The sequence below is a fragment of the Mesobacillus thioparans genome (assembly GCF_965138835.1).
Lineage (GTDB): Bacteria > Bacillota > Bacilli > Bacillales > Cytobacillaceae > Mesobacillus > Mesobacillus thioparans.
Genome location: NZ_CBCSFH010000004.1, coordinates 56,622 through 171,964 on the forward strand (window position 1 = coordinate 56,622; position 115,343 = coordinate 171,964).

General features: G+C 39.1%; 115 protein-coding genes (1 of these 115 only partly in view). 30 read left to right on the top strand and 85 right to left on the bottom strand.

From position 1 onward, the window contains the following. Position 1 precedes the first annotated feature (1 nt). The 4 genes from ACNAZ4_RS08860 to ACNAZ4_RS08875 all read right to left on the bottom strand — a co-directional run bounded on the left by ACNAZ4_RS08860 (position 2) and on the right by ACNAZ4_RS08875 (position 2,275). Entirely contained in the window at positions 2-277 is a 276-nt protein-coding gene (locus tag ACNAZ4_RS08860; protein ID WP_415813910.1) for a hydrolase, read from the bottom strand. A 251-nt stretch (positions 278-528) separates the two neighbouring features. Beyond that, on the bottom strand, positions 529-681 hold the full coding sequence (locus ACNAZ4_RS08865; protein ID WP_415813911.1) for a hypothetical protein: 153 nt from the start codon (positions 679-681) through the stop codon (positions 529-531). A gap of 336 nt (positions 682-1,017) precedes the next feature. Further along, a complete protein-coding gene (locus ACNAZ4_RS08870; RefSeq protein ID WP_415813912.1) occupies positions 1,018-1,800 on the bottom strand; it encodes an alpha/beta fold hydrolase in 783 nt (260 codons plus the stop codon). Positions 1,801-1,918: 118 nt separating this feature from the next. After that, the gene (locus tag ACNAZ4_RS08875) at positions 1,919-2,275 is read right to left on the bottom strand and encodes a hypothetical protein (RefSeq protein ID WP_415813913.1); all 357 of its coding nucleotides are present in this window, start codon (positions 2,273-2,275) and stop codon (positions 1,919-1,921) included. A gap of 189 nt (positions 2,276-2,464) precedes the next feature. Here ACNAZ4_RS08875 and ACNAZ4_RS08880 point away from each other — a divergent pair, with 189 nt between their 5' ends. Continuing rightward, positions 2,465-3,004, top strand: coding sequence for an MEDS domain-containing protein (locus tag ACNAZ4_RS08880; RefSeq protein WP_415813914.1), 540 nt, complete (start codon positions 2,465-2,467; stop codon positions 3,002-3,004). Between the two features lie 527 nt (positions 3,005-3,531). Here the strand turns inward: ACNAZ4_RS08880 and ACNAZ4_RS08885 are convergent. From ACNAZ4_RS08885 to ACNAZ4_RS08895, 3 genes are all read right to left on the bottom strand, one after another. Next, a complete protein-coding gene (locus ACNAZ4_RS08885) occupies positions 3,532-4,623 on the bottom strand; it encodes an AI-2E family transporter (RefSeq protein WP_415813915.1) in 1,092 nt (363 codons plus the stop codon). A 146-nt stretch (positions 4,624-4,769) separates the two neighbouring features. Further along, positions 4,770-5,615, bottom strand: coding sequence for an SDR family oxidoreductase (locus ACNAZ4_RS08890; protein WP_415813916.1), 846 nt, complete (start codon positions 5,613-5,615; stop codon positions 4,770-4,772). 69 nt (positions 5,616-5,684) lie between these two features. Next, positions 5,685-6,251, bottom strand: a complete 567-nt coding sequence (locus tag ACNAZ4_RS08895; protein ID WP_415813918.1) for a TetR/AcrR family transcriptional regulator — start codon at positions 6,249-6,251, stop codon at positions 5,685-5,687. 230 nt (positions 6,252-6,481) lie between these two features. Between ACNAZ4_RS08895 and ACNAZ4_RS08900 the strand changes: the two genes are divergently transcribed. Further along, entirely contained in the window at positions 6,482-7,342 is an 861-nt protein-coding gene (locus ACNAZ4_RS08900; protein WP_415813919.1) for a TVP38/TMEM64 family protein, read from the top strand. 207 nt (positions 7,343-7,549) lie between these two features. Here ACNAZ4_RS08900 and ACNAZ4_RS08905 read toward each other — a convergent pair whose 3' ends face one another. Continuing rightward, on the bottom strand, positions 7,550-8,536 hold the full coding sequence (locus tag ACNAZ4_RS08905) for a Gfo/Idh/MocA family protein (protein ID WP_415813920.1): 987 nt from the start codon (positions 8,534-8,536) through the stop codon (positions 7,550-7,552). Between the two features lie 189 nt (positions 8,537-8,725). On the opposite strand from ACNAZ4_RS08905, the gene ACNAZ4_RS08910 reads away from it, so the two are divergent. Next, entirely contained in the window at positions 8,726-9,241 is a 516-nt protein-coding gene (locus ACNAZ4_RS08910) for a CBO0543 family protein (protein ID WP_415813921.1), read from the top strand. A 274-nt stretch (positions 9,242-9,515) separates the two neighbouring features. On the opposite strand, the gene ACNAZ4_RS08915 is transcribed toward ACNAZ4_RS08910, so the two are convergent. Continuing rightward, positions 9,516-9,986 carry a DinB family protein gene (locus ACNAZ4_RS08915; protein ID WP_415813922.1) on the bottom strand — a complete coding sequence of 157 codons (471 nt, stop codon included), beginning with the start codon at positions 9,984-9,986 and terminating at the stop codon, positions 9,516-9,518. A gap of 237 nt (positions 9,987-10,223) precedes the next feature. On the opposite strand from ACNAZ4_RS08915, the gene ACNAZ4_RS08920 reads away from it, so the two are divergent. The 3 genes from ACNAZ4_RS08920 to ACNAZ4_RS08930 all read left to right on the top strand — a co-directional run bounded on the left by ACNAZ4_RS08920 (position 10,224) and on the right by ACNAZ4_RS08930 (position 12,558). Beyond that, on the top strand, positions 10,224-11,048 hold the full coding sequence (locus ACNAZ4_RS08920; protein WP_415813923.1) for a VanW family protein: 825 nt from the start codon (positions 10,224-10,226) through the stop codon (positions 11,046-11,048). 86 nt (positions 11,049-11,134) lie between these two features. Further along, on the top strand, positions 11,135-11,908 hold the full coding sequence (locus ACNAZ4_RS08925; protein ID WP_415813924.1) for a Cof-type HAD-IIB family hydrolase: 774 nt from the start codon (positions 11,135-11,137) through the stop codon (positions 11,906-11,908). 80 nt (positions 11,909-11,988) lie between these two features. Further along, positions 11,989-12,558, top strand: coding sequence for a hypothetical protein (locus tag ACNAZ4_RS08930; RefSeq protein ID WP_415813925.1), 570 nt, complete (start codon positions 11,989-11,991; stop codon positions 12,556-12,558). 451 nt (positions 12,559-13,009) lie between these two features. Here the strand turns inward: ACNAZ4_RS08930 and ACNAZ4_RS08935 are convergent, their stop codons facing one another. The 7 genes from ACNAZ4_RS08935 to ACNAZ4_RS08965 all read right to left on the bottom strand — a co-directional run bounded on the left by ACNAZ4_RS08935 (position 13,010) and on the right by ACNAZ4_RS08965 (position 19,878). Beyond that, positions 13,010-13,537 (bottom strand): PadR family transcriptional regulator, encoded by a 528-nt coding sequence (locus tag ACNAZ4_RS08935; protein ID WP_415814183.1) that lies wholly within the window; start codon positions 13,535-13,537, stop codon positions 13,010-13,012. Next, complete coding sequence (locus ACNAZ4_RS08940) at positions 13,534-14,376, bottom strand: sialate O-acetylesterase (RefSeq protein WP_415813926.1); 843 nt, start codon at positions 14,374-14,376, stop codon at positions 13,534-13,536. Before ACNAZ4_RS08940 ends, ACNAZ4_RS08935 begins: the two co-directional genes overlap by 4 nt. Positions 14,377-14,614: 238 nt before the next feature. Beyond that, on the bottom strand, positions 14,615-15,316 hold the full coding sequence (locus ACNAZ4_RS08945) for a LutC/YkgG family protein (RefSeq protein WP_415813927.1): 702 nt from the start codon (positions 15,314-15,316) through the stop codon (positions 14,615-14,617). After that, positions 15,313-16,737 carry a LutB/LldF family L-lactate oxidation iron-sulfur protein gene (locus ACNAZ4_RS08950; RefSeq protein ID WP_415813929.1) on the bottom strand — a complete coding sequence of 475 codons (1,425 nt, stop codon included), beginning with the start codon at positions 16,735-16,737 and terminating at the stop codon, positions 15,313-15,315. The genes ACNAZ4_RS08945 and ACNAZ4_RS08950 overlap by 4 nt, the downstream gene beginning before the upstream one ends. Positions 16,738-16,755: 18 nt before the next feature. After that, positions 16,756-17,472, bottom strand: a complete 717-nt coding sequence (locus tag ACNAZ4_RS08955) for a (Fe-S)-binding protein (protein ID WP_415813930.1) — start codon at positions 17,470-17,472, stop codon at positions 16,756-16,758. A 43-nt stretch (positions 17,473-17,515) separates the two neighbouring features. Then, positions 17,516-18,220 (bottom strand): FadR/GntR family transcriptional regulator, encoded by a 705-nt coding sequence (locus ACNAZ4_RS08960; RefSeq protein ID WP_415813931.1) that lies wholly within the window; start codon positions 18,218-18,220, stop codon positions 17,516-17,518. Between the two features lie 77 nt (positions 18,221-18,297). Beyond that, positions 18,298-19,878 (bottom strand): L-lactate permease, encoded by a 1,581-nt coding sequence (locus ACNAZ4_RS08965; RefSeq protein WP_415813933.1) that lies wholly within the window; start codon positions 19,876-19,878, stop codon positions 18,298-18,300. Between the two features lie 317 nt (positions 19,879-20,195). Here ACNAZ4_RS08965 and ACNAZ4_RS08970 point away from each other — a divergent pair, with 317 nt between their 5' ends. From ACNAZ4_RS08970 to ACNAZ4_RS08980, 3 genes are all read left to right on the top strand, one after another. Further along, on the top strand, positions 20,196-20,870 hold the full coding sequence (locus ACNAZ4_RS08970; protein ID WP_415813934.1) for a DNA alkylation repair protein: 675 nt from the start codon (positions 20,196-20,198) through the stop codon (positions 20,868-20,870). Between the two features lie 40 nt (positions 20,871-20,910). Then, positions 20,911-21,363: a hypothetical protein gene (locus tag ACNAZ4_RS08975; RefSeq protein WP_415813935.1), complete on the top strand. Its 453-nt coding sequence runs from the start codon at positions 20,911-20,913 to the stop codon at positions 21,361-21,363. 127 nt (positions 21,364-21,490) lie between these two features. Continuing rightward, a complete protein-coding gene (locus ACNAZ4_RS08980) occupies positions 21,491-23,497 on the top strand; it encodes a methyl-accepting chemotaxis protein (protein WP_415813936.1) in 2,007 nt (668 codons plus the stop codon). 172 nt (positions 23,498-23,669) lie between these two features. Here the strand turns inward: ACNAZ4_RS08980 and ACNAZ4_RS08985 are convergent, their stop codons facing one another. The 7 genes from ACNAZ4_RS08985 to ACNAZ4_RS09015 all read right to left on the bottom strand — a co-directional run bounded on the left by ACNAZ4_RS08985 (position 23,670) and on the right by ACNAZ4_RS09015 (position 30,352). Next, complete coding sequence (locus ACNAZ4_RS08985; RefSeq protein WP_415813938.1) at positions 23,670-24,140, bottom strand: CBO0543 family protein; 471 nt, start codon at positions 24,138-24,140, stop codon at positions 23,670-23,672. 109 nt (positions 24,141-24,249) lie between these two features. Next, the gene (locus tag ACNAZ4_RS08990; RefSeq protein WP_415813940.1) at positions 24,250-25,629 is read right to left on the bottom strand and encodes a sensor histidine kinase; all 1,380 of its coding nucleotides are present in this window, start codon (positions 25,627-25,629) and stop codon (positions 24,250-24,252) included. Continuing rightward, positions 25,626-26,306: a response regulator transcription factor gene (locus ACNAZ4_RS08995; RefSeq protein ID WP_415813941.1), complete on the bottom strand. Its 681-nt coding sequence runs from the start codon at positions 26,304-26,306 to the stop codon at positions 25,626-25,628. Before ACNAZ4_RS08995 ends, ACNAZ4_RS08990 begins: the two co-directional genes overlap by 4 nt. 139 nt (positions 26,307-26,445) lie before the next feature. Beyond that, positions 26,446-27,123, bottom strand: coding sequence for an ABC transporter ATP-binding protein (locus ACNAZ4_RS09000; protein WP_415813942.1), 678 nt, complete (start codon positions 27,121-27,123; stop codon positions 26,446-26,448). Between the two features lies 1 nt (position 27,124). Beyond that, the gene (locus ACNAZ4_RS09005) at positions 27,125-28,159 is read right to left on the bottom strand and encodes an ABC transporter permease (protein ID WP_415814185.1); all 1,035 of its coding nucleotides are present in this window, start codon (positions 28,157-28,159) and stop codon (positions 27,125-27,127) included. 555 nt (positions 28,160-28,714) lie between these two features. Beyond that, complete coding sequence (locus tag ACNAZ4_RS09010; RefSeq protein WP_415814186.1) at positions 28,715-29,752, bottom strand: acyl-CoA dehydrogenase family protein; 1,038 nt, start codon at positions 29,750-29,752, stop codon at positions 28,715-28,717. Between the two features lie 72 nt (positions 29,753-29,824). After that, on the bottom strand, positions 29,825-30,352 hold the full coding sequence (locus ACNAZ4_RS09015; RefSeq protein WP_415813943.1) for a DUF4242 domain-containing protein: 528 nt from the start codon (positions 30,350-30,352) through the stop codon (positions 29,825-29,827). Positions 30,353-30,506: 154 nt separating this feature from the next. On the opposite strand from ACNAZ4_RS09015, the gene ACNAZ4_RS09020 reads away from it, so the two are divergent. Continuing rightward, complete coding sequence (locus ACNAZ4_RS09020; RefSeq protein WP_415813944.1) at positions 30,507-30,959, top strand: winged helix-turn-helix transcriptional regulator; 453 nt, start codon at positions 30,507-30,509, stop codon at positions 30,957-30,959. Positions 30,960-31,004: 45 nt separating this feature from the next. Here ACNAZ4_RS09020 and ACNAZ4_RS09025 read toward each other — a convergent pair whose 3' ends face one another. The 8 genes from ACNAZ4_RS09025 to ACNAZ4_RS09060 all read right to left on the bottom strand — a co-directional run bounded on the left by ACNAZ4_RS09025 (position 31,005) and on the right by ACNAZ4_RS09060 (position 40,595). Next, complete coding sequence (locus ACNAZ4_RS09025) at positions 31,005-31,766, bottom strand: ABC transporter permease (protein WP_415813945.1); 762 nt, start codon at positions 31,764-31,766, stop codon at positions 31,005-31,007. A gap of 5 nt (positions 31,767-31,771) precedes the next feature. After that, positions 31,772-32,737 carry an ABC transporter substrate-binding protein gene (locus tag ACNAZ4_RS09030; protein WP_415813947.1) on the bottom strand — a complete coding sequence of 322 codons (966 nt, stop codon included), beginning with the start codon at positions 32,735-32,737 and terminating at the stop codon, positions 31,772-31,774. A gap of 28 nt (positions 32,738-32,765) precedes the next feature. Then, on the bottom strand, positions 32,766-33,551 hold the full coding sequence (locus tag ACNAZ4_RS09035; protein ID WP_415814188.1) for an ABC transporter ATP-binding protein: 786 nt from the start codon (positions 33,549-33,551) through the stop codon (positions 32,766-32,768). 378 nt (positions 33,552-33,929) lie between these two features. After that, positions 33,930-34,586 (bottom strand): YcnI family copper-binding membrane protein, encoded by a 657-nt coding sequence (locus tag ACNAZ4_RS09040; RefSeq protein WP_415813948.1) that lies wholly within the window; start codon positions 34,584-34,586, stop codon positions 33,930-33,932. A 24-nt stretch (positions 34,587-34,610) separates the two neighbouring features. Continuing rightward, a complete protein-coding gene (locus ACNAZ4_RS09045) occupies positions 34,611-36,197 on the bottom strand; it encodes a copper resistance CopC/CopD family protein (protein WP_415813949.1) in 1,587 nt (528 codons plus the stop codon). A 501-nt stretch (positions 36,198-36,698) separates the two neighbouring features. After that, positions 36,699-37,319: an SGNH/GDSL hydrolase family protein gene (locus ACNAZ4_RS09050; RefSeq protein ID WP_415813951.1), complete on the bottom strand. Its 621-nt coding sequence runs from the start codon at positions 37,317-37,319 to the stop codon at positions 36,699-36,701. A 361-nt stretch (positions 37,320-37,680) separates the two neighbouring features. After that, positions 37,681-38,076, bottom strand: a complete 396-nt coding sequence (locus ACNAZ4_RS09055; RefSeq protein WP_415813952.1) for a hypothetical protein — start codon at positions 38,074-38,076, stop codon at positions 37,681-37,683. A gap of 137 nt (positions 38,077-38,213) precedes the next feature. Then, complete coding sequence (locus ACNAZ4_RS09060; RefSeq protein ID WP_415813954.1) at positions 38,214-40,595, bottom strand: glycoside hydrolase family 31 protein; 2,382 nt, start codon at positions 40,593-40,595, stop codon at positions 38,214-38,216. 690 nt (positions 40,596-41,285) lie between these two features. On the opposite strand from ACNAZ4_RS09060, the gene ACNAZ4_RS09065 reads away from it, so the two are divergent. After that, positions 41,286-42,539: a cytochrome P450 gene (locus ACNAZ4_RS09065; RefSeq protein ID WP_415813955.1), complete on the top strand. Its 1,254-nt coding sequence runs from the start codon at positions 41,286-41,288 to the stop codon at positions 42,537-42,539. A gap of 85 nt (positions 42,540-42,624) precedes the next feature. Here ACNAZ4_RS09065 and ACNAZ4_RS09070 read toward each other — a convergent pair whose 3' ends face one another. After that, on the bottom strand, positions 42,625-43,050 hold the full coding sequence (locus ACNAZ4_RS09070) for an ASCH domain-containing protein (RefSeq protein ID WP_415814189.1): 426 nt from the start codon (positions 43,048-43,050) through the stop codon (positions 42,625-42,627). Positions 43,051-43,291: 241 nt separating this feature from the next. Between ACNAZ4_RS09070 and ACNAZ4_RS09075 the strand changes: the two genes are divergently transcribed. Both ACNAZ4_RS09075 and ACNAZ4_RS09080 read left to right on the top strand, forming a co-directional pair. Further along, the gene (locus tag ACNAZ4_RS09075) at positions 43,292-43,453 is read left to right on the top strand and encodes a hypothetical protein (protein WP_415814202.1); all 162 of its coding nucleotides are present in this window, start codon (positions 43,292-43,294) and stop codon (positions 43,451-43,453) included. Between the two features lie 117 nt (positions 43,454-43,570). Next, positions 43,571-43,909, top strand: coding sequence for a DsrE family protein (locus ACNAZ4_RS09080; RefSeq protein ID WP_415813956.1), 339 nt, complete (start codon positions 43,571-43,573; stop codon positions 43,907-43,909). Between the two features lie 75 nt (positions 43,910-43,984). Here ACNAZ4_RS09080 and ACNAZ4_RS09085 read toward each other — a convergent pair whose 3' ends face one another. Further along, positions 43,985-44,425: a hypothetical protein gene (locus ACNAZ4_RS09085; protein ID WP_415813958.1), complete on the bottom strand. Its 441-nt coding sequence runs from the start codon at positions 44,423-44,425 to the stop codon at positions 43,985-43,987. A 277-nt stretch (positions 44,426-44,702) separates the two neighbouring features. Next, complete coding sequence (locus ACNAZ4_RS09090) at positions 44,703-45,680, bottom strand: hypothetical protein (RefSeq protein WP_415813959.1); 978 nt, start codon at positions 45,678-45,680, stop codon at positions 44,703-44,705. 478 nt (positions 45,681-46,158) lie between these two features. On the opposite strand from ACNAZ4_RS09090, the gene ACNAZ4_RS09095 reads away from it, so the two are divergent. Together ACNAZ4_RS09095 and ACNAZ4_RS09100 are read left to right on the top strand one after the other, a co-directional pair. Next, positions 46,159-47,223, top strand: a complete 1,065-nt coding sequence (locus ACNAZ4_RS09095; protein WP_415814190.1) for a nitric oxide synthase oxygenase — start codon at positions 46,159-46,161, stop codon at positions 47,221-47,223. 292 nt (positions 47,224-47,515) lie between these two features. Then, positions 47,516-47,842 (top strand): hypothetical protein, encoded by a 327-nt coding sequence (locus ACNAZ4_RS09100; protein WP_415813960.1) that lies wholly within the window; start codon positions 47,516-47,518, stop codon positions 47,840-47,842. Between the two features lie 241 nt (positions 47,843-48,083). Here ACNAZ4_RS09100 and ACNAZ4_RS09105 read toward each other — a convergent pair whose 3' ends face one another. The 7 genes from ACNAZ4_RS09105 to ACNAZ4_RS09135 all read right to left on the bottom strand — a co-directional run bounded on the left by ACNAZ4_RS09105 (position 48,084) and on the right by ACNAZ4_RS09135 (position 53,513). After that, positions 48,084-48,971 (bottom strand): RNA polymerase sigma-70 factor, encoded by an 888-nt coding sequence (locus ACNAZ4_RS09105; RefSeq protein WP_415813961.1) that lies wholly within the window; start codon positions 48,969-48,971, stop codon positions 48,084-48,086. Between the two features lie 15 nt (positions 48,972-48,986). Beyond that, on the bottom strand, positions 48,987-50,147 hold the full coding sequence (locus ACNAZ4_RS09110; RefSeq protein WP_415813962.1) for an NAD(P)/FAD-dependent oxidoreductase: 1,161 nt from the start codon (positions 50,145-50,147) through the stop codon (positions 48,987-48,989). A gap of 175 nt (positions 50,148-50,322) precedes the next feature. Further along, the gene (locus ACNAZ4_RS09115; RefSeq protein WP_415813963.1) at positions 50,323-51,093 is read right to left on the bottom strand and encodes a hypothetical protein; all 771 of its coding nucleotides are present in this window, start codon (positions 51,091-51,093) and stop codon (positions 50,323-50,325) included. Further along, positions 51,090-51,590, bottom strand: a complete 501-nt coding sequence (locus ACNAZ4_RS09120) for an RNA polymerase sigma factor (RefSeq protein WP_415813965.1) — start codon at positions 51,588-51,590, stop codon at positions 51,090-51,092. Before ACNAZ4_RS09120 ends, ACNAZ4_RS09115 begins: the two co-directional genes overlap by 4 nt. A 205-nt stretch (positions 51,591-51,795) precedes the next feature. Continuing rightward, positions 51,796-52,431, bottom strand: coding sequence for a YczE/YyaS/YitT family protein (locus ACNAZ4_RS09125; RefSeq protein WP_415813966.1), 636 nt, complete (start codon positions 52,429-52,431; stop codon positions 51,796-51,798). Positions 52,432-52,691: 260 nt separating this feature from the next. After that, on the bottom strand, positions 52,692-53,288 hold the full coding sequence (locus ACNAZ4_RS09130) for a cysteine hydrolase family protein (protein ID WP_415813967.1): 597 nt from the start codon (positions 53,286-53,288) through the stop codon (positions 52,692-52,694). Positions 53,289-53,315: 27 nt separating this feature from the next. Continuing rightward, the gene (locus tag ACNAZ4_RS09135) at positions 53,316-53,513 is read right to left on the bottom strand and encodes a DUF1272 domain-containing protein (RefSeq protein ID WP_415813969.1); all 198 of its coding nucleotides are present in this window, start codon (positions 53,511-53,513) and stop codon (positions 53,316-53,318) included. Between the two features lie 163 nt (positions 53,514-53,676). Here ACNAZ4_RS09135 and ACNAZ4_RS09140 point away from each other — a divergent pair, with 163 nt between their 5' ends. Together ACNAZ4_RS09140 and ACNAZ4_RS09145 are read left to right on the top strand one after the other, a co-directional pair. Continuing rightward, a complete protein-coding gene (locus tag ACNAZ4_RS09140) occupies positions 53,677-54,099 on the top strand; it encodes an Lrp/AsnC family transcriptional regulator (protein WP_415813970.1) in 423 nt (140 codons plus the stop codon). A gap of 359 nt (positions 54,100-54,458) precedes the next feature. Continuing rightward, positions 54,459-55,247, top strand: coding sequence for an MBL fold metallo-hydrolase (locus ACNAZ4_RS09145; protein WP_415813971.1), 789 nt, complete (start codon positions 54,459-54,461; stop codon positions 55,245-55,247). 241 nt (positions 55,248-55,488) lie between these two features. On the opposite strand, the gene ACNAZ4_RS09150 is transcribed toward ACNAZ4_RS09145, so the two are convergent. From ACNAZ4_RS09150 to ACNAZ4_RS09185, 8 genes are all read right to left on the bottom strand, one after another. Next, the gene (locus ACNAZ4_RS09150; protein ID WP_415813972.1) at positions 55,489-56,259 is read right to left on the bottom strand and encodes a FixH family protein; all 771 of its coding nucleotides are present in this window, start codon (positions 56,257-56,259) and stop codon (positions 55,489-55,491) included. 262 nt (positions 56,260-56,521) lie between these two features. Next, positions 56,522-57,847, bottom strand: a complete 1,326-nt coding sequence (locus tag ACNAZ4_RS09155; protein WP_415813973.1) for a CoA-disulfide reductase — start codon at positions 57,845-57,847, stop codon at positions 56,522-56,524. 550 nt (positions 57,848-58,397) lie between these two features. Next, entirely contained in the window at positions 58,398-58,904 is a 507-nt protein-coding gene (locus tag ACNAZ4_RS09160; RefSeq protein WP_415813974.1) for a GNAT family N-acetyltransferase, read from the bottom strand. Between the two features lie 370 nt (positions 58,905-59,274). Then, positions 59,275-59,808: an NADPH-dependent FMN reductase gene (locus tag ACNAZ4_RS09165; protein ID WP_415813975.1), complete on the bottom strand. Its 534-nt coding sequence runs from the start codon at positions 59,806-59,808 to the stop codon at positions 59,275-59,277. 10 nt (positions 59,809-59,818) lie between these two features. Next, positions 59,819-59,989, bottom strand: coding sequence for a hypothetical protein (locus tag ACNAZ4_RS09170; protein WP_415813976.1), 171 nt, complete (start codon positions 59,987-59,989; stop codon positions 59,819-59,821). A 126-nt stretch (positions 59,990-60,115) separates the two neighbouring features. Continuing rightward, positions 60,116-61,411: a helix-turn-helix domain-containing protein gene (locus tag ACNAZ4_RS09175; protein WP_415813978.1), complete on the bottom strand. Its 1,296-nt coding sequence runs from the start codon at positions 61,409-61,411 to the stop codon at positions 60,116-60,118. 93 nt (positions 61,412-61,504) lie between these two features. Continuing rightward, positions 61,505-62,077: an NADPH-dependent FMN reductase gene (locus ACNAZ4_RS09180; RefSeq protein ID WP_415813980.1), complete on the bottom strand. Its 573-nt coding sequence runs from the start codon at positions 62,075-62,077 to the stop codon at positions 61,505-61,507. Then, positions 62,074-62,943 carry a hypothetical protein gene (locus tag ACNAZ4_RS09185; RefSeq protein WP_415813982.1) on the bottom strand — a complete coding sequence of 290 codons (870 nt, stop codon included), beginning with the start codon at positions 62,941-62,943 and terminating at the stop codon, positions 62,074-62,076. Before ACNAZ4_RS09185 ends, ACNAZ4_RS09180 begins: the two co-directional genes overlap by 4 nt. Before the next feature lie 136 nt (positions 62,944-63,079). Here ACNAZ4_RS09185 and ACNAZ4_RS09190 point away from each other — a divergent pair, with 136 nt between their 5' ends. Then, a complete protein-coding gene (locus tag ACNAZ4_RS09190) occupies positions 63,080-63,799 on the top strand; it encodes a class I SAM-dependent methyltransferase (protein ID WP_415813983.1) in 720 nt (239 codons plus the stop codon). 5 nt (positions 63,800-63,804) lie between these two features. Next, positions 63,805-64,701, top strand: coding sequence for an LLM class flavin-dependent oxidoreductase (locus ACNAZ4_RS09195; RefSeq protein ID WP_415813984.1), 897 nt, complete (start codon positions 63,805-63,807; stop codon positions 64,699-64,701). A 26-nt stretch (positions 64,702-64,727) separates the two neighbouring features. On the opposite strand, the gene ACNAZ4_RS09200 is transcribed toward ACNAZ4_RS09195, so the two are convergent. From ACNAZ4_RS09200 to ACNAZ4_RS09245, 10 genes are all read right to left on the bottom strand, one after another. After that, a complete protein-coding gene (locus ACNAZ4_RS09200) occupies positions 64,728-65,999 on the bottom strand; it encodes an MFS transporter (RefSeq protein WP_415813985.1) in 1,272 nt (423 codons plus the stop codon). Next, the gene (locus ACNAZ4_RS09205; RefSeq protein WP_415813986.1) at positions 65,974-67,056 is read right to left on the bottom strand and encodes a pyridoxal phosphate-dependent aminotransferase; all 1,083 of its coding nucleotides are present in this window, start codon (positions 67,054-67,056) and stop codon (positions 65,974-65,976) included. Before ACNAZ4_RS09205 ends, ACNAZ4_RS09200 begins: the two co-directional genes overlap by 26 nt. Before the next feature lie 12 nt (positions 67,057-67,068). Beyond that, positions 67,069-67,740 carry a class I SAM-dependent methyltransferase gene (locus tag ACNAZ4_RS09210; protein ID WP_415813987.1) on the bottom strand — a complete coding sequence of 224 codons (672 nt, stop codon included), beginning with the start codon at positions 67,738-67,740 and terminating at the stop codon, positions 67,069-67,071. Then, positions 67,727-69,373, bottom strand: coding sequence for a hypothetical protein (locus ACNAZ4_RS09215; protein ID WP_415813988.1), 1,647 nt, complete (start codon positions 69,371-69,373; stop codon positions 67,727-67,729). The genes ACNAZ4_RS09210 and ACNAZ4_RS09215 overlap by 14 nt, the downstream gene beginning before the upstream one ends. Before the next feature lie 708 nt (positions 69,374-70,081). Next, positions 70,082-71,335: an MFS transporter gene (locus ACNAZ4_RS09220; protein WP_415813989.1), complete on the bottom strand. Its 1,254-nt coding sequence runs from the start codon at positions 71,333-71,335 to the stop codon at positions 70,082-70,084. A gap of 17 nt (positions 71,336-71,352) precedes the next feature. After that, on the bottom strand, positions 71,353-71,979 hold the full coding sequence (locus ACNAZ4_RS09225) for a Crp/Fnr family transcriptional regulator (protein WP_415813990.1): 627 nt from the start codon (positions 71,977-71,979) through the stop codon (positions 71,353-71,355). Between the two features lie 18 nt (positions 71,980-71,997). Beyond that, a complete protein-coding gene (locus ACNAZ4_RS09230; protein ID WP_415813992.1) occupies positions 71,998-73,359 on the bottom strand; it encodes a YcaO-like family protein in 1,362 nt (453 codons plus the stop codon). After that, complete coding sequence (locus tag ACNAZ4_RS09235; RefSeq protein ID WP_415813993.1) at positions 73,349-74,887, bottom strand: CocE/NonD family hydrolase; 1,539 nt, start codon at positions 74,885-74,887, stop codon at positions 73,349-73,351. Before ACNAZ4_RS09235 ends, ACNAZ4_RS09230 begins: the two co-directional genes overlap by 11 nt. An 11-nt stretch (positions 74,888-74,898) precedes the next feature. Next, positions 74,899-75,537, bottom strand: a complete 639-nt coding sequence (locus tag ACNAZ4_RS09240) for a hypothetical protein (RefSeq protein ID WP_415813994.1) — start codon at positions 75,535-75,537, stop codon at positions 74,899-74,901. Between the two features lie 617 nt (positions 75,538-76,154). Then, positions 76,155-77,486 carry a CoA-disulfide reductase gene (locus ACNAZ4_RS09245; protein WP_415813995.1) on the bottom strand — a complete coding sequence of 444 codons (1,332 nt, stop codon included), beginning with the start codon at positions 77,484-77,486 and terminating at the stop codon, positions 76,155-76,157. A 129-nt stretch (positions 77,487-77,615) separates the two neighbouring features. Here ACNAZ4_RS09245 and ACNAZ4_RS09250 point away from each other — a divergent pair, with 129 nt between their 5' ends. Together ACNAZ4_RS09250 and ACNAZ4_RS09255 are read left to right on the top strand one after the other, a co-directional pair. Further along, entirely contained in the window at positions 77,616-77,825 is a 210-nt protein-coding gene (locus ACNAZ4_RS09250) for a hypothetical protein (RefSeq protein ID WP_415813996.1), read from the top strand. 379 nt (positions 77,826-78,204) lie between these two features. Continuing rightward, positions 78,205-79,125 (top strand): glycerophosphodiester phosphodiesterase family protein, encoded by a 921-nt coding sequence (locus ACNAZ4_RS09255; protein WP_415814192.1) that lies wholly within the window; start codon positions 78,205-78,207, stop codon positions 79,123-79,125. A 277-nt stretch (positions 79,126-79,402) separates the two neighbouring features. Here the strand turns inward: ACNAZ4_RS09255 and ACNAZ4_RS09260 are convergent, their stop codons facing one another. The 5 genes from ACNAZ4_RS09260 to ACNAZ4_RS09280 all read right to left on the bottom strand — a co-directional run bounded on the left by ACNAZ4_RS09260 (position 79,403) and on the right by ACNAZ4_RS09280 (position 84,822). Beyond that, entirely contained in the window at positions 79,403-80,650 is a 1,248-nt protein-coding gene (locus ACNAZ4_RS09260; RefSeq protein ID WP_415813998.1) for a DUF4153 domain-containing protein, read from the bottom strand. Positions 80,651-80,701: 51 nt separating this feature from the next. Next, positions 80,702-80,917: a helix-turn-helix domain-containing protein gene (locus tag ACNAZ4_RS09265; protein ID WP_041964742.1), complete on the bottom strand. Its 216-nt coding sequence runs from the start codon at positions 80,915-80,917 to the stop codon at positions 80,702-80,704. 10 nt (positions 80,918-80,927) lie between these two features. Beyond that, positions 80,928-81,410: a DUF2975 domain-containing protein gene (locus tag ACNAZ4_RS09270; protein ID WP_415814000.1), complete on the bottom strand. Its 483-nt coding sequence runs from the start codon at positions 81,408-81,410 to the stop codon at positions 80,928-80,930. 692 nt (positions 81,411-82,102) lie between these two features. Then, complete coding sequence (locus ACNAZ4_RS09275; RefSeq protein WP_415814001.1) at positions 82,103-83,683, bottom strand: bifunctional metallophosphatase/5'-nucleotidase; 1,581 nt, start codon at positions 83,681-83,683, stop codon at positions 82,103-82,105. A gap of 308 nt (positions 83,684-83,991) precedes the next feature. Continuing rightward, positions 83,992-84,822: a hypothetical protein gene (locus ACNAZ4_RS09280; protein ID WP_415814002.1), complete on the bottom strand. Its 831-nt coding sequence runs from the start codon at positions 84,820-84,822 to the stop codon at positions 83,992-83,994. A gap of 457 nt (positions 84,823-85,279) precedes the next feature. On the opposite strand from ACNAZ4_RS09280, the gene ACNAZ4_RS09285 reads away from it, so the two are divergent. The 3 genes from ACNAZ4_RS09285 (at position 85,280) to ACNAZ4_RS09295 (ending at position 86,726) form a co-directional block, all read left to right on the top strand. Continuing rightward, positions 85,280-85,513 (top strand): helix-turn-helix domain-containing protein, encoded by a 234-nt coding sequence (locus ACNAZ4_RS09285; RefSeq protein ID WP_415814004.1) that lies wholly within the window; start codon positions 85,280-85,282, stop codon positions 85,511-85,513. 12 nt (positions 85,514-85,525) lie between these two features. Next, complete coding sequence (locus ACNAZ4_RS09290) at positions 85,526-85,771, top strand: hypothetical protein (RefSeq protein ID WP_415814005.1); 246 nt, start codon at positions 85,526-85,528, stop codon at positions 85,769-85,771. Between the two features lie 538 nt (positions 85,772-86,309). Further along, on the top strand, positions 86,310-86,726 hold the full coding sequence (locus ACNAZ4_RS09295; protein ID WP_415814006.1) for a hypothetical protein: 417 nt from the start codon (positions 86,310-86,312) through the stop codon (positions 86,724-86,726). Positions 86,727-87,087: 361 nt separating this feature from the next. On the opposite strand, the gene ACNAZ4_RS09300 is transcribed toward ACNAZ4_RS09295, so the two are convergent. The 5 genes from ACNAZ4_RS09300 to ACNAZ4_RS09320 form a co-directional block, all read right to left on the bottom strand. Next, positions 87,088-88,737: a restriction endonuclease gene (locus tag ACNAZ4_RS09300; protein ID WP_415814007.1), complete on the bottom strand. Its 1,650-nt coding sequence runs from the start codon at positions 88,735-88,737 to the stop codon at positions 87,088-87,090. 286 nt (positions 88,738-89,023) lie between these two features. Then, positions 89,024-90,976 (bottom strand): DNA/RNA helicase domain-containing protein, encoded by a 1,953-nt coding sequence (locus tag ACNAZ4_RS09305; protein ID WP_415814008.1) that lies wholly within the window; start codon positions 90,974-90,976, stop codon positions 89,024-89,026. A gap of 6 nt (positions 90,977-90,982) precedes the next feature. Then, on the bottom strand, positions 90,983-91,282 hold the full coding sequence (locus ACNAZ4_RS09310; protein WP_415814009.1) for a nucleotide pyrophosphohydrolase: 300 nt from the start codon (positions 91,280-91,282) through the stop codon (positions 90,983-90,985). A gap of 723 nt (positions 91,283-92,005) precedes the next feature. Continuing rightward, a complete protein-coding gene (locus ACNAZ4_RS09315) occupies positions 92,006-92,434 on the bottom strand; it encodes a hypothetical protein (protein ID WP_415814011.1) in 429 nt (142 codons plus the stop codon). A gap of 26 nt (positions 92,435-92,460) precedes the next feature. Beyond that, a partial coding sequence (locus tag ACNAZ4_RS09320; RefSeq protein WP_415814012.1) for a hypothetical protein occupies positions 92,461-92,703 on the bottom strand: 243 nt, incomplete at its 5' end. Between the two features lie 933 nt (positions 92,704-93,636). On the opposite strand from ACNAZ4_RS09320, the gene ACNAZ4_RS09325 reads away from it, so the two are divergent. Together ACNAZ4_RS09325 and ACNAZ4_RS09330 are read left to right on the top strand one after the other, a co-directional pair. Beyond that, a complete protein-coding gene (locus ACNAZ4_RS09325; RefSeq protein ID WP_415814013.1) occupies positions 93,637-94,482 on the top strand; it encodes a hypothetical protein in 846 nt (281 codons plus the stop codon). A 28-nt stretch (positions 94,483-94,510) separates the two neighbouring features. Beyond that, entirely contained in the window at positions 94,511-94,912 is a 402-nt protein-coding gene (locus ACNAZ4_RS09330; protein WP_415814014.1) for a hypothetical protein, read from the top strand. 171 nt (positions 94,913-95,083) lie between these two features. On the opposite strand, the gene ACNAZ4_RS09335 is transcribed toward ACNAZ4_RS09330, so the two are convergent. Together ACNAZ4_RS09335 and ACNAZ4_RS09340 are read right to left on the bottom strand one after the other, a co-directional pair. Further along, positions 95,084-96,058, bottom strand: coding sequence for an ornithine cyclodeaminase family protein (locus tag ACNAZ4_RS09335; RefSeq protein WP_415814016.1), 975 nt, complete (start codon positions 96,056-96,058; stop codon positions 95,084-95,086). 36 nt (positions 96,059-96,094) lie between these two features. After that, positions 96,095-97,393, bottom strand: a complete 1,299-nt coding sequence (locus ACNAZ4_RS09340) for an MFS transporter (protein WP_415814194.1) — start codon at positions 97,391-97,393, stop codon at positions 96,095-96,097. A 141-nt stretch (positions 97,394-97,534) separates the two neighbouring features. On the opposite strand from ACNAZ4_RS09340, the gene ACNAZ4_RS09345 reads away from it, so the two are divergent. After that, on the top strand, positions 97,535-98,023 hold the full coding sequence (locus ACNAZ4_RS09345; RefSeq protein ID WP_415814018.1) for a helix-turn-helix domain-containing protein: 489 nt from the start codon (positions 97,535-97,537) through the stop codon (positions 98,021-98,023). A 309-nt stretch (positions 98,024-98,332) separates the two neighbouring features. Here the strand turns inward: ACNAZ4_RS09345 and ACNAZ4_RS09350 are convergent, their stop codons facing one another. From ACNAZ4_RS09350 to ACNAZ4_RS09365, 4 genes are all read right to left on the bottom strand, one after another. Beyond that, positions 98,333-99,040: a M48 family metallopeptidase gene (locus ACNAZ4_RS09350; RefSeq protein WP_415814019.1), complete on the bottom strand. Its 708-nt coding sequence runs from the start codon at positions 99,038-99,040 to the stop codon at positions 98,333-98,335. 15 nt (positions 99,041-99,055) lie between these two features. Then, a complete protein-coding gene (locus ACNAZ4_RS09355) occupies positions 99,056-99,379 on the bottom strand; it encodes a ribonuclease E inhibitor RraB (protein WP_415814020.1) in 324 nt (107 codons plus the stop codon). A gap of 241 nt (positions 99,380-99,620) precedes the next feature. Then, on the bottom strand, positions 99,621-99,821 hold the full coding sequence (locus ACNAZ4_RS09360) for a cold-shock protein (RefSeq protein WP_026694123.1): 201 nt from the start codon (positions 99,819-99,821) through the stop codon (positions 99,621-99,623). 641 nt (positions 99,822-100,462) lie between these two features. Further along, the gene (locus ACNAZ4_RS09365; protein WP_415814021.1) at positions 100,463-100,939 is read right to left on the bottom strand and encodes a CarD family transcriptional regulator; all 477 of its coding nucleotides are present in this window, start codon (positions 100,937-100,939) and stop codon (positions 100,463-100,465) included. 432 nt (positions 100,940-101,371) lie between these two features. Here ACNAZ4_RS09365 and ACNAZ4_RS09370 point away from each other — a divergent pair, with 432 nt between their 5' ends. After that, positions 101,372-101,884 carry a GNAT family N-acetyltransferase gene (locus ACNAZ4_RS09370; protein WP_415814022.1) on the top strand — a complete coding sequence of 171 codons (513 nt, stop codon included), beginning with the start codon at positions 101,372-101,374 and terminating at the stop codon, positions 101,882-101,884. 105 nt (positions 101,885-101,989) lie between these two features. Here the strand turns inward: ACNAZ4_RS09370 and ACNAZ4_RS09375 are convergent, their stop codons facing one another. Next, positions 101,990-102,997 carry an HAAS signaling domain-containing protein gene (locus ACNAZ4_RS09375; protein ID WP_415814024.1) on the bottom strand — a complete coding sequence of 336 codons (1,008 nt, stop codon included), beginning with the start codon at positions 102,995-102,997 and terminating at the stop codon, positions 101,990-101,992. Next, the gene (locus tag ACNAZ4_RS09380; protein ID WP_415814025.1) at positions 102,984-103,343 is read right to left on the bottom strand and encodes a PadR family transcriptional regulator; all 360 of its coding nucleotides are present in this window, start codon (positions 103,341-103,343) and stop codon (positions 102,984-102,986) included. The genes ACNAZ4_RS09375 and ACNAZ4_RS09380 overlap by 14 nt, the downstream gene beginning before the upstream one ends. 232 nt (positions 103,344-103,575) lie before the next feature. Here ACNAZ4_RS09380 and ACNAZ4_RS09385 point away from each other — a divergent pair, with 232 nt between their 5' ends. Together ACNAZ4_RS09385 and ACNAZ4_RS09390 are read left to right on the top strand one after the other, a co-directional pair. Beyond that, positions 103,576-104,343 (top strand): SDR family NAD(P)-dependent oxidoreductase, encoded by a 768-nt coding sequence (locus ACNAZ4_RS09385; RefSeq protein ID WP_415814026.1) that lies wholly within the window; start codon positions 103,576-103,578, stop codon positions 104,341-104,343. A gap of 198 nt (positions 104,344-104,541) precedes the next feature. After that, the gene (locus ACNAZ4_RS09390) at positions 104,542-104,844 is read left to right on the top strand and encodes an ArsR/SmtB family transcription factor (protein ID WP_415814027.1); all 303 of its coding nucleotides are present in this window, start codon (positions 104,542-104,544) and stop codon (positions 104,842-104,844) included. Between the two features lie 367 nt (positions 104,845-105,211). On the opposite strand, the gene ACNAZ4_RS09395 is transcribed toward ACNAZ4_RS09390, so the two are convergent. From ACNAZ4_RS09395 to ACNAZ4_RS09430, 8 genes are all read right to left on the bottom strand, one after another. After that, on the bottom strand, positions 105,212-106,171 hold the full coding sequence (locus tag ACNAZ4_RS09395; protein ID WP_415814029.1) for a PfkB family carbohydrate kinase: 960 nt from the start codon (positions 106,169-106,171) through the stop codon (positions 105,212-105,214). A 10-nt stretch (positions 106,172-106,181) separates the two neighbouring features. Next, positions 106,182-107,678 carry a glycoside hydrolase family 32 protein gene (locus ACNAZ4_RS09400; protein ID WP_415814195.1) on the bottom strand — a complete coding sequence of 499 codons (1,497 nt, stop codon included), beginning with the start codon at positions 107,676-107,678 and terminating at the stop codon, positions 106,182-106,184. Beyond that, on the bottom strand, positions 107,662-109,884 hold the full coding sequence (locus ACNAZ4_RS09405) for a GH32 C-terminal domain-containing protein (RefSeq protein ID WP_415814030.1): 2,223 nt from the start codon (positions 109,882-109,884) through the stop codon (positions 107,662-107,664). The genes ACNAZ4_RS09400 and ACNAZ4_RS09405 overlap by 17 nt, the downstream gene beginning before the upstream one ends. A gap of 16 nt (positions 109,885-109,900) precedes the next feature. After that, entirely contained in the window at positions 109,901-110,737 is an 837-nt protein-coding gene (locus ACNAZ4_RS09410; protein ID WP_415814031.1) for a carbohydrate ABC transporter permease, read from the bottom strand. A gap of 3 nt (positions 110,738-110,740) precedes the next feature. Next, positions 110,741-111,640 (bottom strand): carbohydrate ABC transporter permease, encoded by a 900-nt coding sequence (locus ACNAZ4_RS09415; protein ID WP_415814032.1) that lies wholly within the window; start codon positions 111,638-111,640, stop codon positions 110,741-110,743. 75 nt (positions 111,641-111,715) lie between these two features. Further along, positions 111,716-113,014, bottom strand: a complete 1,299-nt coding sequence (locus tag ACNAZ4_RS09420) for an ABC transporter substrate-binding protein (RefSeq protein ID WP_415814196.1) — start codon at positions 113,012-113,014, stop codon at positions 111,716-111,718. A gap of 167 nt (positions 113,015-113,181) precedes the next feature. Beyond that, positions 113,182-114,147 carry a LacI family DNA-binding transcriptional regulator gene (locus tag ACNAZ4_RS09425; RefSeq protein WP_415814033.1) on the bottom strand — a complete coding sequence of 322 codons (966 nt, stop codon included), beginning with the start codon at positions 114,145-114,147 and terminating at the stop codon, positions 113,182-113,184. 180 nt (positions 114,148-114,327) lie between these two features. Continuing rightward, positions 114,328-115,343 carry the 3' portion of a molybdopterin-dependent oxidoreductase gene (locus ACNAZ4_RS09430; RefSeq protein ID WP_415814034.1) on the bottom strand. It continues 169 nt past the right edge of the window, so only the last 1,016 of its 1,185 coding nucleotides appear in the window; the start codon falls outside the window, past its right edge; it ends in the stop codon at positions 114,328-114,330.

The window sequence follows — 115,343 nt, forward strand, 5'->3', positions numbered from 1 at the left end:
CTTACTCTATACGAAGAGCAACAATGTCCCGGCAGTCCACAAAAATTTTTGTACCACGCTCAACTTCTTCATCCCTAAAGGTCGCACAGCAATTGTTGTCATTAAATCGAAGAAATATCACATCTTCTAAAATTCTTCCACCTGATAAAAAAACGTCAACTTCAGTCCCTCGACGTAACCTTCTGAGTTGATCACACACACACTTATCGCAACTCCGGTTACGGTTAGGTCTGTTCTCCCTATAAGACTCCTCATAGGATTCACATTCTCTACACATAGCTTTCTCCTCCTTCCATATAGATTATCTTGCAATATCAATATATGAACGGAGAAATTATTTGTCTGGACAAGTCATCTGGTTAAATAACATATTTTTTCAGTAAGCGTAGTAATAAAAATTAATACAATAAATTGAAAAATCACGCAATCACGGGGATACAAAAAATATATTATTTCCTGCCTCATTTGTTCAATAAGATAGAAGTTCAACAAAACAAGGCAATTATTCCTTACTTTATCAATGCACCCTTATTCGGACTGTTCCTTTTTAATCTCCTTTAATAACTCAACTATCTTTTCATTTGTACCATTAAGTTTCTTTAGTTTTTTCTCTGATGTAAAAAAGGAATTAATAATAAATAACATAAATAGAATTCCAGCCAGTCCAAGAACAAGCTCCATTCAATACTCCCCGTTTACAAAAACTAAGTACTTTAGAGGTCTATTCCCTAATCTCTATTTTTTCCTTTTTCAACTAACCATGCCCCTTTACTTCAATAAGAAGTTCAACAAAAAAGAGCTTTAATCCTTCTAGGATCAGAGCTCTCGTAAAGTGAACTAAAGAATAGAATCTTCACTAAGATATAGCCAGAATGATAGATATATACATAGAGCTGATGAAGATAATTTCGGTTCCAAGGCATCCCTAAGCTGATTTATAAGATATTTTCTAATATCTGCTGAATCGACAGCCTCCCACTTGAAACGGGTAGCAGAAACAAAAAACTAGAAGGAACTTCAACCAATAAATTGTTTTAATAGCTGGTTGAACTTGTCACGTTCTTCCCAAAAAAGACCATGACCGCTGTAATGAAAAGGAACAAGTTGTGAATTTGTTATTCTTTGATTTAGTTCCTGAGCTTGTGCAAATGGAATAACTTTGTCGTGAACACCATGAACGATTAAGGTCGGGACCAGTATTTTTTGCAGATCTGCATAAAGGGTCTCATCTCTTAGAGTCATGATTATGGCTGCCGTTGACCAACCTGCTGCTTCTAAGCCCAATTGAAAAAACCACTCAGAAAATGGGCTTGTAATATATTGAAAGAAAAAGTTTTCTGTCACTTCACGCATCATCTTAGGACGGTCATTTAACGCAAGAGTTAGAAATTTAGTTGCAGTATCTGCAGTAAAGCCTACAGGAGCTGCAGCATCGATTAATACAAGTTTCGAAACTCCATAACCATTATGACGGGACATATACCGAATCGCGATGGCTCCACCTGTAGAGTGACCTGCAAGAGTGAAATTGTCTAATTGAAGTATATCAACTATTGCCCGTATATCATCCGCTAATCGATCAAAATAATATCCGCTTTTTGGCTTATCAGATTTTCCGAATCCTCTCCAGTCAATCCCTATACATCGGTAACCCATAGAGGGAAGAACATCGAATTGATACTCAAACTGTTTATTGCTTAACGGCCAGCCATGTAAAAACACGATTGTCTTACTACCTTCGGAATTTATATCTTCTAGATACAATTTTACCCCTGATTCTACAGAAACATAATATCCCACTCCGACTCCCCCTAAAAATGGCTTCCTATTAGGTTATTCATTCGCGAAGCTTAGGTGAATACCTAATGGTTACTCATATTTCAAGTCGCCAGTGTATAGAACGTGCTTGCTATCATCTTTAATTGCAGGGATGCAGACATAGAGGAATTATCAAGCACTCTAAATGCCGATTGATATAACAAATTGGTGCGTCACTTTCCAAATCGCATTGTTGACCAACAGTTCCGATAAATCCACCTTTACTATCTTTTGCCATAATATCTACATATGGAACCGTATAAAATTCTAAATGTGGAATATCATCGTCAAAGATAAATTGAATATCATAATCGTTAGCATATTTTTGATAATCTTCATTTTTTTGATAAACACTCATAGGAAAAATTGTTGTACCTGCTGGTATTACCTCAGTATCTGTTAAATTTACATTTATGGCTCCAGTTAATTCGGTTCTATCCAGATGAAATTTTGGCATTTCTACCTCCGTTTAATCATATTTTTAGTAAATGCTCATTATTTTTATGATTACTTATTGAGCTAAACTGCACCGTCAGCTTAATCAATGTTTTATTTCGGATATACTTGCTCACGAAACCCATTTCAATATTAATGTATGATAAAGTTATCTCTAGGCGTTATATGTCTATTTCAATGGGGTGCACATGTGAAAAGTACGCATTTAATAGAAGTTAATGAAATTCAAAACCTTACTAAGGGACATGTATTATATTTCTATGAGAATCAGGATCAGTATATTTTAAATGTAGCCGAATTTATCACTTCCGGTTTAGAACTGAATGAATATTGTATCATTATAGAAAATGATCGAAATACTCCGTTGATTAAAAAAAGACTCACATCGTTAGTTAATGAAAGCCACTTAGAAAAAGTGATGTTTATCAACAATTATGACTTCTATTATGCCAAGGGAGACTTTAAAGTTAATTCTATTTTCGATTATCTTCCTAACTTAATTGGAGGTAATTCAAAACTTGATGTAGTCGTCCGAAGCTGGGCCCATATAGAATGGCGGGATGAGCGGGAAATAAGTACAAAATTATTGGATTCTGAAAATGAAGCTGATAAAATTGTGACCGAAACAAAACTTCTTTCTGTTTGTGCCTACGATTCAAACAGAGTTAGTAAGGAATTTAAGGAAGGGCTTCTAACTTGCCACAACTTTCTTGTTAAAGAGAAGGTGTGAAAAGAATTTAATTTAAAGCCTAAATATTTGAAAATAACTTCAAAATTAGTTATTTGCGTACTAATAATCGACCGTAATAGGCAGCAAATTCTTCCTGACCAGTGCCTCCGTTTTATAATCAATTGTTCAGTCACCTACATAGCTCAAGTTTGACTAACCGCTTCACCAAATGCTGCTTATTATGCGGATGATCAATCTCGGTATAAACAGTAAGATGTTCCAAACGACTTCACCGACTAGCTCAATTAGAGTGTTTTTAAAAAAGCTGCCTCTATTTCTTTTTTTGTTTTTCATCTTCTATCTCCCTATTAATCCAATCTTTACTTGCCTTTCATTTCTGTAAGCAGCTTTAATATTCTATTTTTCTTCCGCTAACATGCATCTTTTGTATAATAAAGAATTCAACAAACTAGGCGGCTCATCCTTCCTGAATCAATAAAGGAATGGAGGGAAAAGGGAATGATTGCTGAATTGACCGATAATCCCTTCGAGCAAACATTCATATTCCCCCTCAACCGAACGGCTTACTATTCCTCAGGGTTTGTGATGATTTTACCCTCACGCCTTCTTAGTTTGTAAATTTTCCAGAAATCGTTGATCAGCACTCGCAGGACGGAATATGTCGGAACGGCAATTAAAATCCCGACAAATCCATATATGGATCCGCCGACCAAAAGAAGCAGGATGACAATCGCCGGATGGAGATGCAGCTTCTTCCCCATGATATATGGCGAAATCAGATTGCTTTGGAGCTGCTGGACAATGAGCGTCAAAACGGTGACTTTCAATACCATTCCGGGACCGTCGATCAGGGCAACAAGCATGGCAGGAATGATGCCGAGAATCGGGCCAAAAAACGGGATGATTTCGAACATCATCGGGAAAATCGCCAATGCCAGCGGTGACTCAATGCCAATAATCAAAAAGCCGATGTACATCGCTGTGCCGACGGCAAGGGCAACAAGGAATTGGCCGATCACATAGGTTGACAGCGTCCTGTCGACATCTGTCAGGATTTCATTTCCCTCCTCCTCATGGCCGGCCGGAATGATTTTCTGCAGCTTTTTCCTGACCTTGTCCTCGTCCCTTAGCAGGAAAAACAGCAGAAATGGAACCACGACCAGCAATACGACCACACTCGTAATCGTGCTGAATATCCGGGTGAACCAATCCCCTGTGTCCGAGAATATCGAACTGATATAATCCACTGCTTTTCCTTCAAGATCACGATTATCAATAAAACTGATATTATATCGATCAAGCATTTCACCAGACTGGTCCGAAAGACTACTAAGCTGCTCCGGCAGATTCTCCGTCAAATTGGACATCTGCGAGCCAATCATCGCTCCCCCGAAATAGAATAACGAAGACAAGCCCCCAGCCAAGCTTACAAACAAAAGTACGACACTCATAGGTTTTGAAAGATATCTAGATAAAAAGTGCACAACAGGACGCAATAAATAATAGAAAATCCCAGACAGCACCAACGGGAAAAATAGAGTAGCAATGAACGCCTGCAATGGATCTATCAGATACCCAAGCTTCCCCAGGTAATAAAGTGTGATGACGACAATCAGCGATCCGATCGCATACTGAAAAAACGGTTTATTGATCCACAAAAATATAACCTCCAACAACTGTGTCTATTTTGACCTTACCTCTTTCAAGAAGGGTTAAAACAGATATACAGAGATTGGACAATCCATCCTGAATTTATATACCTCTTTTTTATGGAACACGAGAACCGCCCTCTATCCTGAGGCCCCTACATCCAATTCTCTTTATAGTCCTCAATATACTGTTCCATCCTTCCAGGCTTCCGGCCGGTAACCTTTTCAAAGTCATATTTGATTCCTTTGGCCAGCCCTAGCTTTGTTGGAAAGTGGATACCTACGACAACATTGATAAAGCCTTCCTCTACACCAGATGCAAGCATATGGGACTTGAACTCTTTTACAGTAGGGTTGGCATATTCCACCTGCACTTTCATGGCTTTTGACATGATGACTGCTACTTCGTAAAAATCGAGCGCTTCATCACCAGTGATGACATATTTTTTGTTTCGGTGTGCGTTTAGGTCGCCTAATGAAATCGCCGCAATCTCGGCAATATCCCGTGTGTCTACGAAACTGGTCTTTCCTTTTCCGGCTGGAACAAAAATGCGTTTTCTCTCTTTGATTTCTTTAAAGAGAAAGTCATTTAGATTCTGCATGAAGTAGCCAGCTCGTACGAAGGTATATGGGACTCCATACTTCTTGATCAGCTTTTCATTTTTATAGTGATGGATGAAAGGCATAAATTGGACGTCCTTCAATGTAAGGTAGACAATGTGCTGCACTCCAGATTCTTTGGCCGTCTTGATAAACTTCTCGAACTGTATGTTTTCCCCGGGCGGATACATCAGGAAAATCCCGTTTATTCCAACTAAGGCTTTTTCAAAGGTTTCAGGCCTTGAGAAATCAAGCTCGACAAATTCATAGCTGTCGCCAAATTGACTCTTCGCCTTCTCGACGTTCCGGACCGCACATCTGAATGGAAGCTGCCTCTCTGCTAATTTTCCAGCAACCTCGTATCCCACTTTTCCATTAAAACCAGTGACTAATATGGTCATATTAAGCACACCTTTCTTTTTAAAAATAGACCAGTCTGTATAATAACTGGTAAAAATAAAACCAGCACCCTACTTCAATAGTGCTGGAATATTTTTTGCAGCCAATAAAAGCGGCTCATTGCTGCCCATAGTGAAGGATAGCATAAAGGCGCCTTCGATAATCGAGTTGATCACAATCCCTAACTCTCTTGCCCTTCTCTCCTCATACCCTGACTGCAGGAGTTTTTCGGTAAAAACCTGCTGGAAACTCTCATATCCATTTTGGCATGCTTCCCTGATCGGCTCGTTGGTCAAAGCTGTTTCAAGTGCTACTGTAGCGATTGGAACTCCCTGCTGGCTGTCGTCAGTATGGAATTGTTCCGCCATTCCTTTTATAAATTCCTGAATTGCCTCAATGGCATCGGTTTTCTTGTCCATGCCGCGCTGAATTTGGTTCCTGACGAACTCAGCGGTTAACTGGACGGATTCCACTGCAAGCTGTTCCTTACCATTTGGAAAATGATAATAGAGAGAACCCTTTGGAGCACCGCTCTCCTTCAAAATATGATTCAAGCCAGTCCCATGGTATCCCTGTAACTGAAACAAACGAGAAGCCGTTTTGATTAATTTATCTCGTGAACTTTCTTTTGTACTCATTATTTATTATCCCTCATTAATATTTTATAACAATTGGTCTATATATAACACTAGCAAAGGTGAGAAGAATGTGTCAATTTCTCTTGAACTATTTAAATTTGGGACCTTTCCTCCCTAGTGTCTCCTCAGCCTCAGGTCCGAGCACAAATTCAAACCTGAGCGCGTCGATTCCACTCTGTGCCTTTTCTACAATGGAAATAGAAAAACTTCGGCAAAAAGGAGAATGGATTTTGTTCACACATAGAGAAAAAATCAACGATGTGCAGGAATGGGTCCTGCATTTGGCTATAAGCACACTGTTCATCTATTCTGTATTTGCACTCTTGCCCACAGTAATTCCCATGTTCAAATGGCTTTATTTGAGCACTTTGCTCATCGTTTTAGCAATAGACGGATTTTTCATTATGACGAAGCGGAACAACCTGATGAAAATCAATCGGATGATTCTTTATTATTTAGGGGCGGTAATGATTCTCGTTTTGGCTATCTTTTATGTGTCAAAAGTGGTTGTTTTTACCGATGTATATGGAATTGAGCGTTTATTAAAAGAACATATGCAAAAAGCAAAATATATTTTCTTTTTCATCAGCTTTGCACAGCCTATTCTCCTGCCAATTCCTGAAGCAGTGACTATACCAGGTGCAAGCGCGGTTTTCGGGCCTGCTGTGGCAGCAGCCATTGCTTTTTCAGGAACGCTTCTTGGAATTTCAGTTATGTTCTTTGCCGCCAGATACGGAGGCAGGAAATTTATTTTTAAGTTCATCAAGGAAGAGCAGCTGGAAAAATATCAGCTGTATGTAACTAAAAATGAAACCTTGATCATGTTCCTTTTGTTCATCATTCCTGTCCTCCCTGACGAAATCATCTGTGTAGGAGCAGGAATTGGCCAGGTTTCCCCAAAAAGGTTCTTAACGATTGCTGCGCTCTCGAAATTCTTCATTGCCTCGGTTCTCGCATACTCAGTACAGCTGGCAGAGAAACTTTCTTTAACACCAACCCAATTGATGTTTGGATTATCAGTTTTTGTCTTAATTGCCTTTGGAATCACTGTTTTAATGAAGAAGCATCTAAGCAAGAAGCGTGGGTTGTAATTTACGCAGTATAGGTTTAAGTCTGACAGGTGAAAGGGGTGATGGATCCGCATTTTTTCTAACGGTTCCTTATCAATTTAGAGGTTTTTCTTCACAGCAGTGGTGATAGATCTACTTCTAAGTTGAAAAATGTGGTCAATGATTCAAAAACATCCTTTAAATTCACAAATTGAAGCACAGGAACATCCTGCGCTTCAATCCAGCCTATCACTCACCCGGATAGCTCAATCCCCACTGGCCGCGGATTTCATCCATCAGCTTCATGATTTTCAAGGATTCATCCAGCGGAACGACTGGACTTTCTAACAGGCCTTGATTCAGGCATCTTCCTACTTCTTCTATTTCAAACGCATAACCAGCGGATTTCCGGTCATCATGGAATACCTCTGCTTCCTCGCCATTTTTATATAAATAGGCTGATTGGGCACTGTGGAAAGATGGAATTCGAATATACCCTTCTGTCCCCAGTATGTAGGCTTCGTTCGTTAAATCCACGCGAAATGCGCCATTGAGGGTTGCGGTCTTTCCCGAAGGATAGGACATAAGAATCGAAAACTGTTCATCGACACCCGTTTCGCCAATGTGTGCCGTACTCATGATTTTCTCTGGGCTTGTCCCGAAAATCATGGTTGCAAAGGTGACGGGATAAATCCCTACATCAAGCAGCGCTCCTCCTCCAAGGGCCGGATTAAGCAATCTTCCCTCTGGATTCCGCGGCGCACGGAAACCGAAATCCGCTTTTACCAACAGGACTTCGCCAATCTTCCCGCTGTCAATCCATTCTTTCACTTTCAAAATTGGCGGCAGGAACTTTGTCCACATCGCCTCCATCAAGAAAAGCTTTTGCTCTCTGGCAAAGTGGATGACTTCTTCCAGTTCACCGCTATTGATGGTAAAAGGCTTCTCGCAGAGCACGGCCTTGCCAGCACGAAGGCACGCCAATGCATTCTCTTTGTGAAAAGGGTGCGGCGTTGCAACATAAATGGCATCGACATCCGTATCCTGCACCAGTTCTTCGTAGCTTCCGTAAGCCCGGGCAATACCATGCTCCTCCGCAAACTGATCTGCACTCTCTTTCGTACGAGATCCAACCGCAAGCTTTTCGGTATTCTTCGCAAAGTCCAAATCCCTCGCGAACGCACTTGCGATTCCACCTGTTCCTAAAATTCCCCACTTGATTGTCTTTTCGCCCATCGTTTCATCCAACTCCTTTGGTAGCTAATATCCCATAGAAAAAACACCTTGTTAGTCCATTATACTATTATCGTTTTCAGCAAACACACCATGACATTTTGGAACGCCGGAACCATCCCTTTCTCTCATCGAGTCTAAGAAAGGCTCTTTTTGGGGAGAATTCTACTAAAAGCATGAAGAGGGTAAGAAATGTATCTACTCGTGGTCATTGTGGTCTATATTTTTTTCGCAAAAAAATTCGTGAATTGGAAAAGGTGGAAAGACTACTACCCTACCATCCAGTTCTATATTATATGTAATCTCCTGTATAACTTCATTTTTTATCAGCATACTTTGTGGAAGTACAAAGCAGTGACAGTAGCTTGGTTAAATCACACGCTGATCGAGATTTCCTTCACCTTTTTCATTGTCCCGGTCGTCTTGATGCTTTACCTCGAATACTTTCCAAAGGCAAGGGGAAGAGCATTTTTGTATGTGTTGATCTGGGTAGCCTATTTCTCTGCCCTCGAATATATCTTTCAGGCAAAAGGGCTGTTCGTTTATGAAAATGGCTGGAATACCTGGTGGTCTGTATTGTTTAACATCATCACTTTCATCGTCATACGCATCCACTACAAAAACGCTCTGGCAGCCTTCCTTGTATCGGCACCGATTATTGCGATTCTCTTATTCCTTTTTCACCCAGCCTTACACGACTTGAAATAGAAGGTGATCCAATGGATTCACTATCCACTCCATTATTCATGTTTTTGCTTTTCAGCATATACATAGCCATGGCCCTTTACCTAGAGAAACTGCGGAGAAGGAAATAACTAGGGACTAACCGAACGGATACCTACCACAAAAATTCAAAAGTTAACAAAGTATATATAAGTTTTGTGGACCAAATTGCTATGCCGGCGATTTGGTCCTTTTATTTTCGGGACATTCGCTTACTGTTTACCTTGAAGGATTTCGATCCCTTTTTGTTGAAAAGCACCTAATCCCAGATTCGTATCCGTGGAACCCCTGCAGTTCTTAAATAATCCAATAGCTGACCAGTGTGAATTGATTCGTGGTAGGCAATACGGAGGAGCATATCCCCCAAGTCTCTTATGTATCCTGAATCAGAGCGGTCTATCTTTATATTTGTTAAATCTTCCTCCGAAAATGACTTGATTGTGTCGAAGAACTTATTACGATATGGTTTCGCAAACTCCAATTCCGCGCTTACAGTAGTGAAAGGCCTGTTTTCGAAAGGTGAAATAAACTCTGGAAGACTCCCTCTATTAATAAGCGCAAGATGATAATAATGTTCGCTTTCCAGAACATGCCTGATCATTTCTATGCAATTCATGGCTTCATCATCAGGCTTCCAATTTAGTTTTTCTTCAGGTATTGATGTCCACACCTTAATGCTTCTTCTTCGAACTTCATTAAAGTTTAAAATAATTAGGTCAATTGAATTCAAATTGGACCCCTCCCTTAATAGTCATAAATAAATAATACACGAATATATGTTCCGGCATAACTTTTTGTTGTAGTTTATTAGAAATTATCTTAACGAATTATATCAATGTATTTGTGCTAGAAGGTATTCAAGCACTGGATTTTTTAATGTTATAGAAAAATTTTAAAAATTGAAATTTTAAAAACCAAATCCTGTATAATGGGAAAAAGAGGTAATACATAAAAGTGAGGAATGGGAATGAACTCTATGTACCATTTAAAACCGCTTAATAGAAGTCCTATCAGGATCTATTTTGGTAAAAAATATTACCGTACAAAGAGATACATTGAGTGGATTTTCGGTAATAAAACTTATAGCTTAAAAAGGGAAGAAACACTATACAATCATTTAGTCTTTTCACATAGAACTTTGCTTCTTAGAGAATTGAAAGACGTGGATATGTGGTTGCAGCATAACAAAGTAAATAATTTGAAAATAGCAACACAGAGATTAAATAAAATAATCATTCGACCTGGGGAAACATTTTCTTACTGGCGTCTTTTAGGCAACACGACTCGAAGAAAGGGATACGTAGAGGGAATGGTGTTGCATTATGGTAAGGTCACGACAGGAATCGGTGGTGGCTTATGCCAATTATCTAACCTAATATACTGGATGACTTTACATACACCATTAACCGTTACCGAGAGATACCGCCATAGCTACGATGTTTTCCCAGATAGCAAAAGGAGCCAACCTTTTGGAAGTGGTGCAACGTGTTCATATAATTACTTAGATCTGCAAATTAAAAATGAAACGAATGATACATACCAACTGGTTCTTTCCTTAACAGAGACACACCTTGTCGGAGAATGGCGTTCATCCAGCTCGCCCCTTAATACTTATGAAGTTTATGAAAAAAATCCACATATTACTTTTGAGTATTGGGGCGGTTATATAAGGCACAATGAAATACATCGGAAAGTATTTAATAAAAATAAGGATTTTATCGATGATGAATTCATTACTGAAAACCACGCTATTATGATGTATGAGCCATTGTTGGAGAAACCAGGCGAGTAATTATATATTCAGCTCTCACCCCTCAACCATTAAGTGAAATTTATTAAAAGCGTTTTATTTTTTTGAAGAAAAAAGGGGTTTCTATAATGAGATATAAAATCGCGTTTTTTGATGTTGATGGAACTATTACAAACCATGAAGATGGCAGCATTCCATACTCGACCATTGAAGCTATAAAAGCATTGAAAAACAAAGGAATAAAGGTTGTTGCTGCAACAGGAAGACCCTTGTCAATGTGTAAGGACTTACAGGAATTAGGCATAGAAACCTTCATAACAGCAAATGGAGGATACGTTAAACACAGCCAATCAGTCATTCATAAAGTACCAATGAATAAAAAGGTCATTCAAGAAGTCATGGAATTTGCTCAGTTAGAGAATAATGGTCTGTCTTTTTATACTGAAGAATTTAGTATGAATGGGATAACACAAAAGGAAATTTTAACAGCCTTAAAGGAAACTTTGTCTCTCGATCAATATCCTGTTACTAATGGTTCAATCCATGAACAAGAGGTATTTTTAATGTGTCTTTTTGCAAATAACGAAACAGTTGAGAAGTATATACAAAAGTTTCCTCATCTAACATTTAAAAGATGGCATCCATATGTGTTGAATGTTTTACAGGATGATGTGTCAAAGTCTTTGGCTATACTGAAAACTCTAGAATACTTTGGGATTGATAAGTCGGAGGCAATTGCTTTCGGTGATGGTGAAAATGATATTGATATGGTGGAATTAGTTGGGCTTGGTATAGCAATGGGGAATGGAAATGAAAAGTTAAAAAACGTTGCAGATTATATTACGAAAAAGTCTAATGAAGATGGTATCCAGTATGCCTTAAAAAAGTATGGAATAATTTGATATGACTTGTTGAACGAACGATGCAATTAGTGCTATTAGGTTTAAGAAATATATCCTATTGGATTTGGCGGTGGTCTAATTTGAAATTTTCATATGTAGATATTAGAAGTGGTAATGCAACGTGTGCTTTGGAGGTAAACGGACAAAAGTTTGAGTTTCATCCTACTTTTCATTCAGATGCACTGGGAGATTTCGTTTCATATCTAGCATCAATACATCCATTATGTAAATTAAGTTGGAAAGATGGTGCTTTTCACAAAATAAATGGAGGTATTGAGTGGCATAATGGACCTTATTTATTGCGGTGGGAATTTAAACGGGATTTTGAAGACTTGGAAATTACAATTACCGAAAATCAAAATCCAATGGTAGATAGAACAAAGAATACAAATTTCCCTAGAACAGTACTAAAGACAAAATGTAACTTTAATGAGTTTACTTTATGTGTAGTTAAAGAGTTAGACCGAGTTATTAAACAACGTGGAATTTTAGGATATCGTCAAGAGTGGCAAAATTACACATTTCCGGTCGATGGATTTCTAGCTTTGAAATATGCCTGTCTTTATAAAAAGCCTTTTGAAATTACAAAGAAACAAAATGGTACATCACTTGAAGAAGAACTTAATTTAGTGATCAAAAATATTGATTAAATGCAGATAGCAACCAAAATTTGTTGTAATTATTTTCTAAGAACCCCCATTGTTTTTATAATTGGGGTTCTTAGAAAATCTTGTGAAGAAGTATTCTTAAAACAAACTAAGCAGTTTAGTTCACCTAAGAATAAAGAATAATATTGAAAAGGAGTTGAAGCATTGAATTTAAACTTCCTCCAATTACTTGCTATCTTTACTACTTTTTATTTAATAAGGTTCTTCTTTGATACAAAATATAAAGAAAAGAAAAAGAGTTATATCTTATTGGATATTATTATAACGACTATTTTAGCTTTTGGTGTCCAACTGTTAATATCATTATTATTCAACTAAAAGTGCATTTATCTTGATTAATTAAAGAAGGAGTATAAAACCTGTATCAATGATGTTACTAGATATCTACGATACAGGTTTTATATTTAGGTAACTACTAATCTTATGCCATAGCTCACTCTATTTCTGCTTTCAATTTTTCGAACCACTCTAAATTAACCAAGTGATGTGAGCGGGAATTTTCATTCATACGGCGAAAGTAATTGATTGTACCGGGAAGTTCTTGAGTAATGGACAGGTATTCATCAAGGAGCTCGATTCGAGATTTAGTCTGGTCGATTTGTGATTGGATTAGATCCAGCAATTTATTTTTGTCGAATTCATCGGCAAAGAGTAACGCCGCATAAAATTGCAGGTTCACATATTCCGATTTGCTGCCGTATTTGTTCATTAATTTTTCGAATTCCGCCCTTCCCGCTTCTGTGACTCTATAGTTACGGATTTCACGCCCACTGGTTGGGGATTCCTGCTGAATCTGTACAATATAACCCTTTTCTTCAAGTTGCTGCAGATTGTAATAAAATGAACCTTTCGTGAAGTTAACAATGTATTTGTAATGACGTTTTTCCATTAAGGCTAGAAGTTCATAGCCGTGAGCTCCGGGGTTTTGGATTAGCAAGCCAAGGATCAGTAAGGGAATTATGGTTCCATCACCTCCGCCATCCGCGCCTCAAATTCCGCGTACGTGATTTTACCCGAAGCCAAATCCATACTATGAAGGTAAATCTGTTCTGTTTTAGAATAGTCACCATTTACTTTCAGTGACTGCTCCTCTCCCGAAATGGGTTTCAGGATAGTGGACTTTTTCGAAAAAGCCTCGAAATAGCGATAACCGAATTTGCGCTGTGAAGCTGCGTCTAAATGAATGCCGTCAGGATTGGCAGTCAAACCTTCTGCAGTAACAAAATAACAATTCGGTTGTTCATTAGCAAAACGCAGCAATTGTTCATTGACCTGTCTATATTCGGTCGCGTGCTGTCCAAAACCGGTCTTCCCAAGAAAGTCACCAAGCCCTCCAATAATCAACGGTACTTCATCAAGTTCCAACTCGTTTCTTAGCGTCTCGATGATATGGGTTAATTTGTGGTAATAAGTTTCATGTAGCGAATGGTAACTGTCACTCTCCCCCTGGTGCCAAAGGATTCCACAAATTTGGCTGGACCGGAGGGCGAAGCGAGCTTCGGACATAGCATGCTGAAAAAGGATGCCTTCCGGATGCCAGTCATTCAATGAACTGCCACCTTCCGCACAAGGAATCAAGCCAATTTCTTCATCGGCATGAGCTTTCGACCACTCATTTGCAAAAGATGCCGCCAGGCTAACGCCGGAAACCGGACGGTCGTAATTAATCGGCTCTGTCATCATCTGCCACTGTCCATTGCGCAGCATTTTTATTTTTTCATTATAAATAGGGTCTACTTCGTTCAAAAATCCACGGCCCGCCATATTCGACTGCCCCAACATTAAAAATGACTTGATCATCTAATTTTCACTTCTTTACATCAATATTTTAGTCTAATTAGACTATAGACAATTCAGTTTGTCTTGTAAAGTTTTTGTTTTTTCTTATTATTTATGAAACTTAGTGGATGAAATAGCTGATTCTTTTGCTTGTTCTTATTCAGCTAACATGCGCATTAATCAACCATAATCTTAAAAACAATAAAAAAATCGCTTAACAGCAATGTTAAGCGATTTCTCATTCTATATGGTAACAGATTTAATCCACCACAATATAAGTGGCTTTCACTGGTCCGTGGACGCCGACGATCAGGTTCATCTCGATGTCGGCGCTGTTGCTTGGTCCTGTGATGAAGCTGACATAGGATGGGACGTCTTGCCCGTTTGCCTGGGCTTGGTGGATGTGTCTGGCTGCCTGGGTCATCCGTGGCACGAGGGTGCTTTTCGGGATGATGGCAATGAATGTCCGCGGCAGCAGGCTGATTGAGCGGCCATTGTCTTTCGTATTGAACGATGTCACCGTGCCAGATTCGGCAAGTGTGATGTCGCTGAACACGATGCCAACATCGGCACGTTCTGCTATCTTTTGATTTTCCTTGCCACGTGCTGCATCCCAGACACGGACATCCAGCTGGTCCTTCTGCTCTTCAAAAAATTCCGTGACGCCATATTCCTGAAAACGCGCATCTTTGGACGTGATGATCAACTTGCCATCATATACTTCCAGTGTTTCGTTCAACACCTTGGCCAATCCTTCGCGGTCCGTCCGTTTAAAAGTGGTATGGATGACTTTGCAATGTTTTTCAAGTACATCAACTAATTCATCCTGGCTCATGCCTTTGAACACTTCATCCTGCGGGGTTACACTCCACTGAGGCCGTTCCACTCCTGTTGTCCTTCGCTCCCGCCCAAGTCTTGACGCCAGCTTATCTAAAAAGGCTTCTCGGTTTTGGATGCTCATTTGGATTCACCGTCTTTCTGTCTTTGCTTGAACCACGAACGGAACGATTGTCCCTGTGGCGCGTAAAAATCACGTACATCGGTCCACGCTTTTAATGGTCCTGGGCCGTTTTCGATCATCCCGTCTTTTGCCCAAGGACCAAGAGCTGGTTTTGCCATTTTCGCACTCATATTATATATCGACGGTTTAGAACCCCATGCCGCAAAACCTTTCATCATCAACTTTTCAGCTGTTGGGGCCATATTTTTTTCCACAATGATCTGACGATGGCGGACCAGATGCTCATGCAACGGAATCTTGACCGGACAAGCTTCGGTACATGCCGCACACAATGTCGATGCATATGGAAGCTCTTTATGATCTTCATAACCTTCCAGGAGCGGAGTGATGACTGCTCCGATTGGGCCTGGATAAATCGAGTTATAGGCATGTCCGCCGATGTGACGGTAAACCGGACAGGCATTGATACAAGCTGCACAGCGAATGCAATGCAATGCAGACTGGAATTCCGTTCCGAGGATCTTCGAGCGTCCATTATCGACAACAACCAGGTGGAATTCTTCTGGACCATCCACCTCTTCATCAAGACGAGCTCCTGTAAGCGCGGTAATATAGCTTGTCAGCTTCTGGCCAACCGCCGCGCGCGTCAATAAGCTGACAAGGACCTCCATCTCTTCCCAAGTCGGCACGATCCGCTCCATGCCCATCACCGTGATCACCGTATCCGGCAGGGCAGTCACCATTTCAGCGTTTCCTTCATTCGTGACCAGCGTGATTGACCCGGACTCTGCAATCGCAAAGTTACAGCCTGTCACACCTACATCCGCAGCTAAAAAGTCCTGGCGCAGCTGCTCTCGGGCAAAGGCAGCCAGTTCTTCCGGCGTATCAGAGCCGGTATAGCCTTTTTTCTTCGCAAACGTCTCGCGGATTTGCTGTTTGTTTTTATGCAGCGCAGGTGTCACGATATGCGATGGCGGATCCTCATCCAGCTGCAGGATCCATTCGCCTAGATCGGACTCGACCACTTCAGCGCCGACTTCCTCAAGCGCCTTATTCAAGCCGATTTCCTCGGTTACCATCGATTTCGCCTTCACGACTTTCTTCGCTTGCTTCTTTAAAATGATGTCTTTAACGTACTGGTTGGCTTCTTCCGCTGTCTCGGCAAAAAATACATGGCCGCCGCGTCTCGATACCTGGTCACTCAATTGCTGCAGATAGTAATCGAGGTTTTCCAGCGTATGGGTGCGGATTTCCTCGCCCAGATTGCGCCAGTCCTCCCAGTTGCCAAGCTCCTCAGCTTGTGTGAGCCGTCCGGTCCGGAATCTTCCTTGCGCGGAGGAAACAGCCTGCCGCATAAAATCATCTTTAATTCCTTTTTGGATCCGCTCTTTATAAGGAATCTCCCCAATTTTGATGCTCATCTTTTTTCCCTCCGTTTCTTAATGGGTATTTAAAATTTCAGTGATATGAACAATCTTCACTTTTTTGCCTTCGCGCTCCATGCGTCCGCCGATATTCATCAAGCAGCCCATATCCGCACCGACCAAATACTCCGCCTGTGTCTCCGAAACGTGACGGGTCTTTTCGCTGACCATCTCTTGTGAAATCACCGGATTTTTGACGGCAAACGTTCCGCCGAAGCCGCAGCAATCCTCTTCCCACGGCAAGTCGATCAGCTCAACACCCTTGACATTACGCAACAGGATCTTCGGCTGCTCTTTTACACCAAGAAGGCGTTTCATATGGCAAGAAGAATGGAAGGTAACTCTTCCTTTAAAAGTGGAACCTAAATCGGTAATGCCTAACACATCAACAAGGAACTCGGTAATTTCGTAGCATTTCGCCGCAAAAGTCTTCGCTTCTTCTTCCCACTGAGGGTCGCCGGCAAAAATATGAGGGTATTCCTTCAGCATGCTGACGCAAGAACCCGATGGTCCCACCACATATTCCGAATGGCGAAAGGCCTTCATCATTTGTTTCATCGCTGCTTTCGCCTCTTCCAGATACCCGCTGTTATAGGCAGGCTGGCCGCAGCATGTCTGTTCCATCGGATAATCCACTTCACATCCAACTCTCTCAAGGATTTCAAGCGTATTTCTCGCCACATCCGCAAAGAGAATATCACTAAGGCACGTACTAAATAATGAAACTTTCATGTTTGTTCACCTCATGTAAGAATCAGCAAACGGCACCGCTTTGCTAAATGCATTTAAAAAGCCGGTCCTGGACATTTTGTAAATGCTCCAACATATATTGGCGCGCGTCGTTTGGCTGTCTGTTTTTAATTGCTTCAAAGATCCGCCGGTGCTCGGACTGCAACTCTTCCACGGTCTTTTCCGAATACAGGAGAACCTTCCGCGTTTCCTGGATCGTTTGCGAGTTCAGCGAGGATACGCTGCTCATCAAATTGATCAGCAATTTATTATGCGTTGCTTTTGCTATCGCCATATGGAATTCAAGATCAGCTTGTGAAGCGAGTTCTTCGTTTCCATTTGCATTTTCGATCACGATCAATGCTTTTTCTATCTCAAGCAGATCTTCTTTTTCATGCACAGCAGCTGCCTGAGCCGCCGTTCCAATTTCAAGAATCTTACGGACTTCGTACAGTTCCTTCACATCTTCAAGCTTCATCAAGAAAGCACTGGTGACGGGCAACTGGAATTTCGACGGATCGAAGGTGTTCACAAACGTCCCTTCGCCCTGGCGCATTTTCACCAGCCCCATCGTACGCAACCCGCTTAATGCTTCGCGGATCGTGGAACTCCCGACATCGAAGCTTTTCGCCAGCTTTTCGACTGAATCCAATTTATCACCTGGTTTCAACTCACCAGTTTTAATCAACTCTATGATCGAGTCGGCAACTTGTTCATACACTTTTCTTGCTTGCACTCGTTTATAGGGCATATCCTTCATCTCCCATCTATTCCTTTATATTATACAGAGAATTTAGTTCTCCGAAAGATAGTGGGACCTTTGGTAAGTTATAGAAGGTATAAAAAGATAAAACCGGATACTCCCGCAAGGATTCCATAAAGGATCGCAGGCGCCAGCGTTTTACGGATGATTTCCCCTTCTTTACCGGACACCCCAACAACCGCACTCGCTGCAACAACATTATGCACACAAATCATGTTCCCTGCGGCAGCTCCAATGACCTGGACCGCCAGCACGATATTCGACTCCAGGCCAACGGCATCCGCAACATTGTATTGGATTGGCGAAAACGTGAGGGTCGAAACCGTCGCGCTTCCTGTTATGAACGCTCCTAACTCACCAAGGAACGGAGCAACGAAAATCCATACCGAGCCTAACGAGCTGGCAAAGGATTCTGCGATATATTGCGGCATACTGGAGAGTTCATTTAGATTGATCCCCGAATTAACAAACACTTGCACCATTGAAAGTGTCGCAATCAAGGCAATCGATGTCATTTTCATCGTTGATAACGATTCTTTCGATGCATTCGTAAAGGTCTGGTACGATTTTTTCTGGAAAAGGAATGCAAAGACGGCAGCAATCGTCAGGATGGTTCCAGGCGAGTATAGGAACTCCCAAGCTGATGTCACGCCCTCTATTCCCAAGATATTCTTCCAGGTAAAATCAACTGCTGTCCTTGTGAATTCCTTCAAAGCAGGGACAATTCGTGTGAGCAGCAATAACAGAACGACAACGACATATGGCGACCAGGCAGTCACAATGCTCATCTTTGGCTTTTCAGTCGAAACAACAAAGTCTTTCCGCATCGCAGCTTTCCATTCCGTCTTCGGAAGCAGGAAACCTTTCTTCGCCGTTACTGTCGCCACCGCGAGGGTGATGAGCGATGCAAGAATCGAAACAAACTCATGGCCGAAAAGGTTTGCAATCAGCCACGCACTTCCTGTGTAAATAAATCCGACCATTAGTGTCCAAGGAAGCATCGGCAGCGCATCCTTGAACCCTTTTCCAAAAAACACCGTTAAAACCAGCATTAAAATGAACGGGATGAATGAACCGGCTAATAGGTCAATACTTGTAATCGTAATCCCAATGTCATGGAAAAAAGGCGTATCCGCACCGGGAATATTGCTCAATCCAACTGCCACTGGCGTCCCAACCGCGCCAAACATAACCGCCGTACTATCCGCAATCAAGGCAATCGTCGCTGCCGCGATCGGCTGGAAACCTAAAGCGAGCATCAACGGTCCCGTCACCATTGCAGGCGTTCCAAATCCCGCCGCTCCTTCAATAAGTGAACCAAATAAAAAGGCAACAATGATGACCTGCACACGCATGTCACCAGAAATATTCTGGAACCCCTGGTTAATCCGCACAACTGCTCCGGTATTTCGAAGCGTGTTCAATAACACCAGTGCACCAAATAAAATCCAAAGAATCGTCAACGTTTTATGTACCCCTTGAAAAATCGATGCCAGCACCACATGTCCTTCCATACCCCAATTAGTAAGCGCTAACAAAATGACGATAAGTGAACTCAAGGCCATGCCCTTAGCTGCCGGCATGCGCATGATCACAAGGAATAAAAACGGAGCAATAATCGCACTTAAAGCAATAAGCAATAACATTTAATTTCCCCCTAGTTGTTCATAAGCTTGATAGTTTAATAGTTCAAAAGCGCTTTCATTCTAATCCGGCAGTTACCCGGTCATCAGATGACCTTATTATTTTTTCATACTTTAATCATTTATACAACTACAAATCTCACTTTTTTTCGCCCGATCGTGCCATTTACCCCCTCTTATATTGTCAGGAACAAAAAGGATGGAAATGGCATTTGTACACGGAGTCCACCATTCCACTTTTTGATTTTTATAGATGATTCCAAATAAGGGGAACTATATAATATGAATGACTATATTAAACACGAAATGGCGGAACAGAAATGAACCCATATGTTGAAGCGCTATATCAAGCGGCATTAGCACACCGGAATGAAGCAGAAGCAATCAGGCTATCCAATTACATGCGGAATCAGTTCAGCTTCATCGGTTTGAGAGCGCCGCAGCTGAAAGAAGTCTTCAAACAGCATGTGAAGAATCATGGATTGCCACCGAAGGAAGAATTACACGATGTCATCACTTCCCTCTGGAAGCTGGAGGAAAGAGAGATGCAGATGGCCGGCCTTCTCTTGCTGGATTCAATGAAGAAGCAGTTCACCGAAGAGGATCTTTCCCTGCTGGAATACATCATCACGACCAAATCCTGGTGGGACACAATCGACCATATCGCGAAAAAACATTTCGGATATTACCTTGAAAAGTTCCCGCATACCAGGCAGCATATCGTCGATGAGTGGATTGCCTCCGAAAACATCTGGCTGATCCGCTCCTGTATTTTGTTCCAACTGGGATACAAAGAAAAAACGGACGTGGCCATGCTCGAGGACATCATCTCAAGAACCTGCCACACCAGGGAATTTTTCATCAACAAAGCGATTGGCTGGGCATTAAGAGAATACGCAAGGCAAGACCCGGAAAAAGTGATCGAAATAACCAATACATACCCCCTGTCAAACTTGAGCAGGAGAGAAGCACTGAAGCATATTAAGGTAGATTAATTGGGACCTGGGGAGAAGCATTCGGACTTTTGAAGGCAGATTGATTAGAAAACTAGAGAGAATCATCCGCACTTTTGAAGGCAGATTGATTAGAAAACTAGAGAGAAGCATCCGCACTTTTGAAGGCAGATTGATCAGAGAGCCGGAGAGAAGCATTGAAGCTTTTGAAGGCAGATTCATCAGAAAGCTGGGGGATTTCATGAAAAAAGGAATTTTGTTGATATCATTTTGGGGTCTGATCGTTTTTTCCGTGATTGCACAGATATCTGATCCATTCGTTTACTGGCTGAGCCCGGATGCAGTTTCTCTTATCGATGAAAGAATGACCTATACGTTTGTTCCTGTAATGGTCAATTTCTTCATTGTATTTTTACTGTGGAGAATAAGAGTTTCAAAGTCTCTTTTCACTTTTTCTTTATTCATCAACGTTATTTTTTCCGCGTTTTATTTTTATTATCAATTTGGCGATATGGGGCTGGGAAAATTCAGATAGATTCCTCAATACTTTAGTGAATGACATAATGTATTATTTTACAAGTTTAAAAATTATAAATTCTCTTCCTTTTGTACCGATAAATAAAAAAGAAGTCTTTCTGAAAAGGTACTAGGGGGCAAAAGGGATGTTTAAGAAAATTCAAACGAAGATTATGCTTACAATGAGCGTGCTTATTGCAATCACGCTAATAGGAGTCTCGGCACTTACGTATTTTCAAACGAAAAGAGAAATCCTATCGAACGTAAATACCAGCTCCAAATCTCAAATCAACGATTTAAAGAGTAATATCGATCTTTATCTTAACTTTTATGGCAGTACGGTTGACCGATACAGCAAAGATAACCGGATTGTAGAATATTTAAAAGAAGTGAAGCAAAACGAAAAAACAGGGCTGGAAGCATACTGGCCTATGGTGAATAATGATTTTGAAAATTTTATGGGACTTAACCAAAATGTTGCTGTTATTTACGTTGGGGCTGAAACAAAACAATTTAAAACGACTCCTTTGATTGATTTGCCGGCGGACTTTGATCCGACTGGGCGGCCATGGTATACAGCTGCTCTTAATTCACCGGATCAAGCACTTTGGACAGAACCATACCTTGATGCCAGTTCGGGTGAATACGTGGTAACGGTTGTTAAACCCGTCTTAGATCCAGCAACGAAGCAAGTCCTGGGTGTTGTAGGTTTAGATTTAAGCTTATCGGGATTGTCAGAAATGATTAATAAGACCGCAGTAGGATATAAAGGATACTCCTTGCTCCTAGACAGTAATGGAATGGCACTCGTCCATCCGAAAGAACAGGGCGAGGATTTGAGTAAGAAACCATATTTCTCTGTATTGAAAGAAAAGGACGCGGGTTTTACAAAATATGAGGAAAGCAACACAGAGAATCAGCTGTTTTACCAAACCTTGGACCAGACAAACTGGAAAATTGGAATGGTGTATGAAACAAACGAATTATTGGCAAGCGCAAAAAAGCTAAGAAATTTGATTCTCATCATCGCTTCACTGACGGTTCTGGTCAGCCTTGCCATTACTTATTTCCTTGCAAAAAGTATAGCTAACCCAATCACTCTATTGAACAGCCAAGTCCAGAAAGTTGCTCAAGGTGACTTAACCGTCAATGTAGTGGCAAATTCCAAGGATGAGACCGGCCAGCTGACCGAACACTTCAATGTGATGGTTGAGAATATGCGGACACTCATTTCATCTGTAGAAAATTCTGTTGAAAGCGTCAATGATTCTGCTTCTAGTTTAACAGCAGTAGCTGAAGAAACCATCGCTGCAAGTGAGGAAGTAGCCAAAGCGATTGGTGAGGTAGCTGCAGGAGCTACGCAGCAAGCACAGGATTCTGAAGAAGCAAGCAATCGTACTGTAAGCCTGTCCCTTCAAATTGAAAGAGTTCAGGAAAGCATGGAACAGATGACAGGACTTTCAAAACAGGCGGAGAAAACAAATCAACAAGGTCTTGAACAAATGAAGTCACTTAGGCAGAGTACTGGAGAAAGTGATGAAGTCATTAAGAATGTCGGCAACGTGATTAACAAGCTGGCTTCGAAAGTCCAAGAAATCGAACAGGTTATCCATTCCATCACGGAAATTTCCGAACAGACCAACCTGCTTGCTTTAAATGCAAGCATTGAAGCGGCAAGAGCTGGTGAAAGTGGAAGAGGTTTTGCCGTTGTGGCAGATGAAGTTCGAAAATTGGCTGAGCAGTCGGCAAAAGCCGCACAGCAGGTTAAAAGCACGATCTCTTCCATTGAAACTGAAACCAATATTGTCGTGAAGGAAATGGAACAAACGCTTAAAATTTCACATTTGCAAAACGAAGCAGTCAGCCATACAGAAGTTGCATTTAATGACATCTCCCAGACCATTAATCATATCGTACTTTCCATTGATACTATAAAAGCGGATGTAGCAAATATCAATGAGTTAAAAGATGATGTCGTAGCAACCATCCAAAGCATCGCCTCTGTAGCAGAACAATCGGCAGCTTCATCTGAACAGGTCAGTGCATCGACTGATGAACAGGTACGAGCATTAGGCTCAGTCACCCAATCTGCCATCGAGCTGAATGAGTCCAGTGCCGAATTGGCTGCATTGATCAAACAGTTTAAAATTTGATTTTTATTACAGCCATTAATGAAAGAATATCCAAGAGGAAGCCATATTTCGTAAAGAAATATGGCTTTTCTTAATTAGGTAATTGGCCTGCAAATGAAGTCTATATTTCCATTTGTGCGAAATTAATAAAGCGATACGATGAAAGGTAGATATAAGAGAGACAAAGCCCTTGTTATGTCTCCCTTTTTACCAACCATTGAAAAAATCGGTAATGTAAAACTAGAAAACAAATTAGAAATGGATAACAAAGTGCAGAATACCAAAGTTTCCACTCACGATATTTTATAAATCCAAAATGAAGAGAAAGCAGCTCAAAAGCGATAGCTAGTATTGCGAAAGTCAAGATGTAAACAACCCTTGATTTTATTGATTTATCATAAGGGTATAAATTTAAGAGAATGATACTGGTAGCTGAATATAATATCACTTGTCCGACTAATGGAGGTATTTGTACACCTGGCTGATCGAGCACATAAAATTTATACTTTATTGCTAAAACGGTATCAACAAGAAGACCGAATAAGGCTGCAAATATCGAAGTTGCATATATTTCATACTTCTTCATTTTCTTAGGAATCATATAAGCCACTAACGCTAAAATAAAGCTGGAAATCAACACAAATATCGTTTGTGCTTCCACCATTCAATCCTCCGAATATATGTATTTCCCATTAGTATTTAAGTTTTCCTTTATAACTATTCTCTGCCAATGAAGAGGTGCTTTATCGAAAAACACCATTAGCTGGTGAACTTTAGTTCTTCGGCAACTCTATAATAAAAGCACTTCCTTCATGATCTTTACTATTCACCTTAATTTGGCCCTCATGGAGCTTGACAACTGTCCAAACAATTGAAAGCCCCAGTCCTGTTCCCTCGGTTGTCCGTGTTCTTGATGTATCTGCCCGATAAAAGCGATCAAAGATCCTCTCCATTTCTGTTTTGCTCAATCCTATTCCTGTATCTTGAAAGGTTATTTCGATCATTTCCCCTTTTTCTTCAACCGATATGTCAATACTGCCACCAGATTGATTATATTTGATGGCATTCGTCAATAAATTATCCCAAACAGTATTCAGGAGAGAAGGGTCCCCGTTGATTTCAACGTCTGGTAAGGTGTAGCTGAGCATAATATTTTTTTCATTCACTAGCCATTGATAATTTCGCAGCAATTCCTTAATTTGCTGGCCAACATTGTACCGTCTTTTTTTCAGGATATCCTCATTGCGATCTAATGAGGCAAGGATTAATAGTTGTTTGGTTAAAGTAGACAGTCTTCTGATTTCACCATTAATAATGGAAAAGTAATGGCCGCTTTCTTCTTCACTGACTGACTTGTTTTCCAATAGATTTGTGTATGCTCTTATATTGGAAAGAGGGGATTGGATATCATGAGAAATGTTCGAGATGAACTCCTTTCTCATGTCTTCCATTTGCTCCAATCTTCTTGCCATCCGTAAAAAACTATGTGAAAGTTCTCCTAATTCATCATGGCGAGTAATCTCGAGTTCGACATTAAAGTCGCCATTCGAGAGCGATTTTGTGGCTGTTGTTAGTTTCGAAATAGGTTTGACCAAATACTTGGTACTGATCAGCACGATGACGATACTCAAAATAATCGTGATTAAAAGCATCCATCCAAATAAAAGATGCATCTCATTAAAAAGAAATTTGATATCAGGCCTGACGAAAAGAGCATAATTTGCTCCATTATGTGTTAATGGAACACCAATTGTATTTTTTAATTCATTTGCAAAAAAGCCTGTTACAAATGTTTTTTGCGGAAAATGTAGAATACCATGATAATCATTGCCGTTTAATACGGACTCTTTCGTTGAGGCAGAAAGACTTTTGTCCCTGAATGGTGAGCCGAAGAAAGATTCTTCTCCAGAATGGTCAACTAAGTAAATCTGATAGCCAATATCAGATATATTCCCCAGGTACTCGTTCAAGTCGGTACCAGGATGATCGGCCGTGTACCTGGCAATCGAATGAGCAATCTTCGTTATTTTTTGATCGTTCTGCGGCTTCAAGTTTTGCTGGTAATAAGCGTTGGATACGATAAAGGCCAGGATACTGCTAAAAACCATGATCCCGATCGTAATGACAACAAACTTCACATAAAGAGATTTCATTGGCGCTTAGCCTCCAGTGAATAGCCGACACCACGGACTGTTTTTATTTGAAAGTCATCTGTCAGTTTGGAAAAGCGCTCTCTTAACCTTTTAATATGAACATCAACCGTTCGCTCATCCCCTTCATAATCCAAACCCCAAATGTGTTCAATCAAATGGTCTCTGGTAAACACCTGCATCGGTTTGGACATGAGAAAATACAAAAGCTCAAACTCTTTTAAAGGAAGAAGAATTGTCCGGTTTCCGATTGTTACTTCATAGCTTTGTTTGTTGATCATTGTACTGCCGATGCGGAGGATGGATTCATCTGTTTTATGATCATATCGGCGCAGCAACGCTTTAATCCGGAAACTTAATTCCTTCGGTTCAAATGGTTTTACAAGATAATCATCCGTACCTGCCCGGAATCCATGCTCCTTATCCTCTATTTGACTTTTAGCCGTTAACAGGATGATCGGAATATTAAATTGACTTCGAATTTTTTCAGTTAATGTATAACCATCCATAAAAGGCATCATCACATCAACAACGGCCAGATCACATACTTCCTTATTAAGAATCTTCAGCGCTTCGATTCCTTCCTTTGCCTGGTATACTGTATAACCCTGTTCAGATAAATGGATAGTTAAAAACGTTAAAACATTTACATCGTCATCCACAATCAGGATATTCGCCATATTTGGATCTCCTTTGGGTAAAAAGTTGCTTTAAAAAGTTCGGTTCACTTTTATTTCGTCATAATCAGGCAGGATTCAAACAAAAAATAGCCTGGCTCAAAAAGCCTGGGCTGTTTTTTGCAATAAAATACCGCTTTTCTCATGTTGCAATTTGGCCATCACTCATTTTAATGATGTGGTCAGCGTAACTAAGCATTTCCTCATCATGTGTGACCATTAAGGTAGTAATATTCAATGTCTTAGTCAAATCTCTGATTAATGTCATGATATCTTTGGATCTCTTAGAATCCAGGCTGGCAGTTGGTTCGTCTGCAAAAAGAACTTTAGGTTTATGGATGATGGCACGGGCAATCGCCACTCTCTGTTTCTCCCCACCTGATAAGGAAGATGGGTACGCATTTTTCCGGTGTTCCATCCCCACCAATTGCAGAATCCTCTTGATTTCTCTTTTTTGTTCACGTTTCTCTAACTTCGATTCTGAAACATCTAACATCAGCATGAGTTGTTCTTCAACTGTCAGGAACGGAACAAGGTGTGCAAATTGAAAGACAAAACCGAATTTACTTGCCCTTATTTTTCTGACCTGCTCGGGACTCATGCCCGTCAAATTTTCGCCTTCAAAAATAACCTGTCCTTCCGATGTTCGCTGCAGGCCAGCAGCTATCGTAAGCAGCGTACTTTTACCAGAACCGGATGCACCCACTAAGGCGATAATTTCTCCTTCTTTAAGGGAGAGGTTAATTCCTTTTAGTATTTCTTCTTTTACTTCCCCATTCGTAAACGTCTTTCTAACTTCATCAATTTGAAATAATGCCATTTTACACCTCTCCTTGTTGTATCGCGTGTAATGGTTCGACTTTTTTAATTTGAATACCAGAAAGTGTAGCTCCGATAAATCCGATGATTAAAAATACTACAGACAATTGTGCTGTTGTCTCCATTGGCAAGCTGAAAGGCATTTCTTTTGGTGCAATCATATTGAAGATTTGACTGAATGCAATAGACAAAGCAAGTGACGCTCCTGTAATGAAAATCATCTGTGTCCACATCATTCTGAATAATTTGCTTGTTTTCAGACCGATTGCTTTTAAAATACCGTACAAACCAATCTTTTGAACATTCATCATATAGAAGAAGATCGCGAACAGCATTCCACTAATCACTACTAAGAACCAGACAATCATGTTAAGAGACATTTGTTCCGCATTATAACTTGGAATACTATTGAGAAATTGTTTCTTTGAAAATGCCTGTAAACCATTCACTTCTTCTGCTTGATCCTCTCCAGGTGCGAATACTAATTGCATTTCCTCTACTCGATAAATTTCTTTGTAGTTCTCTATATTAATGAATGCAACAGGTGCATGGCTGAATTTCGTTTGTTCAACAAAACCTTTTACAATGAACTCGCCACTGAATTGATTGTTCGTTAACGTATCCCCTACTTTTATCCCTTTATCCTCCAATGAACGATCCAGCCAAACTTCGCCGGCTTTGACATCCTTAAATAAGTTTGATCCGGTTGAGGTGACAAAAGCAACGCTTTGCTGTTTCCCCTGCTCATCATTCAAGAAGCCCATTTGAATCGAAAGTGCCATAGCATCTTTCTGATCGTTCAGTAACTTTTTCTGGGCACTGCTATCTATTTTAGACAGATTAAAGGTTTCATCCGCATCTGCATTCATGTAAAAATATCCGTCTGGCAAATCTTTAATTAAGGAAGCATTATCCTGCGATAATCCATTTGCTAAACCAGAAATAATAAAGGTTAACAAACTAACCAGAAAAACAATCGAACCTAATATTAAAAATCTCACCTTATTTTTCTTCATTTCTTTCCAGGCAAGGTTCATCATTACATCCTCCATTCTCTCTTTGACTTCCTTAGAATAAACCTCTTATATGAATGGATGATGAACGGGATGTTACATTTTCAGACCTGGATTAAAAAGTACATTGTGTCCCTAAAAATGATTTCCTGATTAGGAATCAGGTCACTCCCCCCTTAATTGCTCTTGCTAAATGTTAAATAGCATAAATTCTCCGGGCTATATTTTTGGTTGGCGGACCAAAAATACATTAGTACCATCCAGAAATTTTTTATACCGGGTTGAAGTCTTTTCGGAAACCCAGCATAGCCAGGTCTTTTCATTTTCAAAATAAAAAAAGAGCATGCATCGATGCTCTTTTACCACCTATATCGATTTGCAAGAAATAACCTACTCCTTTTTAGCTGGCATCTGTCAGCCACCTTCAATGCAAGTAGCGCTTGAGCTGCCGACATCAAGGTTGAGCTCGGATAACAAGGCAAGGCAGATAGAACCGACTCTTGTACCAGGGAGGCCGTTAGGATGGACATGCTGTCTCCTACTATTAGCGAAACACTTTACTGTCAAAAGAAGATTGCCTTATTTAGCGTGATGGAGCATTTTTTCAAGATGCTTAACAGTAGGAGTTAAGTTCACAAGAAAATAGGATTCTCTTAATCTTCTGGATGGCGCGCTGTACTTCAAATAACCCGCTCCGCCTTGATGAAGCATGCTGCCATGAGCAGCTTTTGAAGTTAGATAGGCCGTGCGCAGCCGTAATTGAAGAAGATGCTTCCATTGTTGAAAAAGCCCCTCTCCGCCAGCAAGTTTATACGTTTCCGTGCGAAGCCGCTTTAGTTCTCTTTCAAGCTCATCTGGCTGAATGGAAAGATAGTCATTGCAGCCTCCCTGCTTATTGCAAACCTGCCGGATGGAAGCGATCGATGCCTCCGTTACACCGAAACCAAGCGGGATTTGATAAAGGACAAAAGCTGGCCTGATTTTATTAATGAATGTATCCACATCATGTGAAACGACCCATTTCTCAGGAATCGTCACATCATCGAATGCACATGAATAAGTGGCACTGCCGTTCACACCTAAATACTCAAGCTTGGCTTTCAATGTAAGTCCCTCTGCATTGCAAGGAACCACTGCCATCATTCTTTGATCAGAGCTAACCTCTGCAATGATCCCGAACCAATGGTCGTTCCCCAGATTTGAGACAGAAGGCAATTGCCCCTTCACCCTATAACCCTCATTCGTTTTCGTCGCTTTTAAATGCAATGTTTCCAGACCGGCATAATACTTCATCGGATTGGAAAGCCCGGTCCCGCCCAGAAGCTGGCCATTTTCCAACTGAGGTAAAATTTCTTCCTTTAAGTACCTATTATCACTATTACGGATATAAGTTAATGATGCAAGATGGCACCAAAGGTTAAAACCAGTTGTCATGCAGACTTTAGATACTTCTTCTACCACATGGACTTCTGTTGAAAAGTCTACCCCAGTATCGGAATTCAAGAATCCAGCTTTGCCAATGCTTTTAAGAAATTCCTCCGCATAATAGGCTTCAGCGTCAATCCTGCGCACGAATGGCTTAAGCTGTTCCTGGATTAAGACCGCCAAACTCGTCATATCTTTCAAAGCTTCCCTCTCCCTTTTCATGCCGTTTTAAAAAGAAAACCTCCAGAAAAGGAGGTTCCGGACTTATGACAATTCAGTAATGGTATCGATCGGCGCCTTAACAGCTTCGCGAGCCTTCTTGACTGTAGACTCATCTGGAGAATCATAGAAGCAAAGGCATTTTGTCATATCTTCACATACATAGGTCCTTGAGAATGTGACTTCAGGAACTTCCGAATAGTGGACGGAATTCTTGGATTTCCTTTCTAGGTAAGCATCCATTGTCAGGTTTTCTGGAAGGTTCCATTCAACAAGGTAATTCACTTTGTCTGCCTGTTTCTTTACTTCCTCTAAATCCCTTCCGACAAGACGGACAGGTTTGATTAGAGTGACAGGAACTCCTAATGCTCTTAAACCCTCATTGATTACATTTCGTTCTTCCGCCTCAAGAATAAAGAAAGCCCTTGATAAATCCTTTGCAACTTGGACCTCAATTAATGTCGCATTCTGCTTGCCTAACTCATCACGGATCTCACCGGCCTTTTTTTCAAAAGACTCTTTGTCTTTCACTGCACTGTTAAAAATTGATTCCACTAAATATAAAGTTGCCATTCCTTATTCCTCCTTAGTGTATGTGTATATATCCAATCTGTTTACTTGGTATTACTTATAGATTATTTTATTACACTAAGTAATAAAAAACAACTTAGTTGTTTGAAAATTTTTATGATATGATTTATTTAACCAAGCTTCGGAGGTTTTATCTATGAGAGAATCTAAATATGATTTGCCATGCAATATCGCTCAAACCTTGAATATCATTGGAGACCGGTGGACCTTACTGGTATTACACGAAATCTTAGCTGGAAGAACCACTTTTAATGAAATAAAGAAAGAACTCAATGGTATTTCATCCAATATACTGTCAGACCGCTTAAAACATTTGGAGCAGGCAGGACTCGTGATCTCTTCCCTTTATTCAGAACATCCCCCAAGATATGAATACAGGCTTACAGATAGCGGCAAAGAACTCGAAGGAGTATTTAATGCCATGATCATGTGGGGCAGGAACAATCTTGAAAAATGCTACAAGAAATTAATTCATACAGAGTGCAAGCATGAAGTGGAATTAGCCTACTATTGTCCACACTGCAAAAGAAATGTTGATGAAGTTGAAGCAATCGAGCTTGAAACAGTAGACACGACTGGACTTAAATAACACATCATTGAGACAGAGAGCAATCACGCTCTCTGTCTTTTCTGTTTAATTTTTCCCTATTCCCCATTGACGGTTAATCCAGGCTTCAAATACACCCACAGCTTTATCCAGGAGCAGCCCGGAAATCCCAATAAATACAATGCCTGCCATGACAAGATCAAGTCTCATTGAGTTTCTTGCATCAATAATCAAATACCCTAATCCTGATTGCGCCCCGACCATCTCGCCTGCCACTAGAAAGATCCAGGCAGTTCCTACCGCAATATGAAGGCCATTCGCAATGTATGGGAAAGCAGCCGGGAAAATGATTTTCGTCAATAGCTTGAACCCCTTAATTTCAAGGTTCTGAGCCACCTTCAAATAATTCTGATCCACTTTCCGTACCGCTGAAACCGTTGACAGCAATACAGGGAAAAACGCAGCAATAAAGATAATGACAATTGCCGGGATATCACCTATTCCAAACCAGAGGACAATAAAAGGTGACCATGCAATCGGAGAAACAGGCCTTAATATCTGGGCTACCGGGTCAAGAACATTCCATAGTAAAGGAAGGCGTCCAAGAATCAATCCAAGCAGGACCGCCGCTATTACCGCTGATAAATACCCTGCAAGGAACCGGTACAGACTGACTTGAAAATGTGTATAGAGGGTCCCGTCTTGAATAAGGGAAAGAATCCCTTCCCACACCTTGATTGGGGGAGGAAACAGGACCTGGTCGTAATTGCCAATCACAATGATGAATTGCCATACTGCAATCAATAGGGAAAATCCTATGACCGCATTCAAAATAGTTCTGAGTTTCATGATCTTCACTTCGCTTTATCTATTAAAGAATGGTCGACAAATTCACTGTAAGTTGGAGGGTTTTCCATCAATCCCATTTCGATGAGATTTTCCCTAAGCTGCTCAAATTCCGCTTCCTTGATTTTCAAATCATCATAAGAGATCCATTGGAATGAGAGGTCAAGCACATTCTTTTCAACTTTCATATACTTTGACGACATCTCTTGGGTCTTTTCATCCTTTAACTCGGCCACATCACCAGCCTTGACATACTGGTCGACAAATTCCTGTGCAATCTTATTTTCCTTTTTGATAAAATCATTACGCAATACCAAAGTGCAGTCGATCGAGTCTTTCCAAACGTCCTGATCCTGGTAAAGGACCTTGCCCTTATCAATGGAAACGGAAATGGCACCAAATGGTTCTGCCACTACATAGCCGGCGATTCTTCCTTCAGCCAAGGCTGCCGGCATTTCAGCAGGCGGCATTTCAACTGCCTTTACATCCTCATATTTCAGTCCATTCTGCTTTAACATCTGATACAGCAAGATGTTGTGAGTCGAAAATTTATGCGGTATCGCAAAATTTTTCCCTTTTAGATCTTCTGCACTGTTGATGTCGTTTGCTGTGACGAATACATTTCCATCCCGATGTCCCAGGGCGACGGCACTTAAATCAATCCCCTGTTCCTTTGCCTTCATCGCCAATGTAACCAAAACAGAAGCTCCATCAATCCGGCCAGTATTCAATGCATCCATCAGTTCTGGCCAGGAACCGAATTTGACTAGTTCCAAATTGAAATTCTTGTATTCTTGCATTTCTTTTTCAATATAAAGCGGGACAGCGTGTGTAATTGGCAGATAGCCAATCTTAACTGTTTTTTTCTCGCCATCTCCTGTGGATTGTTGGCTGCCGGAACCGCATGCAGCTAATGACAGGGTGAGGATCGAAACCAGCATAAGCAGGATCAATTTGCGCATGGACTTTTTCATTAAAATTCTCCTTTGTCTTTGAAAATATTTAAATATGATACTCGATCGATGAGTTTGCACGATTAAAATGGAATTCTTCAAATATCATCTTTCGGTAATGCTGAAAATCGCTGTGGCTGCGGTCACGAGGTTTGGACAAGTGGATGCTGATTTCCTTGTGAATCCTGCCTGGATTGGCTTGCATGATAAAAATCCGATCCGACAGATAGATGGCTTCGTCGATATCATGTGTAACAAGGGCAATGGTCGTTTTTTCCTGGGATTGTATCCGCAGGAGTTCGTCTTGAAGATAGTAGCGGTTAAATGTGTCCAGGGCAGCAAACGGCTCATCCATGAGAATCATCTCAGGCTGCAAGGCAAGAGCCCTTGCAATCGCAATTCTTTGCTTCATCCCGCCTGAAACCTCATGCGGGAATAGTTCGCCTTTATCTTCTAAACCCACCAGCGCCAAATAATGTAAAGCCCGGTCCCTTCGCTCCTTAGCATTGAGGTTCAAGCCCTCGAGACCAAGTTCGATGTTCTTTACAGCAGATCTCCATGGAAGCAAACCATAGTTTTGGAAAAGCATGACACATTTGCGTGTCGGCTTGGTCACTGGTTTTCCTTCTAATACGACTTCCCCAGAGTCCACCTTTTCAAAGCCACCGATAATGTTCAATAAAGTACTTTTTCCACATCCACTCTCCCCCAAAATAGAAACAGTTTCTCCATGGTTGATATCAAGTGAAATGTCGTCCAAAACCTTCATACCCTTACTGTTGTTAGGAAAGCTTTTACTTACTTGATTCACTTTAATGATTGGACCCTGACTCACGTTTCTTGCACCCACCTTCCTGACATCCTTTATATAATTATATTATTCCTATAAACTTAGTATGAATTAACTTTAAGTTATTTTATTATACTTTGTTCATTTTTACAACTTATAATGGCAGAATATTTTTTCAACTATGCGACATTGGGCTGGTCCCGCTTAATGTGCAATGATCGTACGCTTTTCTCTTGGATATATGATGACCATCTACGCATTAATTTCCTGTTTGCCTTTGGCGATAACGGTATGGCTATACCCAGATGCTGATGAAATCATTGCAAGGGACCAGCCTGAGGACTCCAAATTCCAACTAATTGTGAATGAATGAATTTTCTCAGCACAAAAAAAAGCACAGGGTACGTCCCCATGCTCTCAAGCTTATCCTCTTTTTTTTAAAGAAATCACCAGTGCTGCCAGCCCTGCAATCAGTGCTGCGATCGAAAGGTTTAACGGCACGTTGCTGGTGCTTGCTGCTGCTTCCGTGTCATTTGTTTGGTCCCCGGCAGCGCTGTGGTCTTCTTTTGCCGAATCGTCCGCTGCAGCTCCATGCCCGTGATCAGAACTTCCATCTGCCGGATTTACCGTTGTAACCGAAGCTGGCTTGTCTGCGTCAGGTGCTCCGATCCATTCCACTGTACTGCCATCGCTGTAAGTTTGATATGCTTTCCAAACGATTTCTGTGGCTTCATCGCCGACTTTTCCCTGCATGTTGAATTGAACGAATTCAGTTGCTGAAAGACCCTTTTCTTCTGCTGTCCACACAACACTTGTGATTTTTCCAGTGTCATCTTTTTGCACTTCATAGTTCCAGCCTGGCTTGGCTTCAAAGCGGGTGACGTTCACTTCTTCAGCGAATTTCACTTCCACTTTCGTTGTCTCGGCATCTTCTTTTTCAGAAGGAACACGGACAGTGAATACTTCATATTTCCCTTGTGAAGTTTCCTGAGGCTGAACGGATACATGCGCGCTTGCTGCACCGACAAAAAGAGTGACGGCACCAATCATTGCGATCATTAAGGTTAATAGTTTTTTCATGTTGTAATCTCCTATATCTTCATTTTAATAAACAATAAAATCCTTGTGGAACACCTTTTCATTATCCTCAGAATCGACTATGCGAAGCTCCGCTGTCCAGTTCCCCTCAATTGGAAGATACGAGCCATTGATTTTGAATTGAACATCGTTGGATGGTTCCACTTCTGAAAAAGGAACCTGGATCGGTTGGATTTCAGGATTGTCCTGATAGATTAAAAATAGCTCAATCCGTTTAATCTCCAGGTTTTCTTTCTGCGCATTCGCCGTCACCTTGAAATGATTGTACCCAGGTGCCTTCGGTGAGATCGAAGTCGTGAAATCAATAGACTGATCTTGATTTTTCCATTCCAAAGGTTCGTTCTCCGGAAGTGGATTCAAGTGTGTTAACACACCAACAATCCCCAGAATGACCACCATCAAACTGAAATCGATTTTCACCAGCCTGCTGATCGATCGTTCTTGTTTCTTTTTCATACTATGGCGTAAAAATGCGCCAATGGCGAACACAAGAGTGACCAGTCCAACTTTGACGAGAAGCAGTTTCCCCCATTGTGCATGGAGCAGATAATTAAGCTCCGGCAAGAAGATTAACGTGTACGCCACTCCGGTAAAAATCAGGATCAGCATGCTGATCAAGGCAACTTGCGAAAAGAACGGAAGAAATTGTCTGACATGTTCCCTCTGCTTTTTCCAGTAGGTCAGGATGTACAGCAGGCCACCTGCCCATATCGCAGCTGCAAGTAAATGGACGACATCCAGCTGCATTGACATCGAGCGGATTTCCGTTTCAAAGGCGGCAGCATGTCCGTTAAAACTCTTCACCGCCATCACCGACAATACCCAAATCAAATCGAGCCATTTGAAACGAAGCAGCAGCGGTAAACCTATTAGAGACAAAAGCACAGAAGCGACCAGGGATTTCCCGGCGTTCGTGCCGACCAGAACCGACCCGATATCCGTCAATGTCCAGTGATCGACTAATTCTGATAATTGGACGATTACCAATCCCACAGTGGTGATCAATAGCGCAATCTGCAAACGAAACGCCCGCTGTCTAAAAGATGGCTTCATCTCCTTTTCCACAGTATGAATGGCTCCCCAAATGATCCAGCCAGTTGTCAGGATCAAAGCCATGTAAAACAGAATCCTCACCGACGATTTCATTACATTAACCGCCGCCGAGCTCTGCTGACTTTCCTTTACCTGCTGGTTAATATTCCTTTTAAAGACCGTTTCTTCCCCAATCGAGACTACATAAGAACTCTTGATTGGATGGCCATCCGCCGAAATGACGCTATAGGATATGACATAATTCCCGTCAGGCAGGTCAGGCAAAGATTGCTTGATCGATTTCTGATCCTTGCTCATCTCCGGCTTGCGGTTGACAACTCGTTCCCCTTTTTCATTAAAGACCTTAATCGAATAAAGTTCATTTTCAAGTCTTTCATCAAAGAGCAGAACAATCTCATTCGGCGAATCTGTCAACTCACTATCCGGGGCAGGCTCAGCCTTCTTCAGCGTCGCATGCGCAAAAACCTCCTGGGGCACCATAAAAATAAATAAAAGAGAACATAAAATAAAAAGATTGCTGATGGATATCCGCTTGCTCACAATCAATATCACCTGCCTTTTTTCAAAACTCACATACCCACTAGTGTATCACTTGGTACTATATACTTTCAATAAAAGTCTAATGGTAAAAAACGTAGGGACATGGATTTTCACGAGAAAGAAATCCGCCCCACAAAAAAGAGCACAGGGGATGTTCCCATGCTCCATTGACAACATTGACCTCTTAACCTTCAAACCTGTCAAAATAACAGCGGATTCTTGACAGCTTTGGTCTCCTAACGCTCAAACCTGTCAAAATAACAGNGGATTCTTGACAGCTTTGGTCTCNTATCCCTTAAACCTGTCAAAATAACAGCGGATTCTTGACAGCTTTAGTCTCCTAACCTTCAAACCTGTCAAAATAACAGTGGATTCTTGACAGCTTTGACCTCCTAACACTCAAACCTGTCAAAATGAAACAAAGGGACGGTTCCGGCGTTTCATGAACTGTTAAAATACACAATTTACTGAAACAAAGAACCTTCCCACGTTTCTCCACTTTCAGTTCCTCAGCTTCTTTCTCAATGCCTCTGTCTCCCAGATAAATGAAGATAACTCCTTTGCCCATAATCCATATGTCAGTTTTGAGGGATGGACTCCATCACTAAAAAACGCCCCATCCTCGCTATTGGACTTCGCTTTCCAATCCTTTAGCCGGATTTTCGCACTGCTGTAATGGACTCCTTCGAACTTTGATGCAGTAGCCAACAGTTCATTTCCTAAAATATCAACCAGATTGCCGATGACTACTCTCATTAAAAATGGAAACGCCGGGAAGTCTTTAATAGGCGGCATATTGGCAAACACGATCGGCACATCGTCAAATTTAGATCTCAAGTCTGAAACTAGCTTTTCTGATTGCCTTTGCCAGGACCATGGATTATTAAGCGTGAAGGCATCATTCGCACCCAGCCCTACCACGACCAGGTCAACCTTCTGGTCAGGAATCATCGGAACAATACTTTCTGTCACCTTTTTCAGCGTATAGCCGCTTTTAGCGTACACTTCCCAGTGGACCGTCGTATCCATTTTTTCGGCAAGTTCCTTTGCGAATACACCAGCGAATCCTTCATCATGGTGAGTAACCCCCACACCGGCGATCGAACTCTCTCCCAGAAACATAACCCGAAACTCCCGGTCTCCTCCCAATCCCACACTGCCCGTATTCCCAATCGCCTCCGGTAAGCGGGGTGTCCGGGCTCGGACTCTCTTTCCCTGAACATATAAAAATGGCAAGAAAGGGACACTGATGATACATCCGAACACATATAATAATCTCAATCTTTCACGATCCTCTCACAGATTCATACGCTATTAAGTTTGGTCAAATATATATTCAACAAAACAAGGGTTACTCCTTTGTATTTTTGTTCAGGGAATAAGTTATAACGCCGCCTCCTATTTACATATTTTAATAACCCGCAAATTCCATCACCACAAAAAAAGCATGGGGTACGTCCCATGCTCAGGTTTCCTGCATCCATCACTCTGCACTCTCCAGTTGTTTGTAAAAATGGTCTACAATCGGCACAATATCTGGGTTTGTATCATAATAGGTATCACCAATTTTATTCACCGTGAATTTAAAATCTTTCTCACCATCTAAAAGAGTAATACCATACCGCCACCCATCACGTTTTTCTTGATTTTTTAGAGGACTAAACTGTATTTCTTTAATAAGAGATAGAAATTCGTCAATTTGTCCTTGCTGGGTAATCGTCTTTGAAGCACCAGTCGAACCATCTTGAATGATGATTTTATCCACACTTTCAATTTCAGCATCTTTGTAAAACGCTTCTAATGTTTGCGTTTTTCCATCGTTGCAAGCGGAGACAAAAAACAGACTTACTAAAATAATTAGGAACAAGGATTTTTTCATGAAAACACTTCCCCAATATTCATTTAACTATTAGACGAACCAGAAATAAAAACGGTTCATGAATTAACCTATATATCTTCTTACTGCCCCACACGAAAAAAAGCACAGGATACGTCCCCATGCTCCGTTTTCGTTTACTATAAGCCACTCTTCTCGACCGAAAATGTTATCGATCCAGACGCCGGATCAAACTCTGCTTCGCCTTGAAGAACTCCATTCATTTGCACCTTCAACTCTTGGTGAGCTCCATGAACAACAAAATGCAGCCGCTCCCATTCAGGATCATACTGATTGTGTAAAACAGTGACTGTTATTTCGAGGGAGTCTACTGCTTTTTTGCCGTTGATTTCCATTTGAAAATAGCTGCCCTGCTGATAATCGAAGGTTTTGCCATCGTCTTCATAATGGACGAACCGGTCTAATCCTTTCTCTGAAGGATATAAATGAACCTTGATTTCCGATTCTTTCTGCCCGGTCGTATTTTTCACAGAACCATGAACAAGCGTTGCCCCTTCTTTCACAAAAATCGGCATCGTCGCCATGTCGGCTTCAACCAGGTGATGCTTTCCACCCTCAAGTTTTTCACCAGTCCAATAGTTCACCCAGCTTCCCTCAGGCAAATACACAACCCTGTGATAGGTGTCCGGCTTCATAATCGGCGCGACAATCACATGTGAACCAATCATGAATTGATCGGAAAGGTTGAAGGTATGCTGATCCTCTGGATACTCGAACACCAGCGGACGCATGACGGGAACTCCAGTCAGGCTCGCTTCACGGAATAAGGTATACAGATATGGCAACCACACATACCGCTCTTGAATATACTTCCTGATGATTTTTTCATACTGTTCACCGAATGACCATGGTTCCTGGCGGATCGAATCGAGCACACTATGATTCCGGAAATACGGAGTGAACATCCCAACCTGTGTCCAGCGTGTCAGCAGCTGTCCTGTTGTATCATGGGCAAAACCACCGACATCGGGACCGCAGAACGGAACACCAGACATCCCAAGATTCATGCACATCGGAAGCGACATCTGCAAGTGCTCCCAGAAGCTGCGGTTATCCCCGGTCCAAACCGTGCTGTACCGCTGCACTCCAGCAAAACCAGCCCTCGTCAGTAAAAATGGCCGTTTGCCATCGAGCTGCGCCTTCATTCCCTCATATGTCGCCTCACCCATCAGCAGGCCATACAAATTATGCAGTTCACGATGGGTTTTAGGGTTGCCATCATTTTTATGCATGACCTTCAAATCCATCGTTTTCGTTTCGTTAAAAACGGCCGGCTCATTCATATCATTCCAAATGCCTTCAATCCCCATCTTGGAGTAGAATTCATGCTTCTCCCCCCACCATTTACGAACATCCTCGCTCGTAAAATCAGGAAAAGCACTCTTGCCAGGCCAGACATCTCCGAAGTAAAGATTCCCCTCAAGATATTTGCAAAAGTAATCCCCGTTCACACCCTCCTGGTAAATATGATACTCCGGGTCCTCCTTCACGCCAGGATCGACAATCGGAATCACATGGATCCCTTCCTGCTTCAAATCCTCGATCAATTTCTCTGGATTCGGGAACCGCTCTTCATCAAAGGTAAAGACACGATACCCATCCATATAATGAATATCTAAATAAATGGCATCAAGCGGAATGTCCCTCTCCCGGAACTCCTTCACAAGCTCCCTCACTTCCTGCTCCGACTCATAGCTGTACCGCGATTGATGATAGCCCAGCGCCCACTTGGGAGGAAGCGGCATCCTTCCGGTGATTTCCGTATATTGCTCTACCACATCTTTCGGCTTCGGACCTGCAAAAAGGTAATAATCCAGCTGCCCGCCTTCAGTCCAAAAAGAATACGTTTCGTTCGATGTCTTCATGTCAAAAACGCTCTTGAACGTGTTATCAAAAAACAGCCCATACGCCATTCCATTGCGTATACTCATAAAGTAAGGAATCGACTGATACAGCGCATCAATCTCAGGATTATGCGGAGCATACACATCCGTGTTCCACATCGTCATCTTTTCTCCCCGCTTATCTAGGAAACTCGTCTTCTCCCCAAACCCATAGAAATGATCATCAGGATGCATCTCTTTAAAACAAATAACCTCTTTCTTATCATTGAATCCCATCGAAGACTCATGATCGCTTATGATTGTCCGTCCCTGTTCGTCCAGCATCGTAATTCTTATCGGACTTTTATTTATAGCAATCTTAAGCTTACCGCTTGAAAGCTGGATTTCATCCTCACTCTCGGTAAGAGAAACCTCCACATCTTCAGGCTCTTTTACCACCGCGAAACTCGATTGCAATGAAGGTTGCTCCTTAGGATTCATCACAACCCGCACAATATCATCCCGGTAAAAACAGACCGTGACATACCCATTTTCACAACTTAGGTTCAGGTTGTTGTTTTCAAGCTCCCTAGAAACAACAGCTCCCACACTGCGAAAAGCTGGTCCTTTAGTTTTACTCTTCATTCCTGGTAGAATCGCAAAGCTAGTATCTTGCATGTATCTGTCCTCCAGACTTGTGGTGTACGATTTAGTTTTGTTTTCCCTACTAACATTGTACAGAAGGCGGCGCTCACTGTGTAACGAAACATTATTCGGATCTGACCCGCTTCGAAAAAAGTACCCATCAATTCGTCTCTCTGAACAAAGCGAAAGGGAAGCAGTATTTTGCTTCCCTTTCATTTTGTCTTTGAACATAAAAATTAAGACAGATTAACCAAAATAATTAACAATACGGGAGCTTGAATCAAACCTAATAACAAATTTGCAAAGAAAAAACCAAAACATGGTTACTTTCTCTTTTACGATTAATAAATAACGTTTGTAACTGCATTTTATATCGGTAAACAGGCAATTTATATCAATTTTCCTGGACATGAAAGCCGTCCATTTGGTTTTAATAGCGACTTTTTTGTTTTTATAGCGAGTTTCTCATTTTTATAGCGACTTTTTCTGTTTTATAGCGAGTTTCTTATTTTTATAGCGACTTTTTCTGTTTTATAGCGAATTGGAAAAAACAGCTGATTTTTTCCAGCAAAATGAGAACAGTGGGACGTTTCTACCATTATTGTTACATACATACTTGCCCATTTTGCAAGACACAAGAAACGTCTCCATGTCTAGGTTCGTTTGGCTGCTTCAAGAAGTGGTATATAAAAAGGTGATTGTAATTTAAAGGGGGAACGACACATGACCGAACATAAGGATATGCCGAAAGAGACAGGCTTGATTGAGAACTTCCGCCTCCTCAGGGAAGGCTATGAATACATAATGAACCGGAGCGATAAGTTCGGCACTCCCGTTTTTGAAACGAATCTTTTAGGGGAAACCGGCATTTGTCTGATTGGAAAAGAAGCGGCGGAGATTTTTTATGACAATGACCGTTTCAAACGGGAAAATGCAGCTCCTAAACTCGCGCAAAAAACGTTATTTGGTGAAGGCGGCGTTCAAGGTCTGGACGGTGAGCATCACCTGAACAGAAAAGCCATGTTCATGTCCTTGATGTCAAAAGAGTCGCTTAATGAAGTCCAGGCAATTTTTGCTGAAAAGTGGGAGCGTTATAGCAAGAGTTGGGAAACGGAAGTGGAAATCGTCCTTTATGATGAAGTGAAAAAAATGCTGACGGAAACCGCCTTCGAATGGACGGGAGTTTCACTTCGAGATGACGAGTTGGAGGAATGGACAGACGAGCTGAGCGACATGTTCGAGGGTGCGGCGAATATCAGTTGGAAGCATTGGCAGGCACGTCGGTCCCGCTCAAAAGCAGAAGAATGGCTGGAAGCATTAGTGGAGAAGGTCCGCGCCCAAGAGATTCATCTCGATGAACAGCGTGCGCTTTATCAGTTTTCTTTTCATACAAATCCAACTGGAGAATTACTGGATCCATCCATTGTGGCGGTCGAACTCTTAAATTTACTGCGGCCAATTGTAGCAATCTCTGTCTATGTAGACTTCACTTCCCTGGCTGTTTATCAATATCCAGAGGAAGCCGCGAAAGTGAAAAAAGGCAAGGAAGAACAGCAGCGCTTCATTCAGGAAGTGCGGCGTTTTTATCCGTTTTTTCCTTTTGCAGCTGCCCGCGTGAAGCAGGACTTCGAATGGAACGGCTATATATTTGAAAAAGACACCCTTACGCTCCTGGATTTATACGGTACCAACCATCATCCGGAAGTATGGGAGCAGCCCGAGATATTTGCTCCTGACCGCTTCCTCTCATGGTCCGGCAGTCCGTTTGATTTCATCCCACAAGGCGGAGGAGAATATGACATTGGCCACCGCTGTGCCGGAGAGTGGATGACACTGGATCTTCTCAGGGTGGCGGTTGATTACTTAGTCAATCATTTAAGCTACACCATCCCGAAGCAGGACTTAAGCTACAGCTTGAACGATATTCCAAGTCTGCCTGAGAGTAAAATGAAGCTGGCCGACGTAAAAAGAATATAATTTACTTTGTGACAGTGAGAGACATGAAGCAACGCGGAATACCCTTTGACTTGAAAAAGTGCCTGTTCTTCAATGAACAGGCACTTTATACATCATACTCCCATAACCCAAGCCTTCCTTTGGCAGGAATGAAGCTCTCCAGCATCTTCATATTCCTGACTTCCCAGACAAACCCTCCCACTTGATAATCACCAAGGAAAAAGTCATTGCCTGACACGGTTCTGCCATCCTCCAGCACCGCCCACGTCTCATGGTTTTCCATCACCCTCAAACAATTTTCAAGCTGGCAGGTGGCAATGATCACGCCAGTTGGCAGCTCATCGGCCTTATACCCATGCTTTAAAAGCAGCGACTTGATCGCCACATGGCTGCAGACTGCCTTATCGACCTTTTTACTAGTATGGATCGCAAGCGGGCCGCGATACTTCGTACTCCATGATCTCGTCTCATATTGAGCCTCACGCAAAACAAACAGACTCGCCCAGGGCTGAATCATCGACAACACCTTCACCACTTCCACCCTCCGCCTCAGTTATTTATCTATAGCATATCCCGGCAATTCAGCAATAAAACAGGGACGGTCTTCTGAGGGTTCTTCTTCCATGATTATACCTTCCAAAAAAGAAATGGAATGGAGCAGTTTTCTCGCATATCCCCTTCCAAAATTTCTCAATAGCAAATGATTTAGTAGTATAATTGTTATATAAAGACAGCTAATAGTAAGCTGCATTTTTCATGAACCGGAGGCGTTGATGATGGATAATCAGTATTTTGTCGGTTGGGGTACCCTGGCATTAATTAATGCTGGACTTGCACAAGGTAAGAATCTGAAAGGGTTAGATTGGTTTTTACTTTCTCTTTTACTAGGTCCTTTAGCAACACTATTTTTGGTATTATCAGAAAAGAGAAGTTAGCCAGGAGGGTGAACATGATGAATAAAATTGCCCTTATGAATTTATAAAAAAATTACAAGGTACGTCCCGATGCTTTCAGAGTTTTTAAATTACATATTCCACTGGAGGTTAAAAAAAATGAAAAACAAAGTGATTTTATTGTCATCCGACCAGCTCGGAACAGGTGAACCAGGATTAGGTGAAGGACTGCTGGAAACGTTTTTCACGCTCCTGAAGCAACAAGAAGAACTGCCTGCCGCTGTTTTCTGCATGAACAGAGGTGTGTTCACGCTAACAGAAAGCTCGTTTGTGTCTCTTCAATTAAAAGAACTGGAAGAAAAGGGTTTAGAGGTATTAGCCTGCAAAACATGTGTAGACTATTATGAACTCAACGACAAACTCGCAGTCGGCAAAATCAGTGGAATGGCCGATTTCATAAAATTGGCCGCACAGTATGAAGTGTTGACATTGTCGTAAAACGAAAGAGAGGGACAGTCCTCAACTTCGATTGAAGTTTAGGACTGTCCTTCTGTTTGCCTGGAAATGTAGTCCTCATTCCTTTTTCAATAAATCTTGTTTATACTGAATCACGCTTAGCAGCTTCATTCCCCTGAGATCCGGGATCATGTTCTCCAATTCAGTTAGCACTTTTTCCTTCTTCCCATCATGGACCATTTCGTCTAATTCCAACAGCCTTTGGTAAAACGGATTCTTCACTTTTTCTTTATACTTCCTATACGATTCACGATCCCCCTGCTCAATCGCAATCCCAGCAAGGGAATACCACTTATACATATTATCCTTCAACCCTCTCGCCATCTCTTCCGCTTCCTCAAACTGCTCCCTTTTGACAAGCAGATTCACATGATTCAACTTTTGATAGAAAGGAGATTTAATTTTATTCAGCCTATCCTCCGCCTTCTCCAATTCATCATTGAAAAAATTATAATAAAATTGAAATTGCGGCTGCTTCGATTTTTTCAGAAAGATCATGATTTTCTCCGGATCCTTCTCAAAAAGAACAGGATAGAAACTTTTATACATAGAAACTAGGAAAATAACTGAATTGACCACAATAACTAGCCAAACCTGAGCTTGCATCAAACCTAATATCAAATTCACAAAAAATATTACGATAAAGAACCCAAACATGATAAACTCCCTCTTTGACTATTAATAAAAACAGTTTGCATTTTATATCGGTAGACAGGAGAAGAGCACAGGGACGCCTCTTTATTCTCCTTATGAAAATTCATGCTTACAAAGCTTGTTATAGGTTCTCCAATTCTGCAAGTTGGTCATGAATAACATTTACACATTGGCCAAGGGCCATTACGCCATTTATTTCATTTAGATACTTTACTTCAGCATCAGTGCCATATTGTTCATGACTCAAGTACGAAAGGGCCTCTATCGATTTTGGAATATTATACCCTATCTCTTGGGTAGGAAATGGGATTTGCCTTAATTCAGGATATTTCTCTCTTACTTCAGTTGATATCTGCTCCCTGATGCTATAAAGTTCTTCGCTTGATCCAGCAGCCACAGCATTGTTCAATCTTTCATACCAGGCTTGTATGTCATCATAGAACTCCCTCGATAGTTCAAGACCTACCTTCTGATTTGAATCCAGTTGCGCCGGAACGGTTTGGTTTACATAAATTGAACCATTAAGAAAATTGGAAATCATCAGGCTTGAATGGACCAATTCCATTGCTCTAAAATACTTAGTTGCTTCTTCAAGCGGGAGATAAGCATCGCCATCTTCATTTAATTGATAATGACTTATGTATGGATCTTCCATATTTGCTGAATATACATATTCTAGATTGTTCTCTTCGTCTTCATAATTTACAAGCGTGAACAACCCTTCATTCATGAAGCCTTCTCTAGAATTAGCCGACTTGGATTCAATTGTTCCAATTAAGACTTTATCTTTCAGCAAGGATTGGTCAAGGAAATAAATATTTGTTTTCACTCCATGCGTTTCTGGATCTTCTTCAAAAACAACATCTTCCCCTAATCGGTCGTCCAACTGAACAGTATATTTATAATCAGAATGCTGAAAAGATTTTTCCTCCTCTGCAGGCGTCTCTTCTTTTTCAACTTCATTTGTTTCAGTATTATTGGTCTCTGTTTTTTTAACTGTTTTAACTTCATTCTCCTGAGCTTCGTCTTGTTGCTTTGCCTGACTGCAGCCAGAGATAATTAGCAGCATGATAAATAGAGATAGCCTTATTATTTTCATTCCCATGTTCCTTTCTGTAATTTGATGTACTTCCATATAAGCATCGGGTAAAAATGTATTATTTTAATATTTTTCTATAATAAAAAAGAAAAGAAATGGTAATGAGATGGATAAACACGTACTTTTTTTACCTAAAGTAGTACTGTTTCTCCCCTTCTTTATAGATGAAGTGCCTGTTTTTGCCATGCTCATTTAACTAACCCGTATTTAACAAGAATGCAGCCAGATTGTTAAATAAGTTCTACAAAAAGGGGGGTAATCCTTCTTCACACGAAACAGTGGGACGGACCCTTCGCTTCCAAATTTCATTCACCAAAAAGAAGCAAACGTTCCCATGCTCCCGTTAATGGCTTGTTGCCAATTTAGTGACATGAGAATCAACCCATATCCCACTTTAATTTATTGATCATGCAGCCTTATGCTAAAATAATTTCGAGATCGGTAACAGGAGGATACAGGCTTGGTTAATCAATTAGTCATGGAAGCGGAAAGATTTATACGGAACTGTTATGGAGAACTTCAAAAAACGGATCAGGAAATCGAAACAAGGATTCATCTAATAAAGCAGGAGATTTCTCAAACTGGGACTTATGAGCATACTTTTGAGGAACTTGAACATGGCGCGAAAATGGCATGGAGGAATAGCAACCGCTGCATTGGCCGTCTTTTTTGGGACAGCTTGACGGTGTTTGATGCACGAGGTCTGCAAGACGAAGACAAAATAAAGGATGCCCTGTTCCATCATATAGAATTTGCAACGAATCAAGGGAGGATTAGACCGGCAATCACCATTTTCAAGCAAAAGAAGAACGAGAAGGCTTCTGTCCGGATCTGGAACCATCAGCTCGTACGGTATGCCGGTTATGAAACGGAGTTTGGTATCATCGGTGATTCAAGCTCTATTGATTTTACAAAAGAGTGTGAACAACTAGGCTGGGCAGGGACTGGTACAGATTTTGATGTCCTCCCCTTGGTTATTCAAGTCGACAGCAAGCCGCCAAAATGCTACACCATACCCGAAAGCTTAGTGCTTGAGGTCCCGTTGCGCCATGAGGAGTTTAAATGGTTCGAGGATTTAGGATTAAAATGGTATGCCGTTCCGTTCATATCCGATATGAAGCTGGAAATTGGCGGAATAGAATATTCAGCAGCCCCATTCAACGGCTGGTACATGGGAACAGAAATAGGGGCACGAAACCTGGCAGATGAAAACCGCTACAATCTATTGCCAAGAATCGCAGATCAAATGGGGTTGAATACGAAGAAAAACGCTTCCTTATGGAAAGACCGCGCCCTTGTTGAACTGAATACTAGCGTCCTCTATTCATTCAATGAAGACAGAGTCGCAATTGTCGATCACCATACTGCTGGAATGCAGTTTAAGGTTTTTGAAGAGAAGGAAAAGGGCGCTGGAAGGTATTTGACCGGGGACTGGACATGGCTGATTCCGCCGGTATCTCCTGCTACTACGCATATTTTCCATAAATCCTATGACAACGAAATCGTAAAGCCTAATTATTTTTATCAGGAGAAGCCCCATTAATAAGTTAAAGGGACCAATTTGAGACAGTGGGACGGTTCTACCGTCTCTGATATTTACATGTTTTCACCTTTTGTGAGACACGAGAACCGTCCCATTGTCTAAAAAGCTTAATTTCCACTCAAGGTCAGTGAGCTAAAAACACCTTCGTTTCACTATAATACCTATCATTTAAGAAACACAGGTTACATCCCCATTTATACAAAAATGATAAATCCAACTATCATACAAGCCCTCTCCTTTATTGGTTAATAGAATAGGATGTATTAAATCTAAGGATGGGAGGTGAATGATAATGGCACAAAAAATCTTCAATAACCGCAGCGCTGCGACTCTGCAGATTGGTCTTCTGGTACGTCAAGGTGCGGATCCGGCCAACTTTGATGGAGTAGTCTATTTTACACTTCGTCCAGGAGAAACGAGGACAGTCACTTATGGCAACCAACAAAACGTGTTCCTGAACGGTGTCGTGATTTCTACGAATTTCAATGGGGATATCTATTCTAAAACACAAATCGTAACAGTAAGAGGAAGCCAGCTCGATAATCTTTTAAACACAAATAGTATTATCGACATCCTACCAATTTCAAGTGACTATGTAATGTTTGCACGTAATTCCTAATTCCTCTTGGAATTAGGTAGGTCCCCTGCCGCACTCATCCCTTATTGGGAAGGGTGCGGTTTTAGTAGATTTGAAATATCAACTTCGCACCAATGTTTGGATACAGAGGGATAGTTCCGGAAGCAGAGGGACGTACCTTTTGCTTACATATATCAATCACGAAAAGGGAGCAAGAGTTACTCCCCCTTGCTCCTGAAAAAGTACCATTGCCTCAGCCGAACTCCCTCCGATTTCCTCATTTTTAAAAGGCCGGAAGTGGCACATGCTTAAGTTTATCAGGATTTCTGACTATATAGATGTTTGTTATTTGGCCTTTTTTGACATGAAAACTAAAAACGGTTTTGACATTGTCCTCTCCCACTATTAAGAATCCGATTCCACCGTTAATATTCAATTCTTTAACTAGTGGTGGTTTCTCTGCTTTTTGAGTTTGCGCCAATAGTTTTGCTAGGAATCGGACAACAAGGTTCTTAGAATGGATTGGCTTTAAGGCTGCATATACTTTTCCGCCCCCATCCGAATACAGGGTAACGTCTTTATACAGCAACTCCTCAATCTTCTGGGTGTTTCCTTCGTGTAAGGCTAGTGCGAATGATTGGATCACTTCATTGTTTCTTGAAACCGGAGCTTTTTCCTGCTCTTCATTTAGTAATGAGAACTTACTCTTCACCCTGCTGAATACTTTTCTGCAGCTAGGTTCACTTCGGCCTAATACTTTAGAAATTGTCGAATAATCATATTCCAGTACTTCCCTGAGGATGAAAACAGCTCGCTCAACAGGTTTCAGGGTTTCCAGCAGAAGAAGAAATGCAAAGGATACAGCTTCTCCGTTCATCACCTCAGAAACAGGATCGTTTTCTTCTAAAACCAAAGGCTCAGGCAGCCAGGGGCCAATATAAACTTCCCGCTTGTGCCTGGCTGATTTTAAATGGTCAATACATTTATTTGTGACCATTTTACAAAGATATGCCTTTTTATTTTCTACGTGTTCCAATTTTTTCACACTGGCCTGAACATAGACGTCATGGACGATATCCTCTGCATCTGAAACGGTCCCGAGCATCCTGTAAGCAATGGTAAAAAGTAAAGGCTGAAACTGTGAATAAAGTTCCTGTATATCTCTCCCCATGCATTTCCCCCTGACTCAACGGTTTATACTGGACATGCTCCAGGTATACTCTCTGATTCTTTCTGCCACTTTACCTGAAAGAACAAAATCCATTCCCCATTTCTTAGCCCATACCACTCCATCCGTTGGACCCAGTCCTATACAAAGCAAATCAGGGTAAGTCTGATGGGGGGCTGCTGTCGAGCCATCAAGATCGGCTTTCATTATTTTGCTAAGCCTTTTCGCCTGAGAAATGGCTTCTTTACAGCTCATCGCGGCAGCCGCTCCACTCATGGGGTCGACAACATGGACGCAGTCCCCAATTGCATAAATGTTCCTTTCGCTTGCGTGATACCATGCATCCACTTTTATCTTTCCATCTTGCGTTAGACTAAGACCTAATTTACAAAGATCAGGGTGAGACTTCAATCCGATCGTCCAAATACAAACATCGGCATCAAGAGAGGACCTGTCGGAGAAATATAGTTGATTATCGGTAAACCTCTCTGCTTTTTTATGATGCAGCACGTGAATTCCGTGTTTCCTTAGCCTGCTCTCGATCCGTTCACCGACTTTCTCGGGAGCATCATTTACTAGTCTCTGTTTATCATTTATAAGGTATATTTCAATGCTCTTCTGTTTATTCCCTGCTTTTTCTGCTTCCTCTTTAAGCCACGTCCCTACTTCGGCCGCCGTTTCAATCCCGGTAATCCCGCTTCCCGCTATCACCACTCGAAGGTTGATGTCAGGTGACTGCAGCTTCCTCAGCAGTTGCTCTCGGATGTTGTTGGCACTTTCAAGACTCGTCAAGCTGAAGCCACCGCAATCTGAATCAGCCTCTCGTACTACACTTCCCATGGCCAGCACTAACTGATCATAGTAAAGTTCATCAAACGACCCATCCTGCAAGGCAATGCGGATGGTTTGCTTCTTAGCATCGATCTTGGCTAACTCACCCTGTATGAATTCAATAGCCGTGCCGCAATAATCCTTTAGTGGTACAGATAAATCCGCCACTTTATCATTAACTATCCCCTTAAATAATTTAACCTTTTTAAAATGGAACGAATTTTTATCAATCAGAATGACCCTCATATTCTCCCTTAACTCCCAATGAAAGTCTTTCTTAATTGCTTCGATTAGATTAACCCCCGAATACCCGCCGCCTATTACAATGATCGTTTTCTTATTTGCCATTGCATTCGTCTCCTTTTCAACCGTCTTAATCACAAGACGATTAAGGAATACGATTTGTGACTCACCCGACACATCGTAAGGGGGTGGTGTCCCGTAAAGTTAATGAATGATTATTCCTCGCCTTTTTCTTCTGTTCGGCCTGATTTAGTCTTCATTAATCATTTTTCACTGTCTTTTATTCTGCATTTTGCGGTTGAAGAGGATTGGTTTCTAATATTTTCTCTACTTCTTCATACCCCTCTGGAAATGCATAGTTATATCGAGCTGGAAGTGCAAAAACATACTTATTATTTTGTCCCAGGATTGATGGGCCAACAGGTGCTGCCCCAATATGAAATTCTCCCTTTTCAAGTAAGGTCCACTGATTAAGTGTAAAAATCATGATTGGGATATCTTGTTTCGGTTTTTCCTCCGTCCATTCAGGATGTCTAATTGTAAGCGTTTGACCAGTTTCAATTATTTGTTGATCAGCAGAAATACCTTCCCAGGAATCAGATACAATCTTGTAACCCTCCCAACTTTTTGGAAGCTCAAAGGTGAATCCATATTCAGCATTTTTATAAAGAATTGTGTCCGTTACTTCATCATTAGGTTCGTTCTGATCTATAGGATCTTTATCATCATTAACTGGGGTTTCATCTATTGGAGGAGGTTCCTTGATTTGTTGCCCTTGTTCATTTGAATCAGGACTTGAAGGACGTTCTTCATTAAACGGACTAATAAGAATGGCGAATAACAGTATAGCAGCAACACTCGCTAAACCCGCCGTAAGCCTTTTCATGACCGCAGCTCTCCTTTTTGTCTTCTTATTATTTGACCTTGCGTATTGCAGCAGATTTTCATGAATCATTTCTTGTGTATCTTTAGTAAACTTTTTATCAAAATCAGGTTCAGGTAATGATCTGATTTTCCGCTCTAAATCATTAAATTTCTCATGGTCTTTCATAATGAAAATCCTCCTTCGCTTTTTTGCAGGGTCTTTAACGCACGATGGTAGGTAATACGGACCTTATTTTCAGTCCAATTTAAAATGGATGCTGTTTCAGATACAGAAAGTTCTTTAATCCCTCTAAGGATGATGACGTCCCGATAATTTGCTTTAAGCGATTGGACTGCTTGATAAAGCAATCTGTTATTTTCATTAAGTTGGAGGATTTCCTCAGGCGTTGCCTTATCTGGTTGCTCATCCCAGAACCTGATCATTTGCTTCACCCTAAGACGCTTCCTTTTTCTAATTTCATCGATCCCCACATGGCGCGCAATCGAAAAAAGCCAGGTTTTAGGACTTGATTTCCCCTGATACGTATCAAATCCTTTAATTGCCCGGATAAAAACTTCCTGCACAAGATCATCCACATCACTTGACCCGATATAATAAACTAAAAAATGGTATATTTCCTTGTTGTACAAGTAAAACCACTCTGAAATTTTGCTGCTAATCATCAGCTGGTCAACTCCATTTTCCCATCAATTTTTTATACTTATAAATTAGTCGAATACGTACAGCATTTATTTCACTTATTACCGTTATTTTTAAGAATTATTTTTAATTAGTTTAAAATGAAAATGAATGTCCCACGCTAAACTTTCTGAAAGATAAATAAAAAAAGCAACGGAACTTATTCTCCATTACTTTTGTGTTGATTTATTACATAGAAATCACTTTTTTGGTTGTTGCCCCAGATAACTTTTCAACCCATACAGTACACACCTTATAGGAAGCCTGGAAAATTGGACTCTGGATAAAGGTATAAATAAAGGTAAAAATAAAGACCGGCCCGCCCAGTAATAGGGCAACCACCAGCACGATACTCTCCACAATTATTCGCACCCTGCTGATTGAATACCCGAACTTAACTGAAATCGCAAGCATAAACCCGTCCCTTGGCCCCGATCCGATTCGAGCAGCATTATACATGCCGCCTCCAATACCCATGATGACCACACCAAGCAGCAATACCAAAACATCAAATATGAGCGTGGAAGCCTGGGGCAAAACATCCAGCCAGAGAAAAAAGTCAACCATCGTCCCAACCATCACCGCATTGATAAAAGTACCAATATTAACAAAAGTACGATCAATCAAAAGCGATACAAGAACCAACACGACACCAAAAAGCACACTCCATGTTCCAATCGTTAACCCAAACTTATCATAAAGTGCAATATTCAATACATCCCAGGGGTGGACCCCTAAGTACTTAACCTTGATTGCTACGGCTATACCGTAACTAAAAAGGATAAGACCAATTATAAAAAAGGGGATTTGTATTTTCAGGTTCATTTTATCACTTCATTTCTTTTAACTTGGTTAATGAACTAAGTTTAAATCAAGACGGAAAGCATTTGAAGCAAAAATTTCCATAATTAGAGAACGAGATTAAAATACAAGTGGCAGCATGGCAACAGACAGTGAGGCACATGGGAACAAATTTCACGTTCCGATAATTCCTGTTACCTGGTTATTAATTTACAGAAAAAACTCCACCTGTATGTCTTTTATCAAATTTAAAGGGAAGCATTATTTAGCTCCCCTTTGGTCATTCACCTTATATTGCGACTCCCAAATGGGACAAGCGACCTGTCCCTATGTCCGAAATGAGCAATCAGTTGTTCTGTTGAGAGTATGGTTGCGAATTCCTCTTGAAGGGTAGCAAGAGATACATCATGGACTTCTTCTGCTGAAAAATGTTTACCATTATGGTCATAAAGTTCAAAAGCAGCGATTGCGTCTGAGACAAGATAAGTTTTGAAACCTAAGTTCCCACTCATTCTAGTAGTCGTAGATACACAATGTGGTGTGGTGAGTCCGGTGATCACCACGGTGTTGAGTTCATTCGTCCTTAAGATATCCTCTAGGTCGGTTCCAATAAACGCACTGTTCACCGTTTTTGTTAAGACTACCTCATTATCCAGCGGCTCAACGATTTTCTTGATTTTGTAACCTTCCCCGCTTGGATGAAAAACAGATTGTGGTTTCTCATTCATATGCTGAATAAATATGACCTTCCAACCGTTTACTCTCCAAAAATCTAATAATTTCGCGATATTCTCTTCAGCCTCAGGATTATTTCTTTCTCCCCATTTTTCATCTTCAAATGCTTTCTGGACATCAACAACGATTAACGCTTTGTCTTCCATTAGAACACCTCCTGATATTTGTTTCGATTATAAAGAGCAGCTGATGACAGCCCCTGTCTTTCTCGGTCTTTTTACAAGTTCTCCTCCACAGTTGGGGCAGGTATGTCCCATATCTTCTGCACAGCCTTGGCAGAAGGTACATTCATGCACACAAATATAAGCTATTTCGATTTCTTGGATAGTTTTCGTGCACTTTTCACACTCTGTTTTCATTAATAAAGCCATAAATTATTCCCTCCTGAATTTTACATATTTTTCTTGTTTCTAAATAATATTTTATTTTACCCATTGCATTTCTTACATGAATTAATTACTGTATTTTACATAAATAGCTTAATATTTATTGTATTTCACTCGTTTTACCTAATAATTAAAAGAGGTGTTAATTATGGACGAAATCGACTATGATATCATTTTTCATTTGCAGGAGAATGCTCGTATTTCATTTACAGAGTTAGGAAAGAAAGTTGGATTATCTACTCCAGCAGTTAATGAAAGGGTAAAAAAGTTAGAAGATAAAGGGGTAATCGAGGGTTACAGAGCGGTGATCAATGCTGAAAAAATTAAAAAACCAATCATGGCCATCATCCTCTATGCCAATACAAAATGTGACCAGTTCATACAGTTCTGCATAAATCACCCAGAGGTAATGGAATGTCACCGCCTTGCAGGGCAATACAATTTTGTTGTGAAATTAATAACAAGCTCGGTTCAAACCTTAGAATCTTTTATTGATGAATCAATGAAATATGGTCAGCCCTCTACATTGATCAGGTTGTCTTCACCTGTAAAGAACAAATCGATAAGCTAGCTGGAATGTTGGGAGGGAATGAATCATGGAACACAGGGACGGATGGAAATGGGGACTGTTCTTGTGTCCCGAAAATCCTGTTTCCTGTTATTAAATTTCAGAAAGGATCCCACCTGCATGTCTCTAATCATAAAGGGAAGCATTATTTAACTTCCCTTTGGTTATTCAATCACCATTCAGCTATTTCGACTCCCGAGTGGAACACCAAGTCTCATCGAACCGAAATTAAGATAGTTTAATATTCTATTCAACTCAATTTGAGTTATAGTTAGCGTAATAGAAGATTTAACAATGAGGGCGTGATGAATTTGCTGCTGAAAAAAAGTGCATCGAAAGGCGAGAAGAGTGGAGTTACCTTTATGAATGGAAAAGTTCGTTTTCAGGGTGTCTCCTTAAATGTCTATAGTTTTGCCGTAGATGGAATTTTAATCGATACTGGCGCACAATCCTTGAAAAAGTACTTTGAAGCCTTCATCGATGAGGTGGATTTTCATCAGGTAATGCTGACTCATTTTCATGAAGACCATACAGGCTGTGCCGCCTATGCCGCAAAATCAACACAGCACCCCATCTATCTAAATCAGAAGTCTATTCAGTCTTGCAGCCAGAAGGCGGATTATCCCTTATACCGACAGCTTTTCTGGGGTCGAAGAAAGCCATTCCTTGCTGAACCGATTCCTGAAACATTCACTTCCAACACCGCTACCTGGGATGCAATCGATACCCCCGGCCATGCGCATGACCATAAGGTATTTTTAAGCAGGGAAACAGGTCAATTGTTTACAGGTGATTTATTTGTTCAGGAACGCACCAAGGTGGTGATGACAGAAGAAAGCATCCCACAAATCACCGACTCCTTACAGCGGGTATTAACCTATGACTTCGAGGAGATTTTTTGCAGTCATGCAGGTTACGTAGAAAATGGACGTGTTGCTCTAAGCCGCAAGCTCGATTACCTGCTGTCCATCCAACATGACGTCATCACGCTCCATGAAAAAGGTGAATCTGCCCATGAAATCTGTAAAAAACTCTTCCCCAAAAAGTACCCGATCATAAAGTTTTCCGGAGGCGAGTGGGACTCCCGCCATATTGTCAGTTCCATTTTACGCGGACAGCCTAAAAGAGAGAATAAGGATTATTACAATTGAGACCGTGTTAATATGTCTTTTTTATTATGTCAGACAGGCTGGATAATGGATGTATATTGATACGGTTCGCCTACTCATTGCTGTTTCCTATTGAAATCCTAAAAGTAGAATCAAATACATCTGCTTTAAGGATATCAGCCTCTCCCACCACAGAAGCCAACTGTTGGTCGTTCTTTAAGTTCAACAATAAAGAGCGTTAATCCTGAATCAACGCTCTGATGGCTTATCTCTTTGCTGTTTACTAATTCACTGTAATAACTTCCTCTTTATGGTCGTGAATCTCACCCTTTTCAACATGAACCTTAATATGATAAGTGCCTGATTTCGGGAAAACTTTTTCATAAATATAGACACCATTTTCTTTTTCAGCCGCCTCGACAAATTCATGGACGGAATCCTCGCCATGCCAAATCTCGAATCGGACTGCTGCGTCTGTTAAAGGCTGATTTTCGTTTTTAATTTGAGCTGATAAATTCACTTTTTGATCCACTTTGAAATCTTGGTTAGTATCCAGGTCAATTGATACATGACTATGATGGTGGTTACCTTCTGTTGTTTCCCCATTCTCGTGGGAGTCTTTAGTGTCACTATGATGATGCTCTGTTTCACTGCCAGTTCCAGCAGGATTTCCCACTGTTATTTTTTCACTTGGCATATTATGCATCGACCTTGCCGTAACATGAGCCGTTACCATATACTCCCCATCTTCTTTAAAGGTTTTCTTTATTTCATACATACCTTTTCCTTGATGAGTTGCCTTAATCATTTCCGAATCCTCGTCCCCAACTTTGCGAACTTCGAATTTGACTTCATCAGCATCTTCCACTTTTTCCTCACCTTGTGTGACCTCCGCTGCCAGAACGACTTCGTTACCTGGAAGAATATCTTCTGGAGCAATAAGGTCAACTTCCAATAATTCAGGTTCTTCCTCTTTGTTTACACCTGATTCTGAATTGGAGCATCCTGTCATCATAATAAATAGGGTAATAAATAGGATCAGAAATTTTTTCATTTAAAAACACTCCGTTCAATCGATTTGTTAGTTGCAGTTTTAAGAAATCGTGGATTAGCTTTTGTTTTTACTGTTTCCACTTTTTAAAACTCCTTTACTAATGATTCAAAATATCATTAATCATATTCTGCAAGTGTGAGAAAAGAATGAACTTTGGATTGAAATTTAATTTTTTGTACAGATCGTTCTCGACATTAAAAAAGCAATGGAACTAATCTCCATTGCTTATACGCTGATATTTAATGTGCCCAATTTTGCAAATCTACTCCACTCTCCTAGCCGCCTGCTGAACAGGATCCCAAACCCCGTTATAAGGCGGAACATACGCCAAATCTAAATCAAGCAGCTCTTCGGTCGTCATGGAATGGAATATGGCCGTCGCCAGGACATCGATTCGTTTATCGACGTCATTTTCTCCAATAATTTGCCCGCCAAGAACCTTATGAGTCTCTTTATGATAGACAAGTTTCAATTTCATTTTTTTATCATCCGGATAATAACCAGCGATATCAGATGCTGTAATGGTCACAGAGCCACAGGGGATGTTCAGCATGTTTGCCTCTTTTTCTGATAGCCCTGTTCTCCCGAGGGTTAGATTGAAAAACTTAATAATCGAAGTGCCTACAATTCCTTTAAACGTTTTATGTACATTAACCATGTTCAATCCGGCGATTTGTCCTTGCTTGTTGGCATGTGTTCCCAATGGGACATGATCATCCTTTTCTTTTACCCTGTGATATTGGGTGGCACAATCTCCTGCCGCGTAGACATCCTCAATACTGGTCTGCATATAGGCATTTACCTGGATCGCACCATTTCCTATTGTTTTAATTCCTTCTAAAAAGGAGGTATTAGGCTTCACACCTACAGCGACTAGCACCAAATCTGTTTCATACTCTCCTTTATCGGTTTTCACAGATTCCACATGGTCACTACCACCGAATGATTCCACGGATTCACCCATTTTTAACACAATGTTATGCTTTACTGCTTCTTCATGTATCAGTTCGGCCATGTCTGTATCAAATATTTTGGCTAATTGCTCATTTCTTTCAATGATCGTTACCTTCTTGCCGAGCTCCGCAAAACTTTCGGCCATTTCTAGCCCAATGTATCCGCCGCCAATCACGGTCACATTATGTATATCTCTATCCAGATAATCCATGATTGCTTTTGCATCAGGGATGGTCTTTAATGCGAAAATACCTGGAAGTTTCACGCCTTCCCATTTTGGAATAACCGGGCTTACACCAGTTGCAATCAGAAGGCGGTCATATGGCAGGCTGAACGTTCCACCATTACTATGGTTTACTCCACTTACCATTTTATTTTCTATGTCCACCTTTTGGGCTTCATGAAAGACGCGTGCATCAATGCCATATTTCTCTTTAAAAGTAGACGGAGTGCGAGCGATTAACTCATCTGTGGACTCAATCTTCCCGCTGATCACATAAGGCAGGCCACATTGACCGTATGAATACACGCCTCCTTTTTCCAATACAGTGATCTCATGTCCAGAGCTGTTCCGGACCATTTGCATCGCAGCACTCATACCCGCTGCATCTCCACCAATAATAAGTATCTTCATCTTCATCCCTCCATTCCTTGTGTATCCATTTATTGTTGAGTTTTAAACATTTATATCTGTATATTGGTGACTTTTGAAAATGCTGATTAATACCTCTTTCGCGAAAAACGTTACCGCCATCAATGTAACGGATTGGAGTTCTAGGATCCTCACACCTAGAGACGGTTCCACGGTCTCAAAGAATATAATGAGACATCGAACTCCCTTGTCCCTCGAAAAACCTCTTACTTAATTCAACAATCCGGAATCATATGATAAAGCTTCTCAAAATAACGTTCGGGAATTTCTTTTTCATAATCCCGGTAAAATAAACGATTTAAAGAATAAAATAAAAACAAGGGGCTTAAATTAAACTGTCCTTCCCCCTTGTTTTTATGAAACTAAGTATGTTATTTTCAATGGATACCTAAATCTTTCATTTTCTCTGGGACCTAATAAGTTACTGATGTTCTAATATTCTTATATTAAGGACTATCAGGGTAAGCAGAGCAACTAATTGTTCTTAACTTACTAGTAAAGGTGCCAAACAAAATCTATATTTAGACTATAATCATATTGCTCTGCAATACCTCAAAGACACATAATTATCATTATTCCCATTAGCGAAGCTTGTTTGTTCCTGGACAAATTGAAACTGTCTTGCCTCATAAAAAGGGATTCCTTTTGCATTTCCTTTGGCAACTGAAACCCACTGCTTATTTGCACCTTTACTTCTTTGAATCTCTGTTAAGGCTTGTAAAAGCTTTGTCCCAATTCCCTCTCTCTTGCGATTTGGATCTAAATATAGTACAAAGATTTCACTTTGTTCTTTACTGATAAGACCGCCACCTATTGCTCCAATAACTATATTGTCTTCTAATGCTACATACCAACCATCCCAGTCACTACTCGTATTCGTGACTTCATTATAAACCCTCTCATAATTGTAGAATTCGTTTATTATTCTTTCTATGTATTCATCTGAATATATCTTCATATATGTATCTCGATATCCTTCTGAACAAACCTTAATTATGCCATTTATATGTTCTAAATCAGACTTTTTAACATCTATCATAAAGATCCCCCTCATTGCCACGAAATGTAACGCTTTTAATGCGATGAACTACCCTAAGTGGGCATAATAAATAGTCTAGGTAGGTCACTTCCTAATTTTAAAAAAGGAAGATAACATTGGAGACTCAGTAATGGCCTAAAGTGAAGCTTACTTACTTCTTGTATGGAGCTTAATAAACTACAAAGGGGACCGAATAGAATTCAGTTCCCCTTTTTTTGTCAATAAACTGAACCGCCATAAAAGGAGGAAAATACATTAGAAAATAAAAGGAACTTTACTATCTATTTCTAGATGATCTATATAAACATCTCCTATTTCACCAAATGGCTCCCGGTTAATTGGCATATATTTTTTTAACATACTTTCCCTCCTATATACTAATGTTTTTTTTTGTTACTATTAAATGTTCTATAATTGAGTTAACTCTTTTAATATTTTCTTTATTGACCAAATGACCGGTGGTACTAAAATCTGCATCGTCGCAAACAATCTGGTTAGGAAGGACTATTGCATAAAATGCTCTTAAAACTGTTCGTAGATTGTTTAATGCGTTTATTCCTCCCTTTCCTCCACCTGCTACAGCTCCAATTCCTACAAATTTACCGCTAAAATATGTAGAATCTAGAAAATCAAAAGTATTTTTCAATGCACCACTCATAGCACTATGATACTCAGGGGTGCATATAAAAAATGCATCTGCTTCCTTAGCCAAGGTATCTAGTTTCTTATATGCTTCGGTAAACTTTTGCTCCACATTCCCATTAAAAAGAGGTAACATATCTTCGCCAACATCAAAATAAGAAACTTCTATACCTTTTTGAGTTAAAAGTTCTTTTACAATATAGGCAAGTCCCCGAGTTTTAGAAAGCTCCCTAGGGCTTCCATTAATAACCAACACATTCATGTAATCACTCCTAAGCTAATGCATCTGAATCAGATGATAAATCTCCTGCTGGAGGGGATAGAGGTCCTGGTTGGGATTCTGACGCTTGTTGAGTATCCACTTGAATATCACCCAAAAGATAAGAAATACCAAATAATAAGTTTAATGAAACTCCAATTAAGACAATTGACTTTTTTAACATGTTTTCTCCTCCTTGTTTTAACTTCTTACCTAAAGTTTAGTTGAGAAAATATGTTAAATGATAGAGGTAAAGTTAATTGAGTTTTCAATCAATTAAATACTTAAATTTTTGGGGAAATTTAACTATTTAGATATGGGCTATATTCACTGAAGAAAGTTTATCTTCGAGTGTTAAAGCGATTTTATAATAGTCTGCAGCCTTTTTATATGCGCGGATATCATAGAAGTGATTTGCTAATTCCGTTGCTAATTTGTTAACTATAAAGTCTTGCTTTAATTCAATACCTTTATCAATAATCTGTTGCATTTCCTTTTCGTATGTATAATAATCTTTTCTGATAAAGTCACCTTTGGCTTTCATAGCTTTAAGTTCTAGTAGGACATAATTCAAATTTTTCCGTTCAGCAATTTCAATCGCTTCCAAAAGAAGAGAATGCACAGTATCCCATTGTTTTCTTTCTTGATAGATTTCAATCAAAGTTTTTAGTGAATATACTTTTTCCTCATCCAAATTTAATAATGTGTTTATTTTAATACTTTCCTTAAAATGCGATATGGATTTATCAATTTCTCTAAGGCCTTGGTAAACCCGTCCCAAATTATATTCGATCATAGCATTTAAGTGCCTATCTTTTTCTGTATCAATATACTTTTTTGCTTCTAATAAATGTTCTAACGATTTCTTATAATCTTTTATTAGGTGGAATTGTACCCCTCTTGTTATTAGAACTTTACCAAGATTTTCACTATCTTTTAGCTTTAGAAAAATCTCATATGCTTTTTTTGAGTAATACAAAGATAAAGTTTTGTTTTTTAATATCCTTTGCTTAACAAGACTAAGATTGTAATATAGTTTTGCATTAGGAAGAGTATCTTCTTGGTTTATCAAGCCCTCAGCTCTGGTAAAGAATCGATCCGCTTCACTATAAGTTTGATATAAATAAAATAAGGTTCCACATGAAATAAAATAAGCAGTAAACACTTCATTATACTCGTAATCAAATCTATCTGGGATTACATTTTTTGATATCTCGTAAATCTCCTTTGCTTTACTAATATCTTTTTTATCAATATGAAATGAAATTAGAAATGTGAAAATTTGTACGATAATATGGGTTTTGTGAGGTTCCTTAGAACTCATGTTTATAAAAGTGAAATCATCTTCAGATATATACTTTGAAGTTTTATATTCGTCTATTAATTGAATGATTTTTTCCTCTTTTTCAGAGAAATTTTCGTTCAATAAGTCATTTATAGTGATATTCAATCTTCGTGATATTTTTTCCAAAAACGATTTTGATGGTTTGATCTTTCCATTCTCAATTCGACTTAAGTAAGTAACAGAACTGATACCCATTACTAATTGATCTTGAGTCATTTTCTTATGAATTCTAAGTTGTCTTATTTTTTCTCCAATGAGCATTGTGTTAACCACCTTTCTTAAGAGTCTCCTGATTCCTTCATCATAACAAAAAAGACATTTATTTTACAATAAATGTCTTTTCTTGGAAAGATATCAACTTTTTGTTTTCCCAATTGAAATATTCTTAAATATGTAGGCACTTCTTGCCATATCGATACCTAGAGCATCTAATATATCATTATATCTGTCGCTTTGATTCTTATCTGTTTCTGAAAAGACTTGATGACTAAAGGGTATTTGTACATGCTTTGGCAATACCCAGCATCCGCATCTCAATAAAATTGTTTGTAAATGGTAAACAGTATTTGAAGCAGAGGTATCTCCTGCTACCCCTAGAACACCCACAACTTTTCCTCGTAAGTAATCTGGACCCAGGTAATCAAGGGCATTTTTAATGATTGCTGAGTAACTACCATTATACTCAGGAGAGGCAAATATCACTCCGTCTGACTGCAATACCTTTTCTCTTAAAGTATGAACTGAATCTGGATAAGTAGTTTGATCCGATCTACCATCCCTAAAGGGTAAATAACACTCTCTCAAGTCAAAAATTTCAGTATCTGCTCCTCTATATTGAGCTGCCTTCATAGTACGAACTAAGGCTTTTTCAGTAGTTGAGTCCTTGCTCATACTTCCAAGGATACCCAGTAGTTTGACATCGGTCATAACCCAGCCTCCTGTTTATCACAGCCACATCCAGGAACTGAAAGTATTCTAGATAATTTTTTTTCTTTGGTGGAAAAATTCAAAGACAGCTGATTTTTAAATAAATAGTGATTCATTAATGGTAACTGCGAGATATCTTCTATTAATAGAGTCAGATTATTTTTTAACCAATTTAATTGTTCTTTAGGTAACAGACCCTGTGGTGTGATTTTATTTTCTAGTGCTTGCCATACCGATTTAGTTAAATCGACATCTCGACTTGCTGCTAACATTCGCTTTTCATAACAATTGAAACAGATAGTTCCACCAAAAACAGGTCCTACCCTAAGATTAATTCCGTCAAAAAAAACTGGAATCCATAAAGAACTATTATGCTTAGCTTGTTCACTTATTTCTTTAAAATAAGAATAGTTAAAAAAGGCAGAACAGGCTAACAAAATTTCTTGCTGCTCACGCGAAGTGGGTTCAATACCAAGATCCTTAAATAAACCAGTAGAGTTTTGATTAATAACTACAGATAAATTTTGAGAAGAAAATACCTCTTCAACCACTTCGACATCAACTAATGACTTAAGAACACTAATCAGTTCACTCCTAATTTCATGATCTTCTATGAGTATCCCATCATCAAGAAATTCCCAAATTTCTTCCAAACCTTTATTCTTTGTATTCACTTTAAATAATTTTCCTGATCCACTCTGAACATAGCAATCTCCATTTTCATCTTTGAAAAAAAAGGTACCCATCGGTATTGAAAAACTAGAATTTTCAGCTCCATTAGTATGAAAATTAAAATTTGCATTTCCTAAAAAAAATGTATCTCCAGAAATTAGAGAATTAAATTTATCTGCTTTAGTAGTCAACACTTGCCTTCCCTCCTAGTTAACTGAATTTATCATAATCTTATATTTTTATTATTTATAAATCGGTGTTGCAGAACACAGATTAGATGATTTCTTTATAGGTACGATAATAGTAAACAAGAGAAGGCGGGAAGTGTTAATGGAAGTAGTAAAAGAACAGTGGCTTAGGTTGCACGAAGATGTATCTAATAAAATGATCGAGATTTCTAACATTCAAAATTACACTAAAGCATTAGACTTATGCACTGGCACAGGTTTTATCCCTAAGATGTTAAGAATAAATTATGATAACATTCATTCAGTGGTTGGAATAGATAATGATCCTACTCTTATAAAATCACTAAAAAACACCAGTGAAGATGACATTACTTGGATATGTAGTGATGTGGAGAAATACTCTTTTCCAAAGACAGACATAATCTTTTGCAGCTTTGGATTTATGTATATAAATAAAACAAAAAAACTTTTACAGGCAATAGAGAATTCTCTTTCTGCAGATGGTGAGATGATTATTTCCTTGTGGGACAATTTTGGTCCTGAACATCTGTATATAAAAATAAAAAATATTCTATATGATTACTTGGGGTTAGATAAACAATCTATTAATGAGTCTCCCATAAATAATTATCGAGTCTTATTAAAACAATTCTTCCCAAATATTATTGAGATTCCTCTCACTTATACAATCGAACATAAAAATTATAAAGAATTCATTAACTTCCTTATTGAAAGGGAGCTTCATTTCTTACCAATTGCACAGAAAGAACAATTATATCAAGCTGTTTTAGAATTCAACCTTACTAACGATTCCTTTATTGAAGAAGCAAATGTCAGAATCTTGATAGCTAAAAAGAGGTGATTTGAATGACAATGCAGCTATTACAAAATAATCTAAATATCAGTTTGATGTTGCCACTTGACCATCATAGTTTAAAACACGAACACCAAGAAGAGCTTATAACTTTAGCTGATTTCATGGGTTACCATGGAATTTGGGTTAGAGATATCATTATGACACCCACTGATTCAACGGATATTGGAACTGGATATGAGATCATGACTTATTTATCTTATTTAGCCGGAATAACAAAAAACATTCGGTTAGGAAGTGCAGTTTTGTCAACCTTATGCAGGGATGAAATTATTACTGCAAAGCAAATAGCAACCATTGACCAGTTATCAAAAGGCAGATTAGATATAGGCTTCGGCTACGGAGATCGCGGATTGGAACTTAATTATTTTGGGATGAACCAAAAAGAAAAAGACAAATATTTCCATTCTAAGATCCACACTATACAAAGCATCTTAAAAAAAGGTTTTATTGAAAGTAAGGGGCTGGATAAAGGGATTGTTTCCCCTCCTCCATATCAAAAAAACATTCCTTTTTGGATAGCAACGAAGTCTTTAAAAATTACCAATAACCAGTTCGAAAATTATCTCTCTTATTTTTGTCCATTAGACTCATTTAAAAAAGAAACAAAACCAAACACAAATTCTAACCAAGAAAAAGGGATGCTTTTTTGGATTTCTTTAACGGATCCGGATTTAACACCTATTCAAAACTATGATTTGCAAGAAAACTTCCCTGTATTGAGAGGGACATCAGCAGAAATTCTAAAAATACTAAATGAATATAGAAAATTAGGCTTAACACTAGGAATTGTCAATTTTGTCGGCCCATCTGATATAAAACAACAAATGGAGCGGTTTTCTGAAAAAATCCTTCCAAAGTTAAAAGTACACAATGTCCTTACAACATAAAAAAAGACCAAAATGGTCTTTTTTCTTTATCCTTTTTGAAGGAATTGTTTGCTCTTAATTAAAAAATCTCCCTTAGTCATTCCTTTTTTGTAGAAAATCAACCCAAATACTGCAAAAAGCATTAAACCTATTCCACCAGTGGAAAAAATTGAAAATATCCCAATGAAACTAATAATTGGACTAATAACTGCCATCGATACTGTATCACTAACATAGTTCATGGTAGAAGAAGTACTATAAATTGTACCTAGTTTTTCCGATGGAACATTTTCTTGTATGATTAACAGTCTGGTTAACCCTTGTGCAGCCTGCCCTATACCGATTGAAGCAGCCGCAAAATAAATGAATAATAAATTTGTATGAGGAGCAAATCCTATTATGGAAAGCCCTAACCCCCAAAAAAATAACCCGAGAGTAAATATAATGTAGTTCTTGTAATTCTCGATCAAACCTAAGCTGAAAGAGGTAACAAGAGATACACCACCAACTATTCCCATAATAATGCCATAAATGGAGATATCGACTTTAAACTCTTCTTTTAATAAAATTGGTAAGCCAATCCTCCAGATCCCAGTATTAATTAGAATAGCAAGAGAAGATCCTAAAATTGGAAGTAAAACCACTTTATTTACTTTAAGAAAGGAGAATGTTTCTTTTAAGTGATAGAGTGTGTTTGAGTTTTTGTGCGTAGAAATTACTTTCTTATGAGTGTATTGCAACAAAATATGTGAAAATACAGCTATCGAATAACAAATCCCCGCCAATGTAAATAAATGAATCTCACTAAACAACTTTAAAAAAATGGCAAATGTCATCGGAACAACAATAGAAGTCCCCCGTTGAATGGTATCAAGAAGAGCATTGGCAGACTTTAATTGTTTTTTTCTCACAAGATCAGGAAGGATAGAACGGAATGCTGGTTCTGAGAAACAGTCTAAGCTAGATACCAAAATAGCTATTATTAAAAGTATCCAGAAATTTAAAATATTATTTAGGTACAAAATAGGTGTTATAAAAATCAATGGAAGTTTTACAAGATCCGAGTATATAATCATCCTTTTTCTGTTCCAAGTATCTGCTTTTATACCGCCATAAATACCAAGCACTAAAAATGGTAAAGTCTCTGCTATAGCCATCAAGGATAAGTATGTTGCTGAATTGTTTGTTATTTTCATTGTCATCCAAATTAATTCAGTACCAAAGAAGATATAGCCGCACATTGTAAAAAATCTCCCACTAAATAAAAGTGAGAAATCTTTTTGTTTAAAAAGCTTATAATAAGATTCTTTCATTTTCATTTAATCTCTCCTCATAACAATGAATAAATCTTTTAATGCCTTCTTTAAGAGAAATTGATTCTGTTGCACAGTTAATTCTAATAAATCCTTCTCCACTACTTCCAAATGCGCTTCCTGGCATGACTGATACATAATAACTTTCCCTGCATATATCCACAAACTCTATAGAGGAAAGACCGGTTTTCCTTATATCAATCCATAAAAAGAATCCTCCAGCTGGTAACTTGGCATCTATTCCTTTTAATTTTAGCTCCTTGATAGCTGTCAGCATATTTTTCAAAACAAAATTACGACTTTCGTCCAAATATTCGCTTTTGGCTCTTAATGCACCAATTGCTGCACGTTGGCTAACCGTACTTGTACTAAGTTGAAAATTCCATATATACTCACTGATATTTTTGGCCCATTCACTATTTGGAGTAATAATATAGCCAACTCTAAAATCTGCCATCGAATAAGTTTTTGAAAAACTAAAAACCCTAAAAACATTTTCTCCTAATTTTAGAGATGTATCATCATCAGAGAATAGAAAATTCACAAAAGAGTCATCGACTATAATGTAATGATCACGTAACTTCTCAAAGATCAAATCCCATTCGCTATTAGAAAGCACCAATCCATTTGGGTTGTTTGGAGAAGTAATGATAAAAGCTGCCTTTTCTTTATCTGTGTACCTTGAAAGACTATTTAAGAAGACTTCTTTAGTATCATATTTGTATGGTATTAGATTAATATTAGAGATTCTGTCCATCTCCTGATAAGGAGGAAACCCTGGGTCTGGAAAGTAAACATTCTTTATACCTTTTTTCGATAATGCACTAATAACACTATTTAGAGCCATTAGTCCGCCCGAAGTAATAACAATCTGCTCACTATTTATTTCAGGATGTGTCTGTAATGTAATAAGATGCCGTAAGGCTCCGTTTCCACTAGGTTCCTCATATTCACAGTAACCATTGGTTATATATTTAATTGCCTCTGATTTTACTTCTTTAGGGGGAGGAAAAGATGGCTCCCCATAATCTAATCTAATTACTTGAGAAAAAAAATCGTTCATATAATTCCCCCCCTATATCTTTTGTGCCACAGATAATCCATATTGATCAACATTCAAGTTATAATTCTTCCTGAAAAAGTTTTTATTGCTTGTAAAATCTATATAAGGGACTAAATCATTTTTAAACTTCTCTTCATTAATATCATGTGCAATCACAAGTGCATTTGACTTTAATTTTGGATAGGCTGCTTTCAATACATCTATATAACACTTCTTACCATCTTCTAATGTATCAATATCGATATAGAGAAGATCAATTTCCCCTTGATAATTCTTTATCCACGATATGGCGTCTTCATTAAGACATGCAACGTTTAGAGTACCTATTTTATTGAAATTTTCCTGGGCTTTTTCTATAGCTTCCTTATCAATGTCTAAACCTATAATCGATCTAGCAGAATCCTTTTTAAAATACTGATCTCCCGCTATCCAGGCCATTGCATGACCAGTGTATATTCCAGCCCCTACCATAACTTTTGGTGAAGTTGATCCAATTGCAAATAAAAGTCGTGATACTATTTTTGTAATACTCGTTTTGGGTACAAAAAAGTCTTTTTCTAAAACTGATAAATACTGATAAAACTTTTCTGGATCATAGGATGCTTCGTGTTGGTTTAAACTAAACTTTTCTATAATTTTGGAAACTGCTATATCTAGCTCATTATAACTACTAACCGCTAACAATTTTTTCCCCTCCCTTATGAGTTAAAGCTTTATTTAAATCTATTTCCGGTACAAATGACAAATCAATATAAGGTACATAAGACCTTAGCTTTATATGTGGAAATCTAGATATTTCTAAGTTGGTGTTAAGTTGTGATAAAGCTTCCTTAAACTCTTCTTCTGTTTGGAAATCTTTAAGATCTCCAGATAGAGTTCGACCCTTTATAAAGAAATCTTCAGCTGCAGAATATTGTTGCTTTTTTGCTTCTAAGAAACCTTGAGCAAAATATATATTCAACAAATGAAATTCATTTTTTTCTATATTAGAAAGGTTATTAGCTCTCTCAAGGTATTCGCTAGCCTTATTTAGGTCACCTAATTTTATATATAGTAGCCCTATTCGGTAACTTAAAGCTTTTTCTGCATCGTTATACTCTCCATCATTTAAGAGGGGACCAAATGCTCTCTTCCAAAAGTCTATGGCTTTTTCATATTCATTAAGGATTTCTAATAAAAAAGCAATATTGGCTAACAAATTAAATTTCAAATAAGCGATTCGTAAATTAGTTTCATTTTTAAGCAGTGTGTATGCTTCTATTTCATGTTTTATGATTTCTTGCAGCTCTTTTTCTTTTTCCTTCTTAGGGAGTTTGCTAGCTCGAATTGTTTTTGCCAGGCTCAATCCATTTATTAACCAAGCTTTTTCATGCTTGAACTCTGGAGTGTCTTCCCATTGGGTATTAATAAGTGTTATTGCCTCTTCCAATAGTTGTAAGGATTCACTTATATTCTGTTTTCTTTTAGTAAGACATAACGATTTTATATATTTATTACAACAGGTTTCCAAAACAGATTCACTGCTATCTATGGCCTTGTTTAAAAATTCAATAGCATTATCATATTGGCCTAGATTGGCTTCTATAACTCCAAGATATCGATAAGATAACTGTTTAGAAATAAAGGGATCATGATCCTTGAGGAGTTTATTTAAAATCAGGATTGATAACTCAAAGTTTTGTTCAATTAAGCTTGCATTTAAAACAATTTCGTTATAGGAGGCATCTTTTAAGGAAAAATCAGATTCCTTTAATTCAATTTGACTAGGTTTCTCTTGTCTTAAAGCAATAGCTTTACATAACTGAAGTCTTGTTTTTAGCAGTTGAGACGATAGAGAATTATCTTCTGAAACTTCCCGATTATAAATTAATCGTATAGAGAAGTTGTGATTGGAGGATAATCTGTTGATGAGATTAATAATCATCATAGAAGGTCTATCTATAAATTCTGCATTATTTATTCTTAATTCTACAATTTCATTGTTTCCAAGGGAGATATATGCTAAAATATCTTTAAAAAAATTCGCAATGTTATTAATAACCCTTGCTCGTTTGATATGATGTCTACTTAAACGTAAAGTTATAGCCTGTATCTCCAGGGTAGCAAGAATATTACGGTATTCAGGATTACTGATCTCATTGCCGTAATAATAAAGGACCCTTGAAATGTCACCAGCATATTGACTTTCAATCTCGGCAAAAATAGCTGAAGGTACTATTTCCTTACAGATTGTATACAGTTGATTAACTGCAGAAAAAGATATCAAATTATTTTCTATATTTAATTGTATTTCTTTAATACTGACAGCTTGATCCATGTTATCACCTCTTATGAAAATAAACCGGTGCGGCAACACCGGTCTATTGATATTTTTTACAATGAAATGAACATTTTTACCATTTAACAGCAGCGGAGGCAAGCTCTAATTGCTCGCTGCTGATTTTTTCCTTGGCTACTTCTTTTAGAAAGTCATCCAGCTTTAACTCTTCCATATTNAGATCCTCCTTACCATTTAATAGCTGCAGATGCTAATTCCAACTGCTCGCTGCTGATTTTTTCCTTGGCTACTTCTTTTAGAAAGTCATCCAGCTTTAACTCTTCCATTTTTAATAACCTCCAGTAATTATTTTTCGTCATTTTCCCATACGAATGGGTTGTGGACTAACGCATGGTGACAAGTTACCATGTTCGTTTTAATATCCGTTACTTCTTCAACCTTTTTGTTTTCCTCACCGATCAGCAATTCCTGATTCTCCATGTTTTTCACCTCNTTTAAAGAGAGTGTTTNCANNATTTATTTTTCGTCATTTTCCCANACGAATGGGTTGTGGACTAACGCATGGTGGCANNTTANCATGTTCGTTTTAATATCCGTTACTTCTTCAACCTTTTTGTTTTCCTCACCGATCAGCAATTCCTGGTTCTCCATGTTTTTCACCTCCTTTAAAGTGTTTTTCACTTTATCAACCTTATCAAAATGTTTTTGATAGCTTTATATTACCTGCTTGTAAACAGCTGGGTTGTGTTATAGAACACCTTTCGGATAAATTTCTTTCATATTTTTTTCTTGGCCAATCGTAGTATCTTCTATAGAAGCTTTACTGACATATAATCCAGCAAATGCCAAAATAAAAATAATAGTTAAGACGAAGAAAGAATAGAGTATACTAAACGATCCATTTAATACTGTAAATAGACCAATTAACATTAGACGGATAACTGTACCAAATGCTGATAAATAAGCATTTGTTCTTCCCATTAATTCTGAAGGGATTTTACTCATAAGAATTGTATTCCTGGTAATAATGTTCCAAGTAGTAAATATACTGATAACACTTAATACTATTAAGAAAAGAAAGGTACTCTTCACAAAAATAAGTGTGCCAAACAAACCTGATAGAGCTATCATTGAAATTTTTAATAAGGTAAAATCTTTTAATTTCTTCGATAGGATTGGTATACCTACTCCCGCTACTAGAGCTCCGATGGCAGAGTAAATACTCAGTAAGCCAAGTATGGAAGCATCTGCATTTAAAACTTTAACAATATAAACCGGGTGTAAATAATTTGCAATTAATGAAACTAAAAAGGGAAAGAAGGAACATATTAAAAATAATGTAAACAAAGGACTTGTTCTAAAAAATTGAAGTCCTTCTCTTAAATCACTAACGACTGATTTTTTTGTTACAAGTGATTCTCTTTTAACAAATTGATACGGAATCATACTTATCAGTACAAATCCTATTAAATAGGTTATAAAGTTAAAGAAAAGAAGATGGTATAAATTGACTTTATCTAATAGAAGCGTCGTAACTCCACCAATTAACAATATTGAGATTTGCCCTTGTACTTCGAGCGCATTATTAACTTTTTTGTACTCTTCTGTTTTAAATGCTTCTTGTACAAAAGCAAATCTCGTCTGATAAAAGAAGTTATAATACAATGATCCAATTATATAAACCAAAACTATAATCCATATGGAAGTGGATGTTGAATAAAGCCACTGAACTAAACCCAATAAGCCAGCTGCTATACAGCTTGCTCCCTCTAGAATTAGGAATATTTTTTTTCTCGAAAAACGATCTAAAAGTACCCCTACGTAAGGTGAAGAAAAAAATGTAAGGAAAGTAACCAAAAACATTAAGTATCCATAGAGTTGATCACCATTTTGTTTGTTTATTAGAAACCAAGGAATGGAAATCATAGTTATGCCAATTCCAAGAGAGCTAACTAAATTTGCTATTACGAGTTTAACCAAACTAAAGTTTTTATTTTTCAATATTCTCTACTCCTTACTTATGAAATTAATGAATCAGCCATCTCGTCTTGAAAAAGGTACTCATTCACTTCAATGAGCCTTTTACCATCCCGGCGAATGTAAGATATTTTGTTTTCTTTTTTCAATTGATTTAGAACTTTTGTGACTGTCGCACGAGTGGACAAAACGGTACAGGCAATTTCTTCATGTGTAATTGGTAAGGTGATTATTCTATTGTTATCTGATTTTTCACTAAATTCTTTACATAGATACATCAAGAAATTAATAACTCTTTCTTCCACTAATCTTTTCCTTTGCATAATATTAAGCTGCTGGATCCTTAATGAATTTTTTCGAAGTCGATTTAATATATTGATTGTCAGGTTGGTATTTTTCTCTATACTTTCCCAATTTAAAAAAGAGATTTCTGAAAAATCTTCAACTCTTAGTTCAAAAAGTGCAGAAGAACTCTTTGGGATTTCAATAACCCCACCTTCTCCATAGATATCCACTAAAACCTGATTACCATCTGCACTTATTTCCCATAAATAGACAATGCCTTTATTAATAAAATATAAATTACCTTCCTCTAGCGAGATTACAGATTTCTTATTAAAGCTTCTGGTTATATGGTTAATTTGTATATTTTCAAAATGAAAGGACATAATCATACCTCCTAATTTTTAGCTATGGGGTAAAGGGTAGAGATTAATTTCTTTGTTAGTTTCCCAACCAAGTTTTTTAGGTACTTTATACAATCTATCTGGACCAAGAAAAGGGAATGCGGTAGGTGCATTAGGAATTAAGCCAGGTACTAATGTTCTTGTAACATGCAGGCCAACCTCTTTTATATCAGATGTAGTTATATCAACATATAAACACTCTAAGTCTAAGTCATTTAAATTTTTTAAAATCTCATCAAAACCACGGTTGTAATTCCCTTCAAAAAATGAGGAATTTACTTCTTTAGCATTCGTGATGAAGTTCAACTTCTCATGGGTTGATATATCAAGGTAATATTGTAAATTGTGGAATAAGTCACCCATATCCCTAAAATCATCACGGAAAGATTTTTTATAGGATCGATCCCTTCTATAATGTGTAAGAGCCTTATCATTTAATATCCCATCTTCTGCGGCAAGCCAAGTCTGACTGAAAGGATCAAGAAGACTTGAAGCCACATTGTGTAACTGAAATGTTTCAGCAAGTGATTTAAGAACAGATTCTACTGGACTATGCCTTGCAGAAAACCCCATTAACTTTAAATCAAGTTGTGAATCAATCATTAGAGCTCCAGTTACAGGAGTATTAATATCAGTGTTTAAAGGTATTACTTTGTAACTGATTCCTGTGTCTTCCTCCTCTGTCTCTAACAACCTTTTAATTTGTTCATGAGAATTAATGTCTAGAGCATTAAGATGTGGCTGCCACGCCCACCACATAGCGGTTGCATCTCTCTCGATTAGTTCTAGAAGACCTGAGGTTATGGACGACTCAATGGTATTTCCACAGGCCACTCCAGAAAAAATTACAAAATTTGTTAGTGGTTCTGTTTTTATCCGATCTTTATTATAGTAGTTAATAAAAACTAGCGAGGCTGGTATCCATACATTTTGCCTTTGAGTTAGTGAGTATCCCTCCACCCATTCAATAGGCAAGTCTCGGGTCATTGGGATAAATGGAAACCCTTTTTGTTTATATTGCATGTGAGAATATAAAGGAATCTGCATGGGATCTAACAAAGTATATCCTTTTCTCTTCAGTGAGTTATAACTCCCCTTAATAAGGTTTCTTTGAATATAATTTCCAGAATAACGTTCTATCGCTTCCCCGATTGCTGCATATTTCGCCTTATCACTATCAAAGTGAGTACCACCAGCAATACGATCTGACTGCATTCCATTGAGGATACTTCCATTAGAAACTGACGCATTCCAGCTAACCGCTTTTTTGGGAAGTCTGTTACAGTAAGTTGTTTTATTAAGACTTGTTATAATCCCTACTCTTGGATCTACAACGGCATTATAATCGGTTTTAAAATTCATATTGGTACCTCTCTATTGGAAAATTAGTTTTTGGTAAAGTTATATTAGAAGGAAAGTCCCTGTTTATAAATATTGTGTTAGTTGCTTTTTCATAAGAACTACTGTAATCCGAGTCTATTTTATTTAAGTTCCTTGAATATCTTGGGAATGAACTGTTTGTGATAGAAATTCTAAGTTGATTAGATGCTTTAATCGTATGAGCGATGGGTTTACATTCTATTGAAATCAATTTAATTTCCTCATTATTCAGTAAGCTCCTGGCAACACCATGAGTAATGTAAATTGATTCTCCTGTTTGTGAATGAACTTCAGTTAAATAGACAAAGAAATCGGATTGAGGAGATGATGACTGAACATAAAGCTCTATTCTGACCTGCCCCATTATTGTAGTATCGCTCTGGAAAGGTTCTAAAGTGAAGTTAATCATATCCTTACGCTGTTCTAAATCATTCCTTCGTGACGGATACTCTCTTGAAGGACAAGGGACTTCCGGATTGTATTCAATAGATAGGTTCTCTTTTTGCTCATTCCCCGTTAAATAAGAGGTCTCGCTTAATAACTTTATTTCATTTGAAATATTTTCAGAGGGCCAAGAATCCGTTGCAATCCATGTATTCGTTCCAGTTACATATAATAAGACCTTTGGATACCTAGAGTTCCCTAAGTTTTTTAACCAGTCTTCCTCTATAACGCCCAATGGGATATTTCCACCCGGATAACGCATATCAAAACTAACATCTCTGTTTATTTCATGTTCCCAGGGGCCAATTATGATAGTCTGATTTTTATTTTTTTGTAATAGCTTTACATAATTATCAATTGTTTGTTTAATAAATGGATCAAACCATCCGCCAATATGCATTGTCGGTTGCTTTATTCTAGCTAAATTTAATTGTTCGACAACGTTACTTTTGTCAAAAAGTCGCTTCCAATTAGAAAGCACCATAGGAAAAAACTGATTTAGTGTTGAGACCGGTATGTGCATTAAGAGACTTTGATCTTCTGATATAGTCTTATATAGAAGTTCCTCTTTACTGTCTTTTGAACTGCCAAATGATCCATCCCACCAAACTCGATCGGAAAGATGGAATATACCACTGGGATCAAATGCTGTTTCAAACAATCCCATAGCTGGAACCATTGTAATTAGCGAAGTGATTAAACCTGTAAAGTCATTTTGTGCAAGGGCAAAGGCAGTGAATGCTCCATAGGATCCTCCTATTAGGAATACTTGCTCACCACTCCATGTTTGCTTTTGCAGCCATAGGAGAGTGTTTAATCCATCTTTCCCTTCATTTTTGTATGGCACCCATTCTCCATCAGACATAAATTTACCTCTTACATCTTGAGCAACAAATGCAAATCCTCTTGAAGCCCAAGCCATCGCTTCTTCTTTGAACCGAATTTTATTGTATGGTGTTCTAGTAAGAATTACGGGAAAAGGTCCATATTCTTTCGGCAGACAAATTAAAGTAGACAATAAAACACCATCTGGCATTGGACACCATGTTTCTGTTAATACGCACATATCCTTAACCCCTAAAAAATACTGTTTATCCACTGTGTAAATAAAAGAGAATACTGATTCTTTTCTTGGTCTTCCATTAAAATAAATGTTTCTTCTTCCAGATGGCTGACAATAGAACTGGTGATTTCACCATGAACGTCCAATAAGTTTTCTCCATTTTTTAATAATATCGTTGCCTCTCTTATTACATTTTCTAAGAATTCTTCAGTAATATTACTTTTACACTCAAATGAGAAGCCTATTGCTAGATAGGATTCAATATTTTTCTTGCGCAAAATCCCCTTTAAATATTGAGCAACATCTTGGTCTTCATTAATAACTTTTTTGCACAAGAACCTACTTTCCTCAGAATCAAATATATATAATCCCGGGAGGTCAATATCTTCTACTACATTTGGGTGCAAAATAATTGCAAAAGGAAAAATCCCCGAGAATTGATCAACATGGACTTGGGAGATTTCGTATAAAATTTGACCTAAAATATTTTTATGAATGATGGGATGAACAATCGCTTTCTCATAAATCGCCTTTTTTTGTATCACGCATGGGATTTCAAATTGAGCATCATGCAATTGGATTAAGGGCTCTAATGATTTTACTTTTTTTACAAAGACCTTTAATTTATTTAACTCACTATTTATTGTTGTCATTTAATCGCCTCCTCTTTTCATTATTTATATAAAGAGTACGGTTTTCATTTTGTTAATAACAAGAAGTTAAATTAGATGTTTTCTCCTGGTAATTATTCATAAAAAAAAAGCATAATTTAACAAAATAATGCTCCATAGCTCAACGCCTCATAAACTTAATAAATATATAATTTCAAACAACCCACCTTAATGAGCAAGATTATATAATGATTAAATGTTTGCTTATTTCTATTAGTTTTATTGGAACTTAGATTCGAATACCCATAAGACTTACAAATAACTGTTTTTAATCAATATCTGCAAAATGCAATTGCATTTCCAAATAATAAAAGACAGCTGAACAATTCCGCTGTCTCTCAGAATTACATATTTCGATGTAATTAATTCGCTGCACATGATCGAATGCCATGTGATTGATAACGGAAACTTTAACTAATTTCAACAAACCTGCATATCAAAAAAGCTCCTTAAAAACTCTAAAATCCTACCCAAATTAAAAAAACTGACATTTTTAAACGTCAGTCTAGGATCTTTTAACATGGAACCGTAAATTTTATTTATAGTTATATATTGATCTATTCCAAAGGGTCGACAGTATTTATTCATAGTATCCCCACCTACTCCACTCTCCTAGCCGCCTGCTGAACAGGATCCCAAACCCCGTTATAAGGCGGAGCATACGCCAAATCTAAATCAAGCAGCTCTTCGGTCGTCATGGAATGGAATATGGCCGTCGCCAGGACATCGGTTCGTTTATCGACACCATTTTCGCCAATGATTTGCCCGCCAAGAACCTTATGTGTCTCTTTATGATAGACAAGTTTCAATTTCATTTTTGTATCATCCGGATAATAACCAGCGATATCAGTTGCTGTAATGGTTACAGAGCCACAGGGGATGTTCAGCATGTTTGCCTCTTTTTCTGATAGTCCTGTTCTCCCGAGGGTTAGATCGAAAAACTTAATAATGGACGTGCCGACAATTCCTTTAAACGTTTTATGTACATCAACCATGTTCAATCCGGCGATTTGTCCTTGCTTATTGGCATGTGTTCCCAATGGGACATGATCATCCTTTTCTTTTACCCGGTGATATTGTGTGGCACAATCTCCCGCCGCGTAGATATCCTCAATACTGGTTTGCATATAGGCATTTACCTGAATCGCACCATTCCCAATGGTTTTGATTCCTGTTCCTTCTAAAAAGGACGTGTTCGGCCTCACACCTACAGCGACCAGCACCAAATCTGTTTCATACTCTCCTTTATCGGTTCTCACAGATTCCACATGGTCACTCCCTCCAAATGCTTCCACGGATTCACCCATTTTCAGTACAATGTTATGCTTTACTGCTTCTTCATGAATCAGTTCTGACATGTCTGGATCAAATATTTTGGCTAATTGCTCATTCCGTTCAATGATGGTCACCTTCTTGCCGAGCTCCGCAAAGCTTTCGGCCATTTCAAGCCCAATGTACCCACCGCCAATCACGGTCACGTTATGTATATCTCTTTCAAGATAATCCATTATCGCTTGTGCATCAGGGATGGTTTTTAGCGAAAAAATACCTGGAAGTGTCACGCCTTCCCACTCTGGAACGACCGAGCTTACACCAGTCGCAATCAGAAGGCGGTCATATGGAAGGCTGAACGTTCCACCATTACTATGGTTTATTCCACTTACGATTTTATTTTCCACATCTACCTTTTGGGCCTCATGAAATACCCGTGCATCAATGCCATACTTCTCTTTAAAAGTAGATGGAGTGCGAGCGATTAACTCATCCGTGGACTCAATCTTCCCACCGATCACATAAGGCAGGCCGCATTGTCCGTATGAATACACGCCTCCCTTTTCCAACACAGTGATCTCATGCCCAGAGCTGTTTCGGACCATTTGCATCGCAGCACTCATACCCGCTGCATCTCCGCCAATAATAAGTATTTTCATCTTCATCCCTCCATTCCTTGTGTATCCATTTATTATTATGTTTTAAACATTTATATCTATATATAGGTAACTTTAGAAAAATGCTGAAGGCAGCAGATGGTCAGTATCAGGTTCAAGGTGCTTATTTTGATGAAGAGATACATAGTGGTAACCTTTAAACATTTCTTTGAACAGCAAGAGCAAGAAGCATTCCCAGATTTTCGTGTCAGGTACTATACAATCAGGGAAATCATTCATTCTTTTGTTGCAGCTGGCTTTCACCTGCAAAAATTCGAAGAACATCGTGGGTGGAATGGAGGAAATACCCCTTGGGAATTTACTATTGCTGCGTATAAATAATCTAGCATGCAACCGTTGTTTAAGGAAGAATTTGTGCGCTATTTTGGTGGAGTTCAGGTTGTCGAATAACATGTAAGGAAATATCAGCAAATTTAAGCTAATATAGTGAATAAGTTCAAAAGGGTGGATTTTATGTGAATTAGAGGAGCAAAGATGACGGATTCGAGTGAAATTACAAGATTATCGTATCAACAAGGTTACACCATTTCAGAAGCTATTATGCTGAATTCCTTATTAAACAAACGGGGCAATTAGTTCAATAATAATACTTCTGAATGTGTTGCTGCTAACTCTTATAAAAAAAGGGGAATTTAATCAAGTGAAAGTTAAAAAAATAGCAAAAAAAGCTTTATTCATTATTCTATTTCTGACTTTATTTATGTTTGTTAATAATAGTTCCCTCTTTACAAAGGAACGTAGTGGTAAGCCTATTCTTCTAGCACATCGTGGCTTAGGACAGACCTTCCATATGGAAGGGATTACGGGAGAAACATGTACGGCTGAGAGAATTTACGAACCAGAACATCCCTATATTGAGAATACCACTCCTTCCATGAAAGCTGCATTTGGAGAGGGCGCAGACATTGTAGAAATTGATGTCCAACCTACTAAAGATGGGGAATTTGCGATTTTCCATGATTGGACACTCGATTGTAGAACTGAAGGGAAAGGCACCACGCGAGAGCATTCAATGAAAGAACTGAAACAACTGGATGTTGGGTACGGATATACAGCTGACAACGGGAAATCCTTTCCTTTTCGGGGCAAGGGAGTAGGATTAATGCCTACACTTGATGAAGTATTGGCTGAATTTCCAAACGAGTCTTTTCTAATCCACATTAAAAGTGATGATCCAGAGGAAGGAAGCCAATTAGCCCATTATCTTTCGAAATATCCTAATAAAAGATTAGAAGGTCTCACAGTCTATGGTGGGGACCAGCCTATTGCTGCCCTAAAAGAAGCAATGCCAGACATGCGGGTCATGTCTAAAGAAACGCTTAAAAGTTGTCTGCTTCCATACATAGCAGCCGGCTGGACAGGATATATTCCATCGGCATGTGAAAATACGCAGTTACACATACCAGAAACCTATTTTTCTTATTTATGGGGAAATCCAGACAAATTCCTAAATAGAATGGAGAGCGTGGGTACTAGAGTCATCCTTGTTGCTGGTGATGGCGGGTGGTCAGAAGGGTTTGATAAAAAACAAGATTTGGAGCGTCTGCCTGAAGGATATACTGGTGGAATATGGACTAACCGTATTGATATTATATCCCCAATTATTAAGGAAGAAGAATAGTAAGCTCTGATTTTAGTTCAACACAATTCAGTAAATTCATTAGTAATATGGTTATTATTTACTATTTACCAGGAGGGACAGCATTTAACGTGTTTGGCTTTGTTTTACCTAGGATACCTCCAATTTTTCTCTTTTTTTAAAAATTTTTATGGTAATGATAAATCAGTATTCAGATTACACTAAAGTAAAAAAGAAACAAAGGGACGGTTCCAACGTTTCATAAACTGTTAAAATACACAATTTACTGATACAAAAGAACCGTCCCCACGCTTCTTCACTAATTGAAAATGGCAGGAAACCCGAATATAACGAAAGCCGCCCAAAGTCCGTAGACCGGCAAATACTTGGTAATGGCTTCTTGGATATCTGAAGGTCCAGATTTGTTTTGCAAATAACGCAAATAGGAGAGCATGATCCAAATAAGATTGGCCCAGATAAGTAGGTTTACTCCTAAGACAGCTACTCTGTTAGGCGAAACCCCAAAAGTAGAAAGTCTGAAAACAATCGCTGACAACGCCACACTGTCAATGATGAGTGCAAGAGCAATTAAGGCGAAATTTATATAATGAGAAATGTTCTTTTTCTCGTCTGAGTCACTTTCGGTTATGGAAAATATGGTAATGGCCAGTATACCAAGGAGTATTCCATTGAAGGCTATCAAGAAATTCCGATCCAGGAATGGATTTTTTCCGACCCATATTACCGTTATAAGATAGACTAACAATGTGATCAGGACAAGAGGACTAAAAATCTTGGCTATATATGGAGTAATATTCTTCGCTAGCTTAAGATTCATTGATACCAGGTATGTAGCCACAATAGCAAGAGCGGCAGCACCGAATAAAACGACATTGCTAAAATAGAAGTCCTCTATATTCAGGCCAATAAAGCTAAATAACTGCATGGTTAGTGCCGCTAGAATTATTCCGCTAACTGCCATGCTGGTATAGAGAATACCAAATTCCAAATTAAATTTAATATATGCTAATCTTGTGCTTCCTTTAGAGTATTCATTTCCTGTAAATGCAAACCCTGCCAAGACCCACAAAAATACGGGAAAGTGCAAATAAACAAGTATGATACTGTCTTTATCATTTAATGGAAGCGTATTAAGATAAATCCCGGGAATGAGGAACAATGCTGCAAGGGTATAAATAATCCTTTTTCTAGGAGTATTATTGTAAACAAAATAGGCAGCTATAAAGGGGATTATACCAAAAGCCAGGTTAATCGGAGCAATGGCTTCCTGTTCGACAAAATAGAAAATGATCCGGGTGCTGATTCCGGCCAAAATGGCCAGCAGGCCCATTATGAAGAACCTTTTTTGAAAAAAGAGAGGTTTATCTGTATTTGCCGTCTCCCTGAAATGCAATCTTTCATACCAAACACGAAGAATATGAGAATCAGGATTTTGTTCCCATGCCTGTGAGAATGATTTTTTGAAGGCTTTAGGATCTTTTCTATACATTCTCTCCAGCTCATGAGGATCAGCCATATTTTCAATTATCGAATTATTAATGTTCATCGTTTTACCTCCCCTAATAACCTACCTGTATAGCACGTTCCTCCACATTGATTAAACGTCTTCATCACTTTTGTATTCCAAAATATCTCCCGGCTGACAATCCAAAGCCTTACAAATTGCCTCTAAAGTGGATAACCGAATGGCCTTTGCCTTTCCATTTTTCAATATTGAAAGGTTCGCCATTGTAATCCCAACCTTCTCCGACAGTTCTGTTACGCTCATTTTCCTTTTTGCAATCATTACGTCAATATTTATGATAATGGCCATTGTTTACACCTCACACCGTTAAATCATTTTCTGATTTAATATCAATTGCTTCTTTTAAAAGTTTTTGAAGAACAGCAGCAAAGACTGCGATCACCATCGAAGCAAACGGGACAGCCAATCCGACTAAGATAACTCCTGGGGCATCGTCTATTTCCGCAAAGATATAGAAAAGCGGAAAAACGAGCACATGCAAAGTACTAATTGTGACTGCAGAGTATTTGATTTTTCTTAGAGCCTTTACTGATAAATCAGAAAAAGAGATATTTTTATCAATATAGCGTAAGAGTTTGAAAGCCTGATACAAAGCAAAGTAATAAGGTATTGCCGATCCATCAAAAATGATGAAAACAAGATATTTTATTAAAGCAAACTCAGGAAGTAATTCTGATGAAAGATTGGCCAGCTCAGGCACCAAAAAGATACACAGACCGAGAACTGGGACTCCTAAAAGAATAACCGCTATTTTTAAAAACAACGTTTTAACCTTTTCCATAAAGCACCTCGCTTCTATATTCTGATTTGATTTTAATACACCATTTATCGATTTACAATAAATATTTATTAATTATAATGATTTATTTATTATAATCCAACATAAATAAAAAGCGTTCCCCAGCCAAAGAAACGCTTGATTACTTCATATTGTTAAAAGAAACAAAGGATCAGAAACAAAGGGACGGTTATGACGTTTCATAAACTGTTAAAATATACAATTTATTTAAACAAAAGAACGGTCCCCCAAGTTTCGTGTATCCATTTATTATTAAGTTTTAATCATTTATATCTATATTTAAGTAAATTTAGAAAATGCTGGTGGGACACGGGGACGGTTCTTGTGTCCCGAGAATCTCTGTTTCCTGGTAATTAAATTACAGAAAAAATCCCACTTGCATGTCTCTTATCGAATTTAAAGGGAAGCATTATTTAGCTTCCCTTAGGTTATCTAAGCTCTATCCAGCTTTTATTTCGACTCCCGAATGGACAGGAGAACCGTCCTAATTACCGCTCATATCAGATACTCATATGGCACAAATGTAATACCAAAATGAGACTCAGGAACGCCCCTGTGTCTCATGTCTCTTTTAAATATAGAATCTTATCACCTGAAACTAATTCGATAGTGACCAAATCCCACTTTAACTGTTCGACGCTCTCGATGAAAAACAGTGGGACATTACTTGTATCTTACCAAATCACCTTCCAATTGTGATTCACAGTTGCTTTGACGGTGTTATGTTTGAGAAAGTAGTTTGCGAGGAGTTCTGTCATATCGGTTTGGATTTCTTTGATGATGGTTTTGTTCTTGAACATTGTGTAATCTCCTCCGCCTCCGGCACGATAATTGTTCATGACTACATCAAACTCTTCTTCTGGTTTTACATCATTACCATTATGAGAGAGCTTTACCACTCTTTCTCCAACTGGTTTTCTAATATCGAGGACATAGTCAATACCTTCCCACATATCATAGTTGTAATGCTGCGGCTTGGGCTCAGAGAAGTTTGGGTTTACAGCGATTTCACCATTATCGATTATAAAATAACTGGCCGACCGCTCAAGAGCATTCTTCATATCCTGCCCTGAAATCCTGATCACGGTAAGCGTATTGGGATATACATAATTTGAAACAATTTCACGCATTGTTACATGCTTGCTAAAGCCTGGTGCCTCATTATGGAACAGGGCGGTACTTGAAATAGCCGTTCCACTTGCCTCCATTTGAACTTTATTGATGAACTCAATTAGGGGATGTTCATTCGTCCGTAAGTCGATCGGGTCTGTGACTTCCATGTTTCCAACAATTGTTCCAAGTGTCTGATCCAGCCAGTTCTGTGTTTCCAGTTCATATTTTCCAACAAGTGCCAGGATGCTTTCATCCGGCTCCTCATTTTCAAGCTCCATTATCTCAGCCATCTTATCGACAATCTTCCATCTCCTGTTATCTTTCTCGAATGAAATAGTTGCCTTGCCGATCTGTTTGCCGTTAAATCCTGGCTGAAGGACGGTCACACCATTCAACTCACCAGCTATTTTTCTATGCTGATGCCCTGTAAGCAAGAGATCGATTCCTTCAACTTCATGACAAATACGAAACGCCTGGTTCTCCCCTGTTTGGTTCTCCGTTTCCCTTCCTGTTTCAAGATCCCGCTCAAAACCGCCATGGTAAGCAAGGATCAATATATCAGGCTTTTCCTTTTCATGTATGTAATTCACCCACATTTTCACGGTCTCAAGTGCATCCTCGAACTTTAATTCCTTAATATGTTTAGGGCTTTCCCAATTCGGGATATAGTGAGTAGTCAACCCAAGAACCGCTGCTTTCACCCCAATGTCAAACTTTTTCACCATATAGGGAGTCCCGAATTTTGGAGTGCCAGTTGACGAGTCACCAATATTGGCTGACAGCCATGGAAAATCCGACTCAATCACTGCCCGATTCAGGATTTTCATTCCATAATTGAACTCATGGTTGCCGATGATGGCCGCATCATATTGTAGCTCATTCAAAACCTTGATCATCGGATTAGGAAGATCGCCTCCAAATTTCACGAAATGATAGGCCAGCGGAGTTCCCTGGATTAAATCGCCGTTATCGATCACAAGGAGATTTTCTTCCTGCTTCCTATGCTTCTTAATCACTGTTGCTGCATACGAAAGTCCTTGTGGCACATTCTCGTTCGTCCCATAATTAATTGGAAAAATTGAACCATGAACATCACTTGTCTCCAATATCACCAGGTTCGTCCCTGCCTTTATTTCCTTCATAAAAAACCTCCGGGTAAATAAATCAGTTGATTGAATACATTCAAATTACCACTTTCTCTCCAGCAAACAAAATTAATTTGGAAAAATGAAGATTTAACTTTGAGACACAGACACAGGGACGGTTCTCGCGTCTCCAAAATAGTTAAAAGAAGAGTCCCGATTGTTCTTGTTTGAGGCCATACTGTACAAGACAACAAAGATGCGGGATTGAGCCGTGGGACGGTTCCATTGTCTCAAATAGTTACATTTCTTCACAATTAACGGGAATCTGAAACCGCCCCCTTGTCCCTCGAAAGAACCCTTTACCTTTATTCAACAAAACTCATATCATAAAGCTCTTCAAAATAACGCTCCTGGAACTTCTTATTCAAAATCCCGGTAAAATAAGCAATCGGATTCTTCACTTCCACCTTCGATTTCAGCTTCCGGACGAGCTGTCTGAAAGAGTCAAGGGAAACAGACAACAGGAGATCTGCATCTTGTTCATAGTTGTTCCGGTAGGCAGCGACCGTGCTCATCCGCCAGAATTCCTCAATTGATTTTGCGGTTGGGTAAAAGTATTTTACAAGATTGACAAAATCACTAGGAACCCGGTCACCGACAAAAAGATGCTCTTCAGGTCCTTTTTCAGCAATGTACTTTACCTCTGTGATTTCCGATAATTGTTCTCCAGCAGCCTTTTCTTCACGTTTATTATTCTTTTTAATGTTAGTTTCAGAAGGAATGATAGTTTTATATTGGTGGCTCAATTGATCGCCGTCCGGTAGTTCATTCATCGGGAAACGATTGAATACATACAGGTTGCTGGACTGTGAGCCGTTCTTGCGCGCCGTGTCATACACAGTGAAGATACCAATATCACTAGCCTTCAGGATCATCCTTTTAAAAGTAGAACGGGAAATCCCCATCTCCCCATATTCCTCATAAATTGCCTTCAGGACCGTCCCGATCTTGGCATTGGCCACCCCAGGAACCTTCGCAGCAAACCGAACCAGCCGCTTCAACCCGATCAACTCACCCTTACTGAAAAAACGCTTCTTATCCGCCATCCACATCTCAAAATGATTGTTAAACTCCTTCAATGAACCAAACTGTGAATACTCCGAAAAACTCTCAATAACCGCCGATTTAATTGTCATGCTAATGCACCACCCTTTCACCCTTTATATATGGATGAAAGGGTGGAAAGGACAGGGTGGGAAGCGTTGGATTGTGGCTGTTTTGTGAACAGTTAGTTAGGAGACTTTAGAGCAAAAAAAATACGATAAGCAGCTTGAACTGCGTATCGTTGTCTTTGGGTTTTAACCATTCAAGCTTAGAGGCTTGTAGTAGCCATTTCCGGGATATGAGAACCGTCCTGTGTCCTTGAATATTGTATATACACATTAATTTTCATTATTTGAGAACCAACCCCATGTCCCGTATTTCCCCACCCAATCAGAAAGACGAGCATCTCAAAATAAAATTAAAACATCATCTATTCCATAACCACAAAATTTCTTTTAAAAACAAACAAAATGGTACTTAAACACGTACCACTTAGCACAACTAAAGATGATAGCTTTGCCTTATAGTTAATAGGAATGGGTGTAAGCTATGGCAGAGAAACAGGTGAATATCAATATAAAAAAACTGCTAAATGATTATGGCATCTCATTACGAGAGCTATCCAGATTAGCAGACATTCGTCATGCTACACTTAGCGAATTGGCTAACAATAAAAGAAAAAGCATTCACTTTGATCACATCAAACGAATTAGCGAAGCACTTGACATCACAGACATCCGTAAAATCATCGAAATCGAAACCCTAGAAGATGAGAAGGAATAAAAGGTGAATATTATGAAAGCAGACTACTACCTCTCCTGGGATGTGACCCAATTTAAAAATGAATACGGCGATGAAATAGAAATGGAAATAATCCAATATCCAAACGAATATCTAGTCACCGTAAATATTTGCGACGAACAACCACCATACAGAGACATCACCGCCACAGGCACCCACCCCAGAAGCAAAAAGCATGCAGCCAAAAAGGCAATGATTCTACTTTACAAACAAGCATACCCAGAACTATTTAACCGCTAAAAGAACTAAGCAGACAAAATAACATCCTGTCTTAAAATACTCAAATTCCAAAATGTGATATGAAACCCTCTTAATGTTCCCTAAGAACACACAGAGACAGTTCCGGCGGTTCATAAATTGCAGTTTACTGAAACAAGAACCGTCCCCAAGTTACATCCAGTCCCTAACTCAACCTCAAAGTTAACCTCAAAATCATTTTCAACAACTTTCAACTCCGGGAAATTAATAATTTTACCTTGCTTCATTTTTACTTCACGCCTTAGTTTCAAATTTAAGTTACTAAATTAAAAACGAATATGAGAAAAATTTCCTGCAACTTTCATTCTATCTATTAATCAGATGAATAATAGGGTAATAGCTTAGATCTTAGATAATTGATTTAACAATTCAATTATTTACTCAGTATTAAAACCGGACATTCATATCGAATATTGCTTTAGAATAAACGATGATTTGATGGAAATTAGTAGTATCAGGGAATACTGATATCTGGTAATCTATTAGTAAACTATTCCAAATATTTAAGGGGGAAATAAATTTGCCTAAAGTTTATATTATCAATACAAATAAAACTCACAATCCAGATTGCGAAAAAGAAATGTTACAGAATCACAAGTGCGCAGCTTTTTATAATCCTTGGAAATATTATATCGATACAATCGAGGCCAATGATTTAGTTTTTCTATATTCAAGTAATGTAGGGATTATTGGACGAGGAATAGCAACTGGAATTGTTGAATTAAATGATTATGAAGGCAATGAAAATGAAGAACATTTTATGTATCTCAATCGCTTTGAACTATTAAAAAGACCTTTAAAAGCAGCCGAAGTAACTTCCATTATACGAGAAACGGCAGGTAATGATTTTGATATTAAATGGAATCAAACAATGATATTGGTCGCACATCAATTTGGAACAAAAGTGTGGCAACATATTACTAAATATTGTTTATAGGCGTTACTGCCATTTTAATGTTTAGGTTTTGACAGGATACAAGTATTTACTATTCAAGCCAATTTCCTTAAAGAAATAGAGCTTATTCCAATCAAGGGTAAGAACAGGTACCATTTTCAGCACTGGTAGAAGTTCAAGAGGTGAGTGAGACATTGGGGACGGTTCTTAAGTATCATTATAAAGCCAAAATTTCCATTTTTATTATAAAAAAGCCTTATCCGCCAAAGGATAAGGCTCTCATATTTACGCAAGAACAATCTTAGCAACCACATCACAACGCGCAGACGGAGGGACGGTTCTGCCGTTACATATTTATTACGAGACAACGGAACCGTTCCCATATCCCATACATAAGTCTCTTTTACTTACTTTCCTTCATCAACAACTTAGCCTCTTTTAAATTAATTTTCGCTTTATGCCCATGTTTATGAAGCAGATGCAAAAGATTGTTACCATTGAGTAGAGTTAGCGGCTTATCTTTAGCAAAGCTATATGCATCAGGACCATAATCAGCTGTAGATACTAGTATTCCTTTAGTTGCACCTTCGTTCATAACTGTTCCATATAAATCACGTACTGCGGAGACCCCTACTACATTTGTATACCTTTTTGCCTGGATGACAATTTTTCCACCTCTTATAGGATCCGGGTCAAACGCCACTGCATCTACTCCGCCATCTTTGCTTGCTCTAGTGATTTTTACTTCCCCACCAGAGTTATTAAATTCTTTCTCAAATAATTCCCTTATAAGATGTTCAAAATCTTGCCAATCCATTGCAGCCAAATTTGTTTCTTCATCAACATCTCCTGTTACACTATAGGAGTTAACAAATCGGCCATCTTCTCGATTTATCTTTAATATAGGAGCAATTGGTGTAAGACTGAATAATTTGCTACTACCAATACCTTTCAGGTTCTTAAAACAAGATTTTGAATCCACTGCACCTAGATTAATTTCCTCAAATTCTTCCTTATTTGTTTGAATCGATAAAATGCATATATCTTCGTTTTTACCTGTTGCTTTGTTGATTGTATTTACCCAACCATTAAATACGACTGAATCTATTGCATTAATTGCATCAGCTTCATAAAGCTCATGTAAACTTCTTAAAGTAATATCATATAACAACTTATCATACATTTTTCTTAGAGCTGCGTCAGTTATGTGAGATTCTTTGAAGTCATCTTTCGTCGCAACATACTTAACTTCCTTTAAAGTTGGTAAATCTGTTATATCAGGAAGGTTGTATTCAACTATTAGCGTTCTATTCACTGAATTGTAATCAATATCAAACTCTTGTGGAAAATCATCTGGGTACACTGAATTTGATAGTACCATGTCACAATAATCGATCACGGCTTCACTTTCTCCTGCAATATATTGCTCTTTTTTCTTTTGAATTTCTTCATTTCTTTCCTTCTGTTCTCGTTCGAATCTTTCCTTCTTCTCTTTCCATTTCTCCAGTTTATCTTCATAGGCACTTACTTCTTTTTCATACCGCTCAGTTAATTCGTCTGTTTTCTTTCTCCAGTCGTTCATGGCCGCTTCATACAATTTATTACTTTCATCAATTTTCTTTTGCTTACTAGAAGTTATAATACGATCCATTAAGCCAAACTTTGGTTCATAATTCTTCTTATCGGGTTCTGAAGGGTAAGATGGTTTCTTGGGACTTTTAGGTTTTGGATCCTTAAATTTAGAAACATCCTTGAGGGAATCCCAATCGATTTTATCATCCACTTCTAATGTAGAGACTAAAATATTATCTATAGATTCAAGCTGACTAACTGCTTCTAATGTTTGTTGTTCTGCAAGCGATTTCTTTTGAGCCTTCTCAAAAGCCATATTTTCTCGTTCCAACTTCTTCTTCTCTGCATCTTTTTTCTTTTTCCACATTTCCTCCCATTGTTTCTCTTGCAAGTAAGCTTTCTGTTCGACTACATACCTGTTATTACCCTTAATAACTCGATATTTATGTAATCCTTCATGCCTAACCTCAATCCAATACAAAAGAATCCCTCCTTCTTATAAATAGTATTTATTTGTGAGTCATCATCCTTATTTATTAGTATATAATATTCCAATTGCAATTTTCGACATTTTTTGGGTATTTCTGTAACTGAATCTCCATCTTATTACACAATTTCAGCCAATTGCCCATTAGTGTATTTTTGATTTCGAAGTAATAATCAATTGTAGTGGTAACCTAACAGTCGCTATAGTGTCCTATTATTCATCAATTTTACTTAGAAACTATTTGCGTAAATAAAAGGAAGGCTCCTAGCATAGAGCCTTCCTAACTTTGGTATTTTTCATTAGTCTCCGCCACTCGTGGCATCTCCCTAAAAAACTCATTCTCCTCATAAGTCTGCTGAATATCCCTAACCCGCTCGATTAAATAACCCTCCAACTCTTTATCTGTACAATAAACAAAGCAACCCTTCTGTCCGCGCGTCATTAATGTACGATAAGTATTTCGGATAATCTCATCTGCAAGCTGCTTAGCTTCTTCAGGTTTTTCCTTCAGCATTTTCTTCAAGCCTTTTAATGAGTTGTCAGTTTTAGCGCGTTTGGTATAATCGGTGATTACTTCTCCATCCTTAAATACGAGGTCATCTCCTATAACAACACCAACATAGTCAAACTCAAGTCCCTGGCAGGTGTGGATACAGCCAATTTCATTTACTGATTTTTCGTCAATCGCCCATGTGGCAGAGTTATCGAGATTCCAGCTCATGCTAAACTTGTGTTCCGGTAACTCAATATCATGAACATTGGTGTTGGATTTCCCTTCCTTAACCCAGTTCCAGCAGTAGCCGGCAACCATCCGTGACTTATTATTTTTCTTGTTCAGCCTTTCGATTTCCTGACGCATTTCATTAGGTTCCTTGTAAATGCGGAAATCATAATTTGTTCCGATGTAATTCGAGTTAGCTGTCTCCCGAATCTGCAGCACGTCGTCAATCCAGCTCAGATAACCATCTGATCCATTGCAGCGGAACTGTGATTCCAGCTTGACCGTCGACACCCCTGCTCCGAGTTCACCAGCAAACTTCTTAATCATGCCGATACTTCCGATATCCTTCAGAGTCACCCGCTGTCGCTCATCGATAAAAAAGACTGCCAGCTTTGAAGCATTTATAATTTCCTTGACTTGATTTTCACCAAGGTTGCTGAAAAGACCGGACTTCTCATTCAGGCGATGGGCTTCATCAACGACCAGAACATCAAATTCATTTGCTGGTGCATTAATATAGCTGCCTGAACCAACAAACAAGTTATCGATATGGCCTTTGCGGAAATTCTGTTTTAGTTTTGTTGCATAGATATTTCGCGGAGCGGCATTTTTAGTGACATACTGAGACACTAAACTGCGATTGGTAGCCTCTACCAACAAGTTAATCGCCAATACGGACTTTCCAGTACCCGGACCGCCTTCGACGACTAATACTTGCTTAGTGTTTGTCCGTACTGCATCACTCGCCAGATGCAATGCTGTCTCATAGACCACTTTCTGGTCATCGATCATGACAAACTCCCTATTCCCCTGGAGCATGCTATTCAATGAATCCTGCAACGATTTGGATGGCCGGATTCTGCCTTTATCAATCGTATATAAAATCTCTTTATTATCACCATGTTTGATATATCTTTTGATAAAATCGCGTAGCTTACCGGAGTCACCCTTTACAAAAACCGGTGCTTCCTCAATATAATAATCATATACAGGATAATTCAGCGGATCCTGTTCACCCTGGTTTATGTAATTATGAAGGTATGCACACGGATAAAGTTGAATTTCCTCTTTTTGCGCATTTTCATTATAGTCCTTGATTAAAGCTGCATAGGACCAGGCCTGATAGGAAGGATGAGTAGTCTCCCGCACCCCGCGATTAATCACCGTTTTAACAATAGCCTCTTTGCCCTCAATCTTTTCAACACTTTCCCATTGCTTTAACTCAACAATGACAATCGATTGCTTAGCATCCTGATCTGAGCCGGAGATAAGGAAATCCACACGCTTCGAGGTGTGCGGAATCTTGAACTCAATCGCAACGCCTGCATCTTTAGGAATCTCACTGTCACTCAACACCCTATACATATACTGCATAGAGTTGTCCCAAGACCGAACCTCCCGCTCATTAATCCGGCCGATCTTGCTGTTATAATTGCTGACAATATTATTCACCAGCTCATCATCAAAAACATCCTTCAAGAACTCATCTTTCGTCGCCTCATATACGATCAACTACCCTCACCCCTTCTGCACGGGATACTTAAGCGCATTCTTCTTCATCTTTTCCAAAACTTCCTCTTCCAGATCAATATCCAACTTATCCGCCAACTGAACAAGGTAAATCAAAATATCAGCCATTTCCTCTATTATATTTTGTTTCGAATCTTCGACCGCTTCCTCGCTGCTTTTCCATTGAAAGTTTTCCAATAGCTCGTTTGCTTCAAGACAAATTGATATAGCTAGGTCTTTTTCGTTATGGTACGGCTTCCAGTTGCGTTCGTCTCGGAAGTTTATTATATTTTGACGGATTTTGTTCATGGTATATCACTCCAGTGGGTTACTTTATTTGCAAAAAATCTATTTTGATTTTATCATTCTATATGTTGAGAAGAGTATTGTTAAAGATTTTGAATTAAAAAGAGCCAAATCCCTGTAATGGATTTGACCACTCAAAAAATATTTCATAGTGAGACGAAAAACCGTCCCCGTGTCTCTTACTACCTTTTAAGTCGGCCTCTTAGATAAATGTTTCCTGTTCAAAAATTTTATATATGAATATTAACTAATTGTATAAGTCGTTATAGCGGACTTTGTATTTTTTCTTTGCTTTTCTAAGTATAAAATACACGAAAACATTTGCTAATATGTCTGTGGATAATGCGATACACAGTGATACAATCCCAATAACATCATTTTTCTTTTCAGTTAAAGTTATGTATCCAATTGACATATACGAAAAATAAACTGTAGAAAGTATTATTATCAAGGTTATTAACCAAAGTGTGTACTTAATATAATTTTTTTGATCAGTCACTACAATAAATTTCTCTTGTCTTATCTTTGTCAGTATTGCAATTAATAAAAGAATAATTGAAGCCACTAGTGAAACAGAATTAATATAATTTAAGAAGAATAACTCTTTGTAATTCGGCGATTTAATGATAGGGGTTAAGATAATAATTGTAAAAATAATAATCATTATTTGAAAAACTTCTGAAAAACTATAATGAACCTTCATCCTAAAAACCAACCTTAAAATTATTAGATTTTATTTATAGCTTCTTCTACTTTTAGACTAATAAAATTTGTATAAAGTATATAATCTAATAATTCCTCTTCTTCAATATTATCTCTTCCCTGGAGTGAAACAGAATTACTATACACCACGCAATCCATTTCATAAGATATAGCTAAGTTACCATACAATATTTTGTCTACATTAATTTCATTTAATATGTTTAAGATTTGCTGTTCATTCCCTTTTATCCGGCCTATAGCATTTGTTACTACAATACTTAATCTGTCTGGTTTCTCAGATAAATACATCAAAATTTCCACTTTATTTTTACCATCATTCTCAATAAAAACTAATTCTATTGCATATGTATCATCGGACTCTAGCTTTCTATATTTTATATTAGTATTTTTTAATATATCCTCGATTTGTGTTAAAAAAAACTCAGCTTTCACAATAAGATCCTCCGCATATTGATAAATTAACAAATAATTTTCTCTTTTTCTATAACCTGATTTAAGAACGTATAATTGTTTTTATCTCTTTCAATACATATTCCATCTATTTTCCCTTTAAATACTTTCAAAAAATAATTTTGAATTAACTTTTCTTGGGTCTCAGTCAACTCTTTATCATATAAAGCAAATTCAAATGAATTTTTACCACAAGTGATACTCATGTTATTTAAAAAGCTAAACCCTGAGATAAAATTCTTTTGAAAAGANGTAAATTCAAAGGAGAAATGTATTTCAGCATTTATTATATTTTCCTTATTTACATCTTTACTTATGACCATAAATGAGAACACTAAATTATCCCTCCTTAACTTTTTACCTTCCTATTTTGAACGATAAAAATTTAGAGATTTTACTTCTATTTTTATTTGAACTAATAGAATTTATAACACTTTCAGCTTGACTTACTAAATTGTAGAAGTCGAATACTGCTTGTTTGCATTTATGCTGATCGAAATTATCTTGATATTCTTCATATATTCGCTCATTTAATTTACTTATTGTTAATAGATGGGTCTCCGGGCACCCTGCTGACTTCAACTCCAAAATAAGTAATTTTCTTTTCTCATAACTCATCTCTTTCAAAAGATAAGCAGCTGTAGAATTACTAGTTTGAGCGTAGTTTAACTTAGCTAGTTTATGCTCTTCATGTACTGTTAAATATTGTTCTTTATACTCTTCTAGATCTTTGAGTTTGTCCGTTATCTTCATGGCTTATAGAAAAATTCACCTCTAACTAAACAATTTCTGCCAACTCCATTAATAACATTATAGTACTTTTTTGATAAAAAATGTGAATATTTACCTCAAAAAGTTTATTTAGCCAAATACCTAAAGAAAGACTCCTTGAGAATTTTTTACAGTACTAGTTCTTGTCCCATAATACAAAGCAAAAAGCCCTTCTGGTCAAAAATTACAATTTCTTTCATGAGACACAGGGCCGGTTCTTGTTTCTCTTACGCTTTCGTGAACCGAATTAGTTAAGAAAAATGCCCTGATAAAATTTTTATAGTCCAGGCAGGAGTAAAAACAATAATTGAATCTGCAAAATTAACGTTTAGAACGATAAATTAAAATGAAAATAACCAATTAATATGATGTGGTAAAATATAGAAAGTGAGTTAATTTTGAGGAGTGGTAACTTGTTTAATACAAGGGAATTGGCAATTCTAATTTGGGTGGGAATCTTTATAGTTTTTGCTTTTTACACATTAACGAAAAAAGGGGATGAGAAATATTTTATAGGGCTTCTTAAATCCTTTAGAAAACTGGCAAAGCACCCTATTATGGTAATTACATTTGTTTATATAGTTGGACTCTTTTATTTATTATATGAATTTAAAATAGTAGTCGGATGGGACTTATTAAAGGATTATGTTAAATTAATTATTTTCGGTTTGTTTCCAATGATTATTAAAGTGTCCACTAACTACAAAAGTGTCAATGTTTTTGAAATGGCTTTCGGTCTTGTAAAGTTTAGTATTGTGCCGATATTTATAATTAACGAATATACTTTTAATCTTTTTGTGGAGTTACTTTTAGTGTTTGTAGTTACAATTTTAGTTTCAATGGTTGCTATCGCTGAAATTAAACCAGAATATCAATCTGTTAAAAACCCTCTAAATTGGGTTTTGGGAATTATCTTTTTATTAGTTGTCGTTTTTGCATTTAGAAACTTTATTCTAAATATTAATGATATTAAAAACTTAATCTTTTGGGAAAAGATGTTCTTGGAGTTATTGTTACTTTTGCACTTGCCTTTATTACTGTTTCTACAAATCGCTATGTACTATGAACAGATTTACATTAGAGTGAAATTTAAAACTCAATTAGGAAAAAATATAAATAGCAAGTTATCCATTGTTTGGGTATTATTCAGAAATTGTCATTTCAATGTGAATAAGTTGGAGAAAGCTTTTAATCAAATGGCGCGTAATAGAGTGCAATCTTTACAAGAGTTAGAGGATATTTTTAAAGAAACAGCATAAAAACTTTAGATAAAAAGGGGTGTTTACATTGACAGAACATGATCCATTTACGCAAATGAACAGAAATATTTGGGACCTCCACCAAAGGTCTATGAAACTAGTAAATAAATCTCAACAAGAAAAAAGAGAATTTAAAGAGGCTGTTCTAACAGGAATTAATCAAGTAGTCGAAAATACTATCAATCTTAACGATATGTTTGTATTAATGTGGGCAAACAATGAAAAACAAGAGGAAGTTCATCAGTTGCTTGTGGAAATATTTGGGATAAGTAAGGCTCAAACTGAGCAAGAAGCAGAGAGCAAGTATCGTCAAGTCATGACGAAAGTAAATGAGTTTAGCGGAGATATAGAAACATTACAGAAAATTAGACAATACGGGGACCTTGCCTATAAAACTGTTATGTCTTTAATAAAGGGCGAACTATCTTAAGCAACTTATTCAGAAAGGGGAAACTATTGGGACAGAGCACTTGGAATAAAAGGTGTTTTAAACATTTTCATAAAGTGTCAGAAAGAACTTTAAAGATTATTTTATCAAAAGTTTTATAATGTTTTGGGGACATGAAAACTGTCCCCGTATTCCAAATGCGTCTCATCAATTTCACAAGAAAATCTCCTCCCCCTCATCCATCTCCTCCGCCTTCCCAAAAACCCCCTTAGCCACAGCCAAATCAAAATGAGCAGCCCCTACTGATTTAAATATAGTAATATCCTCAACCCCACGCTCAACCTGATTCACATGAAGTTCGGCTAAAGTTCCAGATAGCCTATCAAATGACCACTTCCCTCTTTCCACTGCATCAATGAACTCTCCAGCTTCTCCTTTCATCCCCTCATAGTCATCTGCATAAATCAGTGCTGCTTTTTCAATAGCTCCTAACGGGATTTCACGCATTTCGGGTAAGTAACTGCCTACCCCGATGATATGGGTTCCTACTTTTACATAATCGTCATCGAACACTTCTTCAGTTGAACGGGTCGCACAGCAAATGACGTCGGACTGGGCGACGGCTTCGTTCCGGTCGACGCCGGTATGTATTTTGGCGGTGATACCTGCCTCTTTGAGCTTTTCACCGAATGTGTATGTCTTTTCGATGGTACGGTTGATTAAATAGATGTCTTGAATCGGCAGGACGTTCACGATTCCCAGTACTTGTTCAAATGCCATTCCGCCTGTGCCGATGACGGTCAGCACTTGGCTGTCTGGCCTGGCGAGGTGGCGGGCTGAGATGGCACTTAATGCGCCGGTTCTCAATCTTGTCAGATAGGAAGCGGACAGTAAGCTTATATGTTTTCCTGTTTGTAGTTCTGTGAGTAAAATGGCTCCTTGTGTGGTCGGAAGATCGGCTGAGCTGTTTTCCGGAAAAATCGAGACAATTTTGGTTGCTGCCATGGATGTTCCATCCGAGCTTGGCATATAGAGAACGGATCCATTGCGTTCGGGGACATTGATTACCGTCCGATGAGGATTTTCAACTCGTCCTTCGTGGATGGCTACCAACATGTTTTCGACATCTCGAATGGCATCTTCGATTTTATAAATGGATTGGATTAGTTGTTCATTCAGTATAAGCATATAGAATCTCTCCTTTTATGAAAAAACTCGGCCAAATTATTTGGCCGAGCTCATTTTACCAGTGATCACAGTTGGTTCAACGCGGCTTTTCACTGCCCAGATGGCAAGTAGTGACACCACTGCCGTGAACATGATGTAGAGTGCAACTGGGACGTAGGAATTATCAAATGATGCGAGCAGCGCTGTGGCAACGAGTGGAGCTGTACCGCCAGCGACTGCGGCCCCGATTTGATAACCTAGTGAAACACCTGTATAGCGAACCTTGGCATCAAAGATTTCGGAGAACATGGTTCCAAGTACTGCAGTAATCGGAGCCCAAATGATCCCCAGACCGATGATCGTCGCCAACACCAGCATGAGTACACTGCCTTGATGAATCATCCAGAAATAAGGGAAAGCGAAAGCCATCATCGCTAGTGTACCGGCAATATACATTTTCTTGCGGCCAACGCGGTCTGACAGACTTCCCATGATCGGGATAAGGATTGTCGTAATGACGGTTGAAACCATGACGGCACCTAGCACAGCGGAGCGGCTGAATCCTAGAGTGCTTGTCGCATAGGAAACAATGAACGTACTGAAAATATAGAATGGAGCTGTCTCCACCACTTTCGCACCGATGGTGATCAGCACTTCTTTCCAATAATAGCGAAGGGTATCGACGATAGGTAGCTTTGGAATTTCACCTTTTTGCTGAACTTCCTTGAATTCTGGTGTCTCATCGATTCCTTTTCGGATCCATAAACCAAAGACCACGAGCAATGCACTGAAGATGAATGGCACGCGCCAGCCCCAAGACATGAATTGCTGCTCAGGCAATAAGCTCATGAGCCAAAGAGCGAGTGTACCCATCACCATTCCGATCGTTACACCCATTTGTGGAATGGAACCGAAGAATCCTCTGCGTTCTGCTGGAGCATACTCAGTTGCAAGCAGCAGAGCTCCTCCCCATTCCCCACCGATTCCAAGTCCCTGGATCAGACGAAGAGTAATCAAAATGATTGGTGCAGCTACACCGATTGCTTGATATGTAGGCAAGAGACCCATTGCGAATGTCGCAGCACCCATCAAGCTCAATGTTAAAACAAGTGTCTTTTTCCGGCCGATTCGATCCCCGATATGACTAAAAATGATTCCTCCAAATGGCCGGATGAAAAACGAAAGTGCAAACGATGCGTACGCCAAAAGCAAGCCTACTGTTGGATCCTCGTTGACAAAGAATAATTGGTTAAATACAAGTGCGGCCATTGTTCCATATAGAAAATAGTCAAACCATTCAATGGAACTGCCAACAAGGCTGGCGATCAATACACGATAAGTCGTTTTCTTATCCAATTGCATTTTCCCTTCCCCCTTTTTAAAAATGAAGTGACACTTCAATTTAATTTTAGATAATAGTTAATTTTCTGTCAACTTTGTTCAGATTGACACAATCCATATATAAGGGAAAAATAGGAATTAGGAAGGTGAGATTTTATGATCGGTGTACGACTTAAAGAAATCCGGAAAGAGAAAAAAATGACCTTGAAAGAACTTGCCGAAGGAGCCGGTGTATCCATCAGCTTCCTATCACAAGTCGAACGGGGAAAGTCCAGTGTCACCCTGGAGTCATTGCGAAAAATATCCGAAGTACTAGGCGTCAATCCAAGTACCTTTTTTCCAAGTAATAATGAGCCAGTGAGTGGACCATCATTCCATTATCAAGATCTGACACAACAAGTCCCAAACCCGGACTTTCACCCAATACTCGTCACACTCCCAGCAAACCAGAGCGACGGGCAACCCTTCGCCCATAGTGGACATGAATTTGTCTATGTAATAGAAGGAACTTTGACACTGCAAATAGGGACAAAGATGATTGAGCTCCAACAGGGAGAATCCTGGTTTTTTTCAGCAAGTGAAACGCATTATTGGTATAACCATACCGATCAGACGATCAGATTCCTCGTCGTCTCATCCAGATAAACAAACAGAAAAACACAGGGACGGTTCTGGCGTTTCAAGAATTGTTAAAATATGCTATCCACTGAAATGGAAGAACCGTCCCCACGTTTCCAAGGTGGAACATTACATAAAATGTATCTGATTTTGCTCCGGGAATACTTTGTTGGAAGCAAGCTTCTTTCCAAATGCCAGTATGAATATAAACATGAGGAAGGGGATGATGTAACACCGATTCCAACAGAAAAGTATGCTCATCTATCCCTTTTTAGGATAAGGATAATATTGTTGAAGTTTTTTGCTCCGCTGAGAGGATCTGTCACCCCCGCTACACTAAACCTCCATCCTCCACCCCGACACAGCGAGCCAGTGCTCATTCCGTTCATATTCAGGCATGATTTTTCCGACAAGCCGCCAAAATGAACGGTCGTGATTCATATGAACCATATGGCACATTTCATGGACGACAACATAATCAATCACTTCCATTGGTGCCATGGACAGCTTCCAATTGAATGTCAAATTCCTCATGGGATCACACGTTCCCCAGTTCGTCTTACTGTCCGTGATTCGAATCGAGCGCGGCTTTATTTTGATTTCGCTTTGAAAAAATTTAACCCGTTTTTCGACTAATGCCTTGCACTGCTGATAGTAAAATCGCTTCAATGCCTGTTTGATGCTCTCTTCATTTTGCTCTTTCACGTATACATGGAGCTTGTCTGCCTCGAACACGGCATTGTCTTTTCCGATATCTGCATCCTGGGAAATCAGAATGTGATAGAGCCTCCCCAAATATAGAAACTGTCCGCCTGGTCCGTACTCTTTTTCCCTACCGGCTGAGGCCCGCTCTTTCATTTCCTTCGCCCTTTGCAGGATCAAGTCCCATTGGCCTTCTAGGATTTGAAGCACACTTGCATCTGAGGTCCCCTTAGGAGCGTGGACTTCGACATGGCCGTACAAATCCATATACATGCCGATTGTTTTCCGGTTTTTATAAATCACATCATACCCGATTGTTTCACCTAAAAAAGTATGAAGCATATCATCACCTGCATTTCATTCTATAAATACGCCCCAGCCATCAGAATGGCCGCCATAAGGCTTGCTTATTTTATCCAGCTTTTCCTGCACTTTTTTTATTTCGCTATGGTTAAGGAGCATCCTTTTCGAGCAGCTGCAAGCCCACTCATCTGTCTCATCATCCTGCTCGAGTAACCCATGAAAGCCTTCTTCCTTCAATACGGGCAGAAGCTTCTCGCCAGTTGCCTTATCCGGCACAGCGATAAAAAACTCGACTGGCTGCGGCTTTTTAAAACTGACACCTTCATTAAACAAACTGCGCAATGCTTCTCCATCAGCGTCGTTTGGAAATTTCATCATCCATTCCTCCATTTGTGTGCCTTCTATGTTGTCATTATCATGCACTTGCTAAATTTCTGCTAATCATTTGATTTTGAGATTGATGTGTTATAATGTAAATAACCTTTTGCTTTAAATCTTTTATTTTACCGGTTCCATGCCCCTACTCGTTCGTTGAGTAGGGGTTTTTTTATTGGTGTTATTTTTGAAAAAATAAAAAAACAGACCCTTTTGGAGTCTGTTTCGGTATGCTATATCAAAATTAAGCTTTTTGAACGTTAGCAGCTTGAGGTCCACGTGCACCTTGCTCAACGTCGAAAGTAACTTTTTGACCTTCGTCTAATGATTTGAAGCCTTCAGATTGGATTGCAGAGAAATGAACGAATACATCTTCTCCACCTTCGCGCTCGATGAATCCGAAACCTTTTTCTGCGTTAAACCATTTAACTGTACCTTGTTCCATGTTTGTTGCCTCCTAGTGCTAATGCACATTGTATTACTATCCTTGCCCAAAGTGATCATTAGAACGAAGAGTCGAACTTTACACCGAACAAAAATAATTCTACCTAAGAATAACAAGATTTCGGAAAAATTGCAAGGGACTTTAGTTGGATGAGAACGTTACGGTTCAACTGCGATGAAGACACAGGAAGACACAGGGACGGTTCTCAAGTCTCATTCGGGAACCGAAATAGTTAAGAAAAACCTAATTAATCTTGGTTAAGCCATGCCAAAGATAAAAAGAAGTGGGGACAAAGTTCATTTCAATCTTCGCGTTAAATCCTTACAATTCACTAGACGCCGGAACCGTCCCCTTGTCGCGGTAAATAATAGATTGTATACCTAAAACAATGAAAGCCCTACCTCTCTTCCATCCTTACGGCTCCTAGTCCGTGCCAGTGTGAATCAGGATTGCAAAAATCAATCGAGTTATTTAATGAAGCTTCAAACATTCGTATAGGAAATTCAAGTAATAGAAATGGATTAGATTGTAGAAAAAACAAAAGTGGTGAATGCTCTAATGGTGAGTTGGAGAAGTTGAATGTCTTTGAAAAGATTTATTTAATAATAAAGGTTATTTTCTGGGGATGTATTAAAGAAAATTTAACAGAAACTGTTTATTTGATTTTCAGTAATCCCTTTAATTAATCCCAGTTCACTAATCAAAAATTTATGTGCGTTATCTAACATTTGCTTTTCGCTTGTATTAAGTGCTTTTTCTTTCTTTATACGCAGTAAATCACGTACAACTTCAGTACATTCTTGTATTTTACCTGTTTTAATTTTGTCCGTGTTCACTTTATACCTTTGTTTCCACGACAGTAAACGATCAGATTCACCATGTTGAAAAATGTTAATGATGTGTTTTAATTCAGTTATGTCCGTAACAGGTCGTATATTTGAACTCAATATTTTGCCCTCAGGAATCATGACTTGCATATTACCAATTAACATTTTAATGACATAATACTGTTGTTTTTCCCCTGAGATTTCCTTCTCTTCTATGGCTTTAATTATTCCTACTCCGTGCATTGGATAAACAATCGTATCGTCAATTTGAAACAAATAATCCACCTCCATATATGGTAACCTTCTTAACCTTAACACATATATTATTTTTTAACAAATTTTTAATAATATCATAAATTTATTTTTGGTGTCAACTACTTTTTCTTTAAAACTGAAAAAAAATAAACACAGAGACACAGAGACGGTTTTCTCGTCTCAATCGTGAACCGAAATAATCATAGAAGTATCGAGTATTCTTGTTTGAGTGCATGCCGTACGAGACTGTGCTAGAAATTACATGGTTATATTTTTTCCATTCACCAGACGCCGGAACCGTCCCCTTGTCTCATTATGAGAAACATAGGACCGTACCTCATACTCCCAACTTAGTCAGTTGAAAAATAATTATAGGTACGTCCACGCGCTTCTACGAGGAGACTCTACCTTTCTATAGTGATAAGATGGTGCTAAGCTGAACATTTTTTTTGAAAAGGGGTATGCCTTTTGCTTATATTTGAAACGGAACGATTGAAACTCCGCTGGCTAGAAGTCAGTGACCAAGAGTTTATTTTTAAATTACTAAATGAACCTGGCTGGATAAATTATATTGGAGATAAAGGCATTCGGTCGCTTGAGGATGCTAAGAATTATATTTTGACCGGGCCTAGAAAGATGTATGAACAAGTGGGGTTCGGACTTTTTGTGGTTGAACTAAAAGAGGACCAACTGCCGGTCGGTTTATGCGGTTTGATTAAACGGGATGGGCTAGAGGATGTCGATATTGGATATGCCTTTCTTGCACAACATCAATCAAAAGGATATGCCTTCGAATCAGCAAAAGGAACATTGGAATATGCCCGAAAACTAGGTTTGGATCGGATCGTTGCTATTACAACCAAAGACAATGCTTCCTCCTCCAAACTCCTTGAAAAGCTTGGGATGGCTTTTGAAGGATATGTGACTCTTCCTCAAGACGATGAGGAGCTTAAGCTTTATGCTATAAACACAGTACAATAGGGATAAAGTATCTCTTCTTTCTTTATCCCTACTTCCGATTCAATAGCAGAAATATTACCTAAGAGGCACAAAAAGAGAAAAAAGCACAGGATAGAATCCCGTACTTCACTTCAAATATGCTTTATAAAATCCTGATATAGTATCAATGATCAGGACAATCGTAAACACGATCACGACCCATGTTTTGGATTGCGTCCAGATTGTTTTTATCAGCTCATACGTATCCTGGTTTAAATCTGCTTGGCTTACCTGGTTTAATTCCTGCATAAAGTCAGGATTCCAGATTGCCTGGTCCCTAAAAAGAAAGGCAAACAGGATCAGCGTGACTGCATTTAAAAGCAGGTTATACAAAGCCAGCTTTTTCGTCCATTTTCCGATGCTCAGCTTCAGGCCTTCTTTTAAAATCCCAACGATCGTGATGACATAAATGATGTTGATGAATTGTTCTATACGCTCGTTATTGAAAAATGGAATAACGTTTATGAGTTCGCCATCTTCAAACATCATGACGCCAAATATACGGTTGGAAGAATAGAGGACAACAAGGAACAAGATTGAAAAAACGATGCCCGTGATTGCTTCGCCGCGTTTGATCCGTTTCTTCTCATCTGGAACTGGTGGCAGGTCTGACGGTGACCATTCTTCGCTTTTTTCCGGTACTCGCGCAATAGATGATACCCCTTTATATTGAGCAATCGCAAACCCAACCGTTACCCAAACGAACGCCTGCATACTGGCACTGATGACTGACGTAACATAACCGAATATATGCTCAAACACCGAGCCGGGCTCCGCCATGGAATCAATAACGAATACGACACTCATGGCGATCAGCAAGGCAAAAATGACGATCTTCAGTACAGTGATATAGGGGTGGAAGAGCTCTGGTCCAATCAGGTACCTTTCCGACCCGCGGTACTTGTCAGCTAGATCCTTTGGATTGCCAAGCTCCAGCAGGATGTTTTCCACATCTTCATCCGCAGTAGGGCCGCCAGCATTCCTTTCCCCAAGCATGTCTTCAATCAAGCCCCTCAATTCCTTCGCAATATCAGCTCGCTGAGACTGCGGCAGCCTGTGGGTTACAGCATAAATATACTTCTCAATCATCTCCATTTCCGGTCACTCCCCCTTTTATCAGCCCGTCCATACTTAAGGCCATCTTCTTCCATTCTTCCAGCAGCTTTTCATATACTTCTTTTCCAAAAGCACTCACCAAATAAAACTTACGAGGCCGTGCATCATTTGTATCCCATTCACTGATCAGCAACCCCTGCTTCTCCAGCCTTCTAAGCAATGGGTATAAGGTTCCGGCCTCCACCTGAAATCCTTTGTCCGCCAGTACTGTGACAAGTGAATAACCATACTGTGGTTTTTCAAGCTGGCTCAATACTGCAATCGTGATCGTGCCTCTTCGCATTTCCTGCAGCAATTTATCGACCATCTCGTTCACATTGCTCATTGTATCAACTCCTGATTCCAGTATAGTGTATGTCGCACAGTATTGTAAATGACCTAATATTATAAAACATTTAAATAACACCTTAGCTTCTCCTTGCTCGGTCGACTTCTGGATAAATAATTCAAGCAAATACATTCACCCGTAAAAAGCCTTGCATTTTTTTAAAGAAGGGTTTATTATATGTTTAAGTTTTTAAACGTTTAAACTTTTAAACATAGTAGGAGAATTTAACATGAATAAAACAGCTTTGATTACTGGCGCGTCTGCTGGTTTAGGATATGAATTTGCGAATAGGTTTGCTGAGGATGGATATGATTTGGTGCTTGTTGCCCGTAATAAGGCAAAGATGGAGGAAATGAAAAAACGTTTCCCTAATTTGAACATTACCGTGATCACTAAGGATTTAAGTAACCCTGGAGCAGCCAGGGAAGTGTATGAGGAAGTGAAAGCTGCGGGAATCAAGGTCGATGCCTTGGTGAATAATGCCGGGTTTGGACTTATGGGGAAATTTGAAGAACTGGACATCGTCAAGCAATCCGAGATGATCAGTTTGAACATTACTGCTCTTACCGAATTGACTCATTACTTTTTGCCTGAGCTGAAGGAAAGCCCCAATAGAGCAAGAATCCTGAATGTTGCCAGTACCGCTGCCTTCCAGCCTGGACCGATGATGGCCGTATACTATGCGACGAAAGCCTATGTGTTATCTTTTTCCGAAGCTCTTGCAGAAGAGCTCGCAGGCACATCTGTGACAGTCACGACACTTTGCCCGGGGGCGACCAAGACCAATTTCGCATCCGTAGCTAATGTCGAAAAAACAAAGATGTTCAGTGGAGCCATGTCTCCACAGGAAGTTGCAAAACAAGGCTATCAGGCATTGATGTCCGGCAAGCGTGTCGTCATTACCGGCAGTACAAATAAAGTTGGAGCATACGCAGCGAAATTCCTCCCTAGAAGCCTTGCGGCAAAAATAGCTAAATATGTTGCGAAAGAAGCTTAACTGCGTTTTAATAAGAAAAGCGCAAGCGCCTTGGTCAGCTCCGACAAGCGCTGGAAGGCCGCCCAGTGAAGTCGTTCTTTGACTTCATTGGGCGGACTGAAGCGACTCGAGGGGTTAGGCGCTGAAGCTGGACCATTCACAAAGTGAAATTATATTTCCTTACCTCAAAAACAATGAATCAACAAAGGAGAGCAATCAATGGGGGAAAAAGCAATCGATGTTTTTCGTTCGTGCATACCGCTTTTCACGGCATTAAGTGACCCGGCAAGACAAGATATCATCCTATTATTAGCTGACAATGAGCGCTTAAGCGTAAATGAAATTACCGAGCACTCAACCTTATCAAGGCCGGCAATATCCCACCATTTAAGAATCCTTCGTGAACATAACCTGGTCGAAATCGAACAAAAGGGCACGCAGCGGTATTATTCACTCTCCCTGGACCACTCGGTAGAATTATTAAAAAAACTGATTCATACCGTTGAAAATGAATGTTTATAGTGTAACGTAGCCTAGCCGGGGATGAACCTGGCTTTTCTTTTTTATATGGGACAGCGAAACACAGTGACGATTCCTCCTGCACAAGTAAGTAACCATACAAAATTTAAAAATCAGTTTAACCATTAATGATTCACGTAACATCTTCCTGAAGGACTAACATGCATTTTTCCACAACAATCACAATAACACCTGATCCAAATTCAGCAAAAGATCAACAGATTGCAAAACGAAACGGAAGCATAAGGAATTTGATCAGTTAAAAAGAAGCACGGGTACGTCCCCGCAACTTTATAGAGGAATAGAGCCCTTATGTTGCCGCGAACCCTTGCCTAAGACAAGCATGGGGACGTACCTTGTGCTTTCATTATCACATCCTTGAATTTCCACCCTGAAGAAACACTTTAACTTCCTCATATCGAGGCAACGCTGTGATCGCTCCTTCCCTGGTTGTCGTCAGGGCACCCACAACATTAGCAAAACTCAATATGTCCGCTGTTTCTTTCTTCTTTGTTTCAATTAAAGAATAAAGGATTGCTCCGATAAAAGAATCTCCTGCTCCGGTAGTATCCTTTACATCTACCTGATGGCCCATTACTTTATAAGCGTTGCCATCGACAATCGCATCTACGCCCTTTTCTCCTCTTGTAATGATGAACCAAGAAACATTTGGGCTTAGTTCAAGAATTTTTTTGACTGCAGCTTTTTCATCCATCGTTTCAGTAATGAATTCTAACTCATCCTCTGAGATTTTAAGAATATCTGCATATGGAATAAATTCTTTGATCGTTCTTCTGCAATCATCAGGACTTTCCCACAACGGCAATCGCACATTTGGATCAAAGCTGATCAATGAACCATTTTGCCTTGCATATTCAATGGCTCTTAAATGTGCATATTTAACAGGTGCCTCTATAAGATCCACACTGCAAAAATGAAGAATATCCCCTTTTTGGAAGATTTCTGGTCGAATCTCTTCCTCACTCAGCAGCATGTCAGCACTTGGCTTGCGATAAAATGAGAAATCCCTTTCCCCAGATTCAGTAAGGGAAACAAAAGCCAGCGCAGTATTAGCCTCATCAGTAACAAACACATCATTTGTATCAATCTTCTCAGCATTCAATACATCGATTAAATATTCACCAAACGCATCACGTCCTACTTTTCCTATGAATTTTGCTTGCCCCCCTAACCTGGAAACACAGGCTGCTACATTGGCAGGGGCTCCCCCAGGCTTTTTAAGGAATCCCTCCACTTCTTTCAATTTGCACTCTCTGTTAGTGGGAATAAAGTCAATCAAAACTTCACCCATCGTGATTACCTTCGCCATCATTCTCCTCCTAAGATATCATCCATTTTAGAAGTTTGTTCACATGTGTTCTTCCTTTGGAATAAAAAGAAACACAGTCTCCCATTTCCTCCGAGAAAAACAAGGAAGTAAACACAAGTTCTCCATCATTTACAAAGATCTCAATCGATGAAACATCCAAAAAAATCGAAAGCTTTATCGAACCTGATAAATCAATAGACTGGCTTCTTGAATAATCATTTTTGCATGCAAGGTTTTCAATTACGTAGACTGATTCTTTACGATCCAACACCATTTGGTTCCTGTCTTTATAAAAGGTCAATGCGAACTTCTCATTTTTACCTTTAAAGAAATCAATCGAAAAATACGAACTATCTTCCATATCGAATTGAATATCAATTCGTTGACTATCACCATTAAGGCTATCATTCCCATAATGTCCACTGATGGCGAAATCACTCAGCTCCACCTTTTGTTCCTGGTAATTTTCAATGGCATGATGTGGTCTTTGAATTAACCTTCCATTTTTCAAAGATAGCTCCCTTGGGAGTGTCATGGAACCATTCCAGCCATGGCCTAATTCGTGTAAAGGATACCTCATGTCCCACATGTTCATCCAGGCAATCATGACTCTCTTACCATCAGCAGTCAAAGTAGATTGCGGGGCATAGAAATCAAATCCCTGGTCAATTTCCTGCTCGCCCTCAACTGTAAACTCACCTGTTGAATAATCAAAAGATCCAATCAGTGCCATCGAGGAGTGGATGTTCTCAAAATCATTACCAACCCTAGGCTTCTCTTGAGGTGAGAATAGCAAGACGTGTTTTCCATCCAATTCGAATAAATCAGGGCATTCCCATACGGTCCCAAAGTTCTTTCCAAGCGTTAGCAGATTCAGATACTCCCAATCAATCCCATCTGAAGAAACATAGAATAAGACATGGCCGATGTTCTCGGTGCTTTTTGCACCTACTGCCATGAAGAACTTGTTAGCGTGAATCCAAACCTTTGGGTCTCTAAAATCTTCAACCTTTATTCCTGCAGGTACCCGGTCTGTCCCAATGACCGGATTTCCCTCATATTTAGTATATTTAACCCCATCTTCCGACTTAGCAAGGCACTGGACCTGTCTGATATGCGATTCGGATGCAAGGATGGCAGCTTCTGGTCTCTTTTTGAAATTTTCATCATATAAAAAGTCAAGGTTGGAATCAATATGGCCTGTATAATATAGCCAATGCTCACTTCCCACTTGTAGTCCTGAACCTGAAAAGACGCCATTTCGGTCATACGCCTTATCTGGTTTCAAGGCAATTTCCTTGTGGGTCCAGCGGATAAGATCTGGACTGACCGCATGTGCCCAATGCATAGGACCCCACATCGTATCATACGGATAGTGCTGGTAAAAAAGGTGATATTCATTATTAAAGAAGGAAAAACCGTTCGGATCATTCATCCAGCCGCTCTCAGGCATTAAATGATAGTGATGCCTATATGTTTGATTGATTTTATCAGTGTCTATTGTCATAGTAGTCACTCGTTTCTCCTCGTTTCCAAATCGGCTTCAACTTATAAATTTTAATTGATCGTATCTTTGTGCCTTGGTCTCCTATTAGAGATATATGGTCACTGTCCGACAGTAAAGGATAGGCTCGACTTGTTATCGTTTTTTTGTTATTCATGAAGCATTCAATTGTAGAGTGATCTAGGAAAAGCTGCACGGAAAAATCTTTACCGACATCAAGAGGGCCTCCTTGAATATCTCCTTCGCGGCCTAAACGGCTCTTGCGCCGGTCAAGCCTCACTTGATTATTTTCTTCATCATAAATGAGTAACGTTTTTTCATGCTCATTTAGATTTTTTTTAAGTTCCAAACCAACAATTCCATCCACTTCTTCAAATTCAACCAGGACTTCCAGCATTTTATGGTTAATCTTTTCGATTTTTTGATTTATTTCCGATAAAGTCAGGTTGGCTTCATCCAATAGTAATGCATCTCGTAAAGACGTCAGGTTCTCCAGCGGTCTCATTCTAAGTTCGTTGTTCTCCAAATAGAGCTCGATTGGCAGTCCGGCATTATGGGCCCATCCCGCATCATACTCTTCTTGCTCATTCCGGTCTCCCTGGAGAATGGAAAACACAATGGACTTCCCTGTCACTGGATCAACAAAACCACTTGGCCCACTGAATTTAAATTTCCCGTAGTCTATTAACTGTGGTTCTTCACTGTCAGGAACAAATCTGAAATTGTCTTTGTCAAAGTCACCGATATAATAATAGGTATCGACATGATACCTTGATTCAGTGTGGAAAAAGCTCATAAATATAAAAACGTGTTTCGTATTTCCCTTCGCATCCGAAACTGGCAAAAAGACTGGAAGCTCCCAATTTGTCCCTAAATAAGGATATTCAGCCTTATCGACTGTAAAAAACTCTCCCTTAAACTCCCAATTCTCGCAATCTATAGAAGTATAAATCCAAGCTGTCGGTCCTTTTTCGTCTATTCCTCCACCGATAATCAGATACCAGATATCTTTCGCAGGATCCTTCCAGACAAAAGGGTCACGGAACTGAGATCGGATACCTTGTCTGTCTGTCTGCATGATTGCCACCTTATCTTCCATTACCCATTCAATCAGGTTCGGATCCTCGATGTCCTTAGGTGTTGCGATGGCAACTCCCTGGTTAAACTTCTTAGAAAAGTCTGCAAATGTATAGAAAAGATAAGGAATCCCTTGTGGACCTATTGTGGCAGAACCTGACCAAACCCCTGAAGGAGACACATCTCCCTTTTGTGGAAACAGAGCTGTTTTTTCATTCTGCCAGAACACCATATCTTCACTTGTCCAATGGCCCCAATGTAGATTGGAAAAATAGGGACCAGAAGCGTTCTTCTGATAAAATAAATGATACTTTCCGTTGTAGTAAAAAGGGGCGTGCGGCTCATTCATCCAATGCTGGGGAGGAATCGCATGATATTGTGGCCGGTGAATATCATCCAATAACAATGTTTCATCTAAATCAATATCTTTTAAGTCCAGCTGCAGCTTCCCTTCTAGTTCATAGAATTCCCGTTGGATTTCCTCTTCCGATAAGTTTTCATTGAACACTTTAATGTAATCAATCAGACCGGAAAACATCCCGCCTTTAAAAATCTTGCTAATATGAAAGGGTGTATTACTAATTCCGATAGACAAAGGTATATCCGAAGGAACAAAAGCCCAATCAACTTCCTTGATCATTTGCAGCTTTGAATTAATAAATAGCTCGATTTTACCTTTGGAATATGTAACCGTAATAAGTGATTTCTTGTATAACTCGAGTTGTTGCCGAGTCCTCAGCAAATGTATCTTTTCGCCATCGCCCATTTCAAATTGGACTTCACCATGCTGGAAAAGACTGAGTGCAAATCCTCGATTGTTCTCTCTATCAAGCTGGTCAATGATTGCTGTAGAGACTTCCCCATGACAGGCCTCAAAACAACGAGGTGCTACGAGGGACGAAATAGTGAATGCCCCGTCATGAACCAGCGCTTCATCCTTTATAAAAGTAGAATAGCCATCAAAATCCAAAGCGTATCCTGATGCGTTAGACTTCGCCCACCTGGGGGTACAAGTAGACTTGTATTTTGCATCATTTAACACATAATTGATGCATAAAAAAGTGCCGCGAACCCTCTCTTTTGTTTTACTTCCATATCCCTCGTTAAACTCAAGATTGTAAATAAGACTCATGGTCACACCTCTTTATTTATTTAATCCCTGAAGATGTATTTTGCGGCATAATGTATTTCTGACCGAAAATATAGACCAACAGAATCGGAATGGTTGTAACAGTTAATCCGGCCATCACCTGATTCAGATAGACAGGCTTCGTTTCATTCATGATATTAACAGCGACAGACAACGGATATTTGCCCGTTTCGGTAAAAATCATCAAAGGCCATACATAGTCATTCCAAGATCCTACGAACACCAATATTCCAATTGTCATGAAAATTGGCTTTGAAATCGGTATAACGATTTTCGTAAAGACCTGCCAGTCCGAAGCTCCATCCATGAAAGCGGACTCTCTCAGTTCTTTCGGAATCCTTTTGAAAAACACCATGAACAGATAAATATTAAATGCGCTGCCAATATGAGGAAGTGCCAATCCCCAAACTGTATTCACCAGATTCAATTCATTTACGATAATGAATATTTGGATAAGGACCGATTGGAAAGGAAATATGATCAAAATAATCAAAAAACCCGAAATGTACTTTTTGAATGGAATATCGAAGACTGCTAGTGCATATCCTGCCAACGAATTCACAAACAGACTGCCAAAAACGATGACAGCACTATAAAGCACACTATTAAAGAAATGCAGAGAAAAATTAAACCTGTTGAACAGTTCCTTATATGGATCCAGCCAGGATCCAATATTACCGAAATTCGGTATGAAGCTTTGGATGGTTCCAATCTCTCTTGAAATCTCAGCAACTGACTTTGTACTGCTGACAAACATCCAGATTGTTGGAAATACAAACAGAACGGCAAATGATATTAAAATAGAAATCTTCAATACTCTTAGCAAGGTCTTCACGTTCTAGTCCTCCTTAACTAACTTGCTTTGAACAAATGCTATGACGATCAAGATTAAAGCGAATACGACGGTAATCGCACTTGAATATCCAATCTGGCGATACCTCGTACCTTGCTCAAACATGTATAAAAGGATACTGGATGTACTGCCTTGAGGCCCTCCATTGGTTAGGACTAACGGCTCTATAATGATTTTAAAAGTACCAGTCGTGACAACAATCAGTACGAATACGAGCTGGCTCTTTATGCTTGGAAGTGTAATATATTTAAACTTCTGCCAGGCATTCGCCCCTTCTATGGACGCAGCTTCGTAAAGTGAGGATGGAATATCCTGAAGAGCAGCCATCAATATTAACATCTGAAAACTGATACCTTGCCAGAGGATGATGAAAGAGATCGTCGGAAGTGCCAGATTTGGATCCGCAAAGAATTCCTGTTTAGTAAACCCCAATTCAGCTAAAATCAGGTTCACAATCCCTAAATTCGGATCCAAAATATTCTTCCACAATAAGGCCACAACAATGATGGATAATATATATGGTGAAAAGAAAGCTGTTCTGAAAAAAGTATTTGTTTTGGATTTTTTTGCAATCAGAATTGCAAGGAATAAAGATAAAGCAACTTGAAGAGGAACGATATATATGACATATTTAGTAGAATTAAGGAATGCTTGTTTAGCAAATTTATCTTGCGTTATTTCAGCATAATTATCGAAGCCAATAAATGAGATATCATTCGGTTTCAACAGATAATAGTCCGTAAATGAATAACCCACCGCCAAAATCAATGGATAGATGACAAAAATCCCTATTAAAGTGAACGCAGGCAGCAAAAACAAAAATTGACTGCTGAATAAGAATTTCAGAAATGGAATATGGTTGATGCTTCTTCTGATTTTTCCCATATATTAATACTCCTTAATAGAATAGAAAGTGTACGACAAGTCGCACACTCTCTATTTTATTATCATTTTAAAGATTTATTTAAATCTTGCTGCCTCACGATCTGCTTTGTCAATCGCATCTTTAACCAGTTCTTCAACCGAACCATTATTTAATGCAATTCCTTCCACGATATCCCCAAGCACATCTTCCAGCACAGGGAAAATTGGTGATTTTGGCTTTAGATGCTTCGTATTAACTAGCTGATCCAACATTAGCTTCCTTGGATATTCGTTGTATTTTGTCGATGAGTCCAGTAATTTTTTGTGCCCAGGAATGAGGCCAGCTGCTTCCTCCATTGCTTTTGCACTGTCTTCATTCGTTAAATGGGCAACCAATTCTGCTGCTAGTTCTGGGTGTTCAGTAGACTGAGTAGCAGCTACATACCAGCTTCCATGAGGAGCCGATTGATGGCCTTTTTTTCCGTATGGATAAGGCATTAAAGACCAATTAAGATCTGGATATTCCTTGGTGAATACATCTACCATCCAAGGTCCTTCAAAACTGATGGCTGCTTTTTCTAAAGCAAATGCATTTTCTCTTACAGTTGGTGCAACAATTCCATCTCTAAACAATTTTTCGATGAATTTAAGAGCCTCAATCGTATTATCGCTGTTCAAATATCCGTCAGTTTCCAATCCATTTTCCCCAACCAATTGACCATCATTAGCGAAAATAATTGGGGAATGAGCATACATCTGCCATCCGCTGTTATCAGGAAACATGTGAACCGGTTCTTGGCCCATATAATCCTTTAGCTTTTTGGCATTCGCCAAAAATTCATCGTAGCTCCATGCTTGCTCCAGAGTCCAATTTCCATTTTCATCGACAGGAACCTCGATTCCTGCTTCTTTAAATAAATCAACATTGTAAAAGACCGGAGAAGATAAATCAAAGGATTGCAAGGCATAAAGGTTTTCACCTACACTGCCTGCGTCAACAATTGTGTCCAAGTAAGAATCGACTGTTGACTGATCTAAATATTTATTCAGTGGCAATAGCAGCTCGGAATCAACATAAGAGGCTGTATGTACACTCTCTAAAGTGATGATATCCGGCAGGTCTCCTGTCGTGATTGCCGCATTGATTCTGTCATTATAACCGCTGCCCTCACCTGTCTTGACGATATGTTCAACTGTTACTTTTACACCTTCATGAGTTTCTTCAAATTCTTTTGCTCTTTTGTCGTAGTTTTCTCCTTCTGGTTCATCCGCAGGTACGTGTACCCATACTTTTAATACTTTTGTTCCTTCCTTCTCTTCCGCATCTTTACCTGCAGAATCAGAACAAGCAGCTGAAACCAAAATTAGTGCAAAAATCATAAAAAGGCTGATCACTTTTTTCAATTGAACCCCTCCTTTTGTTTCTGGAAACGTTTCCACAAAGGGTAATAATAAAAGGGCAAAGCCCCTGGTAATCCTATGTGGAAATGTTTCCATCTTCATATTCAGTATATAAAATGGACTTCTTTCTTGTCAATCCTTTTTTAAAATTCTTTTGGCTGTTACCGAGTCGTTTCACCCTTCAGATAATCCACTGGATGAATTGCCGGTGTTACCGAAAATCCATTGATCCTTTTGATAAGCAAGTCGACAAGGCTTCTTCCCATTACTTCAACAGGTTGGCGTATTGTTGAGAGCTTAGGTCTGAGTGCTCCGTATCGCTGGATTCCGTCATATCCTATTACAGAAAGCTCCTCTGGAACTTTGATATTTTTCTCAAGTGCTAGCTGTACCAATTCCAGAGCCATAAGGTCATTCTCTACGAACACTCCATCAACATTTTTATGTTTGGTTAAGAATTGATTTAGAAAAACGGTTTGGTCCTTTATCGGATCCTCTTCAAGGTAGAGTGTATAATCTAGGCCAGATTCCTTGGCCGCATTTTCAAAGCCCTTCTTCCTTTTCTCAACCTCTGTTAGTATGGTTTTGGTATATGTCCCTATATAAGCAACTTGTTTGCACCCTGAATCCCTCAGCACTTGAAAAGCCATTTCTCCCCCTGCATAATTATCACTGGAGACATAAGGAATCTCCCCGATATGGCGATCCACTAACACAATCGGCATGGAGTTATTAATCTCTTTTTCAATCTGATTATAGGATATTCCGATGATGCCTGATACCTTATTCTGCTTGAGCATATTAATATAGCTTAACTCTTTCTCTATTTGGTTGCTCGAATTGCAAAGCATCATTTTATAATCGTTTTTATCCAGTTCATCTTCAATAAAATAGGCCAGTTCAGAGAAAAAAGCGTGATGAATGGAAGGCAAAAATAATGCTACAATCCTATTGTCCTGAGTCACAAAAGCCCTAGCCGTTTCATTAGGTACATATCCCAATTCCGCTATTGCATCCTCAACTTTCTTCTTAGTGGCTTCGCTTACATAACCAGATTGATTGATTACACGGGATGCTGTCCCAAGGCCTACTCCGGCCAACTTTGCGACATCTTTTATCGTTGCCATGCTATCACCTCAGCCAAAAGCATATCATATATGGAAACGTTTCACCATTTAATTCTCTTTCCACTTTTAAAGGAAGCAGTTCAGTACCTTTTACTTCCAAAAACAATTACAAAAAAAGGAGCAAAAGGTCCGTCACCCTTGCTCCTTGTTTGCTGCCTTTTTTTGTACACGCTCCATCTTTTAAGTTGTCTCTGATCCTACCCATGCATCGGTATCATATCCCCTCACTTGCCAGTAGCCTTCGTGTACATGATCAATGGCTTCGATTCCGATGAGCCATTTCACGGATTTATAAGCATACATCTTGGGAACAATCAGCCGGACGGGGCCTCCATAGTCTGACGGAATCAGCTCTCCATCCATGAGCACAGCGACCATGACATCATCCAAGGCTGCCTGTTCAAGGGATAATGAGTCCGTATAGACACCGTCGCCCGAGTAAAATTTCAGATGGGAGGCGTTCTCTTTCAGCTTTACTTTCTTCATGAGATCCTTCAGCAGGATTCCTTCATACGTGACATGAAGCACGGACCATCCAATAACGCAGTGAAAATCACTGACCTGGACTGTCCTTTTCAATTTGGCGAACTCTTCCCATGACAACGACACTGGTTCATCAACCAGTCCATCAATCGTAAAATTCCAATTTTCATTCGTAAAAACCGGTGTCTCCGTTACTGTATAAACACGGAATTTGCCTTCATACCCTCCACCAATGGGAGGGGAGGATTGCGTGGCGGGAATCGGCAGTGGCGTGAGTTCATTTGTGCTGTTCAGCGCCACCTGCTCTAAAGTCGATCCCCCATCATCCATTACTTGTTTAAGCCATTTATAAATAGATGGACCTAAAAAGATCGCAAGCAAAGTGACAATGCCGTATTTGAAAAATCCTCTGCGGCTGAAGGTATATAGTTCTTTCTTTTTTTCTTGCAGTTGATCTGATCTTTTCCGAAACCATACTGACCTAGTCACTGAATGGAAAAGGATGACCGGCAGACCAATCCAGGTGAATACATCATGGACGATCAATGAAGCTTGAACCAGATCTTCAGAGAGACTCCTTTGAAAAGTCAGAGCCGTACCGCTAATAATCCAGCCAATGATCAATCCAATAACCATCGCAAGATTCCGCTTCTTCCCTTGTTGTTTTTTTATGACTTTGTAATGGAAAGCAAAATAGCGGAAATACAGCAGAA

Bases quoted from the DNA above. Each gene is read 5' to 3' on its own strand.
- ACNAZ4_RS08860 (WP_415813910.1), bottom strand. From the start codon at position 277: ATGTGTAGAGAATGTGAATCCTATGAGGAGTCTTATAGGGAGAACAGA.
- ACNAZ4_RS08865 (WP_415813911.1), bottom strand. From the start codon at position 681: ATGGAGCTTGTTCTTGGACTGGCTGGAATTCTATTTATGTTATTTATT.
- ACNAZ4_RS08875 (WP_415813913.1), bottom strand. From the start codon at position 2,275: ATGCCAAAATTTCATCTGGATAGAACCGAATTAACTGGAGCCATAAAT.
- ACNAZ4_RS08890 (WP_415813916.1), bottom strand. From the start codon at position 5,615: ATGACCATATTAGTCACTGGTTTTAATGGAAAAGTGGGATACGAGGTT.
- ACNAZ4_RS08895 (WP_415813918.1), bottom strand. From the start codon at position 6,251: ATGAGTACAAAAGAAAGTTCACGAGATAAATTAATCAAAACGGCTTCT.
- ACNAZ4_RS08905 (WP_415813920.1), bottom strand. From the start codon at position 8,536: ATGGGCGAAAAGACAATCAAGTGGGGAATTTTAGGAACAGGTGGAATC.
- ACNAZ4_RS08910 (WP_415813921.1), top strand. From the start codon at position 8,726: ATGTATCTACTCGTGGTCATTGTGGTCTATATTTTTTTCGCAAAAAAA.
- ACNAZ4_RS08920 (WP_415813923.1), top strand. From the start codon at position 10,224: ATGAACTCTATGTACCATTTAAAACCGCTTAATAGAAGTCCTATCAGG.
- ACNAZ4_RS08925 (WP_415813924.1), top strand. From the start codon at position 11,135: ATGAGATATAAAATCGCGTTTTTTGATGTTGATGGAACTATTACAAAC.
- ACNAZ4_RS08940 (WP_415813926.1), bottom strand. From the start codon at position 14,376: ATGATCAAGTCATTTTTAATGTTGGGGCAGTCGAATATGGCGGGCCGT.
- ACNAZ4_RS08945 (WP_415813927.1), bottom strand. From the start codon at position 15,316: ATGAGCATCCAAAACCGAGAAGCCTTTTTAGATAAGCTGGCGTCAAGA.
- ACNAZ4_RS08950 (WP_415813929.1), bottom strand. From the start codon at position 16,737: ATGAGCATCAAAATTGGGGAGATTCCTTATAAAGAGCGGATCCAAAAA.
- ACNAZ4_RS08955 (WP_415813930.1), bottom strand. From the start codon at position 17,472: ATGAAAGTTTCATTATTTAGTACGTGCCTTAGTGATATTCTCTTTGCG.
- ACNAZ4_RS08960 (WP_415813931.1), bottom strand. From the start codon at position 18,220: ATGCCCTATAAACGAGTGCAAGCAAGAAAAGTGTATGAACAAGTTGCC.
- ACNAZ4_RS08965 (WP_415813933.1), bottom strand. From the start codon at position 19,878: ATGTTATTGCTTATTGCTTTAAGTGCGATTATTGCTCCGTTTTTATTC.
- ACNAZ4_RS08970 (WP_415813934.1), top strand. From the start codon at position 20,196: ATGAACCCATATGTTGAAGCGCTATATCAAGCGGCATTAGCACACCGG.
- ACNAZ4_RS08980 (WP_415813936.1), top strand. From the start codon at position 21,491: ATGTTTAAGAAAATTCAAACGAAGATTATGCTTACAATGAGCGTGCTT.
- ACNAZ4_RS08985 (WP_415813938.1), bottom strand. From the start codon at position 24,140: ATGGTGGAAGCACAAACGATATTTGTGTTGATTTCCAGCTTTATTTTA.
- ACNAZ4_RS08990 (WP_415813940.1), bottom strand. From the start codon at position 25,629: ATGAAATCTCTTTATGTGAAGTTTGTTGTCATTACGATCGGGATCATG.
- ACNAZ4_RS08995 (WP_415813941.1), bottom strand. From the start codon at position 26,306: ATGGCGAATATCCTGATTGTGGATGACGATGTAAATGTTTTAACGTTT.
- ACNAZ4_RS09000 (WP_415813942.1), bottom strand. From the start codon at position 27,123: ATGGCATTATTTCAAATTGATGAAGTTAGAAAGACGTTTACGAATGGG.
- ACNAZ4_RS09005 (WP_415814185.1), bottom strand. From the start codon at position 28,159: ATGAACCTTGCCTGGAAAGAAATGAAGAAAAATAAGGTGAGATTTTTA.
- ACNAZ4_RS09010 (WP_415814186.1), bottom strand. From the start codon at position 29,752: ATGACGAGTTTGGCGGTCTTAATCCAGGAACAGCTTAAGCCATTCGTG.
- ACNAZ4_RS09015 (WP_415813943.1), bottom strand. From the start codon at position 30,352: ATGGCAACTTTATATTTAGTGGAATCAATTTTTAACAGTGCAGTGAAA.
- ACNAZ4_RS09020 (WP_415813944.1), top strand. From the start codon at position 30,507: ATGAGAGAATCTAAATATGATTTGCCATGCAATATCGCTCAAACCTTG.
- ACNAZ4_RS09025 (WP_415813945.1), bottom strand. From the start codon at position 31,766: ATGAAACTCAGAACTATTTTGAATGCGGTCATAGGATTTTCCCTATTG.
- ACNAZ4_RS09030 (WP_415813947.1), bottom strand. From the start codon at position 32,737: ATGAAAAAGTCCATGCGCAAATTGATCCTGCTTATGCTGGTTTCGATC.
- ACNAZ4_RS09040 (WP_415813948.1), bottom strand. From the start codon at position 34,586: ATGAAAAAACTATTAACCTTAATGATCGCAATGATTGGTGCCGTCACT.
- ACNAZ4_RS09050 (WP_415813951.1), bottom strand. From the start codon at position 37,319: ATGTTTCTGGGAGAGAGTTCGATCGCCGGTGTGGGGGTTACTCACCAT.
- ACNAZ4_RS09055 (WP_415813952.1), bottom strand. From the start codon at position 38,076: ATGAAAAAATCCTTGTTCCTAATTATTTTAGTAAGTCTGTTTTTTGTC.
- ACNAZ4_RS09060 (WP_415813954.1), bottom strand. From the start codon at position 40,595: ATGCAAGATACTAGCTTTGCGATTCTACCAGGAATGAAGAGTAAAACT.
- ACNAZ4_RS09065 (WP_415813955.1), top strand. From the start codon at position 41,286: ATGACCGAACATAAGGATATGCCGAAAGAGACAGGCTTGATTGAGAAC.
- ACNAZ4_RS09075 (WP_415814202.1), top strand. From the start codon at position 43,292: ATGATGGATAATCAGTATTTTGTCGGTTGGGGTACCCTGGCATTAATT.
- ACNAZ4_RS09080 (WP_415813956.1), top strand. From the start codon at position 43,571: ATGAAAAACAAAGTGATTTTATTGTCATCCGACCAGCTCGGAACAGGT.
- ACNAZ4_RS09085 (WP_415813958.1), bottom strand. From the start codon at position 44,425: ATGATCTTTCTGAAAAAATCGAAGCAGCCGCAATTTCAATTTTATTAT.
- ACNAZ4_RS09090 (WP_415813959.1), bottom strand. From the start codon at position 45,680: ATGAAAATAATAAGGCTATCTCTATTTATCATGCTGCTAATTATCTCT.
- ACNAZ4_RS09095 (WP_415814190.1), top strand. From the start codon at position 46,159: ATGGAAGCGGAAAGATTTATACGGAACTGTTATGGAGAACTTCAAAAA.
- ACNAZ4_RS09100 (WP_415813960.1), top strand. From the start codon at position 47,516: ATGGCACAAAAAATCTTCAATAACCGCAGCGCTGCGACTCTGCAGATT.
- ACNAZ4_RS09105 (WP_415813961.1), bottom strand. From the start codon at position 48,971: ATGGGGAGAGATATACAGGAACTTTATTCACAGTTTCAGCCTTTACTT.
- ACNAZ4_RS09110 (WP_415813962.1), bottom strand. From the start codon at position 50,147: ATGGCAAATAAGAAAACGATCATTGTAATAGGCGGCGGGTATTCGGGG.
- ACNAZ4_RS09115 (WP_415813963.1), bottom strand. From the start codon at position 51,093: ATGAAAGACCATGAGAAATTTAATGATTTAGAGCGGAAAATCAGATCA.
- ACNAZ4_RS09120 (WP_415813965.1), bottom strand. From the start codon at position 51,590: ATGATTAGCAGCAAAATTTCAGAGTGGTTTTACTTGTACAACAAGGAA.
- ACNAZ4_RS09125 (WP_415813966.1), bottom strand. From the start codon at position 52,431: ATGAACCTGAAAATACAAATCCCCTTTTTTATAATTGGTCTTATCCTT.
- ACNAZ4_RS09130 (WP_415813967.1), bottom strand. From the start codon at position 53,288: ATGGAAGACAAAGCGTTAATCGTTGTTGATGTCCAGAAAGCATTTGAA.
- ACNAZ4_RS09135 (WP_415813969.1), bottom strand. From the start codon at position 53,513: ATGGCTTTATTAATGAAAACAGAGTGTGAAAAGTGCACGAAAACTATC.
- ACNAZ4_RS09140 (WP_415813970.1), top strand. From the start codon at position 53,677: ATGGACGAAATCGACTATGATATCATTTTTCATTTGCAGGAGAATGCT.
- ACNAZ4_RS09145 (WP_415813971.1), top strand. From the start codon at position 54,459: ATGAATGGAAAAGTTCGTTTTCAGGGTGTCTCCTTAAATGTCTATAGT.
- ACNAZ4_RS09150 (WP_415813972.1), bottom strand. From the start codon at position 56,259: ATGAAAAAATTTCTGATCCTATTTATTACCCTATTTATTATGATGACA.
- ACNAZ4_RS09155 (WP_415813973.1), bottom strand. From the start codon at position 57,847: ATGAAGATACTTATTATTGGTGGAGATGCAGCGGGTATGAGTGCTGCG.
- ACNAZ4_RS09160 (WP_415813974.1), bottom strand. From the start codon at position 58,904: ATGATAGATGTTAAAAAGTCTGATTTAGAACATATAAATGGCATAATT.
- ACNAZ4_RS09165 (WP_415813975.1), bottom strand. From the start codon at position 59,808: ATGAATGTGTTGGTTATTAATGGAAGCCCTAGGGAGCTTTCTAAAACT.
- ACNAZ4_RS09170 (WP_415813976.1), bottom strand. From the start codon at position 59,989: ATGTTAAAAAAGTCAATTGTCTTAATTGGAGTTTCATTAAACTTATTA.
- ACNAZ4_RS09175 (WP_415813978.1), bottom strand. From the start codon at position 61,411: ATGCTCATTGGAGAAAAAATAAGACAACTTAGAATTCATAAGAAAATG.
- ACNAZ4_RS09180 (WP_415813980.1), bottom strand. From the start codon at position 62,077: ATGACCGATGTCAAACTACTGGGTATCCTTGGAAGTATGAGCAAGGAC.
- ACNAZ4_RS09190 (WP_415813983.1), top strand. From the start codon at position 63,080: ATGGAAGTAGTAAAAGAACAGTGGCTTAGGTTGCACGAAGATGTATCT.
- ACNAZ4_RS09195 (WP_415813984.1), top strand. From the start codon at position 63,805: ATGACAATGCAGCTATTACAAAATAATCTAAATATCAGTTTGATGTTG.
- ACNAZ4_RS09200 (WP_415813985.1), bottom strand. From the start codon at position 65,999: ATGAAAATGAAAGAATCTTATTATAAGCTTTTTAAACAAAAAGATTTC.
- ACNAZ4_RS09205 (WP_415813986.1), bottom strand. From the start codon at position 67,056: ATGAACGATTTTTTTTCTCAAGTAATTAGATTAGATTATGGGGAGCCA.
- ACNAZ4_RS09215 (WP_415813988.1), bottom strand. From the start codon at position 69,373: ATGGATCAAGCTGTCAGTATTAAAGAAATACAATTAAATATAGAAAAT.
- ACNAZ4_RS09225 (WP_415813990.1), bottom strand. From the start codon at position 71,979: ATGTCCTTTCATTTTGAAAATATACAAATTAACCATATAACCAGAAGC.
- ACNAZ4_RS09230 (WP_415813992.1), bottom strand. From the start codon at position 73,359: ATGAATTTTAAAACCGATTATAATGCCGTTGTAGATCCAAGAGTAGGG.
- ACNAZ4_RS09235 (WP_415813993.1), bottom strand. From the start codon at position 74,887: ATGTGCGTATTAACAGAAACATGGTGTCCAATGCCAGATGGTGTTTTA.
- ACNAZ4_RS09240 (WP_415813994.1), bottom strand. From the start codon at position 75,537: ATGACAACAATAAATAGTGAGTTAAATAAATTAAAGGTCTTTGTAAAA.
- ACNAZ4_RS09245 (WP_415813995.1), bottom strand. From the start codon at position 77,486: ATGAAAATACTTATTATTGGCGGAGATGCAGCGGGTATGAGTGCTGCG.
- ACNAZ4_RS09250 (WP_415813996.1), top strand. From the start codon at position 77,616: ATGAAGAGATACATAGTGGTAACCTTTAAACATTTCTTTGAACAGCAA.
- ACNAZ4_RS09255 (WP_415814192.1), top strand. From the start codon at position 78,205: ATGTTTGTTAATAATAGTTCCCTCTTTACAAAGGAACGTAGTGGTAAG.
- ACNAZ4_RS09260 (WP_415813998.1), bottom strand. From the start codon at position 80,650: ATGAACATTAATAATTCGATAATTGAAAATATGGCTGATCCTCATGAG.
- ACNAZ4_RS09265 (WP_041964742.1), bottom strand. From the start codon at position 80,917: ATGGCCATTATCATAAATATTGACGTAATGATTGCAAAAAGGAAAATG.
- ACNAZ4_RS09270 (WP_415814000.1), bottom strand. From the start codon at position 81,410: ATGGAAAAGGTTAAAACGTTGTTTTTAAAAATAGCGGTTATTCTTTTA.
- ACNAZ4_RS09275 (WP_415814001.1), bottom strand. From the start codon at position 83,683: ATGAAGGAAATAAAGGCAGGGACGAACCTGGTGATATTGGAGACAAGT.
- ACNAZ4_RS09280 (WP_415814002.1), bottom strand. From the start codon at position 84,822: ATGACAATTAAATCGGCGGTTATTGAGAGTTTTTCGGAGTATTCACAG.
- ACNAZ4_RS09285 (WP_415814004.1), top strand. From the start codon at position 85,280: ATGGCAGAGAAACAGGTGAATATCAATATAAAAAAACTGCTAAATGAT.
- ACNAZ4_RS09290 (WP_415814005.1), top strand. From the start codon at position 85,526: ATGAAAGCAGACTACTACCTCTCCTGGGATGTGACCCAATTTAAAAAT.
- ACNAZ4_RS09310 (WP_415814009.1), bottom strand. From the start codon at position 91,282: ATGAACAAAATCCGTCAAAATATAATAAACTTCCGAGACGAACGCAAC.
- ACNAZ4_RS09335 (WP_415814016.1), bottom strand. From the start codon at position 96,058: ATGCTTATACTGAATGAACAACTAATCCAATCCATTTATAAAATCGAA.
- ACNAZ4_RS09345 (WP_415814018.1), top strand. From the start codon at position 97,535: ATGATCGGTGTACGACTTAAAGAAATCCGGAAAGAGAAAAAAATGACC.
- ACNAZ4_RS09350 (WP_415814019.1), bottom strand. From the start codon at position 99,040: ATGCTTCATACTTTTTTAGGTGAAACAATCGGGTATGATGTGATTTAT.
- ACNAZ4_RS09355 (WP_415814020.1), bottom strand. From the start codon at position 99,379: ATGATGAAATTTCCAAACGACGCTGATGGAGAAGCATTGCGCAGTTTG.
- ACNAZ4_RS09360 (WP_026694123.1), bottom strand. From the start codon at position 99,821: ATGGAACAAGGTACAGTTAAATGGTTTAACGCAGAAAAAGGTTTCGGA.
- ACNAZ4_RS09365 (WP_415814021.1), bottom strand. From the start codon at position 100,939: ATGGAGGTGGATTATTTGTTTCAAATTGACGATACGATTGTTTATCCA.
- ACNAZ4_RS09375 (WP_415814024.1), bottom strand. From the start codon at position 102,997: ATGGAGATGATTGAGAAGTATATTTATGCTGTAACCCACAGGCTGCCG.
- ACNAZ4_RS09380 (WP_415814025.1), bottom strand. From the start codon at position 103,343: ATGAGCAATGTGAACGAGATGGTCGATAAATTGCTGCAGGAAATGCGA.
- ACNAZ4_RS09385 (WP_415814026.1), top strand. From the start codon at position 103,576: ATGAATAAAACAGCTTTGATTACTGGCGCGTCTGCTGGTTTAGGATAT.
- ACNAZ4_RS09390 (WP_415814027.1), top strand. From the start codon at position 104,542: ATGGGGGAAAAAGCAATCGATGTTTTTCGTTCGTGCATACCGCTTTTC.
- ACNAZ4_RS09395 (WP_415814029.1), bottom strand. From the start codon at position 106,171: ATGGCGAAGGTAATCACGATGGGTGAAGTTTTGATTGACTTTATTCCC.
- ACNAZ4_RS09400 (WP_415814195.1), bottom strand. From the start codon at position 107,678: ATGACAATAGACACTGATAAAATCAATCAAACATATAGGCATCACTAT.
- ACNAZ4_RS09405 (WP_415814030.1), bottom strand. From the start codon at position 109,884: ATGAGTCTTATTTACAATCTTGAGTTTAACGAGGGATATGGAAGTAAA.
- ACNAZ4_RS09415 (WP_415814032.1), bottom strand. From the start codon at position 111,640: ATGGGAAAAATCAGAAGAAGCATCAACCATATTCCATTTCTGAAATTC.
- ACNAZ4_RS09425 (WP_415814033.1), bottom strand. From the start codon at position 114,147: ATGGCAACGATAAAAGATGTCGCAAAGTTGGCCGGAGTAGGCCTTGGG.